The organism is Actinocrispum wychmicini, from assembly GCF_004345645.1.
Taxonomy (GTDB): domain Bacteria; phylum Actinomycetota; class Actinomycetes; order Mycobacteriales; family Pseudonocardiaceae; genus Kibdelosporangium; species Kibdelosporangium wychmicini.
Window position 1 is genome coordinate 115,049 of record NZ_SLWS01000006.1, and the last position, 114,564, is coordinate 229,612.

The 114,564-nt window shown below is 69.4% G+C and carries 109 protein-coding genes and 1 riboswitch (2 of these 110 only partly in view); of the genes, 30 read left to right on the forward strand and 79 right to left on the reverse strand.

What is annotated here, in order from left to right:
- Positions 1-605, forward strand: the 3' portion of a protein-coding gene (locus tag EV192_RS26620; RefSeq protein ID WP_132120103.1) for a hypothetical protein. Its footprint begins 85 nt before the window's first position; 605 of the gene's 690 nt are visible here — the last part of the coding sequence; its start codon lies off the left edge, out of view; it ends in the stop codon at positions 603-605.
- Here EV192_RS26620 and dnaE read toward each other — a convergent pair.
- Positions 582-4,115 (reverse strand): DNA polymerase III subunit alpha, encoded by a 3,534-nt coding sequence (gene dnaE / locus EV192_RS26625; protein ID WP_207926243.1) that lies wholly within the window; start codon positions 4,113-4,115, stop codon positions 582-584. The two genes, EV192_RS26620 and dnaE, sit on opposite strands and share 24 nt — an antisense overlap.
- Positions 4,116-4,196: 81 nt before the next feature.
- Between dnaE and EV192_RS26630 the strand changes: the two genes are divergently transcribed.
- Positions 4,197-4,799: a nucleoside/nucleotide kinase family protein gene (locus EV192_RS26630; RefSeq protein WP_132120105.1), complete on the forward strand. Its 603-nt coding sequence runs from the start codon at positions 4,197-4,199 to the stop codon at positions 4,797-4,799.
- A 76-nt stretch (positions 4,800-4,875) separates the two neighbouring features.
- Positions 4,876-5,832, forward strand: coding sequence for a chitinase (locus EV192_RS26635; protein ID WP_132120107.1), 957 nt, complete (start codon positions 4,876-4,878; stop codon positions 5,830-5,832).
- A 1-nt stretch (position 5,833) separates the two neighbouring features.
- Here EV192_RS26635 and EV192_RS26640 read toward each other — a convergent pair whose 3' ends face one another.
- Genes EV192_RS26640 through EV192_RS26655 form a run of 4 tightly spaced genes read right to left on the reverse strand, consistent with a single transcriptional unit; the run spans position 5,834 to position 10,008 of the window.
- Positions 5,834-6,886 carry an ABC transporter ATP-binding protein gene (locus EV192_RS26640; RefSeq protein ID WP_132120109.1) on the reverse strand — a complete coding sequence of 351 codons (1,053 nt, stop codon included), beginning with the start codon at positions 6,884-6,886 and terminating at the stop codon, positions 5,834-5,836.
- Positions 6,886-7,704, reverse strand: a complete 819-nt coding sequence (locus EV192_RS26645; RefSeq protein ID WP_132120111.1) for a carbohydrate ABC transporter permease — start codon at positions 7,702-7,704, stop codon at positions 6,886-6,888. Before EV192_RS26645 ends, EV192_RS26640 begins: the two co-directional genes overlap by 1 nt.
- Positions 7,701-8,624, reverse strand: coding sequence for a carbohydrate ABC transporter permease (locus EV192_RS26650; protein ID WP_207926244.1), 924 nt, complete (start codon positions 8,622-8,624; stop codon positions 7,701-7,703). Before EV192_RS26650 ends, EV192_RS26645 begins: the two co-directional genes overlap by 4 nt.
- A complete protein-coding gene (locus EV192_RS26655; RefSeq protein ID WP_132120113.1) occupies positions 8,611-10,008 on the reverse strand; it encodes an extracellular solute-binding protein in 1,398 nt (465 codons plus the stop codon). The genes EV192_RS26650 and EV192_RS26655 overlap by 14 nt, the downstream gene beginning before the upstream one ends.
- Positions 10,009-10,165: 157 nt before the next feature.
- On the opposite strand from EV192_RS26655, the gene EV192_RS26660 reads away from it, so the two are divergent.
- On the forward strand, positions 10,166-11,182 hold the full coding sequence (locus tag EV192_RS26660; RefSeq protein WP_132120115.1) for an AsnC family protein: 1,017 nt from the start codon (positions 10,166-10,168) through the stop codon (positions 11,180-11,182).
- A gap of 35 nt (positions 11,183-11,217) precedes the next feature.
- On the opposite strand, the gene EV192_RS26665 is transcribed toward EV192_RS26660, so the two are convergent.
- A complete protein-coding gene (locus EV192_RS26665) occupies positions 11,218-12,102 on the reverse strand; it encodes an RluA family pseudouridine synthase (protein ID WP_132121409.1) in 885 nt (294 codons plus the stop codon).
- 37 nt (positions 12,103-12,139) lie between these two features.
- Positions 12,140-12,715 carry a signal peptidase II gene (gene lspA / locus EV192_RS26670; RefSeq protein WP_132120117.1) on the reverse strand — a complete coding sequence of 192 codons (576 nt, stop codon included), beginning with the start codon at positions 12,713-12,715 and terminating at the stop codon, positions 12,140-12,142.
- An 18-nt stretch (positions 12,716-12,733) separates the two neighbouring features.
- Between lspA and EV192_RS26675 the strand changes: the two genes are divergently transcribed.
- Positions 12,734-13,552 carry a helix-turn-helix domain-containing protein gene (locus EV192_RS26675; RefSeq protein ID WP_132120119.1) on the forward strand — a complete coding sequence of 273 codons (819 nt, stop codon included), beginning with the start codon at positions 12,734-12,736 and terminating at the stop codon, positions 13,550-13,552.
- A complete protein-coding gene (locus tag EV192_RS26680) occupies positions 13,549-13,920 on the forward strand; it encodes a VOC family protein (protein ID WP_132120121.1) in 372 nt (123 codons plus the stop codon). The genes EV192_RS26675 and EV192_RS26680 overlap by 4 nt, the downstream gene beginning before the upstream one ends.
- 47 nt (positions 13,921-13,967) lie before the next feature.
- Here EV192_RS26680 and EV192_RS26685 read toward each other — a convergent pair whose 3' ends face one another.
- From EV192_RS26685 to mraZ, 27 genes are all read right to left on the reverse strand, one after another.
- Positions 13,968-14,801, reverse strand: coding sequence for an alpha/beta fold hydrolase (locus EV192_RS26685; protein WP_132120123.1), 834 nt, complete (start codon positions 14,799-14,801; stop codon positions 13,968-13,970).
- 14 nt (positions 14,802-14,815) lie between these two features.
- The gene (locus EV192_RS26690; RefSeq protein ID WP_132120125.1) at positions 14,816-16,150 is read right to left on the reverse strand and encodes an aminotransferase class V-fold PLP-dependent enzyme; all 1,335 of its coding nucleotides are present in this window, start codon (positions 16,148-16,150) and stop codon (positions 14,816-14,818) included.
- 33 nt (positions 16,151-16,183) lie between these two features.
- Positions 16,184-16,298, reverse strand: a riboswitch (SAM riboswitch).
- Between the two features lie 50 nt (positions 16,299-16,348).
- The gene (locus EV192_RS26695) at positions 16,349-17,827 is read right to left on the reverse strand and encodes a potassium/proton antiporter (protein WP_132120127.1); all 1,479 of its coding nucleotides are present in this window, start codon (positions 17,825-17,827) and stop codon (positions 16,349-16,351) included.
- 21 nt (positions 17,828-17,848) lie between these two features.
- On the reverse strand, positions 17,849-18,130 hold the full coding sequence (locus EV192_RS26700) for a DUF167 domain-containing protein (RefSeq protein ID WP_132120129.1): 282 nt from the start codon (positions 18,128-18,130) through the stop codon (positions 17,849-17,851).
- Positions 18,131-18,177: 47 nt separating this feature from the next.
- Positions 18,178-19,398, reverse strand: coding sequence for a pyroglutamyl-peptidase I (locus EV192_RS26705; protein ID WP_207926245.1), 1,221 nt, complete (start codon positions 19,396-19,398; stop codon positions 18,178-18,180).
- Positions 19,399-19,472: 74 nt separating this feature from the next.
- Positions 19,473-21,122, reverse strand: coding sequence for a penicillin-binding transpeptidase domain-containing protein (locus EV192_RS26710; RefSeq protein WP_165960622.1), 1,650 nt, complete (start codon positions 21,120-21,122; stop codon positions 19,473-19,475).
- A gap of 78 nt (positions 21,123-21,200) precedes the next feature.
- Positions 21,201-24,332 carry an isoleucine--tRNA ligase gene (gene ileS / locus EV192_RS26715; RefSeq protein WP_132120136.1) on the reverse strand — a complete coding sequence of 1,044 codons (3,132 nt, stop codon included), beginning with the start codon at positions 24,330-24,332 and terminating at the stop codon, positions 21,201-21,203.
- Positions 24,333-24,574: 242 nt separating this feature from the next.
- Complete coding sequence (locus tag EV192_RS26720; protein WP_132120138.1) at positions 24,575-25,243, reverse strand: hypothetical protein; 669 nt, start codon at positions 25,241-25,243, stop codon at positions 24,575-24,577.
- Between the two features lie 17 nt (positions 25,244-25,260).
- A complete protein-coding gene (wag31, locus tag EV192_RS26725; RefSeq protein ID WP_132120140.1) occupies positions 25,261-26,103 on the reverse strand; it encodes a DivIVA-like cell division protein Wag31 in 843 nt (280 codons plus the stop codon).
- A gap of 46 nt (positions 26,104-26,149) precedes the next feature.
- On the reverse strand, positions 26,150-26,425 hold the full coding sequence (locus EV192_RS26730) for a YggT family protein (RefSeq protein ID WP_132120142.1): 276 nt from the start codon (positions 26,423-26,425) through the stop codon (positions 26,150-26,152).
- Between the two features lie 28 nt (positions 26,426-26,453).
- Positions 26,454-27,089, reverse strand: coding sequence for a cell division protein SepF (locus tag EV192_RS26735; protein WP_132120144.1), 636 nt, complete (start codon positions 27,087-27,089; stop codon positions 26,454-26,456).
- Positions 27,090-27,206: 117 nt separating this feature from the next.
- Positions 27,207-27,944, reverse strand: a complete 738-nt coding sequence (locus tag EV192_RS26740; RefSeq protein ID WP_132120146.1) for a YggS family pyridoxal phosphate-dependent enzyme — start codon at positions 27,942-27,944, stop codon at positions 27,207-27,209.
- Positions 27,941-28,648 (reverse strand): peptidoglycan editing factor PgeF, encoded by a 708-nt coding sequence (gene pgeF, locus EV192_RS26745; protein ID WP_132121411.1) that lies wholly within the window; start codon positions 28,646-28,648, stop codon positions 27,941-27,943. Before pgeF ends, EV192_RS26740 begins: the two co-directional genes overlap by 4 nt.
- Positions 28,649-28,663: 15 nt before the next feature.
- Positions 28,664-29,968, reverse strand: coding sequence for a cell division protein FtsZ (ftsZ, locus tag EV192_RS26750; protein WP_132120148.1), 1,305 nt, complete (start codon positions 29,966-29,968; stop codon positions 28,664-28,666).
- Between the two features lie 269 nt (positions 29,969-30,237).
- Entirely contained in the window at positions 30,238-31,002 is a 765-nt protein-coding gene (locus tag EV192_RS26755) for a cell division protein FtsQ/DivIB (protein WP_132120150.1), read from the reverse strand.
- Positions 30,999-32,345 (reverse strand): UDP-N-acetylmuramate--L-alanine ligase, encoded by a 1,347-nt coding sequence (gene murC, locus EV192_RS26760; protein WP_243727090.1) that lies wholly within the window; start codon positions 32,343-32,345, stop codon positions 30,999-31,001. The genes EV192_RS26755 and murC overlap by 4 nt, the downstream gene beginning before the upstream one ends.
- Positions 32,346-32,416: 71 nt before the next feature.
- Positions 32,417-33,574: an undecaprenyldiphospho-muramoylpentapeptide beta-N-acetylglucosaminyltransferase gene (gene murG, locus EV192_RS26765; protein WP_132121413.1), complete on the reverse strand. Its 1,158-nt coding sequence runs from the start codon at positions 33,572-33,574 to the stop codon at positions 32,417-32,419.
- On the reverse strand, positions 33,501-34,979 hold the full coding sequence (gene ftsW, locus EV192_RS26770; RefSeq protein ID WP_132120154.1) for a putative lipid II flippase FtsW: 1,479 nt from the start codon (positions 34,977-34,979) through the stop codon (positions 33,501-33,503). The genes murG and ftsW overlap by 74 nt, the downstream gene beginning before the upstream one ends.
- A 20-nt stretch (positions 34,980-34,999) precedes the next feature.
- On the reverse strand, positions 35,000-36,316 hold the full coding sequence (gene murD, locus EV192_RS26775) for a UDP-N-acetylmuramoyl-L-alanine--D-glutamate ligase (RefSeq protein WP_132120156.1): 1,317 nt from the start codon (positions 36,314-36,316) through the stop codon (positions 35,000-35,002).
- Positions 36,309-37,388 carry a phospho-N-acetylmuramoyl-pentapeptide-transferase gene (mraY, locus tag EV192_RS26780; RefSeq protein WP_132120158.1) on the reverse strand — a complete coding sequence of 360 codons (1,080 nt, stop codon included), beginning with the start codon at positions 37,386-37,388 and terminating at the stop codon, positions 36,309-36,311. Before mraY ends, murD begins: the two co-directional genes overlap by 8 nt.
- Entirely contained in the window at positions 37,385-38,824 is a 1,440-nt protein-coding gene (locus EV192_RS26785; RefSeq protein ID WP_132120160.1) for a UDP-N-acetylmuramoyl-tripeptide--D-alanyl-D-alanine ligase, read from the reverse strand. Before EV192_RS26785 ends, mraY begins: the two co-directional genes overlap by 4 nt.
- The gene (locus EV192_RS26790; RefSeq protein WP_132120162.1) at positions 38,821-40,368 is read right to left on the reverse strand and encodes a UDP-N-acetylmuramoyl-L-alanyl-D-glutamate--2,6-diaminopimelate ligase; all 1,548 of its coding nucleotides are present in this window, start codon (positions 40,366-40,368) and stop codon (positions 38,821-38,823) included. The genes EV192_RS26785 and EV192_RS26790 overlap by 4 nt, the downstream gene beginning before the upstream one ends.
- A gap of 113 nt (positions 40,369-40,481) precedes the next feature.
- Complete coding sequence (locus tag EV192_RS26795) at positions 40,482-40,910, reverse strand: hemerythrin domain-containing protein (protein WP_132120164.1); 429 nt, start codon at positions 40,908-40,910, stop codon at positions 40,482-40,484.
- 75 nt (positions 40,911-40,985) lie between these two features.
- On the reverse strand, positions 40,986-42,962 hold the full coding sequence (locus tag EV192_RS26800; RefSeq protein WP_132120166.1) for a peptidoglycan D,D-transpeptidase FtsI family protein: 1,977 nt from the start codon (positions 42,960-42,962) through the stop codon (positions 40,986-40,988).
- A complete protein-coding gene (gene ftsL / locus EV192_RS26805; RefSeq protein ID WP_207926247.1) occupies positions 42,962-43,630 on the reverse strand; it encodes a cell division protein FtsL in 669 nt (222 codons plus the stop codon). Before ftsL ends, EV192_RS26800 begins: the two co-directional genes overlap by 1 nt.
- Complete coding sequence (gene rsmH, locus EV192_RS26810; RefSeq protein WP_132120168.1) at positions 43,627-44,586, reverse strand: 16S rRNA (cytosine(1402)-N(4))-methyltransferase RsmH; 960 nt, start codon at positions 44,584-44,586, stop codon at positions 43,627-43,629. Before rsmH ends, ftsL begins: the two co-directional genes overlap by 4 nt.
- A 179-nt stretch (positions 44,587-44,765) precedes the next feature.
- Entirely contained in the window at positions 44,766-45,197 is a 432-nt protein-coding gene (mraZ, locus tag EV192_RS26815; RefSeq protein WP_132120170.1) for a division/cell wall cluster transcriptional repressor MraZ, read from the reverse strand.
- A 718-nt stretch (positions 45,198-45,915) separates the two neighbouring features.
- On the opposite strand from mraZ, the gene EV192_RS26820 reads away from it, so the two are divergent.
- The 3 genes from EV192_RS26820 to EV192_RS26830 are packed head-to-tail and all read left to right on the forward strand — an operon-like array spanning position 45,916 to position 50,717.
- Positions 45,916-47,028, forward strand: a complete 1,113-nt coding sequence (locus EV192_RS26820; RefSeq protein WP_207926248.1) for an AAA family ATPase — start codon at positions 45,916-45,918, stop codon at positions 47,026-47,028.
- 27 nt (positions 47,029-47,055) lie between these two features.
- Entirely contained in the window at positions 47,056-48,300 is a 1,245-nt protein-coding gene (locus EV192_RS26825; protein ID WP_424923385.1) for a DUF58 domain-containing protein, read from the forward strand.
- The gene (locus EV192_RS26830; protein ID WP_132120174.1) at positions 48,300-50,717 is read left to right on the forward strand and encodes a transglutaminase TgpA family protein; all 2,418 of its coding nucleotides are present in this window, start codon (positions 48,300-48,302) and stop codon (positions 50,715-50,717) included. The genes EV192_RS26825 and EV192_RS26830 overlap by 1 nt, the downstream gene beginning before the upstream one ends.
- A 143-nt stretch (positions 50,718-50,860) precedes the next feature.
- Here EV192_RS26830 and EV192_RS26835 read toward each other — a convergent pair whose 3' ends face one another.
- The 4 genes from EV192_RS26835 to EV192_RS26850 all read right to left on the reverse strand — a co-directional run bounded on the left by EV192_RS26835 (position 50,861) and on the right by EV192_RS26850 (position 55,760).
- On the reverse strand, positions 50,861-51,250 hold the full coding sequence (locus tag EV192_RS26835) for a DUF3040 domain-containing protein (protein ID WP_132120176.1): 390 nt from the start codon (positions 51,248-51,250) through the stop codon (positions 50,861-50,863).
- Between the two features lie 364 nt (positions 51,251-51,614).
- Positions 51,615-53,582 carry a S53 family peptidase gene (locus tag EV192_RS26840; RefSeq protein ID WP_165960623.1) on the reverse strand — a complete coding sequence of 656 codons (1,968 nt, stop codon included), beginning with the start codon at positions 53,580-53,582 and terminating at the stop codon, positions 51,615-51,617.
- A gap of 145 nt (positions 53,583-53,727) precedes the next feature.
- Positions 53,728-54,138: a DUF742 domain-containing protein gene (locus EV192_RS54055; RefSeq protein WP_165960624.1), complete on the reverse strand. Its 411-nt coding sequence runs from the start codon at positions 54,136-54,138 to the stop codon at positions 53,728-53,730.
- Between the two features lie 350 nt (positions 54,139-54,488).
- Positions 54,489-55,760, reverse strand: a complete 1,272-nt coding sequence (locus EV192_RS26850; protein WP_132120180.1) for a DNA polymerase IV — start codon at positions 55,758-55,760, stop codon at positions 54,489-54,491.
- Positions 55,761-55,959: 199 nt separating this feature from the next.
- Here EV192_RS26850 and EV192_RS26855 point away from each other — a divergent pair, with 199 nt between their 5' ends.
- A complete protein-coding gene (locus EV192_RS26855; protein ID WP_243727091.1) occupies positions 55,960-56,310 on the forward strand; it encodes a YidH family protein in 351 nt (116 codons plus the stop codon).
- Positions 56,307-56,633: a DUF202 domain-containing protein gene (locus tag EV192_RS26860; RefSeq protein WP_165960625.1), complete on the forward strand. Its 327-nt coding sequence runs from the start codon at positions 56,307-56,309 to the stop codon at positions 56,631-56,633. Before EV192_RS26855 ends, EV192_RS26860 begins: the two co-directional genes overlap by 4 nt.
- On the opposite strand, the gene EV192_RS26865 is transcribed toward EV192_RS26860, so the two are convergent.
- Positions 56,630-57,340 (reverse strand): class I SAM-dependent methyltransferase, encoded by a 711-nt coding sequence (locus tag EV192_RS26865; protein ID WP_132120186.1) that lies wholly within the window; start codon positions 57,338-57,340, stop codon positions 56,630-56,632. The genes EV192_RS26860 and EV192_RS26865 overlap by 4 nt on opposite strands.
- Before the next feature lie 71 nt (positions 57,341-57,411).
- On the opposite strand from EV192_RS26865, the gene EV192_RS26870 reads away from it, so the two are divergent.
- The 3 genes from EV192_RS26870 to EV192_RS26880 all read left to right on the forward strand — a co-directional run bounded on the left by EV192_RS26870 (position 57,412) and on the right by EV192_RS26880 (position 60,406).
- Entirely contained in the window at positions 57,412-58,260 is an 849-nt protein-coding gene (locus EV192_RS26870; RefSeq protein WP_132120188.1) for a ParA family protein, read from the forward strand.
- Positions 58,260-59,081, forward strand: coding sequence for a DNA-formamidopyrimidine glycosylase family protein (locus tag EV192_RS26875; RefSeq protein ID WP_132120190.1), 822 nt, complete (start codon positions 58,260-58,262; stop codon positions 59,079-59,081). The genes EV192_RS26870 and EV192_RS26875 overlap by 1 nt, the downstream gene beginning before the upstream one ends.
- A gap of 278 nt (positions 59,082-59,359) precedes the next feature.
- On the forward strand, positions 59,360-60,406 hold the full coding sequence (locus tag EV192_RS26880) for a quinone-dependent dihydroorotate dehydrogenase (RefSeq protein WP_424923386.1): 1,047 nt from the start codon (positions 59,360-59,362) through the stop codon (positions 60,404-60,406).
- Here the strand turns inward: EV192_RS26880 and EV192_RS26885 are convergent.
- The 8 genes from EV192_RS26885 to rimO form a co-directional block, all read right to left on the reverse strand.
- Positions 60,366-60,929 (reverse strand): Uma2 family endonuclease, encoded by a 564-nt coding sequence (locus EV192_RS26885; RefSeq protein ID WP_243727092.1) that lies wholly within the window; start codon positions 60,927-60,929, stop codon positions 60,366-60,368. The genes EV192_RS26880 and EV192_RS26885 overlap by 41 nt on opposite strands.
- 205 nt (positions 60,930-61,134) lie before the next feature.
- Complete coding sequence (locus tag EV192_RS26890; protein WP_341770902.1) at positions 61,135-62,382, reverse strand: uracil-xanthine permease family protein; 1,248 nt, start codon at positions 62,380-62,382, stop codon at positions 61,135-61,137.
- A gap of 1,092 nt (positions 62,383-63,474) precedes the next feature.
- Complete coding sequence (gene pspM / locus EV192_RS26900) at positions 63,475-64,323, reverse strand: phage shock envelope stress response protein PspM (protein WP_132120196.1); 849 nt, start codon at positions 64,321-64,323, stop codon at positions 63,475-63,477.
- Between the two features lie 29 nt (positions 64,324-64,352).
- On the reverse strand, positions 64,353-65,192 hold the full coding sequence (locus EV192_RS26905) for a PspA/IM30 family protein (RefSeq protein WP_132120198.1): 840 nt from the start codon (positions 65,190-65,192) through the stop codon (positions 64,353-64,355).
- A 333-nt stretch (positions 65,193-65,525) separates the two neighbouring features.
- Positions 65,526-65,984, reverse strand: coding sequence for a helix-turn-helix domain-containing protein (locus EV192_RS26910; RefSeq protein ID WP_132120199.1), 459 nt, complete (start codon positions 65,982-65,984; stop codon positions 65,526-65,528).
- A gap of 121 nt (positions 65,985-66,105) precedes the next feature.
- Positions 66,106-66,609: a CinA family protein gene (locus EV192_RS26915; protein WP_132120201.1), complete on the reverse strand. Its 504-nt coding sequence runs from the start codon at positions 66,607-66,609 to the stop codon at positions 66,106-66,108.
- The gene (pgsA, locus tag EV192_RS26920) at positions 66,606-67,247 is read right to left on the reverse strand and encodes a CDP-diacylglycerol--glycerol-3-phosphate 3-phosphatidyltransferase (protein ID WP_132120203.1); all 642 of its coding nucleotides are present in this window, start codon (positions 67,245-67,247) and stop codon (positions 66,606-66,608) included. Before pgsA ends, EV192_RS26915 begins: the two co-directional genes overlap by 4 nt.
- Positions 67,248-68,594, reverse strand: coding sequence for a 30S ribosomal protein S12 methylthiotransferase RimO (gene rimO / locus EV192_RS26925; protein ID WP_132121421.1), 1,347 nt, complete (start codon positions 68,592-68,594; stop codon positions 67,248-67,250).
- A 175-nt stretch (positions 68,595-68,769) separates the two neighbouring features.
- On the opposite strand from rimO, the gene EV192_RS26930 reads away from it, so the two are divergent.
- Both EV192_RS26930 and EV192_RS26935 read left to right on the forward strand, forming a co-directional pair.
- Positions 68,770-69,270: an amino-acid N-acetyltransferase gene (locus EV192_RS26930; protein WP_132120205.1), complete on the forward strand. Its 501-nt coding sequence runs from the start codon at positions 68,770-68,772 to the stop codon at positions 69,268-69,270.
- Positions 69,270-70,433 carry a CaiB/BaiF CoA transferase family protein gene (locus EV192_RS26935; RefSeq protein ID WP_132120207.1) on the forward strand — a complete coding sequence of 388 codons (1,164 nt, stop codon included), beginning with the start codon at positions 69,270-69,272 and terminating at the stop codon, positions 70,431-70,433. The genes EV192_RS26930 and EV192_RS26935 overlap by 1 nt, the downstream gene beginning before the upstream one ends.
- Here EV192_RS26935 and EV192_RS26940 read toward each other — a convergent pair.
- From EV192_RS26940 to EV192_RS26955, 4 genes are read right to left on the reverse strand one after another with little or no spacing between them, the layout of a single operon-like run.
- A complete protein-coding gene (locus EV192_RS26940) occupies positions 70,414-71,388 on the reverse strand; it encodes a helix-turn-helix domain-containing protein (protein ID WP_132120209.1) in 975 nt (324 codons plus the stop codon). The two genes, EV192_RS26935 and EV192_RS26940, sit on opposite strands and share 20 nt — an antisense overlap.
- A gap of 21 nt (positions 71,389-71,409) precedes the next feature.
- Positions 71,410-72,303, reverse strand: a complete 894-nt coding sequence (locus tag EV192_RS26945) for a hypothetical protein (RefSeq protein WP_132120210.1) — start codon at positions 72,301-72,303, stop codon at positions 71,410-71,412.
- 6 nt (positions 72,304-72,309) lie between these two features.
- Complete coding sequence (locus tag EV192_RS26950; RefSeq protein WP_132120212.1) at positions 72,310-72,657, reverse strand: type VII secretion target; 348 nt, start codon at positions 72,655-72,657, stop codon at positions 72,310-72,312.
- Positions 72,657-73,010, reverse strand: a complete 354-nt coding sequence (locus tag EV192_RS26955; RefSeq protein WP_132120214.1) for a hypothetical protein — start codon at positions 73,008-73,010, stop codon at positions 72,657-72,659. The genes EV192_RS26950 and EV192_RS26955 overlap by 1 nt, the downstream gene beginning before the upstream one ends.
- Positions 73,011-73,189: 179 nt before the next feature.
- Between EV192_RS26955 and EV192_RS26960 the strand changes: the two genes are divergently transcribed.
- Positions 73,190-73,627 carry a phospholipase gene (locus EV192_RS26960; protein ID WP_424923387.1) on the forward strand — a complete coding sequence of 146 codons (438 nt, stop codon included), beginning with the start codon at positions 73,190-73,192 and terminating at the stop codon, positions 73,625-73,627.
- 8 nt (positions 73,628-73,635) lie between these two features.
- Here EV192_RS26960 and EV192_RS26965 read toward each other — a convergent pair whose 3' ends face one another.
- Positions 73,636-76,026 (reverse strand): FtsK/SpoIIIE family DNA translocase, encoded by a 2,391-nt coding sequence (locus tag EV192_RS26965; RefSeq protein ID WP_132120216.1) that lies wholly within the window; start codon positions 76,024-76,026, stop codon positions 73,636-73,638.
- Between the two features lie 89 nt (positions 76,027-76,115).
- On the opposite strand from EV192_RS26965, the gene EV192_RS26970 reads away from it, so the two are divergent.
- Both EV192_RS26970 and EV192_RS26975 read left to right on the forward strand, forming a co-directional pair.
- Positions 76,116-76,937, forward strand: coding sequence for a lysophospholipid acyltransferase family protein (locus EV192_RS26970; RefSeq protein ID WP_132120218.1), 822 nt, complete (start codon positions 76,116-76,118; stop codon positions 76,935-76,937).
- A 53-nt stretch (positions 76,938-76,990) separates the two neighbouring features.
- The gene (locus EV192_RS26975) at positions 76,991-77,971 is read left to right on the forward strand and encodes an EamA family transporter (protein WP_243727093.1); all 981 of its coding nucleotides are present in this window, start codon (positions 76,991-76,993) and stop codon (positions 77,969-77,971) included.
- Here EV192_RS26975 and EV192_RS26980 read toward each other — a convergent pair.
- The 8 genes from EV192_RS26980 to thyX form a co-directional block, all read right to left on the reverse strand.
- Positions 77,968-79,650: a ribonuclease J gene (locus EV192_RS26980; protein ID WP_132120220.1), complete on the reverse strand. Its 1,683-nt coding sequence runs from the start codon at positions 79,648-79,650 to the stop codon at positions 77,968-77,970. The genes EV192_RS26975 and EV192_RS26980 overlap by 4 nt on opposite strands.
- Positions 79,647-80,588, reverse strand: coding sequence for a 4-hydroxy-tetrahydrodipicolinate synthase (gene dapA / locus EV192_RS26985; protein ID WP_132120222.1), 942 nt, complete (start codon positions 80,586-80,588; stop codon positions 79,647-79,649). The genes EV192_RS26980 and dapA overlap by 4 nt, the downstream gene beginning before the upstream one ends.
- 129 nt (positions 80,589-80,717) lie before the next feature.
- Complete coding sequence (locus tag EV192_RS26990; RefSeq protein WP_132120224.1) at positions 80,718-81,344, reverse strand: TIGR03085 family metal-binding protein; 627 nt, start codon at positions 81,342-81,344, stop codon at positions 80,718-80,720.
- Between the two features lie 13 nt (positions 81,345-81,357).
- Positions 81,358-82,824, reverse strand: a complete 1,467-nt coding sequence (locus EV192_RS26995; protein ID WP_243727094.1) for a serine/threonine-protein kinase — start codon at positions 82,822-82,824, stop codon at positions 81,358-81,360.
- A 62-nt stretch (positions 82,825-82,886) separates the two neighbouring features.
- A complete protein-coding gene (locus EV192_RS27000; RefSeq protein WP_132120226.1) occupies positions 82,887-84,434 on the reverse strand; it encodes a serine/threonine-protein kinase in 1,548 nt (515 codons plus the stop codon).
- Positions 84,435-84,454: 20 nt separating this feature from the next.
- The gene (locus EV192_RS27005; protein ID WP_243727095.1) at positions 84,455-85,651 is read right to left on the reverse strand and encodes a serine/threonine-protein kinase; all 1,197 of its coding nucleotides are present in this window, start codon (positions 85,649-85,651) and stop codon (positions 84,455-84,457) included.
- A 50-nt stretch (positions 85,652-85,701) separates the two neighbouring features.
- Positions 85,702-86,085 (reverse strand): ACT domain-containing protein, encoded by a 384-nt coding sequence (locus EV192_RS27010; RefSeq protein WP_132120228.1) that lies wholly within the window; start codon positions 86,083-86,085, stop codon positions 85,702-85,704.
- Positions 86,082-86,834 carry an FAD-dependent thymidylate synthase gene (thyX, locus tag EV192_RS27015; RefSeq protein ID WP_132120230.1) on the reverse strand — a complete coding sequence of 251 codons (753 nt, stop codon included), beginning with the start codon at positions 86,832-86,834 and terminating at the stop codon, positions 86,082-86,084. Before thyX ends, EV192_RS27010 begins: the two co-directional genes overlap by 4 nt.
- Positions 86,835-86,955: 121 nt before the next feature.
- Here thyX and EV192_RS27020 point away from each other — a divergent pair, with 121 nt between their 5' ends.
- Positions 86,956-87,504 (forward strand): toxin-antitoxin system HicB family antitoxin, encoded by a 549-nt coding sequence (locus EV192_RS27020; protein ID WP_132120232.1) that lies wholly within the window; start codon positions 86,956-86,958, stop codon positions 87,502-87,504.
- A gap of 7 nt (positions 87,505-87,511) precedes the next feature.
- Positions 87,512-88,411 (forward strand): DUF4097 family beta strand repeat-containing protein, encoded by a 900-nt coding sequence (locus tag EV192_RS27025; protein ID WP_132120234.1) that lies wholly within the window; start codon positions 87,512-87,514, stop codon positions 88,409-88,411.
- 59 nt (positions 88,412-88,470) lie between these two features.
- On the opposite strand, the gene EV192_RS27030 is transcribed toward EV192_RS27025, so the two are convergent.
- A complete protein-coding gene (locus tag EV192_RS27030; RefSeq protein ID WP_132121429.1) occupies positions 88,471-89,679 on the reverse strand; it encodes a winged helix-turn-helix domain-containing protein in 1,209 nt (402 codons plus the stop codon).
- Between the two features lie 235 nt (positions 89,680-89,914).
- Here EV192_RS27030 and EV192_RS27035 point away from each other — a divergent pair, with 235 nt between their 5' ends.
- Together EV192_RS27035 and EV192_RS27040 are read left to right on the forward strand one after the other, a co-directional pair.
- Positions 89,915-90,472, forward strand: coding sequence for a GNAT family N-acetyltransferase (locus EV192_RS27035; protein WP_132120236.1), 558 nt, complete (start codon positions 89,915-89,917; stop codon positions 90,470-90,472).
- An 86-nt stretch (positions 90,473-90,558) separates the two neighbouring features.
- Positions 90,559-91,068, forward strand: a complete 510-nt coding sequence (locus EV192_RS27040; protein ID WP_132120238.1) for a YqaA family protein — start codon at positions 90,559-90,561, stop codon at positions 91,066-91,068.
- Here the strand turns inward: EV192_RS27040 and EV192_RS27045 are convergent.
- Positions 91,019-92,446, reverse strand: coding sequence for an aminotransferase-like domain-containing protein (locus EV192_RS27045; RefSeq protein WP_132120240.1), 1,428 nt, complete (start codon positions 92,444-92,446; stop codon positions 91,019-91,021). The genes EV192_RS27040 and EV192_RS27045 overlap by 50 nt on opposite strands.
- Here EV192_RS27045 and EV192_RS27050 point away from each other — a divergent pair.
- From EV192_RS27050 to EV192_RS27060, 3 genes are all read left to right on the forward strand, one after another.
- Positions 92,445-93,350, forward strand: coding sequence for a DMT family transporter (locus EV192_RS27050; RefSeq protein ID WP_207926249.1), 906 nt, complete (start codon positions 92,445-92,447; stop codon positions 93,348-93,350). The genes EV192_RS27045 and EV192_RS27050 overlap by 2 nt on opposite strands.
- Positions 93,351-93,495: 145 nt before the next feature.
- Positions 93,496-94,995, forward strand: coding sequence for a DUF1996 domain-containing protein (locus tag EV192_RS27055; protein WP_132120242.1), 1,500 nt, complete (start codon positions 93,496-93,498; stop codon positions 94,993-94,995).
- Positions 94,996-95,134: 139 nt separating this feature from the next.
- Positions 95,135-96,595: a DUF1996 domain-containing protein gene (locus EV192_RS27060; protein WP_132120244.1), complete on the forward strand. Its 1,461-nt coding sequence runs from the start codon at positions 95,135-95,137 to the stop codon at positions 96,593-96,595.
- Between the two features lie 60 nt (positions 96,596-96,655).
- Here the strand turns inward: EV192_RS27060 and EV192_RS27065 are convergent, their stop codons facing one another.
- Genes EV192_RS27065 through EV192_RS27075 form a run of 3 tightly spaced genes read right to left on the reverse strand, consistent with a single transcriptional unit; the run spans position 96,656 to position 98,349 of the window.
- Positions 96,656-97,393: a MauE/DoxX family redox-associated membrane protein gene (locus EV192_RS27065; protein WP_207926250.1), complete on the reverse strand. Its 738-nt coding sequence runs from the start codon at positions 97,391-97,393 to the stop codon at positions 96,656-96,658.
- Positions 97,336-97,911, reverse strand: coding sequence for a cell wall protein (locus tag EV192_RS27070; protein WP_132120248.1), 576 nt, complete (start codon positions 97,909-97,911; stop codon positions 97,336-97,338). Before EV192_RS27070 ends, EV192_RS27065 begins: the two co-directional genes overlap by 58 nt.
- A gap of 12 nt (positions 97,912-97,923) precedes the next feature.
- Positions 97,924-98,349, reverse strand: a complete 426-nt coding sequence (locus tag EV192_RS27075; protein ID WP_207926251.1) for an RlpA-like double-psi beta-barrel domain-containing protein — start codon at positions 98,347-98,349, stop codon at positions 97,924-97,926.
- 316 nt (positions 98,350-98,665) lie between these two features.
- Here EV192_RS27075 and EV192_RS27080 point away from each other — a divergent pair, with 316 nt between their 5' ends.
- Both EV192_RS27080 and EV192_RS27085 read left to right on the forward strand, forming a co-directional pair.
- On the forward strand, positions 98,666-98,905 hold the full coding sequence (locus EV192_RS27080) for a FitA-like ribbon-helix-helix domain-containing protein (RefSeq protein WP_132120250.1): 240 nt from the start codon (positions 98,666-98,668) through the stop codon (positions 98,903-98,905).
- Positions 98,877-99,296, forward strand: a complete 420-nt coding sequence (locus EV192_RS27085) for a type II toxin-antitoxin system VapC family toxin (RefSeq protein ID WP_243727096.1) — start codon at positions 98,877-98,879, stop codon at positions 99,294-99,296. The genes EV192_RS27080 and EV192_RS27085 overlap by 29 nt, the downstream gene beginning before the upstream one ends.
- Here the strand turns inward: EV192_RS27085 and EV192_RS27090 are convergent.
- The 9 genes from EV192_RS27090 to rpsO all read right to left on the reverse strand — a co-directional run bounded on the left by EV192_RS27090 (position 99,256) and on the right by rpsO (position 108,963).
- Positions 99,256-100,257, reverse strand: a complete 1,002-nt coding sequence (locus EV192_RS27090; RefSeq protein WP_207926252.1) for an ABC transporter permease — start codon at positions 100,255-100,257, stop codon at positions 99,256-99,258. The two genes, EV192_RS27085 and EV192_RS27090, sit on opposite strands and share 41 nt — an antisense overlap.
- Positions 100,254-101,207: an ABC transporter permease gene (locus EV192_RS27095; RefSeq protein WP_132120252.1), complete on the reverse strand. Its 954-nt coding sequence runs from the start codon at positions 101,205-101,207 to the stop codon at positions 100,254-100,256. Before EV192_RS27095 ends, EV192_RS27090 begins: the two co-directional genes overlap by 4 nt.
- Positions 101,204-102,634 carry a sugar ABC transporter ATP-binding protein gene (locus EV192_RS27100; RefSeq protein WP_132120254.1) on the reverse strand — a complete coding sequence of 477 codons (1,431 nt, stop codon included), beginning with the start codon at positions 102,632-102,634 and terminating at the stop codon, positions 101,204-101,206. The genes EV192_RS27095 and EV192_RS27100 overlap by 4 nt, the downstream gene beginning before the upstream one ends.
- On the reverse strand, positions 102,624-103,619 hold the full coding sequence (locus tag EV192_RS27105) for an autoinducer 2 ABC transporter substrate-binding protein (protein ID WP_132120256.1): 996 nt from the start codon (positions 103,617-103,619) through the stop codon (positions 102,624-102,626). Before EV192_RS27105 ends, EV192_RS27100 begins: the two co-directional genes overlap by 11 nt.
- A 60-nt stretch (positions 103,620-103,679) precedes the next feature.
- A complete protein-coding gene (locus EV192_RS27110; RefSeq protein WP_132121439.1) occupies positions 103,680-104,099 on the reverse strand; it encodes a hypothetical protein in 420 nt (139 codons plus the stop codon).
- 17 nt (positions 104,100-104,116) lie between these two features.
- Positions 104,117-104,872, reverse strand: a complete 756-nt coding sequence (gene dapB, locus EV192_RS27115) for a 4-hydroxy-tetrahydrodipicolinate reductase (protein ID WP_279494229.1) — start codon at positions 104,870-104,872, stop codon at positions 104,117-104,119.
- Entirely contained in the window at positions 104,869-106,236 is a 1,368-nt protein-coding gene (locus EV192_RS27120; protein WP_132120258.1) for a M16 family metallopeptidase, read from the reverse strand. The genes dapB and EV192_RS27120 overlap by 4 nt, the downstream gene beginning before the upstream one ends.
- A complete protein-coding gene (locus tag EV192_RS27125; protein ID WP_132120260.1) occupies positions 106,233-108,479 on the reverse strand; it encodes a polyribonucleotide nucleotidyltransferase in 2,247 nt (748 codons plus the stop codon). Before EV192_RS27125 ends, EV192_RS27120 begins: the two co-directional genes overlap by 4 nt.
- 214 nt (positions 108,480-108,693) lie before the next feature.
- The gene (gene rpsO, locus EV192_RS27130; RefSeq protein WP_132120262.1) at positions 108,694-108,963 is read right to left on the reverse strand and encodes a 30S ribosomal protein S15; all 270 of its coding nucleotides are present in this window, start codon (positions 108,961-108,963) and stop codon (positions 108,694-108,696) included.
- A 197-nt stretch (positions 108,964-109,160) separates the two neighbouring features.
- Between rpsO and EV192_RS27135 the strand changes: the two genes are divergently transcribed.
- Together EV192_RS27135 and EV192_RS27140 are read left to right on the forward strand one after the other, a co-directional pair.
- A complete protein-coding gene (locus EV192_RS27135) occupies positions 109,161-110,384 on the forward strand; it encodes a sensor histidine kinase (protein ID WP_132120264.1) in 1,224 nt (407 codons plus the stop codon).
- Positions 110,365-111,006, forward strand: coding sequence for a LuxR C-terminal-related transcriptional regulator (locus EV192_RS27140; protein WP_132120266.1), 642 nt, complete (start codon positions 110,365-110,367; stop codon positions 111,004-111,006). The genes EV192_RS27135 and EV192_RS27140 overlap by 20 nt, the downstream gene beginning before the upstream one ends.
- On the opposite strand, the gene EV192_RS27145 is transcribed toward EV192_RS27140, so the two are convergent.
- From EV192_RS27145 to EV192_RS27165, 5 genes are all read right to left on the reverse strand, one after another.
- Positions 110,994-111,458 carry a 2'-5' RNA ligase family protein gene (locus tag EV192_RS27145; RefSeq protein WP_132120268.1) on the reverse strand — a complete coding sequence of 155 codons (465 nt, stop codon included), beginning with the start codon at positions 111,456-111,458 and terminating at the stop codon, positions 110,994-110,996. The genes EV192_RS27140 and EV192_RS27145 overlap by 13 nt on opposite strands.
- On the reverse strand, positions 111,455-111,934 hold the full coding sequence (locus EV192_RS27150) for an XRE family transcriptional regulator (protein WP_132120270.1): 480 nt from the start codon (positions 111,932-111,934) through the stop codon (positions 111,455-111,457). Before EV192_RS27150 ends, EV192_RS27145 begins: the two co-directional genes overlap by 4 nt.
- An 85-nt stretch (positions 111,935-112,019) precedes the next feature.
- Entirely contained in the window at positions 112,020-112,967 is a 948-nt protein-coding gene (locus EV192_RS27155) for a bifunctional riboflavin kinase/FAD synthetase (RefSeq protein WP_132120272.1), read from the reverse strand.
- Between the two features lie 84 nt (positions 112,968-113,051).
- Positions 113,052-113,984, reverse strand: a complete 933-nt coding sequence (gene truB, locus EV192_RS27160) for a tRNA pseudouridine(55) synthase TruB (RefSeq protein WP_132120274.1) — start codon at positions 113,982-113,984, stop codon at positions 113,052-113,054.
- An 89-nt stretch (positions 113,985-114,073) separates the two neighbouring features.
- A protein-coding gene (locus tag EV192_RS27165) for a helix-turn-helix domain-containing protein (protein WP_132120276.1) crosses the window boundary here: on the reverse strand, positions 114,074-114,564 show its 3' portion. Its footprint extends 304 nt past the window's final position; 491 of the gene's 795 nt are visible here — the last part of the coding sequence; its start codon lies beyond the right edge, outside the window; its stop codon occupies positions 114,074-114,076.

The window sequence follows — 114,564 nt, forward strand, 5'->3', positions numbered from 1 at the left end:
GCGCGTCCAGTGTCGCGGTGTGGATCGCGCGCAACGGGCTGCGGGAAGACGAAACGGACACCGACGTCGTCGACTTCGTTGTCGAAGCGTTGCGGGACCGGCGGGTTGGCTGGCTCGGCGACCTGGTCGACCGCCTCGCCCTGCGGCTGCCCGCCGACCGGCTCGACCCCGACCTGCGCCGGCTGGTGGCGGAGCTGGCCGCGGTCACCGGCATCGCCCCGCTGGCCACCGACGGCCTGGTGTACTCCTGGATCGCCACCGGCCACCCGGACACCGGCCGCGCCGCGCTCGCCCGCCGACTGTTCGAAGTGGACGGTGTAGGCGCGCTGCTGACAACCGACTGGGCGGCCCGGCTCACCGGCGACCCCCAGCTGGACCGGACAATGCTCCTCGAAGGCTGCCTGTTCCGACTGCGCCGCGGCGGGAAGACCGCCGACATCAACGGATTCCTGTTGCTGCACAAGGCGCTCGCGCCCACTGTCGACGAAGTCGCGATGCTGGCCGGCGACTACGCCGCCCTGTTGTCCAACTCGCACAGCACAGTCGCCGCCGTCGCCCGGCACGAGCTCATGCGCTCACGGTCAGGCCAGGCAGCTAGGTCCTAGTAGCGCCTTCAGGTCGCCCATCAGCGCCGGATTCGGGGTCACGCGCAACGCGTCGTCCAGCTTCAGCAACGTCTTGCGCTGGCCGTTCACCAACCGCAGGTGCACCTCGGTGGTCCCCGGATGGGTGGACAACGCGTCCTTCAGTTGCGCGACCATCGCCGGGGTGCACTTGTTGGCGGGCATGCTGACCCGGAACGGCTGGCTGCCCGCCAACGCCTCCAGGTCCGGCACGGCCAGGTCGTTGGCGATCAGCGACGTCCGGTCCTCGCGTTTCGCCACCCTGGCCTTGACCAGCACGATCGCGTCCTCGACCACGCTCATCCCGACCACCGAGTACGTCTTCGGGAAGAACAGCACCTCGATGCCACCGTTGAGGTCCTCCAGCATCGCGGACGCCCACGGCTCGCCGTTCTTGTTCACCCGCCGGGTCACCGACGCGAGGATGCCGCCGATGGTGACCTGGGCGCCGTCCGCGATCCCGCCTTCCAGGATCGCCGCGATCGGCGTGTCCGACTGGGCGGTCAGGATCTGCTCCACCCCGTCCAACGGGTGCCCGGACACGTACAGGCCCAGCATCTCCCGCTCCAGGGCGAGCTGGTGCTTGGTCTCCCAACTGTCGTCCGGGACCTTCACGTCGAACACCGCGGCCACGTCGGCCGCGTCCGCGCCGCCGAACAGGTCGAACTGGCCGACCGCCTCGGCCCGTTTGGTCTCCATCACCGCGTCGATCGCGTCGGTGTGCACCAGGAACAGGCCCTTGCGGGGGTGTTTGAGCGAGTCGAACGCGCCCGCCTTGATCAGTGACTCGACGACCTTCTTGTTGCACACCTGGGCGTCGACCTTGCGCAGGAAGTCCGAGAAGTCGACGAACGCGCCCTTCTCCCGGCGGGCCCTGGTGATCGAGTCGACCACGTTCGCGCCGACGTTGCGGATCGCGCCGAGACCGAACCGGATGTCGACGCCGACCGGGGAGAAGTCCCGCTCGGACTCGTTCACGTCCGGCGGCAGGACCGTGATCCCCATCTTGCGGCACTCGGCCAGGTAGACCGCGGCCTTGTCCTTGTCGTCCCGCACGGACGTCAGCAGGCCGGCCATGTACTCGGCGGGGTAGTTCGCCTTCAGGTACGCCGTCCAGTACGACACCAGGCCGTACGCGGCGGAGTGCGCCTTGTTGAACGCGTAGTCCGCGAACGGGACCAGGATCTCCCAGAGCGTCTTGACCGCGTCCTTCGGGTAGCCGTTGTCCAGCATGCCCTTCTCGAACCCGGCGAACTCCTTGTCCAGGATCTCCTTCTTCTTCTTGCCCATCGCCCGGCGCAGCAGGTCCGCCTGTCCCAGCGAGTAGCCGGCCAGTTTCTGGGCGATCGCCATGACCTGCTCCTGGTAGACGATCAGGCCGTAGGTGGTGCCCAGGATGTCCTTGAGAGCCTCGGCCAGCGCCGGGTGGATCGGCGTGATCTCCTGCTGGCCGTTCTTGCGCAACGCGTAGTTCGTGTGCGACTTCGCGCCCATCGGACCCGGCCGGTACAGCGCGCCCACGGCCGAGATGTCCTCGAAGTTGTCCGGGCGCATCAGCCGCAGCAGGTCCCGCATCGGCCCGCCGTCGAGCTGGAACACACCCAGCGTGTCGCCCCGGGACAGCAGCTCGTACGTGGCCTTGTCGTCCAGCTCCAACGACTGCAGGTCCACCGGGGGCTTGCCGTTGATCTCGATGTTGCGCATGGCGTCGTCGATCACGGTCAGGTTGCGCAGGCCCAGGAAGTCCATCTTCAGCAGGCCCAGCGACTCGCACGTGGGGTAGTCGAACTGGGTGATGATCGACCCGTCCTGTGGCCGCCGCCACAGCGGGATCACGTCCAGCAGCGGTTCGGCGCTCAGGATCACCGCGCAGGCGTGCACACCGGCGTTGCGGATCAGGCCCTCCAGGCCCCTGCCGGTGTCGATGATCTGCTTGACCTGCGGGTCCTGGTCGTACAGCGTGCGGATCTCGGTGGCCTCGGCGTACCGCTTGTGCTGCGGGTCGTGCAGGCCCGACAGCGGGATGTCCTTGGCCATCACGGCCGGCGGGTACGCCTTGGAGATCTTGTCGGCCACCGCGTAGCCGGGCTGGCCGAACAGCACCCGGGCGGCGTCCTTGATCGCGGCCTTCGCCTTGATCGTGCCGAACGTGATCACCTGGGCGACCTTGTCCTCGCCCCACTTCTCGGTCACGTACCGGATCACGTCGCCGCGCCGGCGCTCGTCGAAGTCGATGTCGATGTCCGGCGGGGACACCCGGTCCGGGTTGAGGAACCGCTCGAAGATGAGCCCGTGCGCGAGCGGGTCCAGGTCCGTGATGCCCATCGCGTACGCGATCAGCGCGCCCGCGGCCGACCCACGGCCGGGGCCGACCCGGATGCCGTTCTCCTTGGCCCAGTTGATGAAGTCCGCGACCACCAGGAAGTACGCCGGGAAGCCCATCTGCAGGATGACGCCGATCTCGAACTCCACCTGCTGCTTGTGGACGTCGTCGACGCCGTCCGGGAAGCGGCGGTGCATGCCCTCCCAGACCTGCTGGGTGAAGTAGTCGCCCTCGCTCATGCCGTCCGGGATCGGGAACCGCGGCATCAGGTTGCGGGACTCGAACATCCCGCTGGTGTCCACCTTCTCGGCGATCAGCAGGGTGTTGCGGCAGCCCTCCTGCCAGGCGTCGGACGAGTCGACCGCGCGCATCTCGTCCGGCGACTTCAGGTAGTAGCCCTCGCCGTCGAACTTGAACCGGGTCGGGTCCTGCAGCGTCTTTCCGGTCTGCACGCACAACAGCGCGTCGTGGGCCTCGCGCTCGTGGGAGAACGTGTAGTGCGAGTCGTTGGTGACCACGAACGGGATGTCGACCTTCTTGGCCAGCCGCAGCAGGTCGTCCCGGACCTTCAGCTCGATGTCGATGCCGTGGTTCATCAGCTCGACGTAGAAGTTGTCCTTGCCGTAGATGTCCTGCCACTTGCCGGCCGCCTCGACCGCCTCGTCGAACTGGCCGAGGCGCAGCCGGGTCTGCACGTCGCCGGAGGGGCACCCGGTGGTGGCCATCAGGCCGTCGACGTGCTCCGCGATCAGCTCCTGGTCCATCCGCGGCCACTTGCCGAGCTGGCCCTCGAAGGACGCCAGGCTGGCCGCGCGCATCAGGTTGCGCAGGCCGGTGGCGTTGCGGGCCCAGATGGTCTGGTGCGTGTACGCACCGCTACCGGACACGTCGTCGGACTTCTGGCCCGGGTCGCCCCAGCGGACCCGGTCCTTCACGTGCCGCGAGGCCGGTGCCAGGTACGCCTCGATCCCCAGGACCGGCTTGATCCCGGCGGACGTGGCCTGCCGCCAGAAGTCGTACACGCCGTTCATGTGGCCGTGGTCGGTGATCGCCACGGACGTCATCCCCAGCCGCTCGCACTCGGCGAACAGGTCCTTGAGCTTGGCCGCTCCGTCGAGCATCGAGTACTCGGTGTGCACGTGCAGGTGTGTGAAGGAGTCAGCGGCCACGGTCCATCACCCTAATCGCCCCCCAATCGCACCGCTCCAGGACACTCCGGTTGTACCTCACGGGTACGACAATCTTGGGCGATGCGCTTCTCACCTGTGTCCGACGCCACCCTCGTCGATCTTGTCGTCGCCCGCCTGGCGGACCTGCCGGGCCGGCTGCGGGTCGGGATCGACGGCGCCCCGGCCGCCGATCCCGGCCGCCTGGCGGACCGCCTCGTCGACCCGCTGCGGATCATGGGCCGGGAGGTGGTCCGGGTCCGGGCGCGCGACTTCCTGCGTCCCGCGTCGCTCAGGTTAGAACGCGGCCGGACCGACCCTGACTCCCGTTACGACGACTGGCTGGACGCCGGCGCGCTGCGACGCGAGGTGCTCACCGGGGACAAGGTGCTGCCCGCGTTCTGGAACGTGGAGACCGACCGGGCGACGAGGGCCGACTACGTTCCGTTGCCACCGGGCGGGATCGTGCTGCTGGACGGCGAGCTGTTGCTGGGCCGCGGGTTCGGCTTCGACCTGACCGTGCACCTGTGGCTGTCCCCGGCCGCGCTAGCTCGGCGGACCCCGGCGGCCGAGGAGTGGAGCCTGCCCGCCTTCGACCGGTACGAGCAGGAGGTGGCGCCCTTGACCGTCGCCGATTTCGCGGTTCGCGTCGACGACCCGAACCATCCCGCGCTCCGGACTACCTAGGGACTGGTCATTCCGACTCAGTTGGTCTATACCAATTGGTGAACACCTCACACACCCTGCCTCGAGGAGGTTCACCATGCGGAAAGTCCTGACCGTGATCGCGTCCGCGGCACTGGCGTTCACGGTTCTGAACGTTGGTGTGGGCCAGGCGGCCACGGCGACCTCAGTGGCGCCCTATGTGGACATGGGAGCGTGGCCGACCCCCGTGCTGTCCACCATGGCCGGCAAGGGCGGCGTCAAGAGCTTCACCCTCGGCTTCGTCACCGCGGCCGGCTGCAAGGCCAGCTGGTTCGCCGCGTTCGACCCGCGGACGGCGTGGCAGAGCGACGAGATCGCCAAGATCCGCGCGGCCGGCGGCGACGTGAAGGTCTCGTTCGGCGGCGCCAGCGGCATCGAACTGGCCTACATGTGCAACACCCCCACCGCCCTGGCCAACGAGTACGACGCCGTCGTCAACACGTACTCGCTGAAGGCAGTGGACTTCGACATCGAAGGCGCGGCAGTGGCCGACCCGGCCACCATCGCCCGGCGTTCGCAGGCCCTGCAGATCCTGCAGAGCCGCCACCCCGGCCTGAAGATCTCGCTCACCCTGCCCGTCCTGCCCAGCGGCCTGACCTCGGACGGCGTGAACGTGGTCCAGCAGGCCAAGAACGCCGGCGTGAACCTGGATCTCGTGAACGTGATGGCGATGGACTACTACCAGGGCCCCGCCGACCAGGGCGCCAAGGCGATCGCGGCGGCCAAGGCCACCCAGGCGCAGGTGAAGTCCGTCTACGGCGGCACCGACGCGGCCGCGTGGAAGCGGATCGGCGTGACCCCGATGCTCGGCGTCAACGACTCCCGCACCGAGATCTTCCTGCAGAAGGACGCCCGCGCGCTGGTGAGCTTCGCCCAGTCGGTGCACCTGGGCATGCTGTCCACCTGGGAGCAGGGCCGGGACGCCAACGCCTGCAACGGCGCCCTGTACCGCTGCACCAACGTGTCCCAGGCACCGTACGAGTTCTCGAAGATCTTCGCCGGATACAACGGATAGTTCACCCGAGCAGCCGGCCGTCTTCCTTGCCGTACAAGAGAAGCCGGCCGGCTTCAGGGGCGACGGTCACCCGCGCGCCCACCGCGGGCTCGTGCTGTTCCCGGACGGTCACGCCGACCAGGGTGCCGTCCGGGCACTCCAATGTCAGCAGTGAGCTGACACCGAGGTTCTCCACGGTCGACACGGTCCCGGTGATGCCGTCGGCGCCCAGCGCCAGGTACTCCGGCCGGATGCCCACCACGACCTTGGTGCCGTCGTCAAGCGGCAGCGGCGCCGGGAGTGTCGCGCCGGCCACGGCGACCTGGCCGCCCTCGACCACGCCGTCGAGCAGGTTCATCGGCGTCGACCCGATGAAGTTCGCCACAAACGTGTCCGCCGGCCGCGCGAACACCTCGCGGGGGCTGCCCAGCTGGCGGATCCGGCCCGCCTCCATCACCGCGATCCGGTCGGCCAACGCCAGCGCCTCGGCCTGGTCGTGGGTGACGAACACTGTGGTGACGCCGAGTTCCCGTTGCAGGCGCTTGAGGAACGTCCGCGCCTCCAATCGCAGTCTGGCGTCCAAATTGGACAGTGGCTCGTCGAGCAGCAGGACGTCCGCGTCCATCGCGACGGCCCGCGCGAGCGCCACGCGTTGTTGCTGGCCGCCGGACAACTGCCCGGGGCGGCGCTCCAGCAGGGCGCTCAGGCTGAGACTGGCGGCCGTCCGCGCGGCCACTTCCTGCTGCGTCGCCTTGGGCTGCCGGCGCACCCGCAGCGGATAGGCGATGTTCTCGGTCACGGTCATGTGCGGGAACAACGCGTAGTCCTGGAACACCATGGCCACATTGCGTTTCCCTGGCTCGACGGACGTCACATCCCGGTCCCCGATCGAGAGCGTGCCCTCGGTGGCCTGCTCCAGGCCGGCGATCGTGCGCAGCAGGGTCGTCTTCCCGCAGCCGGACGGCCCCAGCAGCGCGAAGAACTCCCCGTCGGCGACGGTCAAGTCCAGCCCGTCCACCGCGCGCACCCCGTTGGGGTACACAGTCGACAGTCCGGTGACGGTGATCTGGGCCATCAGCTCTTGATCCCTCCGTGGAACCGGAAGCCGTACCGCTTGCTCACGAACAGGTACAGCACGACCACCGGGATCGAGTACAGCAGCGAGAACACCGGGATGACGGTCAGGTTCGCGCTGCCGCCCTCGTCCTGCAGGGTCCGCAGCAGCACCGCGGCCGGCTGGCCGCCGATGTCCCGCAGCAGCAGGAACGGCAGCAGGAAGTTGCCCCACGCCTGCACGAACGACCACACCACGATGGTCGCGATCCCGGGCCGCGCGACCGGCACGACGACGTGCAGCAGGATCTGCCGGGGCGACGCCCCGAACACCCGCGCGGACTCCTCGTACGACCGCGGCACGGCGTCCATGAAGTCCTTCAGGATGAAGATCGCGGCCGGCAGCATCCCGCCCGCGATCACCAGTGCCGTGCCGTACTGGGAGTTGATGAGCCCCAGCTGGTACATCATCACGAAGATCGGCACCATCGCGGCGGTCCCGGTGACCACGCTGGACAGCAGCAGAAGCACGTACAGCAACGCGTCCCGGCCCGGAATCCGCACCCGGGACAAGGCGTACGCGGCGCAAGCGGCGAGCACCGTCGTGATCACCATCGCGAGCGTGCACAGCACCAGCGAGTTCAGCAACGAGGTCAAGGCATACGGATGGTTGACCGTGGTCGTGACGTTGTCCAGGGTCCAGTCCGGCCACCGCAGCCCGAGCCCCGGCCTGCTGTCGAACGGCGCGCTCGCCAGCCACAGCATCGGGATCGCGAAGAACGCCAACACGACCGCGAAGAACACGGTGTACCCGATCCGGCGCAGTACCAGCGAGGTCATCGGCGCCTCCGCAGCAACCGCAGGTACACCAACGCGATGACCAGGTTCATCAGCAACAGCAGGAACGAGATCGCCGACGCGTAGCCGAGCTGACCGGAGCCGAGCGCCTGCTGGTAGATGAACACCGGCAACGTCTCCGACGCGTGGTTCGGCCCGCCGGCGGTCAGCAGGAACGGCGAGAAGTCGTTCGCCGTCCACAGGCTGATCAGCAGTGTATTGGTGAGCACGTGCCCGCGGATGTGCGGGAACACCACGTCCCGCAGCATGCTGAGCTTGCCGGCGCCGACCAACCGCGCGGTCTCCAACTGCGAAGGCGGCACCACGGCGAGCGCGGAACTGTAGAGCAGCATGGAGAACGCTGTGCCACGCCACAGGTTGAACACGATCAGGCTCGACATCGGATACTGTACGAGCCAGGCGATGCCCGGCGTCTGCAGCATCAGGTTGAGTGTGCCGTTGTCGCGGTCAAGGGCCGCGATCCACAGGTACGCGACCACTGTGCTCGGCAGGATCCACGCCAGCAGCACCAGCGCTTCGACCACCCGCCGCAGCCATCGCCGGGCACTGCGCATCGTCCACGCCAGGGTGAACCCGAGGATGTTCTGGCCGATGACCGCGGACGCGAGCACGTACAGCAGGGTCAGCCACAGCGAGTTGCCGAACAGCGGGTCGCTCAACGCGCCGGTGACGTTGTCCAGGCCGACTGTCTTCGGGTCCACCGAAGCCGGCCCGGTCAGCGTGTAGTTGGTCAGTCCGATGTAGATACTCCAGAGCGCCGGAAAGACCAGGAACACGCCGATCAGGATCAACGCGGGCGTGACGAACCCGACCGCCCGCGCGCGGCCGAGCCCGGCCGAGTCGGTCGCCGGCCGTCGCGTACGACGCGACGGCTCGGCGAGCACCTGGTCAACCGGTGGCAATGTTGCCCTCGCCGACCGCCTTCGCCAGCGCCTGCTGATACGCGGCCGCGGCCGCGTCCGGGCTCTTGCCGCTGACCACGTCGGCCGTCGCCTGCTGCAACGCGGACGACACCTGCGGGTACGGCGCCAGACCGGGCCGGTAGCGGGTGATCGGCAGCACCTGCTTGGCGATGAACGACAGCATCGGGTCGCCGGCGAGGACGTCGTCGTTGACGTCACTGCGCTGGGTGATCTGCGGGATGCCGGCGACCCTGGTCTTGGTGGCGTCGAACGAGTTCATGAACTGCATCAGGTCCCACGCCTGCTGCGGGTACTTCGTGTTCGGGTTGATCACCCGGATGGACCCGCCGGACATGCTCACGAAGTCCTGCCCGCCGACCCCGGCGCCGGACCGCATCGCCGGGATCTTGGCCCAGCCGACCGCGGTGTCCCGGTCGGCCATCTTGGCCACGCCGTTGTTCGGGTTCACCACCGCGCGCCAGAAGTAGTCGCTCTCCAGCAGAATGCCGATCTTGTTGTCGGCGAACTGGCTGAACGACTTGTCCCGTCCCTTGGCCTCCTGCTGCAGCAGCGGGTCGCCCAGACCGCCGGCGTAGACCTTCTGGTACAGGCCGAGCACGTCCTTGACGTTCTGGGTGGCGCCCTGCCACTTGCCGTCCGCGTAGATCGGCTTGCCCGTGCCGACGAGCAACGGCAGCACGCCCTGCATGGTGGTCGCCTCGGTCATCGCCGTGCCCGCGTTGAGCTGGATCGGCACCACACCCTGGAGCTTCTTCAGCGCCTGCCCGGCGGCCAGGACGTCGTCCCAGCTGCGCGGCTGCCAGTCCGCAGGCAGCCCGGCCTGGGCGAACAACTTCTTGTTGAAATACAGGACGCGGCCGTCCGTGCCGGTCGGGACGCCGTAGCGCTTGCCGTCGAAGTCGCCGAGCGCGGCCACCGCCTGCGGGATCTTCGACCAGCCGTCCCAGGCGTCCACCTTGTCCCTGCCGACCACGTCGGCGAGCGGCTTGACCTGGCCGGCCTGGGCGAACTCGCCGAGCCAGATGCCGTCGACCTCCAGCACGTCGGCGCCACCGCCGGTCTTGAGGTCAAGGGCCACCTTGGTCTTGTAGTCCGCGTCGTCGGCGCCGTTGCCCTCGAACTTGACTGTGGCGTTGACACCCTTGGCTTTCTCCGCCTCGACGAACTTCGGGATGACGTACTCGCTGATCCACTTGGCGCCGGCCGCGTTCTTCCCACCGGCCTGGGAGTTGGCCCCGATGGTCAGCGTCACGTCCTTCGCTTCGGAGTTCTGTCCGGTGTTCGTGTCCGCGGACTTGCCCACGCACCCCGCGGTCAGCAGCGTCACACCCGCGAGCACCGCCATCAGGGACTTCAGTCGCATCGTCGCGCCCTCCCATAGCAAAAACCCACAAACTCGACATGGGTCGCGTTATCCTCTGTCAGAAGTTGATCGTTGACAAGGGTCGTGATCGGCCCTTTCGGGCGAGGCCACGCGGTGGTGCACGCGTTGATCACTACGACGGGGTAGCGTTCGGACCGTGGTAGCCCCTGATCCCGTGGACGTCCGCCTCCTCAGCCTGGTGGCCGAGATGGGCCGCGCCGCGGTGCACGAGGTCGCCGCCCGCCTGGGGCTGGATCCCCGGGAAGTGGCCGCTCGGCTGGTCGCGCTGTCCGCCAACGGCCTCCCGTTGATGGTGGGCGTCGAGTGCGACCCGAACGGGATTCGCGCGGCCCTGGCCGCCATCGCCCATCAGCCAGCCCATCAGCCGCCGATGGTCTCGCCGCCCGCGGGTTTCCCGTCCGGCGCCTACCAGGTGCAGGGCACACCGTCCGGGACGTATCCGCCCCCGCCGCCGTCCGGTCCGTATCCGGTCGCCACGCCGCCGTCGGGCCCGTACCAGGTCGCCACGCCTTATCCCGCGCAACAGCAGGCTTACGCCCCACCCATGCCGCAGCGGCCGAACCCGGGCTGGCCGCAGAACCCGCCGAGCCAGCCGTTCCCGGCCCAGCCGCCGCCCCCGCCGGACCCGGCCGCGAGCACGTGGGGCCCACCCCAGTCGTCCTCGTGGGCCCGCGGCGACCAGCCACACCAGGCGGCCCAGCAGCCCAGCCCGCCACGGACGCCCGCGGCGGTGCGGACCGGGAAGGTCGGCGGCACCCTCCAGGCCGAGGGCCTTGAGGGCGAGTACCTGTCGATCCAGCTGGTCGAAGTGGTCGACCCGGCCGACTTCCTGTTCACCGCGGCCGGTTACCGGCTGCAGGAGGGCGAACGGTCGGTGGTCGTGCACACCGAGATGGTCAACAAGGGCGCGCAGCCGTTCAACTCGTTGCCGGACCTCTACCTCGTCCTGGTCGCCAAGGACGGCCGGGCGATCACCAAGGCCCCGGTGTCGCTGTCGTCCCGCCCGCCGCACCGGATCGGCGTCGCCCCCGGCGAAACCGCCGGCGGACACACCGTCTACGTGCTCCCGGAGAACGTCGAGCTGACCGCCGTCCGGTGGAGCCCACGCCCGGACGACACGGCCCGAACCCTGACCTGGGCCGTCGAGCCTTAAGGCCTGTATCGAGGTCCCCGTCCGCGATACAGGCCTTAGGACTCGGCGCGTAGCCCTGCCAGGGAAGCGGCGAGATCCGCGGGATATTCGCTGGTGAACTCGACCCAGCGGCCGTCGGCCGGATGCTCGAAGCCCAAGGCCCGCGCGTGCAGCCACTGCCTGGTCAACCCCAGGCGCTTGGCGAGCACCGGGTCGGCCCCGTACGTCAGGTCGCCCACGCACGGGTGCCGCAGCGCGGAGAAGTGCACCCGGATCTGGTGGGTCCGGCCGGTCTCCAGCTTCACCTTCACCAGCGAGGCCGCCCGGAACATCTCCAGCACCTCGTAGTGGGTCACGCTCGGCCGGCCGGACGCGACCACGGCGAACTTGTAGTCGTGCTTCGGGTGCCGGTCGATGGGCGCGTCGATCGTGCCGGCGCTCGGGTCCGGGTGCCCCTGGACGATCGCGTGGTAGGTCTTGTCGACCGTCCGCTCCTTGAAGGCCCGTTTGAGCACGGTGTACGCGTGTTCGCTCTTGGCCACCACCATCACGCCGGTCGTGCCGACGTCCAGCCGGTGCACGACGCCCTGCCGCTCGGCCGCGCCGGACGTGGACACCCGGGTCCCGGCCGCGGCGAGCCCGCCGATCACGGTGGGCCCGGTCCAGCCGGGGCTCGGGTGGGCGGCCACCCCGACCGGCTTGTCGACCACCACGATGTCGTCGTCCTCGAACAGCACCCGCAGGCCGTCGACGGGCACCGGCACCAGCTCGACCGGCCGGTCCGGCGCGGGCAGCGTGACCTCGAGCACCGACCCGGCGACGAGCCGGTCGGACTTGTCCGCCGGGCGGCCGTCGATCACCACGTCGCCGGCTTCGGCGATGGCCGCGACCACGGTCCGGGACAGGCCGAGCAGCTTGGACAGCCCGGCGTCCACGCGCATCCCGTCCAGGCCGTCCGGCACGGGCAGCGTACGCAGGTCAGTCACCCGCTGTGACCTCAGCTTTCTTCTTGTCTTTGGATCGGCGGCCGTCGTACTCGTAGCCGAACAACGACAGCAGCACGATCAGGATCCCGCCGAGGACGATCGACGAGTCGGCCACGTTGAACACCGGCCAGTACTCGCCGTTCGGCCCGAACAGCGACACGAAGTCGATCACGTGCCCGCGCAGCGGCCCCGGCGCCCGGAAGAACCGGTCGGTCAGGTTCCCCAGCGCGCCGGCCAGCACCAGCCCGAGGCCCAGCGCCCAGCCGGTGGATCGGAGCCGGGGCAGGATCCAGATGATCGCGACCACCACACCCACGGCGACCAGCGCGAGCACCCAGGTCATCCCGGTGGCGATGGAGAACGCCGCGCCGGGATTGCGCACGATCTGCAGGTAGGCCAGACCGCCGAGGACCCGAACCGGCTCCTTGCCCTCCAGCTGGGCCAGGGCGAGCACCTTGGTGCCCAGGTCGAGCGCGAACAGCAGCACTGCCGTCACGACCAGGACCAACGCCTTCCGTGCCGGCGCTGGCTCGGGACTGCTCTCCGTACTCACCGGTTCATTGTCCATGCACCTACGCTGGCCTGTGTGGATGGGCCGGACGACTGGGCGGCGCGGGCACCACACCCCGCGTTGCGCCACCTCGTGCGCCGATACGTCGGGTACACGCAGCACAACGTGTCCCTGGCCGTGCACCGCGGGCTGCCGTCACGGTCAGTGACGCTGATCATCAGCCTCGCCGATCCTGTCCGCGTGGTCGACGGTCCGCACCTGCTGGCCGCGGTGGGCGGGCTGCACCTCGGGCCGGTGCTGATCAGCCAGGACCGCTTCCAGCGCGGCCTGTCCCTCGATCTCAGCCCGCTCGGCCTGCGGGCGCTGCTCGGCGTCCCGTCGACCGAGCTGACGGCGGCCGTGGTCGACCTGGCCGACCTGCCCGTGCCGTGGGCCCGGCGGCTGCCGGACCGGCTGGCCGACGCGCCGGACTGGCCGAGCCGGTTCGATGTGCTGGACGCCGAGCTGACGGCCGCGGTCAAGCCCGTGCGGCTGGTCGAGGAGATCCAGTGGGCGTGGCGGCGGATGGTGACCGGGCACGGCGGCCGGCCGGTGACCGAACTGGCCGGCGAGGTCGGCTGGAGCAGGCGGCACTTCACCGAGCGGTTCGCCGGCGAGGTCGGCATGGGGCCCAAGCAGATCTCCCGGCTGATCCGGTTCGAACGCAGCGGCGAGCTGCTGCGTGCCGGCGGGGCGCTGGCGGAGGTCGCGATCACCGCCGGGTACTACGACCAGGCGCACATGAGCAACGAGTGGCGGGTGCTGGCCGGGTGCAGCCCGTCCGAGTGGATCCGCGAGGAGCTCCCGTTTCTCCAAGACGTCAGCGTCCCCGATGAACCAGAGTCCTCGGCATGATCTGGCCTTGTTTGATGTACCGGGACGCCGAGGCGGCCCGCGTGTTCCTGACCGAGGTGTTCGGGTTCACCGAGAAAGTGACTGTGCGCGACGGCGACCGGATCGCGCACGCCGAGGTGGCGTGGCCGGAAGGCGGCGGCATCATGTACGGCACAGTCGGAAACCACCCCGACTACCCGCAGCAGGTGCCCGGCACCCAGTGGGTCTGTGTGTACACAAAGGACCCTGATGCGGTCCACGAGCGGGCCGTGGCGGCCAAGGCGACTGTGATGACCGAGCCGTACGACGCCGAGTACGGCGCGCGGAACGTGGCGATCGCCGACAGCGAAGGCAATGTCTGGACGTTCGGCACCTATCAGGGCGCGTGACCCGTTCTCCTGGCCCTCGGGGGGTGAGGGCCAGGATCACCGGGCGCTCAGGATCGAAGGAACGCCAGCAGTTCGGCGTTGAAGGTCTCCGCGTGGGTGATGTTCAGCCCGTGCGGCGCGTCCGGCACGAGCACCAGCTTGCTGTCCGGGATGGCCGCGGCCGTGCGCTTCCCGCTCGCCTCGAACGGCACGATCGGGTCCGCGTCGCCGTGGATCACCAGGGTGGGAATGGTGAACGCGGTCAGGTCGTCACGAAAGTCCGTGGTGGTGAACGCGGTCGTGCAGTCCAGGGTGCCCTTGGCCGAGGCGAACGCGGCGATGTCGGCGATGTACTGGCGCTGCTGCGGGCTGACCAGGTCGGTGCCGTTGACGGCGAAGAGGTTCGTGACGAACTGGTCGACGAACGCGACCCGGTCACCGCGGATGCCCTCGTGGAACCCGTTGAGCGTGGCCTGGTCGAGGCCGCCGTCCGGGTTCTCGCCGGTTTTGTACAGGTACGGCGGGACGGCAGCGGCGAACACGGCCTTGGCGATCCGGTCGGTGCCGTACCGGCCGAGGTAGCGGGCGACTTCGCCGCCGCCCATGGAGAACCCGACCAGGGTGACGTCGGTCAGGTCGAGGTACTCCAGCAGCACGTGCAGGTCGGCGCTGAAGGTCTCGTAGTCGTAGCCGTTCCACGGTCGGGAGGACGCGCCGAACCCGCGCCGGTCGTACGTGATGACCCGGTAGCCCTCGGCGACCAGCGCCGGGACCTGCTTCTCCCAGGACCGCCCGGACAGCGGCCAGCCGTGGATGAGCACCACCGGCTGGCCGGAGCCGGCGTCCTCGTAGTAGATCTCGACAGGGTGCCCATTGTCCTCGCCAACAGTGAGGCGTGGCATGGCGGATCCTTCCTTCAGTCCCGGAGAAACGACGGCAGCACGCGCACGTCATGCTCCGGCACCCACCGGCCGTCCGCAAGCCGGTACGTCAACGCCGGGCCGACCGTCACCAGCGTGCGCAACGCGTCCACCAGCCGGTCCACGTGTTCCGCCGTGCTCCCCAGGCCGAGGCTCGCGCGCAGCGCCTGCTGCTCAGTCGATCCGCACTTCGCCAGGAGTCGTCGCGTGGCGATGTGCGCGCAGAAAGCCCCGTCGCGCACGCCGATTCCGTACTCCGCAGACAAAGCCGCCGCGATCAGGCCGGCGTCGTGGCCTTCGACGGTGAAGCTGACGACGCCGACGCGCGGCCCGTCGAACAGGCTCAGCTCGCTCAGGCCGGGCACGCTCCGCAGGCCCTCACGAAGCCTGCGCAGCAACGAGATCTCGTGCGCCTCGATGTCCGACCAGTTGGCGGACAACACTTCGCAGGCCGCGGCGAGCGCGTGCACACCGACGACGTTCGGCGACCCGGCCTCGTGCCGTTCCGGCACCGCGGACCAGGCGACGCCCAAGTGGTCGCCGTAGTTCACGACCTGCTTGGTGGCCCCGCCGCCGACCAGGTACGGGTCCGCCGCCTGCAGCCAGTCGGCACGACCGACCAAAGCACCGGCGCCGAACGGCGCGTAGAGCTTGTGCCCGGACAGCACGACGTAGTCCACGTCCCACGCCTTGATGTCCACGGCCCGGTGCGGCGCGAGTTGGGCGGCATCTAGCGCGACCCGGGCACCGTGCTTGCGGGCGACCGCGGCCAACTCGTCCACCGGCCACAGTTCACCGGTCACATTGGACGCTCCGGTCACCACCACCAGCCGCGGGCCGGCCGGCGCCGAAACCAAAGCGTTGTCCAGCGCGACAACCGCGTCGGCCGCGGACGCCGGGGTCTGGATCCGGCGGATCCACGGACCTTTCCACGGCAGCAAAGCGGCGTGGTGCTCGGTGTCGAACAGCACGACCGAGGTGCCCTTCGGCAGCGAACGAGCCAACAGGTTCAGGGAATCCGTGGTGTTGCGCGTGAACACGACCGCGTCCCGGGAGCGCGCGCCCACGAACTTCCGCAGGACGTCACGTGCCCGCTCGTACACCTTGGTGGAGACCTGGGAGGCGAACCCGGCGCCGCGGTGCACGCTGGCGTACCAGGGCAGGAGTTCGTCCACGGCGTCCTGCACGCCGCGCAGACAGGGCGCGCTCGCGGCGTGATCGAGGTTGGCGTACTCGATGTGCCCGCCGGTGGCGAGGGGAACCCTCAGTGCGGCGCCGACAACAGCGGGGACCTGCACCGACTGGCGGGGGGTGGGGAGTGCGAGTGTCACTTCTTTCCTCCGGGCCCGGGGACCCGCATGGAGGGTCCGCGCTTGCCCTGCCACGGGTGTGGCGGGCCTGGTCCTCACCCGGGGCACCCCACCGCGGTAGGAGGGTTGCCGGCCAGCGAGCCGGGGCTTGACGCTGGCACTCATGACCTTCGGTTCGAATGTAGCGGATCGCCGCGCCGGTGAAAAGCCGTCCAGATGTCAGTCGCCGCGTTCGCCCCGCCACCGGGCGTACCGACCGGCCCGGTCGACGGCCCGGATCCGGCGCTCGGTCGCGACCCGCGCTTCCTGCGTGGCGACAACGAGAATGTGGTCGTGCTCCTGCAGCCGGGTGGACGGCTGCGGCGTGAACGCCGCGCCGTCGCGAGTGACAAGGCTCACGGTCGCGCCTGGTGGGAGGCGTAGCTCGGTCAGGTAGACGCCGTGCAACTTCGACCCCTCGGGGATCTTGACCTGGATCAGATCGGCGCCGAGTTCGTCCAGCGGTGCCGCGTCGACCTGCATCTCCTCGGATGTCGCCCCCTGGTTCAGCCCCAGCATCCTGGCCAGCAGTTTCAACGTGCCGCCCTGCACCAAGGTCAGCACGATGACGAGCACGAACACCGCGTCCACCAGCGGTTTCGCCCCGGGGAGACCGGCGCTGACCGGGATCATCGCCAGCACGATCGGCACGGCCCCGCGTAAGCCCGCCCAGGACAGGAACACCTGTTCACGCCATGGCACCCGGAACGGCAGCGCCGCGAGCACCACCGACAGCGGCCGGGCGAGCAGCAGCAGCACCGCGCCCGCGACCAGGCCGGGGACCACGGCGTCGAGCAGGCGCTCCGGCGACGCGAACAGCCCGAGCAGCACAAACAGCCCGATCTGCGACAGCCATCCCAGGCCCTCGGCGAACGACAGGGTGTCCGACCGGTGCGGCAACCGTGAATTGCCCAGCACGAGCCCGGCGACGTAGGTGGCCAGCAGCCCGGAGGCGTGCGCGAACTGGCCGCCGGCGAACGCGGCGACGCAGACCGCGACGGTCGCGAGCGGGTACAGGCCGGTCGCCGGCAGGGCGACGTGCCGCAGCCCGAGCGCCCCGAGCCAGCCCAGCAGCAGCCCGATCGCGGCGCCGGCGGCGAGTTCGTATCCGATCAGCAGCGGCATCGTCCAGTCGACCGAGGTCGCCGTCGACAGCAGGACCACCGCGATGTACGACGGCGCGTCGTTGAGGCCCGACTCCAGCTCCAGCGACCCGACCAAGCGCTTGCTCAAACCCAGCCCGCGCAACACGCTGAACACCGCGGCCGCGTCGGTGGACGCCAGCACCGAGCCCCACAGCGCGGCCAGCTTCCAGTCCAGGCCAAGAACGAAGTGCAGGCAGGTCGCGGTCACCCCGATGCTCACCGCGACCGCCACAGTGGACAGTGCGACGCCGATCCCGAGCGACGGCCGGACGTCGGTCCACCGCGTGGTCAGGCCGCCCTCGGTGAGGATGAGCACCAGCGCGGCCAGGCCCAGCGCCTGGGTGAGCTGGGCGTCGTCGAACGTGATGCCGAACCCGGCCTCGCCGAGCACCACACCGATGCCCAGGTACAGCAGCAGCGACGGCAGGCCGAGCCGGACCGCCACCCGGACCGCCAGCACGGCCACGAGCACAACGACGGCCCCGATACCCAGGGCAAGGGTCAGCCCGTTCACCCGGGCATTGTCTCATCTGTCCTAAATGCTCAGGGCGAGCAGCACGGTGAGCCGTTCGGCCGCATCGGCCGGTGCCGGCGCGAGTTCGACGATCTTGTCCCGCCCTCGCGAACCAGCCACAACGGACACATCACGCGCCCGCACCCCGAACGCCTTGGCCAGCGCGGCCCGAACGGCCGCATTGGCCTTCCCTTCGACGGCGGGCGCGGCCACGGCGACGATCAGCGCGTTCTCCCCCCAAGTCCCCCCTACCGACTCCCGCCTGACCCCGGGCTTGACCCGAACCGCGAACCGAAACCCCACCGCGCCACGATATCCCCAGCGGGGCCGACACCCCGCTGGGGCGGTCGTCAGCTGGCGGCGACGGTGATGATCGCGCGGATCTGGGCGACTATGTCCGTTCTGTTCCGCTCGAACACCGGGTCGGTCACCTGGGTCGTGTTGGTGGGGTCGAACTGCAGGACCGGCGTGTGCACGTGGCCCGCTGGCAGGGACGGCCGGACCGCGTCCCGCAGAAGCGTTGCGCGGTAGGCGATCTCGTTGGACAGGAAGCTGCCGCCGGTGCCGGCGCGGGCGACCGAGCCCGGTGTCGGGCCGTTCGGGGAGACGACCGGGACCGTTTCACCGGCCCGGATCTCGGTCACCGCGGTGTTGTCGAACACCGGGAACGGGCCGGTCTTGGCGGCCACGATCTTGGCGAACGGCAAGGTGGTCGGCACGAACTCCGGCTGTGGGGTGACGGTGGGCACGCCGGCCGGGATCGGGATGGTGGTGGCCCGGGTGACATTGTCGTTGTCCGGTCCGGTGTGCCAGCGGCCGTTGTAGTGCTCGACGTCGATCCGGCCGACGCGGCCCTGGCTGACCGTGGTCAGCATGTCGATCTCCCGCATGTGCGGCAGGAACGTGTGCTCGACCATCCCGGCCTCGAACGGCTCCCACAGCACGGGGAACATCGCGGTCTGCACCCGGACCAGGCCGGCCGGGGTCGACAGGGTCACGCCGTCCAGCGCGAGCGCGGTGGCGCCGGACGGGTTGCTGCGCCGGATGTCGCCGTCCAACTGGAACGGGTCGAAGCCGCTCACCAGCACGCGTTTGACGTGTCGGCCACCGGGGAAGTCGATCGAGTTCTGGCCGCGGGACCCCCGCTCCATGCTGTCGATCAGTTCGATCCGGCCGGCCGGTGACAGCGTGAACCGCGGTGTCCACTGCCGCAACGCGCGCGTCAACTGTAGCCGCGCCCAGTACAGCGGGCGGTCGTCACCGCGGGACAGGTCGCCGCCCGCCGGGCCGCGGCCCTGGACCCGGTCGACCGCGGCCCGCCATAGCGCCGGCCCTTCGACCTGGACCAGCAACCGCGCGAGCCGCAGCGACCGGGCGGCGCACAGCAGCGCCTCGAACCGCGGCGCGAACCGGTCAAAACCGCTGCGGCGCAACAACTCCTGCGGCACCGCCTGGTCAAGCCTGCGCTCGGACACGGTGAGCGACGCGGTCCGGTCGAAGCACGACGCGGTGTCCGCATGTGCCGCCGGCGCGACGACGACGAGAGAGCCCAGCGCGAGAGCGCCGGTCATTGCCCTACGTAAGAGATTCATCACAGTCAGCCATCAAAGCGGACCGGTGCCGGCGACAACAGGCGACGAAAGTACTAGAAACCCTTCAGGAACGCCCCGGCCACGTCGAGCGCGGCCGACGACGAGCCGCCGTCCTTCACAAGGACCGCGAACGCCACGTCACCGCGGATCCCGATGAACCAGCCGTGCGCCTCGGCGCCGTCGTTGGTGGTCTCGGCGGTGCCCGTCTTGCCCGCCAGGTCACTGAAACCCTTGAGCTTCTTCGACGCCGTGCCGCTGGCCACGACCTCGCGCATCATCGACTGGATCTGCGACAACACGGCCGCGGGCGGCGCCTTGTACCCGGCGGTGACCTGGGTCGGCGAGTCCTTCAGCAACTGCGGTGTCACGGCCTTCTTCGCGCCGACCGTGGCCGCCACCATCGCCATCCCGAGCGGGCTGGCCAGGACCGTGCCCTGGCCGATCGCGTTCTCCACCTGCCGGGTCGGGCTGTCGGAGTTCTCCACCTTGCCCAACTCGGTGGTGATGCCGGGGATGGTGAAGTCCGCGTTCAGGCCGAACTGGCTGGCCGACTTGTTCAGCGCGTCCGGCGGCAGTTGGCTGGCCATCTGGGCGAACGTGGTGTTGCAGGAGTGCGCGAACGCGGTCCGCAGCGAGACCGTGCCGAGGTCGAAGTTGTTGGCGTTGTGGATCGTGCGACTCGAGAACGTGCCTTGTCCCGGGCACTGTACCTGCGAGTCCTGATTCAGGCTCTGCTGCTGGATGCCCGCGGCCACGGTGGTGACCTTGAACGTCGAACCGGGCTGGTACAAGCCGTTCAACGCGGTCAGCGCGGAACCCGCCGCGTCGTTCTGGGCCACCGCGAGGATGCCGCCGGTCGACGGTTTGATCGCCACGAGCATGGTGGCGTTCGACTGCGTGCTGACCGCGTTCTGCGCGGCGATGGACATCCGTGGGTTCAACGTGGTCTTGATCGGCCCGACGGGAGTCGCCTGCTTGTTGACGGTGCCGTGCACGGGCGACCCGATCTCCTTGCCGGCACCGTCGACGACCGAGACGTGCCGGGTGTCCGTCTCGCCCGGTTTGCTCGCCCCGCGCACGATCGATGACAGGATCAGCGGAGACGTCTTCGGATCCACCGGTTTCGCGGTCGCCCCGGTCCAGTTCGCCAGCGCCGAGCCGTCCTCACCGACGACCGCGGCCTGGCCCTCCGGCCCGGTGACCCCACCGAGCAACGCCAGGTTCTGACCGGGCTGCAACTGCGGATACAGGATCGACGGCGCCCACTTGACCAGCCACTTGCCGGCCGTCAAGGTCAGGTTCAGCGCGCTGTCGTACTGCCAGGTGTCGGTCTGGGAGATGGTCCATACCACCTTCACCGGCACCTGGAGAGCGGTCCTGCCGCCTGACTCGTCCACGCTTGTCTTGCGGGAGAACACGACCTTCGCCGAAGCGATGTTCTTGCCGAACGCGCCGACGTCGTTCTGCGCGGTGGGCGGGTTGTCCGTCATCGGCCCCGCCTGGCCGCCGTCGCCCGCGCCGACCAGCTTGAGGAAGTTGTCCACGGTTGTCCCGACCGGCGGCCCGCTGTTGATGGTCGGCACTTCGGACGACCCGGCAGTCGATTTGGACGACGGCCAGAGCACCACCACACCTGTCACGATGACGGCCACCGCCAGCACGCCGCCGATGATCAGAATCAGACGTCTTCGTGCGTCAGTCATGAAACCACCCCCGGTTCCGGTCCATCGCCCCTTGCGGGGCAGCATGCCAGAAATCCGGGGGTGGTCGAGAAGAGTGAGCTAGTTCTTGCTGACAGTGACGTGAATCGTTACATTCTCGCCAACCGTCCCCGCGAAGCCGTGGGAAACCTGCCCGTAGCTCACCGAAGTCGCAAGCGTCTCCGAAGCGATGAACTGCTCGTGGGTCCGTGCGGCCCGCTCGACATCGCCGGATACGTCCAGTGTCAAGGAGATCCGGTCGGCGACATCCAGGTTCGCGTCCCGCCGCGCCTGCTGCACGACCCGGACCAGGTCACGCACCAGGCCCTCGTCGGCCAGTTCGGGTGTCACATCGGTGTCGAGCAGGACCAACCCCGAACCGCCCGGCAACGGCGCCGCGACACCGTGGTCACCGGTGACCAGCCGACGCTCGTACTCGCCTTCGCGCAGCTCGATCCCAGCGGCCACAACGGCTCCCGAGTCGGCCGTGGTCCACTCGCCCGCCTTCACCGCCCTGATCACCACCTGGACGTCCTTGCCCAGCCGGGGACCGGCCGCGCGCGCGTTCACGACCAGCTCGAAACGGCCGTGTGCCGCCACATCCCGCGTCAGCTCGACCTGCTTGACGTTCACCTCGTCCGCCAGCAACTCGCTGAACGGCGCCAGCAGCTCGGCGTCCTCAGCCGCGATCACCAAGCGCGCCAACGGAAGTCGCACGCGCAGCTTGTTGGTCTTACGCAACGACAACGCGGCCGAAGCCACTTGGCGCACCCGGTCCATGCCGGCGACCAGGTCCGCGTCCGCGGGCAGCAGGTCGTCCGCCGGCCAGTCCGCCATGTGCACCGACCGGCTGCCGGTCAGCCCACGCCACACCGCTTCCGTGGTCAGCGGAAGCAGCGGCGCGGCCACCCGGCTGACGACCTCCAGCACGGTGTGCAGAGTGTCGACGGCGTCCTTGTCGCCCGCCCAGAACCGGTCCCGCGACCGGCGCACGTACCAGTTGGTCAACACCTCCAGGTACTCCCGAACCGCCGCGCACGCCCCGGAAACGTCATACGTGTCAAGGCCTTCCCGCACGTCGACGACCAGGTCGTGGGTCTTGGCCAGCACGTAGCGGTCCAGCACGTGCGTCGAGTCCGTCCGCCATGTTCCCTCGACGCCTTCGGCGTTCGCGTACAGCGCGAGGAAGTAGTACGAGTTCCACAGTGGAAGGACGGCCTGCCGGACGGCGTCCCGGATGCCCCGCTCGGTGACGATGAGGTTGCCACCGCGCAGGATCGGCGACGCCATCAGGAACCAGCGCATCGCGTCCGACCCGTCGCGTTCGAACACCTCGTTGACGTCCGGGTAGTTCTTCAACGACTTGGACATCTTCTGGCCGTCGTCGCCGAGCACGATCCCGTGCGCCATGCAGTTGCGGAACGCCGGCCGGTCGAACAACGCGGTCGCCAGCACGTGCATCAGGTAGAACCAGCCGCGGGTCTGCCCGTTGTACTCGACGATGAAGTCGCCCGGGTAGTGGTGCTCGAACCATTCGGCGTTCTCGAACGGGTAATGCACCTGGGCGAACGGCATCGAGCCGGAGTCGAACCAGCAGTCCAGCACCTCGGGCACGCGCCGCATGGTCGACTTGCCGGTCGGGTCGTCCGGGTTGGGCCGGACCAGCTCGTCGATCATCGGCCGGTGCAGGTCCGTCGGCCGGACGCCGAAGTCCCGCTCCAGTTCGTCCAGCGAGCCGTACACGTCCGTGCGCGGGTAGTTCGGGTCGTCCGACTGCCACACCGGGATCGGCGAACCCCAGTAGCGGTTGCGGGAGATGCCCCAGTCGATCGCGTTGGCCAGCCACTTGCCGAACTGGCCGTCCTTGATGTGCTCGGGCACCCAGTTGATCTGCTGGTTCAGCTCGACCATCCGGTCACGGAACTGGGTCACCGCCACGAACCACGACGACACCGCCCGCTGGATCAGTGGGTTGTCGCACCGCCAGCAGTGCGGGTACGGGTGGTCGTAGGTCTCGTGCCGCAGCAGCAGACCCGATTCCTTGAGGTCACGGATGATCGCGCGGTTGCCTTCGTACAGCACGTGCATGCCGGCGTACGGCGCGACCTCGTCGCTGAACTCGCCGTGCGAGTTCACCGGGCCGACCACCTGGATGCCGGCCGCGTCCGTCACGACCTTGTCCGCTTCGCCGTACGCGGGCGCGATGTGCACGATGCCCGTGCCGTCCTCGGTGGTGACGTAGTCCGCCGCCAGGACCTGGTGCGCGTTGGGCTGCTGGCCGTAGAAGAAGTCGAACGGCGGCCGGTAGCGGCGCCCGACCAGGTCACTTCCCTTGTACCGCGCCACAACCCGCTCGGCGGCGTCCTCGCCCAACTCGCGGGCGTACGCGGACAGCCGGGCTTCGGCGAGCAGGTAGCGCTCGCCGTCGTGCTCGACGGTGACGTAGTCGACGTCCGGGTGCACGGCCGCGGCGAGGTTGCTGGGCAGCGTCCACGGCGTGGTCGTCCAGATCAGCGCCTTCTCGCCGGTGTCCATCCGCAACGCGACGGTGACGGCCGGGTCCTGCCGGTCCCGGTACACCTCGTCCATCTTGGTCTCGGTGTTGGACAGCGGCGTCTCACACCGCCAGCAGTACCACATCACCTTGAAGCCCTGGTAGATCAAGCCCTTGTCCCACAAGGACTTGAACGCCCAGATGACGCTTTCCATGTAGTCGGTGTCGAGCGTCTTGTAGTCGTTGTCGAAGTCCACCCAGCGGGCCTGGCGGGTGACGTAGTCGCGCCACTCGGACGTGAACCGCAGCACGGACTTGCGGCACGCCTCGTTGAACGCGGCGACGCCGAACTCCTCGATGTCGGCCTTGGTCTTGAAGCCCAGTTCCTTCTCGGCGGTCACCTCGGCGGGCATGCCGTGGGTGTCCCAGCCGAACCTGCGTTCGACATGTTTGCCGCGCATCGTCATGTAGCGCGGGACGACGTCCTTGACGTAACCGGTCAGCAGGTGGCCGTAGTGCGGCAGGCCGTTGGCGAACGGTGGGCCGTCGTAGAAGACGAACTCGTTGGCGCCGTTCGCACCGGCCGGCCTGGCGTCGATGGACGCCTGGAACGTCCGGTCGATCTCCCAGTACTGCAGGACCTCGGCTTCGAGCTTCGGGAAGGACGGCTGGGCGGGCACGGTCGCCTCGCCGCCGTGCGTCGCCTTGGGGTACGGCATCGCCTCGGTACCTCTCGCGGTCGGTCGGTCCACCATGGGGACGACACGGCCAGGGTTTCCTGGCGTACCGCGGTACCACCCCGATTGCGCCCGTAGAGCAAGGCGCCTCTCGTTGACGGCTGTGACGGGCCTACCCGTCCGGTTCTACTGAGGCGGCGACAGCGCCTGTTCTTCCGGAGGCTCCCCGGTGATGGCCGGATCGGTGCCTGTACTTCAGAAGGATACGAGCCTCGGCAAACCGGTTAGGACCGAGCCCGGTGCGACGCGGCCAGCGTCGCGTCCGGCGCACAGTGCGCACACGGTGTGAACTGCAGGTCACGGGCTTCGGAGATGGCCAACGGCAGCGTCTGCCGGTCACCCAGCCACGCGCAGGTGGCCAAGTGGTACCGGGGATGCTCGTCGATGACCACGACCTCGTCGGTCAGCTCGCCGACCACCAGCCGGTCGGTCGCGTCGGTGTTCTCCTCCGGCGGCTCGACGTTCGGGTCGAGCGTGACCGGCGCGGAGGTGACTGGCCCGGAGGTGATCGGCGCAGAGGTAACCGGCGCGGAGGTGATGGGCTCAGCGGCCGACGGGCCGTTGAAGACCGCGTCCAACTCCTCGTCGCTCACGGTCCGCAGGTCGAGCCGGGAGATCTGCGGTCCGAGCGACTGCCGGGGCGGCAGCTCGGACGTGAACTCCGCGGCCGACTCCGGCGGCGCGGTGACGGCGGCAGCCGAGGGCGCCTTGTCGGTCGCAAGAGCCGCTTGCGACCGACGCCGCCTGGTTCGCACCCAGTCCGTCACCAGCAGGCCGGCAGCGACCACGCTGATCAGGACCGAGAGCCAGGCCCACAGGGTGTTGGCCGTGGTCAACGCCGCGATCAGCAGACCGAGCGCCGCGACCACGAGCAACAGCACCAGAACGAGCATGCGTCAGCTCTCGTGGATCAGCCGGCTTCAGCCGCGCGCGGCCCGAACGAGTAACCCTGCTGGTTGCCGGCCGACCGGCTGCCCTCCGACGGTGGTGCCGCCGGTGCCCGGTCCTCCAACTCCCGCAGCGAGGACTGCAGCAGGGTCTTCAGGCGCGTGCGGTACTCGCGCTCAAAGGTCCGCAGCGTGTCCAGCTTCTTCTCCAGGGTGAGCCGTTCCGCCTGGGCGGAGCCGATCAGCTCGGTGTGCTTGCGCTGCGCGTCGCGCTCCAGGGTGGTGGCCTTGTCACGGGCCTGCCGTTCCAGCGTGTCCGCCCGGGTCCGCGCGTCGTTCAACATGGTCTCGGCCCGGGTACGGGACTCGTTGATCATGGTGTCAGACTTGGCGCGTGCCTCGGAGAGCAGCTGCTCCGTCTTGGTCCGCGCCTCGGCCAGCATGCCGTCGGACTCGGCTTTCGCCTCCCCGGTCAGCCGGTCGGCCATCTCCTGGGCGAGCCCGAGCACCTTGGCGGCCTGCACGTGGTGGTCGCCGCCACTGGCACCCGGGTTGGTCTGCTCCAACGCGCTGGGTGGCGGGACCGGCGTCAGCCGCCGGGACGGCGGTGGGTCCTCCACGACACGGGTCGGCGGGCCGGAGGAGAGGTTCGCCCTGGCGTCGTCCAGGTCGGCCCGGGACGCCTCGAGCTGCGCGTCCAGCTGCTCCACCTGCGCGCGCAGGTCGTTGTTCTCTTCGATCAGCCGGGCCAGCTCGCCCTCGACCAGGTCGAGGAACGCGTCCACCTCGTCCTCGTTGTAGCCCCGCTTCCCGATAGGAGGCTTGCTGAACGCGACGTTATGCACGTCAGCGGGGGTCAACGACATCAGATCACCTCACGCACTCACGGCCTGCGGGCACCCGGGTTCCCCGTCACCCGGGATACACCAGTCGCATCCCGATGAACACGACCAGCAGCAGCACCATAATCGATAAGTCCAGTCCTACGCCCCCGATCCGAACCATCGGGATGATCCGACGGAACAAGCGGACCGGAGGGTCCGTCACTGTGTAGATGGTCTCCAGCGCAACCGCAACCCCACCCGCCGGATGCCACTCCCGGGCGAACGCCCGCACGAGTTCCACGATGACCCTCGCGGTGAGCAGCAGCCAGAACGCGAACAGCACGTACCAAGCGGCTAGAAGCACTGGTTCCACGCTACAACCCTGCCATGGGTCAGCCCCGGCTGGCGAACCCGCCCTCCGCGAGGCGGCGTCGGTCCTCGGCGCTGACCGCGACATTCGGCGGTGAGATCAAGAACACTTTGTTGGTCACCTTGTCCATGTCGCCACGCAGGGCGAACGCGAGCCCGGCGGCGAAGTCGACCAGACGGCGGGCGTCCGCGTCCTCCATCTCGGTCAGGTTCATGATCACCGGGGTGCCCTCGCGGTAGTGCTCGCCGATGGTTCTGGCCTCGAGGTAGCTGGTCGGATGCAGCGTGACGATCCGCCCGAGCGGAGACGCGACCGGCGCGTTCTCCGGCACCGGACGCAGCCGCCCGACCGGCTCGCGGTGTGGCTCCACCGCCAGCGCGCCGCGGGTCTGCGGCGCCTCGCCGGCCCAGGCCGGCCGGCCTCTGCCGCCGCGGTCGGTCTGCTGGTAGTCCTCGTCTTCGGCGACCTCGTCACGGTAGCCGGACCGACGGCGCCGAGCGCCCCGCTCTGGATACGGAGAGTAGTCGTCGTCGGCGTACTCGGAGCGGTAGCCGTCGGCGGAGCGGTAGGACCGGTAGCGGTCGTCCTCGACCTCGTAGTCCTCTTCCTCCGCCGGGACCATCCCGAAGTAGGCCTTCAGCTTCTGCAGCGCGCTCATGCGTGTGCCTCTCCTCCGCGACTCCCCGAGGACCCCGCCGTCAGCCGGCTGGGAGCCCCGCCCTCTGCCCGATCCAGTGATACCCAAAACCGCGGGGGACCGGGCCGTGAATCGCACTCAGGGTGAGGTTAACGGCCGCTCCCCTAGCAGAGCGGTTCCGACACGCACGCAGGTGGACCCGTATGCGATGGCGGTCTCTAGATCAGCACTCATTCCAGCCGACATCTCGGTTGCTTCGGGATACTCGTTACGGGTCCGGCCGGCCACCTTCGACAGCAGGTCGAAGGCCCTTTCCGGACTCCACGCCAACGGCGCGACGGCCATCACACCACGAAGTCGGAGTTCACTCGACCGGATTACCCCGTCGACCAGGGCCGGGACGTCGCCGATCGGGCACCCGCCGCGCGCCGGGTCGCCGTCCAGGCTCACCTGGACCAGGACGTCCAACGGCGAAGTTCGGTCACCGACCGTCAGCGCGGCCGCCACGCCGTGCGTCAGCGCCTCGGCCAGCCGCAGCGAGTCCACGGTCTGCACGACGTCGGCCCACCGCACCACCGACTTGATCTTGTTGCGTTGCAGCTGGCCCACCATGTGCCACCGCACACCGACGCCTGGCAGCAGTTCGGCGACGGACAGGGACTTCGGCCCGGCTTCCTGATCACGGTTCTCGGCCAGGTCGGTCAGCCCGAGCCGGGCCAACTCGGCCGCGTCCGACGCCGGGAACCGCTTGGTCACCGGCAGCAACATCACGTCCTTGGCGGGCCGGTTGACCTGCGCACAAGCCCGTTCGATACGATCTTGGACGGACCGTGCCGCGGCCGTGAGCCGCACCCGCCGATCGGTCGTCTCAGTCATGCCCGCTCGACCCAGGTGAGAGCGGCCAATCGCCCAGTGGTCCCTTCCCTGCGGTGACTGAACAGTGTCCTGTCCTCGACCGTGCACCGCGGGTCGATCCCGATCTTGGCCACACCGACCGCGGCGAGTTGTTCCCACAACCCGGCCCGCAGGTCCAAACCGGACGTTCCGGATCTGGTCCGGCACGCGCTGCCCGGCAGGTGCTTCTCCACGTCGGCCTGCATCGCCGGCGGAACCTCGTAGCACTGGCCGCACACGGCCGGCCCGAGCAGCGCCTCGATCCTGTCGATCCGCGCGCCCGCGTCCTTCATCGCCCGCAGCGCGGCGGGCAGCACACCGACTCGGGCACCGACCCGGCCCGCGTGGACCGCGCCGACCACCCCGGCTTCCGGGTCCGCCAACAGCACAGGCACACAGTCCGCCACCAGTACGGCGACGGCAAGCCCAGGCTGCGCGGTCACCAAGGCATCGGTGGCCTCAGCCGGCCCGTCGAGCGGACTGTCGACCACCATGGCGGTCCGGCCGTGCACCTGTTCCATCCACGCCACATGGTCCTCGGCCAGCTTCAGGTCCTGAGCCAGCCGCCGCCGGTTGGCCGCGACACTCCCCGGCTCGTCACCGACATGCGTACCGAGATTGAACGAGTCATACGGCGTGGTCGAGACCCCACCGGCCCGAGTCGTGACCACCCGCCGAATCCGCACTGTCACAAGAACAGGCTAGCGACGCATGAACGGCGGGACGTCCACCTCGTCGTCCGGGTCGTCCGGCACCGGGGTGATCGAACCGGGCATCTGGCCGGGGCGGCCCGATCCCGGACGGTCGAAGCTGCGTGGACCGGGCAGGGTCGGGTTGGTCCGATCCCCCCGCGGCGGCTGCTGGTACTGCGTGGGGTTCGGCTGCGGCTGCGGGGCCGGCGGGCGGTACTCGTGGACCGGCTGCGGCGGTGGCGGCTGTACGGCCGGCGGCTGCTTTTCCGGCGCCGCCGGCTGGGCGACCTGGCCGGCCTGCGCGGTGGCGGTCGCGGTGGACGGCCGGGCCTGGACCATGACCGGGTCGAGCTTCTTGTGCGTCGGCGCGCCGGCGTCGAAGCCGGCCGCGATCACGGTGACCCGGACCTCGTCGCCGAGCGAGTCGTCGATGACCGTACCGAAGATGATGTTGGCTTCCGGGTGCGCGGACTCCTGGACCAGCGACGCGGCCTCGTTGATCTCGAACAGGCCGAGGTCCGAGCCGCCCGCGATGGCCAGCAGCACGCCGTGCGCGCCGTCCATGGACGCTTCCAGCAGCGGCGAGTTGATCGCCTTCTGCGCCGCCTGGATCGCCCGGCCCTCACCGCGCGACGAACCGATGCCCATCAACGCGCTGCCCGCGCCGGACATGACGCTCTTGACGTCGGCGAAGTCCAGGTTGATCAGACCGGGCGTGGTGATCAGGTCGGTGATGCCCTGGACACCGGACAGCAGCACCTCGTCGGCGGACCGGAACGCGTCCATCAGGCTGACGCCGACGTCGCCGAGCTGCAGCAGCCGGTCGTTCGGGATCACGATGAGCGTGTCGCACTCGTTGCGCAGCTCGGTGATGCCCTCCTCGGCCTGCCGCGCGCGGCGCTTGCCCTCGAAGGAGAACGGCCGGGTGACCACACCTATGGTCAACGCGCCGAGCTTCCGCGCGACCGACGCCACGACGGGCGCGCCACCGGTTCCCGTGCCGCCACCCTCGCCGGCGGTCACGAACACCATGTCGGCGCCCTTGATGACTTCCTCGATCTCCTCGCGGTGGTCCTCGGCGGCCTTGTGGCCCACTTCCGGATTGGCGCCGGCGCCCAGACCGCGGGTCAGCTCCCGGCCGATGTCGAGCTTCACGTCCGCGTCGGACATCAACAGCGCTTGCGCGTCGGTGTTCACCGCGATGAACTCGACACCCTTGAGGCCGACCTCGATCATTCGGTTGACAGCGTTGACCCCGCCGCCGCCGATACCGACGACCTTGATCACCGCCAGGTAGTTGTGCGGGGGCGTCATCGGTTCCGCCTTCCTCCAGTCGTGGGTTCACATGGACTTACGCCGTGAAGTTGGTGTACGCCGTCCGGCGGCCACGCAAACCCTCAACCTCAACCAGAGATCTAGAGTCATGTCAACCCCGTACGTCCTCAGGCCAGGACGGTAGGCAGGGAACTCGCCCGGGTCCAGCAGCCACGCCGTATGTGACCGGACTGACCCGTCGTGATCACTCACCCGTAGTACCGCCTGGAATGACAGAAGGATATCGGGCCACCCACGCTCAGTGGGTGTCAACTGACCGTGGGCAGATCCGGTGCCGACACGTCGTACGTCTTGCCAGGCCGGGTGAGCAGCGCGGCGAGCACCGCCGCCTTGCGTTCGGTGTCCGCGCTGTTGCCCCATTTCACGATCCGCCCGTCGGTCAGCGCCAACTGGACGCTGCCGGCGGACTGCGCGCCCAGGCCGGTCACCAGACCGCGCAGCTGCTGGGGAACCCGGGCGAGCACGTCCACGACCGCCTTGGTGGCCGGGTCGTCCCGGCTCGGCGCGGCCAGGGTGAGGGTGGGCAGGCCGGCCGGCGCCTGGCCGACGACCGCGAAGTCCACCCCGGTCGAGTCGATCATGTGGGCGCCGTCCGGCCTGGGTACGAAGCCGACCGCGGCCCGTTCGTCCACGGCGATCAGAACCGTGCTGGGCCAGGAGCGTTCCACCGTGACGTGCCACACCCTGGGCAGGCGGGACACCCGCTCGGCGATCTCGTCGGTGTCCAACCGGATCAGCGGCTTGCCCAGCTCGACCGCCGCGGCGGCGCGGACCTCGTCCGGGGTGAGACCTTTGACACCGGCCACCTCGACTGTCCGCACCCCGAGCACGCTCGTGAACAACACCAGGTACAGCACCGCGAGAACGCTGAGGAAGCCCAGCAGGACCATCCACCGGCGCATCAAGGCGCGTCGACGCGTCGGCCGCAGCCGTTCGCGGCGTTCCCTGCGCGCCCGTGCCGCCGCGACCGCTGAGTTCGCGGCGCGGCGGTCGGGACGCACAGGACTCGTCATGTCTTGTCCAGGGCGGCAATCAGCTCAGAGCCGAGGGAGGTGACGTCCCCCGCGCCCATCGTCAGCACCAGGTCGCCGTCCCCCACCAAGCCCGCGACCAGGTCCGGGACCTTGTCGAACGCCGGCTCGTAGTGCACGTGCTCACTGGCCAGCGGCACGGCGTCGGCGATCAGCGCGCCGCTCACCCCCGGCTCGGGCGCTTCCCGAGCACCGAACACGTCCAGCACCACGACCTCGTCGGCCAACGCGAGCGCCTCGCCGAACTCCGTGGCGAACGTCCGTGTCCGCGAGTACAGGTGCGGCTGGAACACCACGAGCACACGGCCGCCTTGCGCTGCCGGCCGCACCGCCCGAAGCTGTGCCGCGACTTCGGTGGGGTGATGGGCGTAGTCGTCGTACACGCGTACGCCCCGCGCGCGGCCCTTGAACTCGAACCGCCGGCGCACACCGCCGAACGCGGCAATGCCCTCCAACAGTCCTTCCAGCGGCGCGCCCAACTCAAGGCCGGCCAGCAACGCGGCCAGCCCGTTGGCCGCCATGTGCTCGCCGGGCACCGCGATGCCGACCTCGATCTCCTTGCCGTCCAACGAGATCACCGCACGCCCGGCGCTGTCCACCGGGTCGTACGACAGCAGCTTCACCGCGTCGTCGCCGTCCGCTGTCCGGCCGTAGCGCCGAACTCGGACGCCTTGGGCCTCGGCGTGGTCGGCGAGTGTGGCCGCGCCGGGGTCGTCGGCACAGGCCACCAGCACCCCGTCCGGCGTGATCCGGTCCACAAAGGACTCGAACACGGCGGCGTACGCCTCGGGAGTCCCGTGGTGGTCAAGGTGATCCGCTTCGACGTTGGTGACGACCGCGACCGACGGCTCGAACACCAGGAACGAGCCGTCACTCTCGTCCGCCTCGGCGACGAAGATGCCGCCGGTGCCCTGGTGGGCGTTGGCGCCGGACTCGTTGAGGTCGCCGCCGATCGCGAACGACGGGTCCAGCCGGCAGTGTTGCAACGCCACCGTCAGCATCGACGTGGTTGACGTCTTGCCGTGCGTACCGGCGATGCACGCGACCCGATGCCCGGCCATCAGGCCCGCCAACGCCTCCGAGCGGTGCAGCACGGTGATGCCGCGCCGGCGTGCCTCCACCAGTTCCGGGTTGCTCTCCTTGATCGCGGTGGACACCACGACCGCCGTGGGCCCGTCGGCGAGCAGGTCGAGATTGGCCGCGGCCTGGCCGACGGCGATCTTCGCGCCCTGCGCCCGCAGCGACAGGAAGGCCCGCGACTCCTTGGCGTCCGAACCGGACACCTGAAGGCCGCGCGCCAGCAGGATGCGGGCGATCCCGCTCATCCCAGCGCCACCGACGCCGACGAGGTGGGCCCTAGCAAGCGCTGCAGGAGTCTCGGGCGTGTTCGTACTCGTCACTTGCCGACCACGTCCAGCACCATCCTGGCGAGCACGTCCGCTGCGGCGCGGTGCCCGGTGCCCTGCGCGGCCGCGCTCATCGCTTGCAGCCGCTGCGGGCTGCCGAGCATCGGCATCACCACGTCCCTGACTTTCTCCGGCGACAGCTCCTCGTCCGTGACCATCAACGCGCCGCCCGCGTTCACCACAGGCTGGCCGTTGAGCGCCTGTTCGCCATTGCCGTGCGGCAACGGCACGAACACCGCGGGCAACCCGACCGCGGACACTTCCGCCACGGTCATCGCGCCGGAACGGCAAAGCACCGCGTCGGCCGCCGCGTACGCGAGGTCCATCCGCTCCAGGTACGGCACAGGAACGTACGGCGGCGCGCCCGGGATCTGCTGTACGGCAACGGTGTTCTTCGGGCCGTGCGCGTGCAGCACGCCGATGCCCGCCATCGCGAACTCGCTCGCCAGTGGCGCGACCGCGTTGTTGATGGACCGCGCTCCCTGGGAACCGCCGAACACCAACAGGGTCGGCGCGGTCGGGTGCAACCCGAAGAAGCGCCGCGCCTCCTCGCGCAGCGCGGCCCGGTTCAGCTCGGTGATGGACGCCCGCAGTGGGATGCCGATCACCTCGGCGGAAGACAGGCCCGAGTCCGGCACGGCCGCGGCGACCTTCACGGCGAACCGCGCGCCCACCTTGTTGGCCAACCCGGCACGCGCGTTGGCCTCATGCACCACGATCGGAATACGACCACGCGCGGCCAGGTACGCCGGCAACGCCACGTACCCGCCGAACCCGACGACCACGTCCGCGCCCACGCGGCTGAGCACCGCACGGGTCTGTTTGATCGCGCCGCGCACGTTCAACGGCAGCTTCAGCAGGTCGAGAGTGGGCTTACGGGGCATCGGCACCGGCGGGATCATCTCCAGCGGGTAGCCCCGCGCCGGCACCAGCTTGCCCTCCAGGCCACGTTCCGTGCCGAGGGCGACCACACGGGCGTCTGGCCGGGCACGCATCACCGCGTCGGCCAACGCGAGCGCCGGCTCGATGTGCCCCGCGGTCCCCCCGCCGGCCACCACGACACATGGTCCCTGGTTAATGACGTCCTCCTTCGTCCGCACGGGGTTGACCGGCCCGGCCCTGTGCGGAACGGCGGCGGTGCTCGACAGGCACCCCGCGCCGAGTCCTGCGTCGTTCCTGCGGCTGTCGCCCCTCCGTGCCGGTCCGCTGCCGCTGGCTCGTGCCGTCCCGTCGGCCGGCCGCGCGGGGCGGCGTGGACGGGCGCACCGGCTTTCGCTTCGCGGGCGGGTTGTACACGTCGGGTGCGGGCAACCGCATGAGGCGGCCGAACCGACCTGGTCCCTGGGAGCGTAGTGCGGCGACGGACTCGGGTTCATGGCGAGCACAGTTTGCGAGGATCCCGAACACGAACATGGTGACCACGACCGACGACCCACCGGCCGAGATCATCGGCAGCGTGATGCCGGTCACCGGCAGCAGGCCCACCACGTAGAGAATGTTGATCGCGGCCTGCCCGACCAGCCAGACCGTGAGGGTGGCGGCCACCATCCGGATCCACGGGTCGATGTTCCGGGCGGCGATCCGCAGTCCCACGACGGCGAGCATCACGAACAGCCCGAGCACCAGCAGGCAGCCGAGGAAGCCGAGCTCCTCGCCGATCAGCGCGAAGATGAAGTCGTTGTGCACGTTCGGCAGGTACAGCCACTTGGACTGGCCCTGCCCCAACCCACGGCCCAGCAGGCCGCCGTTGGCCAGCGCGTACAGCGCCTGGGTCAGCTGCAGGCCGGAGCCCAGCGGGTCGGCGTCCGGCTGCAGGAACGACAGCACCCGGTCCAGCCGGTAACTGGACCCGATGGCCAGCACGACCACCCCGGCGATGCCTCCGAGCGCGATCGCGCCGAACAGCCGCATCGGCGCGCCGGCGAACCACAGCAGCGAGAACAGCACGACGATCAGCGTGACCGTGCCGCCGAGGTCCGGCTGCATCATCACCAGCGCGAACATCAGCAACGCCACCGGCACGACCGGGACGAGCAGATGCCGGTACTGGTGCAGCACGGCCTTCTTCTGGACCAGCACGTGCGCGCCCCACAGCACCAGGGCGAGCTTGGCCACCTCGATCGGCTGGAACGACAGCGGCCCGATCACGAACCAGCTGCGCGCGCCGTTGAGCTTCGCGCCGGCGACGAGCACGAACGCCAGCAGGCCCGTGCAGATGACCACGGCGGCCGCGCTGAACTGCCGCATGATCCGCAGCGGCAGCCGCAGGCCGACCCAGAACACCACCATGCCGATGATCACGAACAGCAGCTGCTTCTTGAACACGCCGTAGACCGAGTGGGTGTTCTTGTCCTGCAACGACACCACGGACGACGCCGAGAGCACCATCACCAGGCCCAGCACGGTGAGCAGGCCGAACACCGCCAGCACCAGGTGGAACGAGGCGAGCGGCCGGCCAAGCCACGCGGTCAACACGGTCCACAGGCTGGCGCGCTTGCGACGTTCCGTGCGCTGGCGCTTGCGTTCCTCGGCCGTGCTGAGGGTGGCCGTCACCTCACTGCCTCCGCCCCTGGTCAGCCCGCCATAACGTCCTGGACCGCCGCGGTGAACGCCTCGCCTCGGTGCACATAGCTGGTGAACATGTCGAACGACTTGGCGGCCGGCGCCAGCAGCACGACATCACCAGGGCGCGCCAGCCCGCGGGCCGCGCGCACCGCTACGGTCATGGGGTCATCGTCTCCCGAACCGACCCGGGACACGGGGACATCGGGCGCGTGTCGCCGCAGCGCTTCGGCGAAAACGTCCTGATCAACGCCCAGCAGCACGACCGCGCGCAGCCGCCCGGCCACGGCGGCGACAAGATCGTCGACCTCGGCGCCGTGCAGCTCCCCGCCCGCGATCCAGACGATGTGTTCGTACGCGGTCAACGACCCCTGGGCGGCGTGACTGTTGGTGGCCTTGGAGTCGTTGACGAAGTTGACCCCGTCGGCCGCGCCGATCAGCTCGACCCGGTGCGGCTGCGGCCGGAACGCGGTGAGCCCGGCCCGGACGGCATCGCTGTGTACGCCGTATACACGGGCGAGGGCGGCCGCTGCGAGGGCGTTGCTGACGTTGTGCGACCCGGGCGGCCGAACCTCGTCGACCGGGCACAGCCGTACCCCGTCCGCCTCGACCAGCCAGCCGTCGTGGACTCCCCAGTGGTTGCGGCCGGGTTCGGCGACGGTGAAGCCCAGGCCGCCGTCGGCCAGTCGGACCGACCAGGGGTCGTCGGCGTTGAAGACCCTGGTCCTGGCCCCGGTGTAGATCTTGGCCTTCGCCTCGGTGTAGGCGGCCATCGAGCCGTGCCAGTCGATGTGGTCCTCGGCGAGGTTCAGCACCACGGCCGCGTCCGCGTGCAGCGAGTTCTGCCAGTACAGCTGGTAGCTGGACAGCTCGACGGCGAGCACCTGGTGGCCGGCGAGGACCGCGTCGATCACCGGGAGGCCGACGTTTCCGCAGGCCACGGCGTTGAGGCCGGCGGCGAGCAGGATCGATTCGAGCATGCCGACGGTCGTGGTCTTGCCGTCGGTGCCGGTCACCGCGAGCCACACCGGCGGCTGGTCCAGGGTCTGCGCGATCCGCCAGGCCAGTTCGACTTCGCCGATCACCTCGACGCCGGTGGTGAGCAGCGGACTGGTGGGTTTCCAGCCGGGGCTGGTGACGATCAGGTCCGTTCCCGGCGGCGGCTCCGACAGCCCGGGGACCGCGATGGCGCCGAAGTCCGCGAGCGCTTCGGGCCGCCCGTCGGTGACCGTCACCCGGGCGCCCAACGTGCGCAGCGCGTCAACGGTCGAGCGGCCGGTCACGCCCGCGCCGGCGACCAGCACGTTCAGCCCCGCGAACTCAGCCAACGGCGGCCAGCCAGTCGCTGTAGAACAGGCCGAGGCCGAACATCGCGCAGACCCCACCGAGCAGCCAGAACCGGATGATGACCGTGGTCTCGGCCCAGCCGGCCAGTTCGAAGTGGTGGTGGAACGGGGCCATCCGGAAGATCCGCCGGCCGGTCGTCCGGAACATGGCGATCTGCAGGATCACCGACAGCATCTCCACCGTGAAGATGCCGCTGATCACGATCATCAGCAGCTCGGTGCGGGTCATCATGGACAGGCCGGCGACCAGTCCGCCCAGGGCCAGTGAGCCGGTGTCGCCCATGAAGATCTTGGCTGGCGCGGCGTTCCACCACAGGAAGCCGATGCAGGCGCCCATCGCCGCCGCGGCCACCACCGCGAGGTCCAGCGGGTCCCGCACGTAGTAGCAGCCGGCGTTCAGGTGAATCGTGCAGTCGTTGCGGAACTGCCAGAACGTGATGACCACGTACGTGCCGAACACCATCGCGGCCGAACCGCCGGCGAGGCCGTCCAGGCCGTCGGTGAAGTTCACCGCGTTCGACCAGGCGCCGATGATGCCGTAGCAGAACACGATGAACCCGATGGTGCCGAACGAGACGAACGAGATGTCCCGCACGAACGACAGGTTCGGGGTGGCCGGGGTGAGCGCGTGCTCGTCGGCGAACTGGAGCGCGAGGACCGCGAAGCTGATCCCGACCACGAGCTGGCCGACCAGTTTCGCGGTCTTGTTCAGGCCGAGGTTGCGCTGCTTGCGGATCTTGATGAAGTCGTCGAGGAAGCCGACCATGCCCAGCCCCGAGGTGAGCATCATGACCAGCCAGCCGGACGCGCTGGGCGACTCCGAGCGGCCCATCAGCATGTTCACGCCGTGCGAGCCGAGATAGCCGGCCCACATCGCGGTGATGATCGCCACGCCGCCCATGGTCGGCGTGCCGCGCTTGGACTTGTGGCCCTGCGGCCCTTCCTCGCGGATCTCCTGGCCGAAGCCCTGCCGGGAGAACGCCCGGATCAGGTACGGCGTGAACAGGATGGAGATCAGCAGCGAGATGGCGCCGGCCAGACCGATGCCGATCACTTGGCGTCCTCCAGCAGGGCCTCGGCCACCCGCCACAACGCCTCCGACTTGGAGGCCTTCACCAGCACCACGTCCCCGGGCCGCAGGCCGGCCCGCAGGTGGTCGATGGCTCTGTCCACGTCCGGCACGTGCGCGGACTCCTCTCCCCAGGATCCTTCGAGGTGGGCGCCTTGGTGCAAGGCCCGTGCCTGGTCGCCCACGACCACGAGCCGGTTGATGTCCAGCCGTACCGCGAGCCGCCCGATCTCGTCGTGTGCCCGCGTGTGCTCGTCGCCCAGCTCCCCCATCATCCCGAGCACGGCCCAGGTACGCCGCCCGCCACGCCCCATCTCGGCGAGACTTTTCAGCGCGGCCCGAACGGATTCGGGGTTGGCGTTGTAGGAGTCGTTGACGACTGTCACGCCGTCCGGCCTGGTGGTGACTTCCATGCGGCGCGCGGAAACCCGCTGTGCACCGGAGAGCCGCGCGGCCACTTCGGCAGGTGTGGCACCAAGTTCCAGCGCGACGGCCGCGGCGGACAGCGCGTTGCCGACGTGGTGCGCGCCGTGCAGCCCCAGCGTCACGTCCACGTCGCCCTGGGGGGTGACCAGCCGGAACGACGCCTTGGCCTCGCTGTCCACCGTGATGTTCTCGGCTCGTACGGACGCGTCCGGCGCCTCGCCGACGAAGACCACACGGGCTTTCGTGCGGGACGACATCGCGCGCACGAGCGGGTCGTCGGCGTTGAGGATGGCCACGCCGTCCTCGGGCAGGGCTTCGACGAGTTCGCCCTTGGTCCTGGCGATGTCCTCGCGGGAGCCGAACTCGCCGATGTGCGCGGTGCCCACGTTGATCACGACGCCGATCTTCGGCGGGGCGACCTCGCACAACGCCGCGATGTGCCCGGGGCCGCGCGCGGACAGCTCCAGCACGAGGTGCCTGGTCCGTTCGTCGGCCCGCAGGACGGTGTAGGGGTGGCCGAGTTCGCTGTTGAACGACCCCGGCGGCGCGACGGTGTCGCCCATCGGCGTCAGCACCTGGGCGATCAGGTCTTTCGTGGAGGTCTTGCCGGACGAGCCGGTGACTCCGACGACCGTCAGGTTCGGCAGCCGGTCGACGACGTACCGTGCCAGTGCGGCTAAGCCTGCGAGGACCGCCGCGCCTGAGCCATCCTTGTCGCCGGTCAGCGCGACCGAACGGGAGTGCGCGTCGGACACGGGCGGCACGATCACAGCGGGGGCGTCGACTTCCCTGGCGGCGAGCACCACCCGCGCGTTGGCCTTGGCCGCGAAGGAGTGGCCGTCGACCTTCTCCCCGGGCAGGGCGACGAACACGCCGTCCGGGGTCACGGCGCGGGAGTCGAACTCGACCGGGCCGGTGACCAGTTCGGTGCCATCCGCCCGGTGCAGGCGGCCGCCGACCGCCTCGGCGATCGCCCTGGTCGTCAGCGGGATCACAGGCTCACCTCGCGGATCGCGGCCTCCAGTTCGTCCCGGTCGGAGAACGGGTACACGACCCCGCCGACCTCCTGGCCGGTCTCGTGGCCCTTGCCGGCGACCACCACGGCGTCGCCCGGCCTGGCCTCGGCGACCGCGGCGGCGATGGCCTCGCGGCGGTTGGCGATGTCCAGGATCTCGCCGCGGCCCGCCACGGCCATCGCACCTTCGATCATGGCCGCGCGGATCTTGCCCGGGTCCTCGCCGCGTGGGTTGTCGTCGGTGACGATCAGCAGGTCGCTGCGGCTGGCGGCCTCCCGGCCCATCAGCGGCCGCTTGGCCGCGTCCCGGTCGCCGCCGCAGCCGAGCACGACAATGAGCCGGCCGGTGGTCTTGGCGCGGATGGCGTCGAGCGCGACCGCGACCGCGGCGGGCTTGTGCGAGTAGTCGACGACGGCGGTGAACCGCTGGCCCACCGCCACCCGCTCCATCCGGCCGGGCACCCGCACCTCGGCCAGGCCGCGCCGGATGGCCTCCGCCTCGACCCCGGCGGCGGTCAGGCACGCGGCGGCGAGCAGGGCGTTGGCCACGTTGAACGTGCCCGGTATCGGCAGCCGCGCGTCGAACACCGTGTCCGGGCCGTGCACGGTGAAGGTCTGCTCACCGTCCACAGTGGACTTCACGTCCTTCGCGGTCCAGTCGGCGGCCTTGTCGACCGCGACCGTGATCGTGTTCGGCCGGACCAGCCGCGGCCCCCACTCCCCGTCGACGCACACCACCTCACGGGTGGACCGGCCGTCGAACAGCAGCGACTTGGCCTGGAAGTAGTCCGTCATGTCCGGGTGGAAGTCCAGGTGGTCCTGGGACAGGTTGGTGAACGCGCCGACCGCGAACCTGGTCCCGTTCACCCGGCCCAGCGCCAGCGCGTGGCTGGACACCTCCATCGGCACGTGCGTGACCCCGCGCTCCACCATCACCGCGAACAAAGCCTGCAGGTCAGGAGCCTCGGGCGTGGTGAACGCGCTCGCCAGCCGCTGCCCGGCGATCCGCGTCTCGACCGTGCCCACCAGGCCGGTGGTGTGCCCGGCGGCGCGCAACCCGGCGTCGATCATGTAAGTGGTCGTGGTCTTCCCGGACGTGCCGGTCACCCCCACGACGGACAACCGCAGGGACGGCTCGCCATAGATCCAGGCGGCCACCGACCCCAGCGCCCCCCGAGGGTCCCCGTGCGTCAGCACCGGCACCTGGAGGTCTCTCGCCAGCCCGGCACCCTGTTCGTCGGTGAGGACGGCCACGGCACCAGCGGCGACGGCATCGCGCGCGAACTCCGCCCCGTGCACCCGGGCTCCGGGCAACGCGGCGAACAAGTCACCCGGCCGCACGTGCTGGGCACGCAGCGTGGCACCGGTGACCAGCACGTCCAGGTCCGACTGGCTGGCGTGGGCGTCCGCGCGAGCCACCAGCGTGGCGAGCGGGACGGCTTCGGTTCGGACAGGGCGAGGAGGCGCGTTCACGGCCTTGCCCTCGAGCTTCGCGGGCACGCGCGGAAGGCTACCTGCGCCCATTCGGCCGCTACCCGCCGGTGCGCGGACAAGTCGATCTCACCCCCGTGCTACGCCCCCCACACGGCCACGACATCGTCAGCCGTCCAGCCAACTGATGTCCAGGTAGACGCTGTCTAGTCGGCGCGTTTCAGGAAGTCCGGCGGGGACTCACGCCACTCCGGGACGTCCAACGAGTTCAGCGCGTCAATGATCTTCTTCTCCTCGTAGTAGAAGTGCGACTCCAGCAAAGCCGCCACCCCGTCCACCACATCGGGAATGGGCGCGTCCGCCAACGCGCGCAGCAGTTCCGCGATCTGCTCGTGGTCGCGGGTCAACTCCGCCAGCACCGGCCGCAACTGCGGGTAGTGCCGGGCCAGGGTGACGAACGCGCCTGTGTCCTCGCCGGTGTGGTGACGGGTCACGGCCGCGCAGAAGGTCAGGCAGTGGGCGCGTAGGTCGCGTGCGCCGATGCCGGAGCGGACGCGGGAGAGTTCGGTGCGCAGCCAGTTGTGGACTTCGGTGAGCTGGGTGCCGAAAGCCGCGAGTCGGCCCGGTGAATCCAAGATATGCCCTGTGCGTACCGCGCCTCCATGTCCACGGTGGTCTGCTGCCGGGTACACGCGACGCTGCCCGCCAGTCTAGTTGAGCACCAGGGGGACCACTGGGGACTGGTCCTTGGACAGCGGCAGGTTGAACCGCTGGGCCAGGTAGGACGCGATGTCGTGGAACAGGGGGGCGGCCGAGCGGGCCCACTGGTTTCCGCCGTCGGTGTAGGCGGTGCGGTCGAGCATGATGCCGACCACGAACCGGGGGTTGTCGGCGGGCAGGATGCCGGCGAACGTGATCCAGTACAGGGTTTGGCTGTAGCCGCCACCGCCGGGTTCCGGTTGCTGCGCGGTACCGGTCTTCCCGGAGATCTGGTAGCCGGCCAGCGCGGCGGCCGGGCCGGTTCCGTTCTGGCCGCCGGGGGCCTTCTGGACGACCGCGCGCAGCATGTCCCGCACGGTCTGGGCGGTCTGGTCGCTGACCACCCGGACGCCTTCCGGCCGCGGTTCCTCGTGCCGGGTGCCGTCCGCGTCGATCGTGGCCTTGATGATCCGCGGCGACACGCGCAGTCCGTTGTTCGCGATCGTCTGGTACATCCCGGTCATCTGCAGGATCGTCATGGACAGGCCCTGGCCGATCGGCAGGTTGCCGAACGTCGACCCGGACCACTGCTTGCGGTCCGGGACCACACCCGCGCTCTCCCCGGGCAGGCCAAGGCCGGTCTTCTGGCCGAGGCCGAACTTCTTCAGCATCTCCGCGTACCGGTCCGGGCCGACCTCCTCGGCCAGGTCGAGGGTGCCGACGTTGGACGACTTGGCGAACACACCGGTCGTGGTCATCCGCAGCGGGCCGTGCGGCCACGCGTCCCGGATGGTGCGGTCGGCCACCTTGTGGGTGCCCTGCACGGTGATCGGGTCGTCCGGCTTGGCGATGCCGAACTCGATCACCGACGACGCGGTGACCACCTTGTTCACCGACCCGGGCTCGTACGGGGTGGTCACGGCCGGGTTGGCGGTCAGCTGCGTGTTGCCCAGCCCGTTCGGGCCCTTGGAGTCGGTCGGGTCGAAGTTCTTGTCGTTGGCCAGCGCGTACACCTCGCCGGTGTGCGCGTCCATGACCACCACCGAGCCGCCCTTCGCGGCCGACTTGGCCACGTAGTCGGTCAGCTTGCGCTGCACGTCGTACTGGACGTCCGCGTCGATGGTCAGCTCGACGTTCGCGCCGTCCTTGGCCGGCCGGACATCGCGGACCGTGCCCGGGATGATCACGCCGTCGGCGCCTTCCTGGGTGTCCACGGTCTGGCTGCCCGGCTCACCGGCGAGCACGCTGTCCTTGTCGTTCTCCAGGCCGAACAGGCCGTGGATGTTGTGCTTCTTGACGTCCTGGTCCTCGCTGCGCCAGTTCGCGAAGCCGATGATGTTGGACGCCAGGTCGCCGCCCGGGTACTCGCGCACCGCCCGGTTCTCGGCGATGACCTCCGGGAACGCCTTGGTGATCTGGCGTTCCTGCGCCGGTGTGACGTTGTCGACGAGGTAGCTGAACCCGTCCGACCGCATCTTGTCGAGCAGTGCCCGTTCGTCGACCGCGTCGCCGAGTACCGCCTTGATCTTCGCCGCGACGGCCTGGATCCGCGTGTCGTAGTCGAGCTTGGCCTTCTCGTAGCCCTGTTTCGCGACTTTCGGCGACCACGCCAGCGTCTTGGTGTCCACACTGAACGCGAGCTTCACCCCGTTGCGGTCGACGATGTCGCCACGCTGAGCCGGCACGGGGTCGTTGCGCACGCGCTGCTTGTTCGCCTTGGCCGACAACGCGGCCGCCTCAAAACCCTGTACCTGCACCAGTTTCAGACCGGCCGCGACCAACGCGGCGACCAACGCGAACCGCACGCCGATGATCCGCAGCCGGTGGTTGCCGCCCAGGCGCGCGCGCTTGGGCGGCCGGCGGCGCTGCGGCTCCGGCCGGCGGATCGGCTCCCGGATCGGCTTGCGCACCGGATGCCGCCCCGCTTTCGGCGGCACGGTCTTGCGTGGCGGCGCTTTCCGGCGCGGCGGGTCCCACTGGTCCGACATCAGCCGTTCCCCTGCGGGATCGCCGGCTGCTCCGGGGTGGGCTGGTCGGACGGGGGCGGCGGGGCCGGCGGGCCGGCCACCGGCTTCGGGTCGCCGACCACGGTGACCGTGCCGTCCGGGTTGACCACCAGCCGGGCCGGGTCGCCGGCCGGCACCATGCCGAGCTTGGCGGCCTCGTCGGCCAGCGTCGACGCCGACCCCAGCCCGGCCACGTCCCGTTCCAGCGTCTCGGCGCGTTCGGACAGCTCGGCGGCGGCCTTCTTGGCCTGGTCCAGCCGGTACGAGTCAGCGATGGCCTGAGTGGACAGCCACAGCGTGGTGATCACGCCGACCACGAGCAGACCCATGACCAGCATGACGAACGACGCGCGCGAAGCCGTGCCGCGCTCGGCCTTCTGCCCCTTCTGCCGGGGCGCGGACCGTACAGGCTCACCGAGCGCACGGCCTTCACGCTGCGCACGGCGTGCGTACGCGCGCTCTGCCGCAGCAGTACGCGGACGCCGCGGCGCGCGCGGCGATGCCTCGGTGGTCGACTCCTCAGTTCCGGGCTGCACGGTGTCCTGGCCCGCCTTGGCCTCGGCCGCCGCAGCGGCCGCGGCGAGTTTGCGGCGGGACTGCGAGGAGCGGCCGCGCGAGGACGACCCACCCACCCGTGACGGTGCGGTCATGACGCCTCCCTGATTCGTTCGGCCGCGCGCAGCCGCACCGATGCGGCCCGCGGGTTGTGGTCGTTCTCGGTCTCGTCGGCCTGCTCGGCACCGCGGGTGAGCAGGCGCAGCTGCGGTCCGTGGCCGGGCAGTTCCACCGGCAGACCCTCCGGGGTGGTGGACTTCGCCAGCGCCGCCAACACCTGCTTGACCAGCCGGTCCTCGAGCGACTGGTAGGACTCCACGACGATCCGGCCGCCCACCTTCAGCGCGGCCAGCGCCGCCGGCAAGGCCCGGCGCAGCACGTCCAGCTCGCCGTTGACCTCGATCCGCAACGCCTGGAAGGTCCGCTTGGCCGGATGCCCGCCGGTCCGCCTGCTCGCCGCCGGGACCGCGTCGTACAGCAGCTCGACCAGCCGGCCGCTGGTCCGGAACAGCTCGCGCCCTCGTTCGGCGACCACGGCCTTGGCGATCCGGCCGGCGAACCGTTCCTCGCCGTAGTCCCGCAGGATCCGCGCCAGGTCGGCGGCGTCGTACGTGTTCAGCACGTCCGCCGCGGTGATCCCGGCGGTCTGGTCCATCCGCATGTCCAAGGGGGCGTCCTTGGCGTAGGCGAAGCCGCGGTCGGCCTCGTCCAACTGCATCGACGACACCCCGAGGTCGAACAGCACACCATCCACAGTGGACATACCGAGGTCGCTCAGCGCGCGCGGCATCTCGTCGTACACCGCGTGCACCAGGTGGACACGGTCCGCGTACGGCGCCAGCCGCTCCCGTGACATCGCCAACGCGGACGGGTCGCGGTCGAGCCCGACCAGGGTGAGCCGTGGGTGCGCGGCCAGCAACGCGTCGGCGTGGCCACCCAGACCGAGAGTCGCGTCCACGAGCACGGCGGGCTTGTCGGACAACACCGGGGCGAACAGCGCCAGCACGCGCTCCAGCAGCACAGGAACGTGCCGCGGGTGTTCGCGTGCCATCGTGTGTCGCCCCTCCCAGTACTGCCGGGCCTTAGGCTGTGTCCCGAAAGACAGTGTTTTCGAAAAACAGTGTCTCGAAGACAACAGATGCCGTCAGGTCCCAGCCCGGGATCACGAACCTGGCGCCGGGGAAGGTGCGTCAGGGCCGATACCGGGCCGAGGCCTCACGGCATCCGGACCTAGAAGAATCCGGGCAGTACCTCCTCCCGCGCCTGCGAGTAGCTGTCCTCGTGCTCGTCCAGATATGCCTGCCAGGCCTGGGCGTCCCAGATCTCCAGCCGGGTGATCGCGCCGATCACCACGCACTCCTTGGTCAGCCCGGCGTAGCGCCGCAGCTCAGGCGCGATCGCGATCCGTCCCTGCCCGTCTGGCCGCTGTTCGTCGGTGCCGGCGAACAGGTACCGCTGGTAGGCACGAACCGCCTCGTTCGTCAGTGGGGCGGCGGCGACCTTGCGGGCCATCTCCTCGAACTCGGCGCGGGGGAAGACGTAGAGGCAGTGATCCTGACCCTTCGTAACCATCAGGCCCCCCGCGAGGGCGTCGCGGAACTTGGCCGGCAGCGTCAGCCTCCCCTTGTCGTCCAGTTTGGGGGTGTGGGTACCGAGGAACACCGGCTGCCACCTCCCCACCGATCCTGGCGGACCGGCCATGAGGCACCCGTCTGCCCCACTTGCGGCCACAGTACCCCACTTTTCACCACAGTCAACGCGGAACCAGTCCTGTTCGCCCGGTCGACTGACGCGTTTCCGCAGGTAACCGCGATGCGGCCCAGGTGGGGGGCAGTGGGGCGGCCAACCTCGCACGGGGGACCCCATCCGTTGTTCAGAAGCCGTTCAGAAGTCCACAGTGGGCAGCCCGGGCCGGTGGTGGGGCGATGGTGGGTGGATGTGGGGAACGGGGTGGGGCACCCGACTGGAGTAGCGTCAGGTGGACGGTGACCCTCGGTAACCATGTCACGGAACGTCGCCGCGGCCGGTCCAGGTGAACCCAATCGGCCCTCACCCGCGTAAGCCCTGGTGTGTGGACAGGACGTCCCATCGGGCGGAAATCACCGGGTCGCGGGCAACCGCCGGGCCGGACACACGTCAGCTCAGTCGTGCGGGCAACCCCCACCGGGCGGCCGGTGTATATGGTCCAGGTTGAAGTGTCATGCGCATGTCGGGCGCGGTGCCGGATACTGAAGAGGCAATCCGGAGCACTTCGCCCCGGTTTGACACATCTCGTGTCAGGCTGTGCCGCCGCCGCTGTCCACGGGCGCGGGCAGACTGGGTACGGGCATCGCATCGGTGGGATCTGGGTGGTTGCCACCGAGGAGTTTCAGGAGGTCGAGTGACGTCTTCTACCCCGCCTGCCGCGCTGCCCAGCCCCTACCCGCACGGGGGCAACGGCGCGGGGCCCGATCCCCACCAGGGACGCAACGGGCAGCCCCCGCAACCCGAGCCGCGAACCGGCCGGGCGTTGGACGAGGTGCACGACACCGCACAGCGCATCGCCGCGAACGTCGAGCGCGTGCTGGTGGGCAAGCCGGACGTGGTGCGGATCGCGTTGGTCACCCTGCTCGCCGAGGGCCACCTGCTGGTGGAGGACGTGCCCGGGGTCGGCAAGACGTCGCTGGCGAAAGCACTGGCCCGGTCCATCGACTGCACGGTCAGCCGCCTGCAGTTCACCCCGGACCTGCTGCCGAGCGACGTGACGGGCGTCTCGGTGTTCAACCGGCAGACCACCGGGTTCGAGTTCCGGCCCGGCCCGGTGTTCGCGAACATCGTGGTCGGCGACGAGATCAACCGGGCGTCCCCGAAGACCCAGTCCGCGCTGCTGGAGTGCATGGAGGAACACCAGGTCACGGTGGACGGCAAGACCTACCGCCTGGAGTCGCCGTTCATGGTGATCGCCACCCAGAACCCGATCGAGATGGAGGGCACGTACGCCCTGCCCGAGGCCCAGCGCGACCGGTTCACCGCGCGGGTGTCGATCGGCTACCCGGACCCGGCCGCCGAACTGGCCATGGTGGACGAGCACGCCGGCGCCGACCCGATGTCGACCTTGCAGCCCGTCTCGGACGCCGAACATGTGCGCGCCCTCGTGCAGGCAGTGCGTAGCGTGCATATGGCGCCGGAGATCCGTCGGTACGCGGTGGAACTGGTGTCCGCGACGCGACGGCTGCCGGAGATCCGCCTGGGCGCGTCCCCACGTTCGACGCTGCACCTCGTGCGCGCCGCGCGGGCACAGGCCGCGCTGTCCGGCCGTGACTTCGTCGTCCCCGACGACATCCATTCCGTGGCCATCCCGGTGCTGGCGCATCGGCTCGTGCTCACGGCCGAGGCGCAGGCCGCTCGCCGCTCGCCCGCGGACATGATCCGCGGGCTGCTCCAGCGGGTGCCGGTGCCGCAGGGAGCCGATCCGGCGGCCCAATGGGTCTCCGACGTTCGCGGAGGTAGGTAGCCAACCGTGTCTGGGCCGCTCGCGGGTATGACGACCCGTGGCCGTTGTCTGCTGGCCGCGGGACTCGCCGCGGCCCTGTGCTCGGCCGTCCTGAACGAACGGGACCTGCTGCGGGTGTCCGTGTTCGTGATCGCGATGCCTGTCCTGGTGAACGTGCTCACCGCGCGGTCCAGGGTCGGGCTGCACACCCAACGGCACATCACGCCGATGCGGACGCCTGTCGGCGGCCGGGCCGAGGTCTCGTTGAACGTGTGGAGCACCGGTCGCCTGCCGACCGGCGGCCTGCTGCTGCAGGACGGCGTGCCGTACACGCTCGGCGGCCGGCCGCGGTTCCTGGTGGAGCACCTGCCCAGGAACAACGCCATCCAGTTGCGGTACACCGTGGAGCCCACCATGCGGGGCGTGCATCACCTGGGGCCGTTGCGGGCGAAGGTGACGGACCCGTTCGGCCTGGCCGAGTTCGACCGTGAGCTGGCCGGGGTGAACCGGCTGGTCGTGGTGCCGCGGGTGGCCCAACTGCTCGGCCTGCCCGGCGGGTCCGGGCTGGGCGCGGGCGACGACGGCTCGGTGCGCCTGCACTCCGGCCAAGGCGAGGACGACGCGGTCGTCCGGCCCTACCGGCAAGGCGACGACCTGCGGAAAGTGCACTGGCGCTCGACCGCGCACCGGGACGAGATGATGGTCCGGGTGGAGGAGCGGCCGTGGCGCGGCGGCACCACCGTGCTGCTCGACCACCGTGAGTCGGCGCACAAGGGCGGCGGACCCACCGCCAGCCTGGAGTGGGCCGTGTCGATGGCCGCGAGCGTGTGCCTGCACCTGCACCGGCACGGCCACAACATCCGCCTGGTGACCGAGAACGGCAAGTCGATCACCCCCGAGGGCGGCGACGGCGTGCACAGCGACCATGTCGTGCTGGACGCGTTGGCCTCGTTGCAGGCCACCCACCAGCGGGACATCGCGATCGCCGGCGACCCCGGGCACGGCCAGGAACTGCTCGCCGTGCTCGGCGCGGTCGACCCGGAGTCGGTGGACCAGCTGATCCGCTACCGGCCCAGGTCCAGCCGGAGCCTGGCGATCCTGCTGGACACCCGGGCGTGGGCGGCGCACGGCGACGAGAACGTGACCGACCCGGAGAAGGCGCTGGCGCTGCTGACCGGCGCCGGCTGGAGCACCGTGGTCGCCACCCCGGACATGCCGATGACCCAAGTCTGGACGAACCTGTGCCGCGCGAGCGCGAACCGCGGCGCCATGCACGCCGGCGGGTGGTCCTGATGGCCACGACCGCCGCCCGTGCCCACGTCGACCAGTGGTCCAACACTGTCACGCCCGTCTTCGCGGCCATCACGACGTTGTGCGCGGCGACCGCGTTAGCCGGTGTGATCGACGGCAGTGTGTGGATCGGCCACGTCGCGGTCGCCATCATCGTGGTCGCCGGGTCCGGGATCGCGTTGCGCGCGTTGCGGTTCCCGATCCTGCTGATCGGTGTGGCCCAGCTGTTCGCGTTGATGTGCCTGGTGGTGGCGTTGTTCACCAGCGAGGGCGTGCTCGGCTTCCTGCCCAGTCCCAAGGCGATCGACCAGATCGGTGACGTGCTGCGCGGCGCGGTCACGGTGATCCAGACCGGGGTGCCGCCGGTCGAGCCGACCACCCCGATCCTGTGTCTGGTCGTGATCGCGATCGGCCTGGTCGCGGTCCTGGTGGACGCGCTGGCCGTGGCCGCCGGGACACCGGCCGCCAGCGGTCTGGTCCTGCTGTGCGTGTACGCGGTGCCCGCTTCGCTCGCCGACGACATGTTGCCGTGGTGGTCGTTCGTGCTGGGCGCGGGTTCGTACGCGCTGCTGTTGTACGTCGACGGCACCCACCGCCACCAGGTGTGGCGCGGTCGCAGCTCGCGGTCCGGTGGCGCCTCGGTCGGCACGCCGATCGCATTGGTGGGCGTGGCCATGGTGTTGGCGCTGTTCATCGGGGGAACGTTCACCCTCATCGGCACGGTCGGCCAGTTGCCCGGCAACGCCGGGTCCGGGTCAGGCGCGGGCGGGTTCTCGATCAAGCCGTTCACGAACCTGCGCGGCATGCTGAACCAGAAGGGCAACCAGGAGATGTTCCGGGTCCGCGGTCAGCCGGAGGACCGGCGGTACCTGCGGGCGACCACGTTGAAGCGGTTCGTCGCCAACCAGGGGTGGGACAGCGGCGTGGCCATGCCCAGCGGCAGTCCGCTGTCCGGTGAGCTGCCGCTCGAACCCGGCCGGTCCGGGGAGGGCCCGACCAGCCGGATCGAGATCGAGCCGGTCAGCTCGGAGGACAACTGGGCGCCGGTGTTCGGCTCGCCGCGCCGGGTCGAGGGCCTCACCGGGGACGTCCGGTTCGACGAGGCGAGCGGCTCGGTGTACTCCCGGCGCCAGCGCAAGTTCCCGACGTACGTCGAGTTCGCCGACATGTCCCAGCCGACCTACGACCAGCTGCGGGCGTCCCGGCCGGCCGGCGGCGACGTCCGGCCCGAGTACCTGGACCTGCCGGCGTTGGACCCGCAGATCGGCGCGCTGGCCCGCCGGCTGACCGCGAACGCGACCAACCAGTGGGACAAGGTCCGGGCGTTGAAGGCGTACTTCTCACCGGACAACGGATTCCAGTACCGGACCGAGACCGCAGCCAAGAGCGACGCGGACGCGTTGGTGGACTTCCTCTTCAAGGGCAAGATCGGCTACTGCGAGCAGTACGCGTCGGCCATGGCGGTGCTGGTGCGCGCGGCCGGCATCCCGGCCCGGGTGGCGATCGGCTACACCGCCGGTTTCCAGATGAGCGACTACCGCTCGATCACGACCCAGGACGCGCACGCGTGGGTCGAGGTGTACTTCCCGCAGTACGGCTGGGTCACCGTGGACCCGACACCGTTGGCGGACGGCCGAGCGTACACCCCGCCGTACATGAACCCGCAGACCAACGCGGCCCCGAACAAGCCGGACGGCAGCTCCTCGTCGGCCCAGAGCAGCGCGGCCGACAACGGCCCGAACTCCCAGGCCAAGCCCAAGGACGACGGCGGCGGTGGCGCGGCGGACACCGCGGCGGCCCAGGAAGCGAAGAGCTGGGTCGTGTCCGCGACGGGTGGCGCGCTGATCGGCGGGTTGCTGCTGGCTGGCCTGGCCATGACGGGCAGGCGCCGTCGGTGGTCCGGGGTCGGCGCGCTCGCGGTCGGCGCCGGCGTGCTGTGGCTGCTGACGCTCGTGTTCGCGTGCGCGTTGGTGAGTTGGTGGCTCGCGATCCTCGTGGCGCTCATCGGCCTGCTGGCGTTCCCCGCGTTCACGCGGATCTTCCGGAGACGACATCGCCTGCACACGGTCGCGGGCCGCTCGATGAACGCGGCCGAGGCAGCGTGGGCGGAACTGCTCGCGGAGTCGTGGGATCGCGGCGCGACCATCCCGGACACGGACACCGTGCGGATGACCGCGCGCCGGCTGGTCCGGGAGCACAGCCTGGACGACGAAGGACGGGAAGGGCTGCGCACGGTCGTCGGCGTGATCGAGCGAAGCTGGTACGGCGGCACCCAGGAGCCGGATCCCACGTTGCCGCAGGCGGTGGAGAACGTCCGGCAGAGCATGCGCCGCAACGCGCCGTTGGCGTTGCGCGCCAAGCTGATGCCGCGTTCGGTCCTCAGCCCACGGAAACGCCGGACCTCGTTGGAGGACGACTGAGGCTGAACGCCGTGCAGGTCATCGGGCCGCGATTCGGTGAGGAGCTGTGCTTGCGGACGGCCGAGGCCATCGAACGCGATGCGTGAGGCACATGCGCAGGGGCCGCCTGTCGCGTCAGGCGGCCCTTGGGGGTTTCTTGACTCTTAGTCCTGTTCGAAGCGCTTGCGGAAGCGCTCCTCCATCCGCTGGGAGAAGGAACTGCGGCGGGGCGGGTTCTTGCCGCTCGCCGCGTCCGTGGGGGCATCGTTGCCGCGTCGGATCGCGGTCAGCGTGATGAGTGCGCCGAAGAACATGACAAGGAAGCCGAGCAGGCTCACGGCGGGGAAGCCGCCGAACCAGAACTGTTGCACGACGACACCGAGCACCAACAGGGCGACACCAACCACGAACAGCACCGCACCCTGCACCCGCCGCCTTCGCGATGGACGTCGTAGTCGCGCGCGGCCCACGGTGGAAGCGAACTTGGGGTCTTCGGCATAGAGCGCGCGCTCGATCTGGTCGAGCAGTCGCTGCTCGTGCTCGGAGAGTGGCATCTTTCCTCCTCCGGCACAGCTCTCACGGGCGCCGGGCGGTTCGGCCGCCGTACCCGGCGGGCGCCCCATCCCTGGGACGTCACCACAAGGATACGAGCCCTGGGGCCCGCCGACTACCCGATCTGGCATCACAGCTGCATGGTCTTGCCAACGTGGCGCCACCACGACGAGTATGCGCGCCGAGCAGGATGACGCGATCGGCGGATCAAGAACGGCGTTCGCCACCGCTTCATGTGCCATGTCCTGCGCTTATGACACAGAGTGACCATATCTGACCGAGCGATGAGCCGCAGCGGACACAAGGGTGAAACCCTCGCGAACACCCGGGGTGAGCCCGAGCACTCGCGAGGGTGTCACTTGGTCGTCAGATCAGGGCAAGGAAGAAGGAACCATTGGGCGCGCCGAGCCCGGTGACGTTGTCGTAGCCGCGCGTGGTGTGGATGGTCAGTTCGGACGTGTCGAACACACGGGCGGTGGTGTTGAAGCCGCCGCTCGGGTCCAGCCCGTTCTTGTAGTCCACCCGCACGACGCCGCTGTCGACGTGCTTCACGTCGGTCACCGCGAAGGTGTGCGACGTGAACTTGTACAGCACCGGGTTGATGAAGCCGTGGTGGAACCCACGCAGCTGGTCGGCCACGGCGACCTCACCGGCGAGCAACGGCGACGACAGGCTCGTGCCGCCGATCCGGTACTGGTCGTAGTGCGCACCCTCGGGGAACGTCTGGGTGATGCCGATCAGCATGCCGGTGTTCGGGTCGCCGACCATGGAGATGTCCGGCACGACCCGGCCGCGGGCGTTCCCGGTCTGGTTCTGCCTGGCCAGCGCGTCCGGCACGACACCCCGCTGGTAGAACGGCTCGGCGAAGAGCCGGCTGGTGGAGCCTCCCGAGCCGTACAGGTATGTCGGGGCGCCCCACGTGCCGTCGGCGAGCACGCTGCGATCGGTCTCCCAACCGGTCTCCACGACCTTGCGGCCGTCCCTGCCGATGCCGAGGCTGGTGCCGCCGACCGCGGTCACCCACGGGCTGGACGCGGAGAAGTCGGGCGACGGCTGCGGCAGCCGGAACGACTCGTCGCCGTTGTCACCGGACGAGAAGTACACGCCGATGCCCTCGATCGCGGCGTGGATCGCGATCCGCTCGAAGATCCCGACCTCGTCGGCGGGGATGTCCTCGCCCGTGTTGCCGTACGAGTTGGACACGATGTCCGCCTCGTGCCGGGCGATGATCCTGTTCAGCGCCTTGTCCAGGGACAGGTCCTGGCAGTCCGCGCCACCGACGTAGAAGATGTTCGCGCCCGGGGCCATGGCGTGCACGGCCTCGACGTCCAGCGACTGCTCGCCGTACCACCCGGCCGCGTCACACACGTCCGGGTCTTCCTGGCCCGGGGTGGGCGGGTAGACGAACTGCCGGAACTGCGACGGCCGCAGCGGGTGCGCCGGGTCGTTGCGCTTGGCGTACTCGGCGGCGTCCGCGAACAGCGTCGGCGACGCGAACGCGTCCACGATGCCGACCGTCACGCCACGACCGTCGATGCCGTGGGTGGCAAGACCGTCCAGGCCGTACGCCGAACGCAGCTGGCCCGGCTTGTAGCCGCACGGCGCGTACGGCAGGTGCTGGCCGTTGAACACCGGGTCGGTGATGTCGGTCTTCTCCGCCCAGAACGAGCTGCACGGCGGGGCGTTGCGGAACCCGGCGGGCGGCGGCACGGCCGTGGGCGCCGCGAGCGACTGGCTCTGCGCGGCGTTGATCTCGTCCCGTCCGCCGACGTGCTTCGGGGTCATCAGGGACATCGCGTTGTCCACGCCAATCACGCCGGCGACGACCGACGACACCGAAGCCGGCACCGACAGGTCGGTGTCGGACGCCCGCAGGGTCTTGCCCTGGACCTTGTACTTGCCGAGGTGCACGCCGAACGCGCGCTGCGTCTGGTCGATCGTGCCGGTCGCCTCGACGTACGCGTTGTTGGCCGGCACCTCGCCGACGCTGAAGCCGCCGCCGGCCAGCCAGTCGCTGACCTGTTTGACCGCGCCCGACGTGGGCGCGTACCGGGCGAGCACCTGGGCAGGAGTCAGGTACTGCCGGTAGGACGGGCTGTCCGGGTCGGACACGGCCTGAGCGGTGGCCTCCGCGCCCTGCTGGTCCCGTGGGGCCAGGTACACCCGGAACGACAGGCGGTCGCCCGCCGGACTGTCGGCCACTTTGGACTGCGGCTGCGCCCACTGCGGATGTGACTGCGGTATCACCGATCTACCGGACGGCGCCGCGGTGGCGGGCACGGCCGCCGCGCTCATCGCCACCAAGGCGACGGAGAGCGCAAGAGTCTTACGCACGACTGGATTCCCCTTCCTGAAGCCCTCGCAAGGAATCACTTGCGGTGGCGAAGATATGCCAGTCGGTACGCACTGGGAAGGTCGGACGTCACATCGTCCAATTTGTTACTCAGGTATTCCAAAGAACGAGTAAAGCGTTTCCAGATCACAGATTACGAAGTCCACTCAGGACTCGTTCCATCATCGCCAGGTCGGGCTCATAGCCCGCTGAGGTGTCGGTCCTGTGCACGATGACCATACCCGCCGAGGCCATGTCGCCCAGCACGATCCGGGCGACTCCCAACGGCATCGACAGCAACGCGGCCACCTCGGCCACCGACCGGGTCATCTGGCACAGGTCCGTCACCGCCCGGTGGTCGACCGTCATCCGCGACCCGAGCCGCTGCAGGGTCGCCCGGTTGGTCGAGATCAACGCCTCCATCGGCAGGTCGTACGCGGTTTCGGTACGGCCGCCGGTCCAGGCGTACGGACGGACGATCGAGCGCGAGCGATCCACTTCGACCCATTCGGGTGCTGGCGGCTCCGCGGGCTCGGCCGGCTCCGGAACCACCGACACCGGCGGATGATCGGGAAGAGCGGACCCGAACCTGGCACCGGTCCGGCCGATCCCTGGTCTCGCCGTGGCCACGGCGGGCTCACCCCACTCCTCCTCTGCGCGTCCCGGATTAGAGGACACGTGGCCGAAGCGCGCTCCCGTACGCCCGACCGCAGTCTTGTCGCGCCGGTCAGAATCCGCCACGTCCACATCTCCCGCGCCGGTTCCATCTGGACCATCTGTAGAGGAGGCCAAAACGTTAACCAGCCGCGGCCCGGCATGGGTAACACCGGCGTTTCAGCACTGTTTTATCCCAGTTTCGAAGAAACAGAAACTGGGCCGATGGAGTGATTAATACGATGGTGTACCGGTCAGCGGGGTTTGGGCTCGGTTTCGCCGGACCGCTCCGGGGCCGCCGCGAGGAGCGAGGCCGGCCGGATCGCGCCGAGGCCGAACTTGGCCCGCGCCCGGTCCGCCGCCTGGTCGGCCTCCCGCCAGCCGCTGTCCGGACGGTCCAGCAGCAGCTGCTCGGCGCCGTCCCGGTCGAGCTGCTCGACCCGCACGCCGATCAGCCGGACCGCGCCCGGCGGCGTCTGCTCCGCCAGCAACTGGCTGGCGACCTGGTAGATCTCCCTGGTCACGTCGGTGGCCACGAGCAGGGTCTTCGACCGGGTGATCGTGGTGAAGTCCGCGAACCTGACCTTGATCGACACGGTCCGGCCGCGCAGCCCGCGCCGGCGCAGCGTGGCCGCGGTCTTCTCGGACAGCCGCAGCAGCTCCCTGGTCAGGATCGCCCGGTCGAAATGATCGACCTCGAACGTCTCCTCGGCGCCGATCGACTTCTCCACCGATTCCGGAATCACCGCGCGGTCGTCGTATCCGTGCGCCAGCGGGTGCAGATGCTCGGCCAAGGCGTTGCCGATGATCCGTTTCAACCTCGGCAACGGCGCCGCCGCCACATCCGCGACCTTCTCCAGCCCGACGTCGTGCAGCCGCTCGGCGGTGCGCTTGCCCACCCCCCACAGCGCCGACACCGGCAGCGGATGCAGGAAGTCCAGCACCTGGCCCTTGGGCACGACGAGCATCCCGTCCGGCTTGCACAGGCCGGACGCCAGCTTGGCCACGAACTTCGTCGGCGCCACCCCGACCGAGCAGGTGATCCCGTGCTCGGCCTCGACCCGCTGCCGGATCAGCCGCCCGACCCCGGCCGGCGACTGCGCCAACCGCCGCAACGCCCCGGCGACATCCAGGAACGCCTCGTCCAGGCTCAGCGGCTCGACCAACGGGGTGACCGACCGGAAGATCGCCAGCACCCCCGCGGACACCTCCTGGTAGAGCCCGAACGTCGGCGGGATGTACACCGCGTCCGGGCACAGCCGCCGGGCCGTGGCCGTCGGCATCGCCGACCGCACCCCGTACTTGCGCGCGATGTAGTTGGCCGACGACACCACCCCGCGCACACCGACCCCGCCCACGACCACCGGCCTGTCCCGCAACTCCGGCCGCTCCCGGATCTCCACGGACGCGTAGAAGGCGTCCATGTCGACGTGCAGCACCGAGCAGCCGGTGTCGTCCGGCCACTGCCCGTCCCGCGCCAGGAACCGGTCCACCAACCCGCCCGGCAGGTCCCCACTGCGTCCCATTGTCCTCGCTTCGCTCGGACGGCTTGGCCGCCTCAAGCCGACCATTTCCACCCCGCACCACGCAACCGACATCTTCGCTCAGGGCTGGCCACCGCCGTGCCTGGGGCGATGTCGGGCGTGTTGCGGGGCGTAAATGATCGGCGCGGCCAAGCAGGGCGCTTCACGTCCGTCAGCACTTCATGTCCCTTATGGTCATGGCGTGACGCGTTGGCCCAGGAGTGTCTACGAGGTCGGGAACGAACCCGACCCGAGGTTCACGCTCGCCAACGAACGGACCTTCCTGGCCTGGCTCCGGACGTCGCTGGCGTTGATGGCTGGTGGTGTGGGTGTCGCGGCCCTGACACCTGGCGGGCGGGTCCTGCAGCTCGTGGTCGCCATCGTGCTCCTGCTCACCGGGATCGCGTGCAGCCTGGCCGCGTTCCAGCACTGGATCGCGTGTGAGCGGGCGATGCGCTTGGGACAGCCGCTGCCGTCGCCATGGATGGCCGTGGTGCTCGGGATCGGGCTCGCGGTCACCGGTGTCCTCGCGTGCGTCCTGGTGATCGTTTGAGCCGCCCACCGTGGGACACCGGTCTCCAGATCGAACGGACCGCCTTGGCGTGGCTACGTACCTGCGTGGCTCCGGTCGCGGTCTCGTTGGTCACGTTCAGGCTTGTCGCGCGCGACAGCATGCAGCTCGCGCTCGTCCTGCTCGTCGTGGTTGTAGTGCTCGGGTTGAGCGTGGGCACGCTGGCGTGGCGGCGTTACCGCACGAGCGACGACCGTCTCGTCGACGGCAAGCCGTTGCCCGGCGGAGTGCTCCCGGCCTTGTTGACGGCCATGACCGTCCTCACCGGACTTCTCGGGCTGACCTTCGTGCTGCTGGGACGTTAACGGCGGCCGAGCGCGTGCAGCCGGGCGGCGATGTCCCGCAGCGGCGGGGTCGTGGCGGCGGACAGCTCCAGTTGGGCCAACGCGTCCGCGGCACCCGGGTTGCCCTCCAGCACCGCGCCGGGCACGAGGTCGGTGACCACACCGTGCCCCTGCACCAGTTCGACGGTCAGGCCGCCGTCGACGAGCAGCCGGGTCAGGCCGGGCACGTCGAACCGGCGCGACAGCGACTCCTCCGGCAGCTGACCGGCCGGGTCGTCCAGCAGCCGGCGGGCGTCCACGAGACGGCCGGTAATCGCGCGGTACATGACCGCCGCGTACCGGTTCGCGACCAGAACCGACACCAGGCCGCCGGGCGCGGCCGCCTCGGCCATGGCTGACACCGTCGTCTTGGGATCGTCCACGACCTCCAGCACGCCATGCCCCAGCACGAGGTCGAACGAGCCGCCCGGGACCACCTGGGCGAGCGCGTCACTGTCGCCCTGCAGGGCGGTGATCTGCTCGAGCACCCCGGCGTCCTGGGCACGGCGATGCAACGTGGCCAACGCGTTCGGGCTGGTGTCCACCACGGTCACCGCGCAGCCGGCCACAGCCAGCGGCACGGCCCACACGCCGCTGCCGCCGCCGACGTCCAGCACACGCGGCGGGCGGTGCTCACGAACGGCGGCCAGTTCGGCGTTCAGCGCGCGGCGCACAGCATCTGGTCGCATGTCTCAACAGCCTAAACGTGAGGTGGGCGGGACCCGAGACGGGGATTGCCGCCAGACCGTACGCTTCCTGGGTGCAGACGGTCGCGGTGCTCAGCCTCAAGGGTGGTGTCGGCAAGACGACGGTGGTGCTCGGCCTGGCTTCGGCGGCGTTGCGGCGTGGCGCGCGGACCCTGGTGGTCGACCTGGACCCACAGTGCAACGCGACCGCGACGCTCGACCCCGAAGAGACCGAGATGACCCTGGCGAACGTGCTGGAGAGCCCCCGGCTCCCCGTGGTCCAGGCGGCGATCACCACCAGCTCGTGGGGCGAGGGGGTGGACGTGCTGGTCGGCTCCGAGGACGTGGAGGAGCTCAACCACCCCAACCCGGGCGCCCGGCGGCTGGGCAACCTCGGCCGCGCCCTGCAGGAGGTCAACCACTTCATCGAAGAGGGCGAACTGCCGTACGAGCTGGTCCTGCTGGACTGCCCGCCGTCGCTCGGCCGGCTGACCCGGTCGGCGTTGGTCGCCGCGGGCGGCGCGCTCCTGGTCACCGAGCCGACCCTGTACGCGGTCTCCGGTGCGCAACGCGCGTTCGACGCGATCTCCGAGACACGGGAGCAGTACAACGAGGGCCTGGCGACGCTGGGTGTGGTGGTGAACCGGGTGCGGCCCCGTTCGTACGAGCACCAGTTCCGGATCCAGGAGCTACGCGAGCACTTCGGTTCGCTCGTCATGCCGGTGGCCCTGCCGGACCGGCTGGCCGTGCAGCAGGCCCAGGGCGCGTGCATGCCGATCCACCAGTGGGGCACGCCGGGAGCCCGTGAGGTCGCGCTGGCGTTCAACCTGGTGCTGGCGCGGGTGCTGCGATCGGGCCGGCGCGGGCGGCACCACGAGTTCGCCTGGCCAGAGAGCGACGACGACGAGGCCGCCAACACCTGATGCCCGAAGGTGACACGGTCTTCCACACCGGCCACGTGCTGAGGCAAGCGCTTGCGGGCCGGGTGCTGAAGCGGGGCGAGCTGCGTCATCCCCGGCTGTCCACGACCGACCTGGCCGGGCGGACCGTCTCCGGCGTACGGACCTACGGCAAGCACCTGTTCGTACAGTTCGACAACGGCGTGAGCCTGCACAACCACCTGCGTATGGACGGCTCGTGGGATGTGCACAGAGCGGGCGGGCGGTGGCGGGCGCCCGCGCATCAGGTGCGGGCGGTGCTGGCCAATGCGGAGTACGAGGCGCTCGGGGTCCGTATTCACGATATGGAGTTGTTGCGCACTGACCGTGAGGACAGGCGCGTGGCCCACCTCGGACCGGACCTGCTGGACCCGGAATGGTCGGCGGAGCATGCGCGGCGGGCATCGGACGCGCTGGCCGCCCAGCCGGACCGGGAGATCGGCGTCGCCCTGCTGGACCAGACCGTGATGGCCGGTGTGGGCAACGTCTACAAGGCCGAGGTGTGCTTTCTCCTGGGCGTCTCGCCATGGGCTCCGGTGTCCGAAGTGGACACTGAAACGGCGGTCCGGCTGAGCCGCGAGCTGTTGTCCCGCAACGCCGCGCGCCTGGACCGGAACACCACCGGCTTCCCCGAACGGCACCGCAAGCTGTGGGTGTACGAGCAGACCCGGCGCGGCTGCCTCAAGTGCGGCGGCCGGATCAGCGTGGCCGACCAGGGCGCCGGCCTGGAGGTTCGGCGGACCTGGTTCTGCCCGGTCTGCCAGCCGGGACAAAACCGGTTGTCCGACCACCCGGGAAGCCAATAGGTTTCAGGTACACGAGAAAGGAGGTGGTCCAAAGTTGTATACCAACAGGACACGTGAGGTGGCTGTCCGTTAGGACCACCACAGGCTTTTGCCGGCTCTCGAACACGGAAGACAACGGCCTCACACCGTTGCCGTGACGCGGGCGGTGGTCGGCGAATCCACAGCAGTCACCGGCCCTCGGGGTTTCCAGGAAAGTCCAATCCTGGGCCTTGTGCCCTTCGGCACAGGGAGTCACCCCGGGGGTTGTTCTGTCTCCGCGGCAGGGCAGCATGAGAGCCGTGTACGAGCTGATAAAACGGGGTCTGTTCCGGTTCGGCGGCGGAGACGCCGAGGTGGCCCACCACTGGACCACCGCGATTCTCGCCAGGACCGGCCCCGCGCTCGCACCGCTGCGCCGCTACTTCCACGTCGACGCGCCCACCACGGTGTTCGGCGTCCGGTTCCCCAACCCGGTCGGGCTGGCTGCGGGCATGGACAAGGACGGCACGGCCCTGGCCGCGTGGCCGGCACTGGGTTTCGGACACGTCGAGGTCGGCACGGTCACCGCACTGCCCCAGCCGGGCAACCCGAAGCCGCGGCTGTTCCGGCTGGTGGACAGCGAAGCCGTGATCAACCGGATGGGCTTCAACAACGCCGGCGCCGAGGCGTTGGCCCGGCGTCTGGCCGGCCGGAAGCCGTCCGTGCCACTGGGCATCAGCCTGGGCAAGTCGAAGATCGTCCCGCTGACGGAAGCCGTGGACGACTACCGGGCCTCGTTGCGGGCGTTGTACCCGCACGGCGACTACTTCGCGATCAACGTCAGTTCCCCCAACACGCCTGGTCTACGCGGCCTGCAGGACCGCAAGGCACTCGCCGAACTGGTCGCCGAGTTGACCCTGGAATGCGCGGCGCTCGCCGAGCGGGACCGTTCGCAGCCTCGGCCGCTGCTGGTGAAGATCGCGCCCGACCTGACCGACGAAGCCATCGGCGAAGTCCTCGAAGTGTGCGAGGAGCACGGCATCAGCGGCCTGATCGCGACGAACACCACCCTGTCCCGGGACGGCATCGCCGCGCGGGACTTGCGGTTCGCCGACGAGGCCGGCGGCCTGAGCGGGCGGCCGTTGACGAAGCGGGCCCGTGAGGTGGTCGAGTTCGTGCACAAGCAGACGGGTGGACGGCTGCCGGTGATCGGCGTCGGCGGGATCCTCGACGTCGACGACGCGGCCCGGATGTTCGACGCGGGCGCCAGCCTGGTCCAGATCTACACCGGCTTCATCTACCGCGGACCGGGTCTCGTCCGGCGGATCAGTCGATACCGTAAGGATTCACCAGTGAGTCCGGGCTGAGCCGGACCGGGTACGGTTCGGCCAAATCGGCGAACTCCTCCCCGGCGAGCGAATGCGTTTCCACGTAGCGGTCGCCCCGCAGCGCGAGGCAGCGCAGCGTGGGGATGTCCGGGTCGACCAGCCAGTAGTTCGGGCAGCCCGCCTCCTGAAGCTTGGCGCGCTTGAGTTCCAGGTCGACGAGCCGCGTGCTCGGCGAGTGCACCTCGACCGCGAGCACGGGTGGGCCTTCCAGGCCGCGAAGCGTGAAGTTCTCCCGCCTGCCCACGATGACGTCGGGAATAAGGACCGTGTCGTCCGCCAGGATCACGTCGACCGGCGCGGGCAGGACCTCCATGTCGGCTGGACAACTGAGGGTCAGCGCCGCGAGCAACCGGGCCACGGCGCGCTGGTGGAGTGGGCGGGGCGACGGGCTCATGACCAGCACCCCGTCCACCAACTCGAAACGGTGCCCGTCATCAGGCATCGACTCCAGGTCGGCCCGCGTCAGCGGTCTGCCAGAAGGAAACGCGGGGACTGTCTCCATGGTGCGCACTACCTCCTCCGACCGTCCAGCAAAGCCCTCTACCTGCGAAAACGACGGGATGATGAAGTCATGTCAAACGGATGAAGTCTAGCGACCCGACCGTTGGAACGTCTCCGTCCACAGTGCCCAGCCAGATCATCGACCCGATCACCCTCCGTACGACATAAGGCCCAATCGTTGGGCTTTTCAGGTGCCTAGCCGCCGTTCAGGTGAACTTCTCGCGGCGGGCCCGCAGCCGCCTGACGACCGGGTACAGCACGACTACCAGCATGGATCCCCAAGCCACTCCGTGCAGCTCAAGACCCCACACCGAGATCGTGAGGTCGCCCACGCCGGCCACCGCCGCGACCCCGGCCACCAGCAACGTCACCGGGTCGGTCAAGTCCACATCGGACTGTGACCAGATGCGCACGCCGGTCATGCCGATCAGGCCGAACAACGCCACGCTCATCCCGCCGACCACCCCGGGCGGCAACGTGTTGATCAACGCCGTCAGCTTCGGCACGAACGCCAGCACCACAGCGAACACCGACGCCATCACGCAGGCGGCCGTGGACAGCACCCGCGTGGCCGCCATCAGACCGGTGTTGGCCGGGTACGCCGTCGTCCCCACGCCACCCGCTGCACCGGCCAACGCGGTCGACACACCGTTGGCGATCAGAGCATCGCCGATGCTCGGGTCGAGGTCCTGCCCGCTGATCGCGGCGACCGCCTTGACGTGCGCGACCATCTCGGCCACCAGAACCAGCACCACGGGCACGGACAACACCATCACCGACGGCAGCAACTGCGGCCCCCGGAAGTCCGGGAACCCGAACCAGGGCGCGGTCAGCAGGGCGTCGATCTTGGCCGGCTCGATCCGGTCGGTGCCGACCGCGAGCAGCCACCCGACCACCACACCGGCCAGGACAGCCAACCGAGCCAACAGACCCCGGGACAGCACCAGGCAGAGCAGGACCACCCCGAGCGTCACCGCCGCGATCCCCGGCTGCTGCTGGAACGGCCCGGCCGCGTACGGCGCCATGCTCAGCCCGATCAACAGCACCAGTCCCCCGGTCACCACCGGCGGCAGCACCGACTCGAGCAGCCGGACCCCCAACGCCTTCACCGCGATCCCGAACACGATCAGGATCCCGCCGGCCACCACGACCGCACCCAACTGGGCCGCGACCCCATGCTCCTTGGCCGCCAACAACGGAGCCATGAACGCGAACGAAGACCCGAGGTAACCCGGCACCCGGTTGCGGGTGATCACCAGGAAAACGAGGGTGCCGACCCCGGAGAACAGCAACGTGGTCGCTGGCGGCAACCCCACCGTGACCGGCACGAGAATGGTGGCGCTGAGCATCGCGGCCACATGCTGGGCGCCGAAACCGATCATCAACGGCCAACTGAGCCGCTCCCGAGCGCCGATCAGTTCACCGTCGGCGACGCGGCGACCATCGCCGTGCACCGACCAAAGCATCACTGTCGCGCCCCTCCACGCCGAACTGTGTCCATGGCCGACCCACTACCGGGGGTCGCCCACCCCACCTTTGGAGGGCATAGTGCCATGCCAGGTGGACGAGAGCCCTACGTGACCCTCCCGTTATCACACATTTGCACTAAAGGGAGGCCCACTCCCACCCTGTCGCTGGCGGGCAGGACCCTGCCGCCACGCCACCAACGCCAAGCATCCAGCACACCAAGCCCCGCCCAGCCCCGTCTGAGGCCCGCCTCCAGCTCACCCGAGCAAGCTCCCTGCTACCAAGGCAATCCCCACCCGCCCTGAGGCGTGTGCCCACGCAGCACAGCTGTGCCTCGTTCTGTCTCCCGGCCGACCTGTGCTTTGCAAACCATGGGTGTCAAGGGGTGCGCCTACGGGACCCGGCCCCGGGACCAGGCCATACGCTCCCCTTGACGCCCATGGTTCCCTCCGGGCAGGTCGGGTGGGAGGCAGGACGCGGCCCTTCCCCTGTCTCCTGGTCGATCTGCCTGCGCGGCGAGCGCATCTTTTGCCCAAAGAGTGCTCGTTATGCAAAGACTGCCCTCGCCGGGCGGCTGATCGATCAGGAGAGAGTGGGGTGCCCCTTTGACGGGGCATTCGGCTTTGGTGGAGGGCTGGTTGAGGGCGTGTTCCCTCTCCCGACCAACCTGCCGGAGGCAACCACACGTATCAAGAGGTCCGTATCGCCTGGTCTCGGGGTTAGGTCGCGCAGGCGGACCTCTTGACACGCGTGGTTGGGCTTCGCCCAGGTCGGTCGGGAGAGAGAACACGCCAGCCCCACTCATGCGCTAGGCGCGCCACACCCATACGCCGACGCGCCAGGCCACACCCAGCGCTAGGCGCGCCACACCCAAGCGATGCGCTGGCGCGCCAGGCCACACCCACCCATGCGCTGGCGCGTGGTGTGCGGGTGTGTGGGCGTGCGGGTCTGTGAAGGCGCATTGTTGGCGCATCGGGTCTTTGGGCGGGCCAGTCGGTCCTTGGGGGCCGCGTGTTCCTGCGGCTCGCCCGGCTGGGTGTGGCCAGCTCATGGTGCTGCCTGCGCTGGGCGTTCCGGGCCTAGCGTTGTTGGTCGCCGAAGAGGTCTTTGAGGGCCATGGCGAGGCCGTGGAGGCGGTCGGAGGCGTCGGTTAGGGCTTGTTTGTCCGGGCCGCCGGTGGAGCTTGCTGCGACCAGTCGGCCGGCTGCCGCGATCAGGCCGCCGTAGCCGTCCAGGCCCTGGTCGAGTTGGTCGCGGAGCATGCGGACACCGTCTTCGAGCGCGGCCCGGTCCTGGGATGGGGCGAGGTCACGGGCGCGTTCCACGGACTGTAGTTGGGCGGCGACCTCGCGTAGGGCTGCGGCGGCTTCGGCGCCGGTGTCGCGGGCGTGTTGGACTGTGTCGGGTGGGACGTTGCTGCGCGGTGAGCCGAGTTGGCGGAGGAGTTCGGCGAGCGCTCGCTCGGCGTCCGCGAGACGTTGCATCGGTTCCCGGGCCAGTGACCTGGTTGGTGGCAGTGTCGCGGCGGGTTCCGGTAACGGGGTTCGTTTGAGGGCGCGCATCTTGGCGCCTGACTTGCCGGCGACCACGAACGCGCCGAGCGCGACCACGCCGGTCGTCGCGCCCTGCAGGATGCCCGCCGCTCCTGGGCCGGCGGTGACGATCAACACCGTGGCGACCACGCCCAGCAACAGGCCGAGGAACAGGAACAGCCACATCACCGTCTCGGCGCGTTTCCTGCGGCGCTCGAGCTTGACCGCCGGGTCGGTCCAGCGGCCAAGGTGTGTCTCCAGTTGGGCTCGGACGTGATCGGCGATCGGCCCGCGGATGTGCCTGTCGACCCCGCGGATCTGCCTGTCGACGCCGCGTAGCTGCCTCTCGACCAGTTGCCGTAGTTCTGCGAACTCGGCTCTACGCGGCCTGTCCACCGGTCACGTCCTTCGCGTCGTCGCCACTGTCAGGCGTTGCCCTGCGGGTTCGCCCGCTGTTCCTGGGCGACCCGTTGCTGGATCTCGGCCTGGATGTTGGCCGACGGGGAGCTGGCCGCCGACGTGCCGCCGGTGACCTGCTTGGCACCACCGGACATCGAGGCGCGGATCTGCTCCAGCCGGGACTGGCCGGCCATCTCGGTGGTGGACATCTGGACTTCCATCATCCGGCCCTGCACCGAGTTCTGCGCCAGCTCGGCCGAGCCGACCGCGGTGGCGTACCGCTTCTCGATCTTGTCCCGGACCTCCTCAAGCGACGGCGTGTTGCCCGGCGCGGCGAGCTCGCTCATCTGGTTCAGCGAGCGGGAGACCTGCTCCTGCATCTTCGCCTGCTCCAGCTGGCTGAGCAGCTTGGTGCGCTCGGCGAGCTTCTGCTGCAGGACCATGGCGTTGCGTTCGACCGCGGCCTTGGCCTGCGACGCCGCCTGCAGGGCCTGGTCGTGCAGGGTCTTGAGGTCCTCGATGCCCTGCTCGGCCGTGACCAGCTGGGTGGCGAACGACGTGGCGGCGTTCTCGAACTGCGTCGCCTTCGTCTCGTCACCCTTGCTGCGGGCCTCGTCGGCCAGCACGAGGGCCTGGCGCGCGGACGCCTGCAGCTTCTCCACGTCGCCGAGTTGACGGTTGAGCTTCATCTCCAGCTGCCGCTGGTTGCCGATCACAGCGGCGGCCTGCTGCGAGAGGGCCTGGTGCTGGCGCTGAGCCTCCTCGATGGCCTGCTGGATCTGTACCTTCGGGTCAGCGTGCTCGTCGATCTTGGACGAGAACGACGCCATGAGGTACTTCCAGAACTTCACAAAAGGGTTGGCCATCTCCTCCGCCTGCCTTCTCGCGTACTACGGCTGCCCACAGGCAACGACCCGGTAGGTGTCCGGGTTCCATCGTGTCAGGTGCACGATTGTCGTTCCACCGGGCCCAGGGGTAAATCAGGTAAGTCCCTGACCGTCCACCGGTGTGGAACGCCGACGAACCCCGGCCGTGGCGGCCCGGCCGTTCGTCCGCACCCCCTTGGTCACCGAGCGTACCCCTGGATCGATCACGAAGGGGATGACCTGGCCTTTCGTCCGCTCCGACCACGCAACGACACGCGGACAAAAGTCGTCCGCGTGTCGCGTATCCCGGGCGTGTCGCTCCAGTGTCGTCCCCTATGCGGCGAAAACCCTGGCGCGGGCGATTTCGGGGCCGCCGATCCGGCGCGCGAGCGCCGGCTGCAGACGAAGGTCGGAAAGTGTGTCGCCGACCACGTCCAGGCTGAGGTCCCCGGGCGCCATCGGGGCCATGCCCGCGGCCGACATCGTCGGCTCGTCGCTCGCCGGCGGCTGCGGCGCGGGCTGCTCGGCGATGGCCGGCTCCAGCAGCTCGTTCGGGTCGAGACCGGTCATGTCGTGGGCGACGCGGTGCAGCAGCTCGGACAGCGGCAGCTCCAACGCGTCGCAGATGGCGGCCAGCAGCTCGCTGGACGCCTCCTTCTGGCCACGCTCGACCTCGGACAGGTACCCCAGGCTGACCCGCGCGGTTCGAGACACCTCGCGCAGCGTTCGGCGCTGGATCGTGCGGGCATGACGGAGCCGATCACCGATCGCCTCACGCAACAGCACAGTCATCGCGCCTCCCTTCACCGGCGGGCCCGTGCCACAACGTTACCGAGCCTCGCGGACATCACGCACCGACTTGGCCCGGCGTCCGCCAAGGGCGAACGACCGAGCGTGGCCGGATGTTCCCCCGTCAGGGTGCATCCAACCGGCTCGACAGCAGGTCAAGAGCCGCTCGGACGGCCGCTGAGCGGACCGCGTGCCTGTCCCCCGCGACGGTGATGGTGGACACGTTCACGCTGCCGTAACCCGCTATTCCGATGTGCACGGTGCCGGGTCCGACCCCGTCCTGCGGGTCCGGCCCGGCTACTCCGGTCAGCCCAAGGCCCCACGTGGCGCCGCACCGGTCCCGGGCGCCGGTCGCCAGTTGGACGGCGACGTCCGGATCGACCGCGCCGCGCGCGGCCAGCAGCTCCGGGTCGACCCCGGCGAGGCCCCATTTCAGGTCGGTGGCGTACACCACGAACCCGCCACGGACCACCGCGCTGGCCCCAGGCACGCTCGTGAGCGCGGCGCACACGAGGCCCGCGGTGAGGGACTCGGCGGTCGCGACCGTCTCCTTTCGGGCCTTGAGCGCCGCCACGACGGCTTCGAGCGTGCCGGCACGCATGCCGAGCACGTCAGCCAGTGGGCTCATCGGCCAGCGGCTCTGCGGGCCCGGATGCCTTGGGCACGCAGCCGGACCGCACGGAACACGTAGTCCAGGCCGGTGATGACGGTAAGGGCGATCGCGACGCCCATGACCGCCCAGCGGACCGCGTCGAAGTGGCTGGAGAGCGGGGCCAGGAACAGCCCGATGGCGATGATCTGGGCGAGCGTCTTGGCCTTGCCGCCGCGGCTGGCCGGGATGACGCCGTACCGGATCACCCAGAACCGCAGCAGGGTGACGCCGACCTCGCGGGCGGCGATCACCAGGGTGACCCACCACGGCAGGTCGCCGAGGATGCTCAGGCCGACCAGGGCGGCGCCGGTGAGCGCCTTGTCCGCGATCGGGTCGGCTACCTTGCCGAAGTCGGTGACCAGGCCGTGCCTGCGGGCGAGGAACCCGTCGAGCTGGTCGGTGACGGACGCGATCGCGAACAGCACGGTCGCGGCCCACCGCCAGCCGGAGTCGTGGCCGGAGTCGGTGAACAGCGCGACCAGGAACACCGGCACCAGCACCAGCCGGGTCACGGTCAGGATGTTGGCGATGTTCACCAACGGCACCGGCGGCGGGGCGTCCACTTCGGGCACGGTTTCCCGTTGGTGTGACCTGTCGGCCGGCGCGGTGCTCACTTACAGCACCTCCAGGGCGCGGACCAGCAGGTCCACCCCTTCGGATCCCTCGACGACGCACCGCACGAAGTCTCCCTTGGCCAGCTCGATGTCACTGTCGACGACGCATTCGCCGTCGACCTCGGGCGCCTGGTGGGCGGCGCGGCCGACGTACTCGTCGTCGTCCTGTTCCACCATGACAACGACCTCGTCGCCGACACGTTCCTCGGCCCGTTGGGTGGTGAGTTCCTCGACCAGCGCGGAGATCCTGGCGACCCGCTCGGCGACGGTGTCCTCGTCGTGCTTGTCGTCGAAACCGGCGGCCTCGGTGCCCTCCTCGTCGGAGTATCCGAAGACGCCGACCGCGTCCATCCGGGCGCCGACCAGGAACCGCTCCAGCTCCGCGACGTCCGCCTCGGTCTCGCCGGGGAAGCCGACGATCACGTTGGTCCGGATGCCCGCGCGTGGGGAGAACTGCCGGATCTGGTCGGTGAGCTGGAGGAAGTCGTCACAGCCGCCGAACCGCCGCATCCGGCGCAGGACCGTGCCGCTGCCGTGCTGGAACGACAGGTCGAAGTAGTCGGCAACCCCGGGGGTGGTGGCGATCGCCTTGACCAGGCTGGGCCGCATCTCGGCGGGCTGCAGATAGGACACCCGGACCCTTTTGGCCTTGGCGGCGAGCCGCTGGAGCACGTTCTCCAGGCTGGCGTCCCGCAGGTCCTTGCCGTACGACGTGGAGTTCTCGCTGACCAGGAACAACTCCCTGGCGCCGTTGTCCACGAGCCACTGGGCCTCGGCCACGATCTCGTCCGGCGTCCGCGACACGAACGCGCCCCGGAACGACGGGATGGCGCAGAACGTGCACCGCCGGTCGCACCCGGACGCGATCTTCAACGCCGCGACCGGCGAATCGTCCAGCCGGGTCCGCAACACCCGCGGCCCCCACCCGTGCCCAGGGACGACAACGTCGTTCTCCTGTCGCTGGACCGGACTGATCGGCAGCAGCGTCCGCCGGTCCACCGGGACATGGGACTCCACGGCCTTGCCGTGCAGCACTTCGTCCAGCCGGTCGGCCAACTCCGGATACTCGTCGAAGCCGAGCACGGCCGCCGCCTCCGGCATGCTGTCGGCCAGCTCCTTGCCGTACCGCTCGGCCATGCACCCGACCGCCACCACCTTGGCCCCGGTGTCCGCGGCGGCCAGCAACGTGTCCACCGAGTCCTTCTTGGCCTGCTCGACAAAGCCACAGGTGTTCACCACGATCACCTCGGCGCTCTCCGCCTCGGCCAGCTCCCACCCGCTGCCCACCAGCCGCCCGGCCAGCTCCTCGGAGTCGACCTCGTTACGGGCACAACCGAGCGTGAGCATGGCGACACGACGCTTCGCGGTGGGAGAAGGCACAGAGTGAGGGTAACCGCCCGCACGGCGTGTCTCCGACCTCAGCACCGCACCGGGTACCCGAAGTCACGCGATCGGCAGCTCCAGGTGGGCGCGGTCCTGGCAGCCGTGCCGAACGAGCGGCAGCGGGCTAGGTTGGGACGTTGTGAGTGACTCCCTGGTCGTGCGGCGGGCGCGGGCCACTGATGTCCGGCGGATGAAGACGGTTGTCGACCGGTATGTCGGGAAGGTCCTGCTGGCCAAGCAGCTGGTGACGCTGTACGAGGACATCCAGGAGTTCTGGGTGGCCGAGCGGGACGGCGAGTTACTCGGCTGCGGGGCCCTGCATGTGCTGTGGGAGGACATCGCGGAGATCCGGACCATCGCGGTGCTGCCGCAGGCGTTGGGGATGGGGATCGGGCACGCCATCATCGAGCGGTTGATCTCGACCGCGAAGGAGTTGGGGATCTCGCGGCTGTTCGCGTTGACGTTCGAGGTGGGGTTCTTCGAGCGGCACGGGTTCGTGGAGATCGATGGGACGCCGGTGAGCCCCGAGGTGTACGAGGAGATGCGGCGGTCGCTGGACCAGGGTGTCGCGGAGTTCCTGGATCTGCCGTACGTGAAGCCGAACACGCTGGGCAACAGCCGGATGCTCCTGGAGTTGTGATGACCGACGACGCTTGTGGGGCGCTGGCCGGTGTCCGGGTGATCGACCTGGCGTCCGTGGTGATGGGACCGTTCGCCGCCCAGTTGCTTGGCGACATGGGCGCGGACGTGATCAAGGTCGAGCCGCCGGCGGGGGACCTGACCCGGCTCACGCACCCGCAGCGGCACCCGGGGATGGGCGCGTTGGCGCTGAACGTCAACCGGAACAAACGCGGGATCGTGCTGGACCTGAAGTCGCCGGACGGACAGGAGGCCCTGCTGAAGCTGGTGGCGACCGCGGACATCCTGCTGACGAACATGCGGCCGGGCGCGCTCGACCGGCTGGGCCTGGCCTACGAGCGGCTGTCGATGGCCAACCCGCGGTTGATCTACTGCAACGCGCAGGGTTTCCGGACCGACTCGGACCTGGCCGGGTTGGCCGCGTACGACGAGATCGTGCAGGCGTCGTCGGGGTTCGTCGACCTGATGCGGCGGGCCACGGGTGAGCCGAACTACGCGCCGTCGATCCTGGCGGACAAGGTGTGCGCGTTGACGATCACGTATTCGGTGCTGGCCGCGCTGGTGCACCAGCGGGCGACCGGCCGGGGCCAGCGGGTGGAGGTGCCGATGACCGACACGTTGCTGGCGTTCAACATGATCGAGCACATGAGCGGCCAGACGTTCGAGCCGCCGATGGGGCCGACCGGGTTCAACCGGTCGATGGCCGAACCGCACCGGGCGGTGCGCACGAAGGACGGCTGGGCGTGCATCCTGCCGTACACGGACAAGAACATCGAGGCGTTCTTCGCCGCGGTGAACCGGCCGGACCTGGCCGCGGACGAACGCTTCCAGGATCCCGCCCAACGCGCCCGGAACTACTCGACGCTGTACGAGCTGATCGAGCGGTTCGCGGTCGAGTACACGAACGAGGAATGGCAACGGATCTGCGGCGAGCGAAGCATTCCGTTCGCGCCCGTGCAGGAACTCGACAAGGCGATCGACAACCCGTACTTCGACCCGATGCTGACCGTCGCCGAGCACCCCACCGAGGGCCCGTACCGGCAGGTGGGTTTCCCGGTCCGGTTCTCCGCGACGCCGGCGACTGTCCGGCGGCACAGCCCGACCCTCGGCCAGCACACCGCTGAGGTACTGGCGGAACTCGACGTCAGAGCGGCCGACCGTTGAGCAGGGCGGCACCGAGCCTGGTGCTGGTGTGCACGACCAGGTTGGCGTCCCGGTCGGTGGCCAGCAGGCCCGACTCACGCAGGATCCGCAGGTGGTAGCTGACCGTCGGCGGTGAGATGTGCAGGACCGTCGAGATGACCGCGTTGGTGGTGGCCGGGTTCGCGGCGACGAACTCCAAGATGCGCGCCCTGGACACGCCGAGCAGTTGTTCGATCGGCTGCCCGGTGCCGCCGCCCAGCCAGCGCGGGTCGTGGACGATCGGGCACACCAGGGTGGGCGTCAGACTGTCGTCGTAGAGCTTCACCGGCGCGCCCATGCAGAAGAACGACGGCACCAGCTTCAGGCCACGGCCGTTCAGGTGCAGGTCGAAGTCCTCCAGGAAAGGCGCGGCCAACACCGGGTGGTTCCACTGCAGGACCGGTTGCAGCATGTCCTGCCAGCCGGCGGCGCCCGCCTTGTCGCCGATCCGGCCGAGACTTCGCTGGATGGCCCGTTCGACCGGGCCGATCGCCAGCCGGTGGTAGTCGCGCAGGGCCTTCTCCAGGCGGGCCAACGCGGTCTGCTCGCCCGCCGCGAGCCGGCTGACCCACCCGGGCAGCGGGCGCGTCCTGGCCAACAAGGCCAGTTGGCCGCGTAGTTCGGACACCGGCGTCGCCATGACCGCGTCGACACCGGTGTCGAAGGCCTCGCCGCCGTTCTCGGGTGTCAGGAAGTCCGGGAAGTAGCGGGCGGCGGGGGCCAGGGTGGCGAGCATGGCGAGCGACGGTTCCGCGTGGGTCCGGCGGACGGCGGCCAACGTGTCCCGGCGCCACTGGCCGAAGAGGACCGGATGGGCGTTGTCACACAACATGTGCAGGCTGAGCACAACCTCCCACAGATGGTCCATTGTGGACGCCACACGGACCCGCGAGAGATCGTCCGTAGTGAAGTGAACACGCAGTGTGCCGCCCGCCATGGCAGCACTGTACGGCGTGCGCTATTGGGGAATCGGCGTTTCGTCGAAGTCCTTCTTCGCCTTGTCGTACTCGGCTTTCGCCTGCTGGAAAGCGGTCGTCGAGTCCTTGGCGCTTTTGGCGGAATTGTCCAGGTCCCGGCCGACTTTCAGGGCGCCGGCGGGGGTGTCGATGTTCGGGATCTCCTTGAGGGCCGACCCGACCGACTGGTAGCTGTTCAGCATCGTGGTGAAACTGTCGACCAGGTTCACGATCGTCTGGTGCAGGCTCAGCACGTGCTGGATGTCCTTGATGATCGCGTTGACGTCGTCCCAGTACGGAAAGTCCCGGCCGAGACTGGTCACGATCCGGATCACACTGCCCAGGATTCCTTTCGGCGTGAACCGGGAGAACAGTGACGCGATCTTCTTCAGCAGGTCGTCGATGATGTCCGCGCATTTCTGCACGATCCGCAGGCTCGCGTCGGACAACTTCCCGAACCCGAACTTCAGCAGCTGGCAGACCTCGTCGAACAGCTCGAAGAACCCGAACCACACCACGTTGATCCTGGTCAGAAAGCCCTCCGCGGCCGAACCGGACCAGTCGTGCGGCACGAGCTGCTGTGCGTTGTGGGACATGTTGTCGGAGATCTGGGTCATCATCGTGCCCATGTCCGCCCAGGCGTCGCCGTTGGCCGCGATCCGTTTGAAGTCGCCGGCGATGGGTTCGAGGATGATGGTGTAGAGATCCTTGTCGGGTGTCCCGAGTACGTGGCAGATGAAATGCTGGTACACCCAGTTCACCGCGTGCCCGACGGGGTCGCCGTGGATCATCGAACTCAGGTCGAGCTTGTCGGACGTGATGGCCTGGGGTTCGATCGGCACCCGGTCGATGTACGCCTTGCCGATGTTCGTGCCCGCGGAGATCTTCAGTGCCATTTGCCGCTACTCCCTCATGTGGCCGTGGCCGCCGCCGTGCATGCCGGGTTCGTCCTGCATTTCCAACAGGTTCTTGGCGTGTTTGTGGTCGACGTGCTGATAGCTGTCCGCGGTCACCGAAAGCCCCTCGGCCAGATTGTCGATCTTGTCCGCCAACGTGCTGAAGACTTCGTTGGTGGCATTGGAAAGCATCGTCATCGCGGCCTTGAGCGGGTCGAGCAGCCCGCTGAAACCGGCCTGGTTCGTGCCCTCGGCGGCCTGGCCGGCGACCATCCCGAGGTCGGTCTGAACGATCACGTCCAGGTAGATCGCGTAACTGCGCAACTGGCCGGCCGCGACTTTCAGGTCCGCCATCACCACGCCTTCCGGAAGATGGTGGTCTGTTCCTCGTCCTCGGCGGCTGCCTCCCGCTCCTCGGCGGCGACCGCGGTCGCGTCGAGAGCGGCCATCACCACCGGATCGGACACGGTGTCGCCGTTCGCGATGGCCGCCCAGGTCAGCTGACCGCCGGCGACCCGCTCGGCCACCGCGCGCCACTCCTTGGGGGCGTCGGCGCTGTTCGCGTACTGCTCCAGCGCCTCGATCTCCTCGGCCGTGGCCGGCCGCGCCGGTTCCAGGCGGACCTCGGCCACGGCTTTCTCGGCCGCGCTCAAGGCGTCGTCGAACGCCTGCTCAGCGGCCCTGATCTCGTCGGTTTTCCACTCCACGGCGGGGACCGTAACGACGGGACTCGCCGCGGGACAGGCGATTCCATCAGAATGGAAGGGCGGCACACCGGCTGAAGGTCTAGGGGAATTCTGGTCGACGGAATCCGAACAGGGGTATCGCGACGGGACCCCTGAACCGCACCCTGGGCACGGCCTGAAAGATCACCCAGGGAGTCACCGTGCCCAACCTGCTCAAGCGCCTCGCGCTGGCCGGTGCGGGCGCCATCACCACAGTCGTGATGGTCGCCGGCACCGCCCACGCCTCCCTCAGCCCGTCCCAGCTGGCGAGCGTGACGGACGACTATTCCTTCAGCAAGTCACTGCCCCAGTTCGAGTCGATCCGGAACTCGCGGCCGTACGCCGACCAGTTGGACTGGTCGTCCGACGCGTGCTCGTGGTCGCCGGACAAACCGTTCGGCTTCGACTTCACGCCGGCCTGCCACCGGCACGATTTCGGCTACCGCAACAACAAACGCCAGGGCCGCTGGAACGCCGACAAGAAACTCCAGATCGACAACAAGTTCAAGTCGGACATGTACGGCATCTGCGGCGGGAACATCATCTGCAAGGGCACCGCGAACATCTACTACGCCGCCGTGCGCAAGTGGGGCACGTGAGCCGGTAGTTACTCGTCGTCGGAGTCGGGCTCGGGGCTGCCGCCCCGGATGGTGAACAGCACCGAGTCCAACTCGTCCGGCTTGACCAGGACCTCGCGGGCCTTCGACCCCTCGGACGGGCCGACCACCCCGCGGCTCTCCAACAGGTCCATCAGGCGGCCCGCCTTGGCGAAGCCGACCCGGAGCTTGCGCTGCAGCATCGACGTCGAGCCGAACTGGGACGTCACGACCAGCTCCGCGGCCTGCAGCAACACGTCCAGGTCGTCGCCGATGTCGGAGTCGATCTCCTTCTTCTCGGCCGCCGAGGCCGCGGTGACGCCGTCGGTGTACTCCGGCTGCGCCTGCTCCTTGACGAACGAGACCACGCCGTTGATCTCCTCGTCGCTGACGTACGCGCCCTGGACGCGCACCGGCTTGGACGCACCCATCGGCAGGTAGAGGCCGTCGCCCATGCCGATCAGCTTCTCCGCGCCCGGCTGGTCCAGGATGACCCGGGAGTCGGTGAGCGACGAGGTGGCGAACGCCAGCCGGGACGGCACGTTCGTCTTGATCAGGCCGGTCACCACGTCCACCGACGGCCGCTGGGTCGCCAGCACCAGGTGGATGCCGGCGGCGCGGGCCTTCTGGGTGATCCGGACGATCGCGTCCTCGACGTCCCTCGGCGCGGTCATCATCAGGTCCGCCAGCTCGTCCACGATCGCCAGGATGTACGGGTACGGCCGATACTCCCGCTCGCTGCCGGGCGGCGCGCTGATCTCGCCGGACCGGACCTTCTTGTTGAAGTCGTCGATGTGCCGGACCCGGTTGACCTGCATGTCCTGGTAGCGCTGTTCCATCTCCTCGACCAGCCAGGTCAACGCGGCCGCGGCCTTCTTCGGCTGCGTGATGATCGGCGTGATCAGGTGCGGAATGCCCTCGTACGGCGTCAGCTCGACCATCTTCGGGTCGATCAGGATCATCCGGACCTCGTCCGGCGTGGCCCGCGCCAGCAGGGACACCAGCATCGAGTTGACGAAGCTGGACTTGCCGGACCCGGTCGAGCCCGCGCACAGCAGGTGCGGCATCTTCGCCAGGTTCGCGGTGATCATGTGGCCCTCGATGTCCTTGCCGAGGCCGACCACCATCGGGTGGGTGTCCTTGACCGCGGTGGACGACCGCAGCACGTCACCGAGCCGGACCATCTCCCGGTCGCTGTTGGGCACCTCGATGCCCACCGCGGACTTGCCCGGGATCGGCGCGAGCAGCCGCACGTTGTCCGTGGCCACCGCGTACGCGATGTTCTTGGTCAACGCGGTGATCTTCTCGACCTTGACGCCGGGCCCGAGCTCGACCTCGTACCGCGTGACGGTCGGGCCCCGGGTGAAGCCGGTGACCTGCGCGTCGATCGAGAACTGCTCCAGCACACCGGTGATCGCCTCGATCATGGTGTCGTTGGCGCGGCTGCGGGTCTTCGGCGCGTCGCCCTCCTCCAGCAGGGTCGGCGGCGGCAGCTGGTAGTCGCCCTCGACCACGCGGGCGGGGGTGAGCGGCAGCGCCTGCTGGGCCGGTTCCTTGCGCGGCTTGGGCTCCCGCTTGGGCGCCGGCGGTGGCGGGGGCGGCGGGGGGTCTTCGGCGGGCGCCTCGTCCTCCGGCGGCTCGGCCATGGTCGCCTGCCGGCGCCGGGACGGCCGGCGGAGCTTCACCTCGGCCTCCGGCTGGGGTTCCTCCTCCTCGGCCGGCGGGTCGACGTCCTCGGGGTCCCGGCCCAGCTCACGCAGCCGGTTCGGGATCTGCCTGATCGGCGTTCCGGTGAACACCAGCACGCCGTAGCCCAGAGCGAGAATCAGCAGCGGCAGCGCCACCCACGACGTGACACCCTCGGCCAGCAATCCCCCGGACAGGAAACCGAGCACGCCGCCCGCGTACATCCGGTCGGTGTTCGTGGGGCCGCCGTTGAGCAGGTGCAACATGCCGAGCAGGGCGAACGCCATCAGCAGCGACCCGATCACGAACCTCGTCCGCACCTCCGGCCGGGGTTCGGACCGCATCAGGGCCACGCCGACGACCAGCAGCGCCAGCGGGAACGCGACCGCGCCGGCGCCCATCACCGTTCGGACACCGATCTCCACCCAGTGGCCGATCGGACCGGCCGCGCGCCACCACACCGCCGCGCCGATCACCACCGCGATCGCGATCAGCCCGAACCCGAGCCCGTCCCGCCGGTGCGCCGGGTCCAGCTCCTTGGTCTTGCCGAGCGTCCTCGCCAGCCCGCCGACCCCCTTGGCCAGCAGGTTCCAGCCACCCCGGATGGCCCGCCCGGCCGTGCCGGAACTGCGGGCCCGCGCCGGCTTCGGCGCCGGCTTGGCCGGGGCCTTCTTGCGTGGCGCACTCCGTTTGGCGGTTGTCGACCGGCTAGCCATGCGGCCCACGGTAGTCGCCTCTCCAGTCACACGAGCAACTTTGCTGCCCGGGTCGATGCGCCATGACCACGACATGCCATGCTCCAGCCATGGTTGCGCTGTACCGCGACGGACACGAGCCGACACGCCGCACTGGCCGGCAAACCCCCGCACCGGCCGTTTGGCGGACGATGCTGGAGATCGACCGGTACGTCGTGTCGATGGTCGGGAATCTCGAAGTGACGGGCACCGTGCCGGCGGAGTTGCTTGGCCGGCCCCTGGTGATGGCCGCCAACCACATCGGCACGTTCGACGCGCTGGTGCTGATGAAGGCCTGCTGGGAGATCGGCATCGCGCCCCGGTTCATGCTGGCCGGTGGCCTGCTGGACGCGCCTGTGCTGGGCTGGGCGCTGACCAGGTCCGGGCATCTGCGGGTGGAACGCGGCAAGGCGACCGTGATCGAGTCCTTCGCCACCGCGGTCGAGTCGGTCAAGTCGAGTGACACTCCTCTGCTGGTGTATCCCGAGGGCCGGATCAGCCGCGACCCGGGCCTGTGGCCGGAACGCGGCAAGACCGGCGTGGCACGGATCGCGCTGGCGGCGAACGCGCCGGTGATCCCGATCTCGCAGTGGGGTGCGCACGAGGCCATCCACTGGGGCAACGAGTCCGTGAACGGCTTGCCGGACCTCAAGCCGTACGTCACGTCGTTCCTGAGCGCGCTGAGGCGGCGGCCGCGGTTCAAGGTGCACTTCGGCAGCCCGGTCGACCTGTCGGACCTCTCGGCGGGCAAGGCGGGTGACGCGGTCCGGGCGCACAAGCGGATCATGCAGGCCGTCACGGACAATCTGGCCACCCTGCGCCGGGACGAGCCCGACCTGCCCAAGTACCACGACCCGACCCGGCCCACCGACACCAGGTCCCCCTGGCGCTGAGTTCCCGGGAAAACAGGGTGCGACCTGGGCTTATCGGGTGACAGAGTCGGCGGGTGCAGACTCGACAGGCCCGGTGGACAGCGTTACTGATCGTCTCGTCGCTCTTCTTCTCCACGTCGGGACCGCTGGCCAAACCGGCGATGCAGGCGGGGTTGAGCCCGCAGCAGGTGGCGGGCGCCCGGATCGGGCTCGCCGCGGTGATCCTGCTGGTCATGGTCGCGGCGACCAAGCCGCGGCTGCTGCGGATCGGGCTCCAGGATGTGCCGCTGCTGCTGGGTTACGGCCTGCTCGGCGTCGCGGGTGTGCAGTTCCTGTACTTCGCCGGGGTGTCGCGGCTGCCTGTCGGGATCGCGATGCTGTTGGAGTTCATCGCGCCGGTGCTGGTCGCACTCTGGGTGCGGTTCGTGCGCGGGACGCACCTGCCGGCCAGGGCGTGGGTGGGCACCGGGCTGGCGTTGGTCGGGCTGGCGTTGGTCGCGCAGGTCTGGAAAGGATTCGCGCTGGACACGATCGGCGTGCTGGCCAGTCTCGGCGCGGCCCTGTGCGCGGCGTGCTACTGGCTGCTCGGTGAACACGGGGCGCGCACTCGTCATCCGTTGACGATGACGACTTGGGGGATGCTGATCGGCGCGGTGCTGCTTGTCGCGATCGCGCCACCGTGGACACTGCCGGCGGACGTGCTCGCCAAGCAGACCGCGTTCGGTCCAGTGTGGATACTCCTGGTCGAGGTCGCGGTGCTGGCCACGGTCATCGCGTACACGTTGAGCATGACGGCCTTGCGGCACGTTCCGTCCAATGTGGCCAGCATCATCGCGCTCGCCGAGCCGGTGTTCGCGACCGTCATCGCCTGGATCGTGCTGAACGAGGAACTCACCGTGATCCAGATCGTGGGCGGCGTCACCCTCCTCGTGGGAGCCGTCGCGGTCCAACGTGCGTCCCAGTCCTCGACGGGACGGCAAGTCCCCGACACCGAGGAAACACCCGCTGGGGGTACCCTCGTGGCCGCCCCCGGCCACGAGGGTCCACAGTCCTAGACCGGGATGACGGTCGGCACGATCATCGGGCGGCGGCGGTACTTCTCCGCCACCCAGCGGCCCACCACGCGGCGGACCGTCTGCGCGATCCGGTGCGTGTCGGTGATGCCTTCGGCTTCCGTCCGGGACAGTTCCATCTCCACCAACGCGACGGCTTCGTCCAGCGCCTTGGGGTCGTCGGAGAAACCGCGGCCGGAGATCGTGGGCGGCGCCACCGCCCGGCCGGTGCTGGGATCCACCGCGACCGTGATCGAGATGAACCCGCCCTCGCCGAGGATCAGCCGGTCGGACAGGGTGGACTCGCCGACGTCGCCGACGGACAGGCCGTCCACATAGACGTGGCCGACCTCGACCCGGCCGGTGATCCGGGCCCGGCCGTCCACCAGGTCGACGACCACGCCGTCCTCAGCCAGCACGACATGGTCCATCGGCACACCGGTCCGCACCGCCAGGTCCGCGTTGGCGCGCAGATGCCGCCACTCGCCGTGCACCGGCATGACGTTGGACGGCCGGACGGCGTTGTACAGGAACAGCAACTCACCCGCGGACGCGTGCCCGGACACGTGCACCTTGGCGTTGCCCTGGTGCACGACGTGCGCGCCGAGCCGGGAGAGGCCGTTGACCACGCCGAACACCGCGGTCTCGTTGCCCGGGATCAGCGAGGACGCCAGGATCACGGTGTCCCCCGGTCGGATCGAGATCTGCCGGTGTTCGCCACGGGCCATCCGGGACAGCGCGGACAGCGGCTCGCCCTGGCTGCCCGTGGACACGAACAGGACCTCATGCTCCGGCAGTTCCATCGCCTCGTCCAGGTCCACCAGCAGGCCCGGCGGGATCCGCAGCAGGTCGAGGTCGCCGGCGATGCCCATGTTGCGGACCATGGACCGGCCGACGAACGCCACCCGGCGGCCGTGTTCCGCGGCGATGTCGAGCACCTGCTGCACGCGGTGCACGTGCGACGCGAAGCAGGCGACGATCACCCGCTGGGTGGCCCGCATGATCACGTTGTCCAGGACCGGGCCGATCTCCCGTTCCGGGGTGACGAACCCGGGCACCTCGGCGTTGGTGGAGTCCACCAGGAACAGGTCGACGCCTTCGTCACCGAGCTGGGAGAAGCCGCTCAGGTCGGTCAGCCGGCCGTCCAGCGGCAGCTGGTCCAGCTTGATGTCCCCGGTGTGCAGCACCAGCCCGGCCGGTGTCCGGATGGCCACCGCCAGGGCGTCCGGAATGGAGTGGTTGACCGCGAAGAACTCCAGGTCGAACGGGCCGGCGACGCGCCGCTCGCGCTCGACCACCTCGACCAGGACCGGCTCCTGCCGGTGTTCCTTGCACTTCGCGGCGAGCAGCGCCAGCGTGAACCGGGAGCCGATCACCGGGATGTCCGCGCGCAGCCGCAGCAGGAACGGCACCGCGCCGATGTGGTCCTCGTGGCCGTGCGTGAGCACGATCGCGTCGATGTCCTCCAGCCGGCTCTCGATCGCCCGGAAGTCCGGCAGGATCAGGTCGACGCCGGGCTGCTGGTCCTCGGGGAACAGCACGCCGCAGTCGACGATCAACAGCCGCCCGTCGTACTCGAAGACGGTCATGTTCCGGCCGACCTCGCCGATACCGCCGAGCGCGACCACACGTAGCCCACCCTCGGCCAGCCGCGGTGGAGAGTCCTGCGAGGTTTCGATCACGTACTAACCGTCTCAGACGCGCTCCTGATGGGTACACCCGCCACCGCCAAGTCGGCGGCGATGGCCGCGACCTGCTCGTCCGTGGCCGGCACGAGCGGCAGCCTTGGCACGCCCGCGTCCACGCCACGCAGCCTCATCGCGGCCTTCGCGAACACCAGGCCAAGGCCGGGCCCTGGGCGGGTGAACGCCCGGTTCACGGGCAGCAGCCCCCGGTTGTGCTCCAGGGCGGCGGCCACGTCCCCGCGTTCGTAGCTGTCGAGCATCAGGCGCAGCCGGTCGGCCACGACGTGCCCGATGACGCTGCCGAACCCGACCGCGCCCACCGACAGCCACGGCAGGTTGAGCGCGTCGTCGCCGGAGTAGTACGCGAGCTTGCTGTTCGCCATGACCTCGCAGCCGGCCTGCAGGTCGCCCTTGGCGTCCTTCACCGCGACGATCTGAGGGTGCTCGGCGAGCCGGATCAGGGTCGGCGTGTTGATCGGCGTGGCGGTGCGCGGCGGGATGTCGTAAAGCACCACCGGCAGGTCGGTGCTGTCGGCGATCGCGGTGAAATGCGCGATCAGGCCTTCCTGGGACGGCCGGGAGTAGTACGGCGTCACGGCCAGCAGCGCGTGCGCACCCGCGTCGGCGAGCTGCTTGGCGAGCCGCACGCTGTGCGCTGTGTCGTACGTGCTGCCGCCGGAGACGATGGTGGCCCGGTCGCCGACCGCGTCGAGGACCGCGCGGATCAGGTCGACCTTCTCGGCGTCGCTGGTGGTCGGCGCCTCACCGGTGGTGCCGCTCACGATCAGCCCGTCGTTGCCCAGATCGACCAGGTGCTTGGCCAGCTGCTGCGCCTTGGCCAGGTCGAGCCGGCCGTCGGCGCCGAACGGCGTGACCATGGCGGTCAGGACACGGCCGACAGGGCGGCCGGGGGCGGCGGTGGGGCATCCGGTCATGGCCAAGACGCTACCCGTCATGCCCCGGAATACCCGGACGGACTCCCTGGACATACGGAAATTCAACGTTCTTCGGCAGGATTTCGACGATAGCCGCCGAAAATTCCACGGTATTCGACGGCAATCGCTTTAAAAGCTTCGCTTGGTGCCTTTCACCTCGGCCACCGCGACGTCGTCCCCGTCGAACTCCACGAGAGTTTGGTCACGGCCGAACGCGTGCAGCAGCAGCTCGCCAGGATCCCCGATCAGGGTCACGGCCTTCGCCGCGCGCTTGGCGACGATGGTCTCGCCGTCCGGCCGGCGCAGCAGCACACCCACCATGCTCTTGCGGTAACCGCGTTTGGACGCGAACCGCAGCGCGCGCCACAACGTGGCGTCCCTGGCGGGATCCGCGGGTCGTGGCTCCCAGTCGTCGACCGCACGGCGGACGTCCTCGTGGTGGACGAAGTACTCGGCGCCGTTCACCAGCTCGTTGACCGGGCCGAGGCTCAACGGCGACCACCGCGGCGGGCCGCTGCGCACCAGGTCGACCAGTTCGTCCCACGGCTTGGCGGCGTAGTCGGCCTGGACGCGCTCGGTGCGGGCGGCCAGCGCCGGGACCATGATCCCACCGGCCGCGTCCGGACGCCGGTCCCGCAGCACGAGGTGCGCGGCCAGGTCCCTGGTCCGCCAGCCCGCGCACAGGGTCGGCGCGTCCGGCCCGACCTCGACGAACAGGTCACTCAGCTGCTGACGTTCCTTGCTCGCGACGCCCATACAGCCACGTTACTCAGCTGTCGTCCTTCACGACTATGGACCCGGTCACCGTGCTTTTGTCCTTGGTCGTGGCCAGGCAAGGGATCGTGCGCGCGGCGCCGTCCGGATCGCTCCACGCCTGCGTGGTGGGGATCAGCGCGATGAAGGTCATCTTCTGCTTGTCGGGCCCGATCTTGTCCGAGTTGAAGATCAGGGCGCAGCCGGCCTCGCCGAACTTCCTCAGGAACTCGCCCGGGTAGCCGGCGCCTGGCTTGTTCTGGCTCTTGTTCGGCTGTTTGAAGTCGACCTTGACCTCGCCGTACAACTCCGTGGTGTGTGGCTTGGTGAGACAGTCGATCTGGTCGGCGTTCTTGTACTGCGACTGGTCCGCGGGCGCCTTCGCCAGGCAGGACTGGCGGGCCGAGAAGTACGGCTCGAACACCGGGATCGCGCCGCCTTCGCCGTACGTCATGGACGTCTGGGCGTTGGTCGGGGTGTCGGTGGTGGTGCCGCTCAGCAGGACGTGCCCGAACCAGCCGGCCGCGAGCAGGACCACGCCGGCCACGGCGGCGAGCACGAGCCGCGGCGGCTTGCGGCTCTTGGCCGGGCCGCCGGGCTGGGTCGTCGGGTTCGGCGTCCACATCGCGGGCGAGGTCGGCCCGGTGTTCGGGATCGCCTGGGTCGCCTGGCCGAGCAGCGCCCGCACCTGCGGCGCGGTCGGGCGGCCGGCGGGTTCGGAGTTCAGCAGGCCCATGATCAGCGACGCGAGCGGGCCGCGGCAGCGGGTCAGGAACGCGACCTCGTTCATGATCGCCTGGATCGACGCGGCCGTGTTCTGCCGGTCGTACGGGCCGTAGCCCTCCACCGCGTAGAACAGGGTGGCGCCCAACGCCCACAGGTCGGACGCGGGCACCGCCTCCTGGCCCTTGAGCCGTTCCGGCGACATGTACGTGGGCGAGCCGATCAGCGTGCCGCTGGTGGTCAGCCGCGGGTCCTCGGTGGACTGGGCGATGCCGAAGTCGGTCAGCTTCACCCGGCCGTTGGCGTCGACCATGACGTTGCTGGGCTTGACGTCCCGGTGCACGATCCCGGCCCGGTGCGCGGTGTCCAAAGCGGACACAAGCTGCTCGGCGACACGCGCGGTGAACGCCTCTGACACCGGGCCACGCTGCCGCACGATGTCGGCGAGCGTCGGCGCCTCGATCAGCTCCATCACGATGAACGTGTTGCCGGACTCCTGCACCACGTCGAACACCGTGACGATCGCCGGGTCACTCAGCCGCCCGGCAGTACGGGCCTCGCGGAGCACACGCTCCTCGTAGACGTACCGTTCCTGCGGGGCGATGCCGTCCGGAAGATGCAGTTCCTTGATCGCGACCCGCCGCCCGATCGTGCGGTCCTCGGCCAGCCAGACCACACCCATGCCGCCGCGACCGATCTCGCGGATGATCGCGTAACGACCGCCGACGATGCGCTGCTGCTGCGCGTACTCCTGCGTCACGCGGAGACTCTAGCCCGACCGGCTCCGATTGACTTCTGGTTGCCCCAAAGGGCATCGACGTGTCAGTTGCCGCCGACGGGCTCGGTCGCCATGCTGTCGCGGGCCGTGACCACATAGCAGAGTCCGTTGTGCTCGCCGGCCTCCCAGACGTCCTTGGTCGGCACCATCGCGCCCTGCGACACCATGTAGGGCGGCGAGAGGTCGCTGGCCTTGTCCTTGCAGCTGGTCTCGGTGCCTTGGCGCAGTTCGGCCTCCGCCGGGTACGGGTCGTCCGAGGCGCCCAGGCTGACCTGCGCGAACACTTCGAGGTTGTGCGGACTGGAGCACTCCACCGACTTGATCTGCTCGGCGTTCGTGCCCAGGAAGCATCCGGTGCCGACGTTCTGCAGGAAGTCCTCCGAGGTGACATCCCCGCCTGGCCCGTAGGTCAGGGTCCTCGTGCTGGCCATGCCGCGACCGCTGGCCGAGGCATGGTTGGACGCGGACGAGCGGGACCGTTCCGAGATGGGCGGCCAGGTGCCGTCGTTGGCCGAGGGAGCGGTGGCGGCCGAGTTGCTCTTGCCGGTCCCGAACACGCCCGTCACAGCCAGAACCACCGCGACCGCGACCACCAGCACCAGGCCGCCTAAGGCCAGCAGAGCCACGTTCTGGGGCTTACGCGGGGACGAGGACAGCACCTGTGTCCCACCCCGCGGCGGGTACGGTTGCGGGCCACTTGGCGGCAGCACCAGGCCCGGCGGCGTCATCGGGCCGGGCACCACCGGCTGGGGGCCGGTCGGCGGGCGCTGGGCGCGGGCCTGGTCGATCAGGTAGCGCGCCTGGTCGGGGGTGAGCCGGACGTGCGGGTCGGGGTTGAGCAGGCCCATGATCAGGTCCGCCAACGGGCCCTGCTGGGTCACCCGCAGCTGGGCCCGCTCGTTCATGATCGCCTGGATGGACGCGGCCGTGGTGGACCGCTCGAACGCGCCCGCGCCTTCCGAGGCGAAGAACAGTGTCGCGCCAAGTGCCCAGAGGTCGGACGCGGGCGACGCCTCGTGACCCAGCAACCGCTCCGGCGAGATGTACGTGGGCGAGCCCATCAGCGTGCCGGTCGACGTCAGCCGTGGGTCCTCTGTGGACTGTGCGATGCCGAAGTCGGTCAGCTTCACCCGGCCGTTCGGCGTGACAATCACGTTGCTGGGCTTGACATCCCGGTGCACGACACCGGTCCGGTGGGCGACTTCCAACGCGGCCAGCATCTGGTCGGCGATTTTCAACACCCGCTCCGGCGGCATCGGGCCGTGCCGCTTGACCAGGTCGGCCAAGTCGGGCGCCTCCACCAACTCCATCACGATGAACGTGGCGCCGTCCGCCTGCACCACGTCGTGCACGGTCACGATGCCGGGGTCGCTCAACCGGCCCGCGGTCCGCGCCTCGCGCAACACGCGCTCTTCGAACACCTGCCGCTCGGCCGGCGGGATACCCTGCGGCAACAGGAGTTCCTTGATCGCCACCTGCCGGCCGATGGTCGAGTCCTCGGCCAGCCACACCACACCCATGCCGCCCCGGCCAAGCTCACGGACAACGGTGTAGCGGCCGGCTATCACCCGTGGTTGCTGGTCCTCCGTCACGCGGGCACTCTAGCTTTCCCTCAGGTCTGGAACGCTTCCGACAGCGACTTCTGCAAGTCGGACATGTTGGTCGGGAGGTCGTCGCCGTTGTCCGACGACTGGGTGTCGGGCTTGGACTCCTCGGTGGTCTTGGACTCCTCCGCGGACGACGGCGGTGACGCGGGCGAGTTGTCGTCCTGTGACTCGGCACTGCTTGGGGCGGGCGAAGGGTTCGTGGCCGGGCCCGTGGTGCCCGGCTGTTGCTTGTTGCCGCCCAGCAGCAGAATGCCGGCCGTCACCACCGCGGCGACCGCCACCACGACGCCGCCGATCGCCAGCCAGCGGCGGGAACCGCCGTTCTTCGCCGGCGGCGGCCCGACCGTGGCCGCCACGGGCATGGCCTTCACGGTCTGCTCGCCAGTCGGCTCACGGCCTTGTTCGGCCAGTTGACGGGCCTGCGCCGCGGTCAGCCGGGTCTGCGGGTTCGGATCCATCAGACCCGTGACCAGGGTCGCGACCGGGCCCTGGGCGATCCGGATGGTGGCCCGCTCGTTCATGATCGCCTGGATGACGGCGGGGGTCGTCGGCCGGTCGTACGCGCCGAAACCCTCCACCGCGAAGAACAGCGTGGCACCCAGCGCCCACAGGTCCGACGCCGGCGACGCGTCGTGGCCGAGCAGCCGCTCCGGCGAGATGTACGTGGGGGAACCGATGATCGACCCGTTGGTGGTCAGCTTCGGGTCCTCAATCGACTGCGCGATGCCGAAGTCGGCCAGCTTCACCCGGCCGTTCGGGGCGACCATCACGTTGGCGGGCTTGACGTCCCGGTGCACGATCCCGGCGGCGTGCGCGGTCTCCAACGCGGACAGCAACTGTTCGGCGATCTTCGCCACGAACGGACCGGGCAGCGGGCCGCGTTGGGCGACGACGTCCGCCAGATCCGGGTACTCGACCAACTCCATCACGATGAACGTGGTGCCGCTCTCCTGCAGCACGTCGTACACCGTCACGATGCCCGGGTCGTTCAGCCGGCCCGCGGTGCGCGCCTCGCGCAGCACGCGTTCCTCGAACACCTGCCGCTCGTGCGGTGGTGTGCTCGGCGGCAGCAGAAGTTCCTTGATGGCCACCTTCCGGCCGATCGTGCTGTCCTGCGCGAGCCACACGATCCCCATGCCGCCACGCCCCAACTCGTCCAGCAGGGTGTAACGACCAGCCCCCAGTTGGTCACCTCGGTTCACACGCACAACCTACGGCACCGAGTCGCGAACAGTGTTTCCCCAAAGGGCAACTAGGAGTGCACGTCGTGACCGGCCTCCCGCAACGCCGCCACCGCCCGGCCCAGGTCGACCTCCTTGACCAGGATGTGGTCTGTGTCGAAGGTGGACACCGCGAAGATCGGCACCCCAGCCGCGGCCAGGGTGCCGGCGAGCGCGGCCATGATCCCGGTCAGCGTGAACTCCAACGGGCCGCGCACGGTCAGCAGCCGCCAGCCGTCGTCCACCTTGGCCCCGGCCGGCGCGACCGCTGCCGGGCAGACGACCGAAATCTCCTCAGGAGTGCGGGTGACCGACACCAGCGAGTCGCCCACCGGCAGCACAGGCGGCTCGGCGTCGGCCGGCAGCCGCGCGAGCGCGTACTCCCCCGGCCGAAGGTCGACCGTGAGCCGGTTCATCCTTCGGTTACGAGCGGGCTGCCGGCCGTCTCGGTACCGTCGGGCAGCGTCGAGATGGTGAAGTCGTCGAACACGTTCGCCGCGGCCTTCTGCAGCTGGCGCAGGCATTCCACGGCCAGCGCGCGGATCTCGACGTCGGCCGCCTCGGTCGCGCGCATGGCGATGAAGTGCCGCCAGGCACGGTAGTTGCCGGTTACGACGATCCGCGTCTCGGTCGCGTTCGGCAGCACCGCGCGCGCGGCCTGCCGGGCCTGCTTGCGCCGCAGGGTCGCGTTGGGCTCGTCGGCGAACTTCTTCTCCAGCCCCACCAGCAACTCGGTGTACGCCTCGACCGCGGCGTCGGCGGCCGCGACGAACTTGGCGTGCAGCTCCGGGTCCTCGGCGATGACGTCCGGCTCGACCATGGCGGCGTTCCGCTCGGGCACGTACCGCTGGGACAGCTGGGAGTACGAGAAGTGCCGGTGGCGGATCAGCTCGTGGGTGAGCGACCGGGAGATGCCGGTGATGTAGAACGTCACCGACCCGTGCTCGAGGACCGAGAGGTGCCCGACCTCCAGGATGTGCCGCAGGTAGCCGGCGTTGGTCGCGGTGGCCGGGTTGGGCTTCTTCCACGACTGGTAGCACGCCCGGCCGGCGAACTCGGCCAGGGCCTCGCCGCCGTCGCTGTCGGTCGACCATGGCACGTCCGCCGGCGGGAAGAACTCGGTTTTGGCGATCAGCTGCACGCGGGGGGCGACGGTCTCGGTCATGGCCGAGAGCCTAACCGGCCAGCTTGCCCGCAGTGCTCCCCCGCGCCGTGACATCACATGGCACCATTGGTGACGTCATCCATGCTTGACGTGACGTCAGATGTGGTGTCATAGTGACGTCATGGATCTCACGCCGTACATCGAGTCACTGCGCGAGGACCTTGCGACCACTGCTTCCGCCGGGGACGACCAGACCCGGCGCGCGGCGGCCGTACTGTCCGCCGCGCTGGAGCCGGCCATCCGGTTGGCCATCATGAACGCCCTGTCGGACCTGGCCGCCGAGGTCACGGCCGCGTTGGACGACCACGTCGTCGAGGTTCGCCTCGCCGGCCGGGACGTCCAGGTCGCGGTCACATACACCGGGACGCACACCGGTTCGACGCCACGCGACGCCGAGCAGCCGTTGCCGCCGCCGACCGGTGGCGACAGCGCCGAGAACATCAGCCGGATGACCGTGCGGATGTTCGAGCAGATCAAGAGCCAGGCCGAGCGGGCGGCCGCCGCGCAAGGCGTGTCGCTGAACACGTTCGTGTCCCAGGCCGTCCAAGGCGCCCTGCACCACAAGATGCGCGACCGCGGCTGGCACGGGCCTGAGCACCACCACGGGGAGACGAAGAGCAAGCGCACCGATGGCGAGTCGTCGCGGGTGCACGGATGGTACGAGGGCTGAGGGGACCATGACCGAGGAACCGACCGAGAAGGTCCGGGAACGCAACTTCGACGCCGACGGACCGCACGAGATCGACGTGTCCATCCACTCCGGCGCCGTGGACGTCCTGCTGACCGACGAACCCGGGATCACCGTCCGGGTCCGGCACCGCCCGGACGCCGGCAACGCGTGGACGTCCGGCATCGCCAACCTGATGACCTGGGTGTCCGGTCTGTCCGGCCAGTTCGGTCAGTTCGGCCAGGCGTCCGTGGACGACGCGGTCGACCAGGTCCGGATCGAACTGCAGGGCAAACGGCTCGTCGTGCACGCCCCGAAAGGCCCGATGTTCCAGGCGTTCCCGCTCGGCGTGACGGTACGGGCGCCGGCCGGGTCGAACGTGGAGGTCCGCAGCGGCTCCGCGGACGTGCTGGTCACCGGCGCCGCCGGGAAGATGAAGGTGCAGACCGGGTCCGGCGAGATCAAGATCGACCGCGCGGACGGGGCCGCGATGGTCACCACCGGCACCGGCGCGGTCCGGCTCGGGCCGATGCTCGGCGGACTGCAGGCCCGCAGCGGCAGCGGCGACGTGGAGGTGTCGTCCGTGGGCGGCACCACCGCTCTGGTCACCGGCAGCGGGGACGTGTGGCTGGGCGCGGTGGCCGCGGACGTGATGGCCCGCACCGGCACCGGCGACCTGACCGTGGCGGACGCGGCCTGCGGAAAGATCGACCTGCACACCGGCTCCGGCGAGATCCGGGTCGGGGTGCGGCAGGGGGCGACCGCGGAGGTCGACCTCAGCTCCGGCTCCGGGCAGGCCCGCAGCGAACTGAACCTGACCGACGAGCGCCCACTGGCCGAGCCGAAACTGCGGGTGCGGGGCCGGACGGGATCAGGCACGGCATTGGTCACCTCCGCCCTGGACGGGTGATCCGGGGCGGGCACACGGGGGATGGCGGGGTTCTCGTCGGGGAGCGAGAACCCCGCCTTTTACTTGGTGAGCTTGCGTAACGGTGTGGCCAGGTCGCCGCGGGCGCCGACCGCGACACCGGACAGGCCGAGCCATTCGGCCATCACCTTCAGCTCGGCCGCGAGTTCCGGCAACACCCGCGCTTTGTCCACAGTGGACTCGGCGAACGCGCCGTGGACACGCAGCAGGCCGGCGGTCCGGTCGGCTTTCAGGTCGACCCGGCCGACCAGCTGCCCGTCCAGCAGGAACGGGAAGACGTAGTAGCCGAACTCCCGCTTGGGCTCCGGCACGTAGATCTCGATGCGGTAGCGGAAGCCGAACATCCGCTCGGTTCGGTCCCGCTCCCAGATCAACGGGTCGAACGGGCACAACAGCGCCCGGCCCGTGATCGCTCGGGGCGTGCGGGCCTCGAAATGCCGGTACGCCTTGCGGTTCCAGCCCGTCACCTCGACCGGTTCGAGGATCGCCGCGTCCACCAGTTCGGCGATCGCGCGCCTGTTCACGTCCGGCGCGAGCCGGTAGTAGTCCCGCAACTCGGCCTCGGTGGCGATGCCGAGCGCGCGGCCCGCTCGCTCGGTCAGCCGGCGGGCACACTCGTCCGCCTCGATCTTCCGGGTCAGGATCTCCGGCGGCACAACACGTTCGGTCAGGTCGTAGAGCCGCTCGAAGCTCCGGCGGGTGCCCGTGGTCAGCTCCCCGATGCCGAACAGGTACTCACAGATGTGCTTCACGTCCGAGCGGTTCCACCAGGCGCCCTTCGCCCGCTTCACCGGCCCGACCAACTCCCGCTCCAACGTGCCCGCGCCGACCGGGCCCCGCTCCTTGACCGCCGCCAGCACCTCCTGCACCAGGCCCGGCGACCGGTCGACGATCTTGCCGTAGTGCCGCCACCAACCGGCCCGCTTCGACAGGTGCACCAGCGGCCAGTCCTCGATCGGGATCAGGCTGGCCTCGTGCGCCCACTTCTCCACCAGCAGCCGCGGCCGGCGGCTGGTGTGCGTCCAGGCCGCGTCGTCGACCAGGTCCATCGGGTACGGCCCGAGCCTGCTGAACACCGGCATGTAGTGCGCGCGGACGGCGACATTCACCGAATCCAGCTGGAGCAGCTGGGTCCGGGACAGCACGCGCTGCAAATGGCGGCGCGACGGCACGCCCGCCGGCCGCAGGTCGGCGAACCCCTGCGCGGCCACCGCCGTCCGCCGGGCCGCGTCCTGAGTAAGAGTCAACATGATGTTGGCAAGCATGCCAGCAGGGTCCGACAGTTTTGGATTGTCCTCGCTCCGCTCGGACCGGCTCGATCGCTCAAGCCGGTCATTTCCACCCCGCCCCACGCGACCGACATCTTCGCTCGGAGTCCGGTGCCAGCGTGGCCGGGGCGATGTCGGGCGTGTTGCGTGGCGTAAATGACCGGCGCGACCGAGCCAGGCGTTATTCCACCTCCACCGCCGGATAAGTTCTGTGACCATGGCCGAGGCCGCGGTGCGTACCGCTGAACCAGGAGACACCCACGACATCGCCCGGATCCAGGTGGAGACGTGGCAGACCGCGTACGCCGACCTGCTGCCCAGGGAGGTCCTCGACAGCCTGGACGCCGAGGAGATCGCCAGGATCTGGGAGCTGACCATGGCCGGCGGGGACGCGACCGTGTACGTGGCCACCGAGGGGCCGTTCACGGTCGGCTTCTGCGCGGCCGGCCCGGCGCCGGAGGAGGAAGTGGCGGACGTCGACGGCACGGTCCCCGACGACGCGGCCACCACGGGCATGGTGGGCACGTTGCTGGTCGAACCGCGGTGGGGTCGGCGCGGCCACGGCGGCCGGTTGCTCGCCACGGCCGCACAGGCGATGCGCGAGGCGGGCTCAACTCGTGGTGTTGTGTGGGTGCCTGAGAATGACGACGTCTCCATCGCGTTCTATGAGCGTGCGGGGTGGGAACGGGACGGCATGGTGCGCACGTTGGACGCGGACGGTCAGGCCCTTAGGGAAATCCGCCTGACAGGGGACTTGGACTTTCGGCTGACGTGAATGGTCCTCCCGACTGACGTTCGCGCACGTAACACGCGCCTACCCTGGTGACGACATGCGGGGGAACCTCAGTTAGGGCGGTCACAGTGTTCGGGAGCCTTCTGCTGGCGGCAGGCGTCGCCTTCGGCTCCGCACTCGTGCCCTTGATCAGCGTCGAGATCTTCGTGCTGGCGCTGGTGACGCGGGAACCCGCGTTGCCGTGCCTGGCGATCGGAGCGGTGGTCGCGGCCGCGCAGATCGGTGGGAAGTTCATCTACTACCTGGCCGCGCGTGGCTCGTTCCACCTGCCGAAATTCATGCACCGGAAGCCGAAGCCGCCGACCCCGCGGCGGGAACGCTGGCACGAGCGGACCAAGCGGTTCCGGGCGTGGGTGGAACGGCTGACCGAGAAGTGTCACCAGCATCCGCACTGGATGGCCGGGACGTACGGGGTCAGTTCGGTGGTCGGGCTGCCGCCGTTCATGGCCACCACGATCCTGGCCGGCCTCGCGCGGATGTCGGTGGCGATGTTCCTGAGCGTCGGGTTCGTCGGCCGGTTCATCCGGTTCAGCCTGCTGGCCGCGTCCCCCGCGATCCTCGCCCACTGGTTGTTCTGACCGCGTCGGCCAGCCGCTGGACCCCGTCGATCAGGACGTGCTCGGGCGCTCCGCCGTACGTCAGCCGCAGGAACGCGCCCGGTGGCTCGGCCACGAACCACGAACTGCCAGGGAAGATGACCACGTCACGGGCTGCGGCGGCGGCGGTCAGCTCGACGTCGTCGAGGCCGTCGGGCAGTTCGGCCCACACGTGCAGGCCACCGGACGGGACTTGGGCCCGGAACTCGGGCAGGTGCGTCGCGAGCGCACCCAACAACGCGTCACGACGCGAACGCAACGCGGTGCGCAGGGCGCGTAGATGCCGTCGCCACGCGGGTGATGTGAGGAAATCGATCGCCGCGTCCTGGATCGGCCCGGCGACGTAGAAGTCGTCCAGCGCACGCGCGGTCCGCAACCGTTTGCCGGCCGCACCGCGCGCGCCCACGCCGGCGACTCGTAGGCCAGGAGCCACGATCTTGGTCAACGACCGCATGTACACGACGTGCCCGTCCACGTCCTCGGACGCGAGGGTGGGCGGCACTGGACCGTCAACCGTCAGGTCGCGCGCCCAGTCGTCCTCGATGACGAACGCGCCAGCCGCGCGCACCGCGTCGAGCACCTGAGGCCGTCGCTCCGCGGACAGCATGGCGCCGTGCGGGTTGGCGTACATCGGCTGGCAGTAGAACATCCGCGCGCCGGTCCGGGCGAAGGCCGCGGCGAGCAGGTCCGGGCGTACACCGTCGGAGTCCGTAGGTACAGGGACTACGCGCAGTCCCGCGTCCCGCGCGGTGGCGACCGCGCCCAGGTACGTCGGTACCTCCACGAGCACGACGTCACCTGGTTCGCAGAAACCACGGAACACCGTGGCGAGGCCCGGCTGTGCGCCGCTGCACACCGTGAAGTCGCCCGCGCCGAACCCGCCCCCAGCCTCGCGCGCGAACCAGGTCCGCAGCTCGTCGCGGCCTTCCACAGGGATCCGGCCCCAGGCTGTCGGCCGGCGGGCGGCCCTCGCCATGGCCGCGCCCAACGCGGCGACCGGCTGCAGGCCCGGGTCCAGGTAGCCGCTGGACAGTTGCAGCACTTCCGGCCGCGGAACCGTGACCAGGGACGACAGCATTTCCTCGTGCGGCCGGCCGGCGCCGAGGGCCACGGTCTGCCACGACAGGTCCTGGACGTGCGGGACTGGTTCGCGGGCGGCGACGTAACTGCCGCGGCCGGGCCGGACCTCGATCACCCCCTCGCCCGCGAGCCGGGCGATCGCCGCCTGGACCGTCACTGGTGACGCGCGGTGGCGGCCCATCAGGTCTCGGACCGACGGCAGCCGGTCTCCGGGCTGGCCACGGGCGATGATCGCGTTGATCGACGCGATAACGCGATCGGCTGCGTTATCCTCATTCATGAGTGTCAAGAGTAACGTTATCGCGCCAGCGGGGATAACACTCGGCGCCCTCGGCGTCCTGGGGTTCAGCTTCTCGCTGCCGGCCACCCGGCTGGCCGTGGCCGGGCTCGACCCGTGGTTCGTGGCCTTCGGCCGCGCCTTCGGCGCCGGACTGCTGGCGATCGGCTACCTCGTGGCGGTCCGCGCGCCCCGGCCGACCCGGGTCCAACTGCGGCGGCTCGTCGTCGTCGCACTGGGGATCGTGGTCGGGTTCCCGCTGATGACGTCACTCGCGCTGCAGATCGAGACCTCCGCGCACGGCGCCGTGGTGATCGCCGGGCTGCCGATGGCCACCGCGATCTGGGCGGTGCTCAGGGCAGGCGAACACCCCAGGCCAGCGTTCTGGCTGGCCAGTGGGTTCGGGTTCGTCGCGGTGCTCACGTTCGTGTTCACCAGCGGCGGAGTCGGCGGCGGGTTCGGCGTGGCGGACGTCTTCCTGCTGGTCGCCGTCGTCCTGTGCGGACTCGGATACGCCGAGGGCGGTGTCGTCGCCCGTGAGCTGGGCGGGGCGCACACAGTGTGCTGGGCACTGGTCGTCTCGCTGCCGGTGACCGTTCCCGTCACCGTGATCGTCGCCGCGACCTCCGGGGTCGACCGCGCTGACGGGACCGCGTGGTTCGGGTTCGGCTACGTCACCGTGATCTCGATGTTCCTGGGGTTCTTCGCCTGGTACGCCGGGCTGGCCGCGGGCGGGGTCGCCAAGGTCAGCCAGGTGCAGCTGGCCCAGCCGATACTCACCCTGGCGTGGTCGTCGTTGTTCCTGCACGAGCAGATCGGGTGGATCACCGTGGTGACCGCGATTGTGGTCCTGACCTGCGTAGTTTGGACGCAGCGAGCGCGGGTTCACCACGTTGGTAACGGTTAGATAACGAACCGGGCACGGTTGAACGACTGAGGCCAACGCGTTCGTATCCCCCAGTGACGAGCTCGTCCCCCAGCATTCCGCCGTCACCCAGGCAACACCTTTCGCGTCCTCGCCTGGCCAAAATCCGGAACGAGGTGAGAAGTCGATGGCCCGGTCGAAAGGGCGACACCGAATCTCCCGCAGAACGAAGATCGCCGCGGCAGGTGTCGCGCTCACGTTGGCTGTGGGCACATTAGTCCTGGTCAACACCGCGGGTGACCCGGCGACTGCCAGGGCGGACGCGGCCGCCCCGTCGTTCTTCGTCGACATCACGAAGGTCAGGTCGAACGTCCGAACCCCCAGGGAACAGCGGAACGCGTCCACTGGAACGTTCACCGTCGACTGCGGCGAGAACCAGAACGGCCATTTCAACCCGGACAACTTCATCGCCCAGCCCGGTGTCAAGAACGGCGCCCAGCATCTGCACGACTACGTGGGCAACCTGACCACGAACGCCGACTCGAACAACAAGAGCCTGGTGCGCGGCGGCACCACGTGCAAGAACGGCGACCAGTCCGCGTACTTCTGGCCGGTGATCCGGATCGACCGCGAGGACGACAACGGCCAGAGCCAGCAGGACCGGGCCAAACAAGAGGCCAAGGCCCAGCAGCGCGGCCAGAACAACAACGGCCAGAACAACCAGAACCAGAACAACCGCGGCAACAACCAGAACCAGGGTCAGGGCAACGCCCAGAACAACGACAACCAGAACCAGGGACGGAGCGGAAACCAGAACAACAACCAGAACCAGAACAACGTCCGAAACCAGAACGACAACAACGCCCGGAACCAGGGCGGCAACAACATCCGGAGCCAGAACAGCAACGGCGCCGGTAACCAGGACAACAACCAGGCCGGTCAGGACGACAACGCCGGTCAGAACAACGACAACGCCGGTCAGCAGGGCGCCGCGCAGCAGAACGGTGGCAGGCTCCAGCGTCTGCGCGATCTCGTGGACAAGGTCAAGCAGGCCCGCCAGAACCAGCGGAACAACGGCAACGACAACAACGCCGACCAGAACAACCAGGACGAGCTGCCCGGTGTGGACGACAAGAACCAGGTGGCCGGCAACGACGGCGAGATCGTCGAGCCGCGGGACGCCAACATCACGTTCAACGGCAGCCCGGTCGGCGAGGTCGTGCCGATGCCCAAGTTCCTGCGCATCCTGTACGGCGACGCCAAGGTCAACGAGAACGGGCCGAAGAACGCCCGCGACTCGTGGACCTGCGCCGGATTCGAGGACAGGGTCCTCATCAACAAGTACCCGATCTGCCCGAACGGCGCCGCGGTCAAACGGATCCACGCTTTCCCGAGTTGTTGGGACGGGCAGAACACCGACTCGGAGAACCACCGGGACCACATCGCCTTCCCGGACAACAACGGTAGGTGCCGGAACGGTTTCGTCGCGGTGCCGCAGCTGACCATCACGCTGACGTACGACATCCCCCAGGACGTTCAGCAGAAGGGCCAGTACAAGGTCGACTCGTTCCCCGAAGAGGAACACGACCCGTTCTCCGACCACGACGACTTCGCGAACGTCATGTCCAACGCGATCATGAACCGGGTCGTCGACTGTATCAACAACGGCAAGACCTGCAACGAATAGCTAACAACGCCGCGAGGGCCGCCAGTCAGGCGGTCCTCATGGCGCGTTGTTGCGTCACTTCCCCGACAAGTATCCGCAACATCCGTCACCAACCCGGCCGGCGCAGACCGGGGTAAATGAATAACGAGGTGAGTAGTCGATGGCCCGAAACAATGGGCGACACCGCATCTCCCGCCGTACCAAGATCGCAACCGGGGCAATCGGGCTCGCGATGGCGGTTGGCGCCCTGGTGGTGACCACGACTGCCGGCAATCCGGGCGACGCTAACGCGGACGCCGCGGACAAATCCTTCTTCGTCGACATCACCAAGGTGAAGCCGAACGTCAAGAAGGCGAGGCAGCAGGGAAACGCGAGCCGCGGGACCTTCACGGTCAACTGCGGCCGTAACGAGAACGGCCACTTCAACCCGGACAACTTCATCGCCCAGCCCGGCGTCAAGAACGGCGCCCAGCACTTACACGACTACGTCGGCAACCTTTCCACCAATGCCGACTCGAACAACAAGAGCCTGGTGAAGGCCGGTACCACGTGTAGGAACGGCGACAAGTCCGCGTATTTCTGGCCGGTCATCCGGATCGACACCGGTGACGAGGAGGAGGCCAAGAAGGACAACCCGCCGGCCGAGCCGCAGAAGCAGCAACGCGACCAGCAGGCCGCGCAGGACAAGCAGGACAAGGCCCAGCCGCAGGTGGACTGCCCGGACGTGGCGTCCCAACTGCCGGCCGAGATCCCGGACAACTCCCAGCAGGCCGTCGAGGACTCGCTGAAGAAGGTCGACGAGGCCACCGACGCGGCCAACACGAAGTTGCCCGCGGCCAAGAACCCCGACCAGGACGTGGCCGCGCCATTGGCCGACCAGCGCAAGCAGGAGCTGGACAAGATCTCCCAGACACTGGCGCAGGCCGGTCAGCCGGCCGACCTCAGCCAACTCGCCCAGTGCAAGGTCAAGGCGCCCAACGGGACCGGCGGCCAGGACAACGGCGGCAGCGCCAACAACGTCCCGGAGCCGGGCACCGACACCAAGCCGAAGCCGCCGGAGAGCAACGACAACGAGCTCCCGGGCAACGACGGGGTCATCCAGCGGCCGGTGCGGGCGCAGCTGACCTTCACCGGCAGCGAGGTCGGCAAGGTCACGGCCATGCCGAAGTTCCTGCGGATCCTGTACGGCGACGCCAAGGAGAGCCAGAACGGACCGAAGAACGCCAAGGACTCCTGGACCTGTGAGGGCTTCGAGAACCGGGTCCTGATGGACAAGTACCCGATCTGCCCGGTCGGCAAGAAGGTCAAGCGGATCCACGAGTTCCCGAGCTGCTGGGACGGCAAGAACATCGACTCGACCAACCACCGCGACCACATCGTCTTCCCGGACGCCAACGGCCGGTGCGGGAAGGGCTTCAAGGCCGTGCCGCGACTGGTGGTCACCCTGACCTACGACATCCCGCACGACATCCAGGTCAAGGGTCAGTACAAGGTGGACGCCTTCCCGTTCGAGAAGCACAACCCCAAGTCCGACCACGACGACTTCGCGAACGTGATGACCCAGTGCATCATGAACCGCGTCGTCAACTGCATCAACAAGGGCCGCAGCTGTAACGAGTAACCCCTTCAGACCCTTGGCGGGGACGAGTCGGCGCACCGGCTCGTCCCCGCCAAGGCCTTTTCAGGCCAACGCGACCCGCACCTGGTCCGGCTCGTAACGTGTCCGCGGCACCGCGAAGACCGCGGTGGCGCGTTCACCGTCCTGGTCCGCCGAGTACGTGAGGATCCGCCACTCGCCTTCGTCCCAGGTGTCCAGCAGGTCGGACCGCAGCAGCGGGTAGACCGACCGGTACGCCTGGCTCTTGTGCAACTGCTGGACGGTCGACGCCACGGGCACTTCGAAACCCCTGCCCGCCAACGGGTGCAGCAGCCTGACCTTCAAGCGCCGCAACGGCATCAGCCACCAGCCGTCCAACTCGGGCGACAACAGCACGACTGCGACCGCTTCCGCCGCCAGCACGGGGACTTGCGTGCTGGCGAGCAGTGTCAACGCGACCAGCAGCGTCGCCCGCGCGATGGACCTGATGGTCGCCGGGGTGTGTTTCTCGGACAGGCATCCGCAGGACTCGTCTGGTGCCGCCTTCCGTGCCCAGACCAGGTATCCGGTCAACGCGACGAACCACACCGCCGCCGGCCACGGTGTCACCAGCAGGCTCGCGGCCAGCAGGATCTCCAGCACACCGACGACGCGGAACGCCGTCGTGACCCTGTCCGCCCCGACCAGGCGTTTGAGGGCGGACCGGCGCGGATCGGCCCGGAACTTGACCACCGCCGCCCACAGCAGAACGACCGCGACGACCATCAGGCGGCCGCCGAGTACACGGTCGCGACGTCGACCTCGTTGGTGTCCGGCCGCCACGCGCCGATGACCTTCGCGTGCTTGCCCACCCGCAGGAACGACAGGTCACTGACCGCGGGGGTGCCGTTGTAGACGGCGGCCGTGGCCGTGCTGACGTGACCGATGATCCTGTGGCCGTTGTGGTCCAGGTGCAGCGTGTCGCGCTGGATGTCGGCGATGTGCCCCTCCAGGTTGACGATGTTGAGCCACACCGCGTCCGCCGCGAGGACACCGTCGGGCATCCGCACACCTCTGGCGTACAGCCCGTCACCGACCTTGGCCGCGTCGAACGTGGTGTTGTGTAACTTCCAGACACTCGTTCCGTTGGTGACCTGGATCCGGTGCAGGGTGCGGTCCGACCCGGTGACCATCAGCATGGTCCCGTTGATGCCGCTGATCCGGCCTTCGGCGAAGTTGGGGTCGGGCGCGTCCGGGTCGACCCAGCCGTCCCGGGCGAACGCCGCCTCGGGGGTGAGCGCGCCCAACGTCGTCGCCCCGGCCAGCACAGCCGCGGTGAGGAACTTCCGGCGTGATTCCATCGTGGACTCCTCTCAGCTGTGCACGGTCACCGGGATCAGGCCACTGGACAGGTTGCCGAGCACGCTGAACGCGGCCGGCGTGAAGTCGATCAGCCGGTCGGTCGCACAACTGCCGCCACAGCACCGCTGCTCACCGCACCAGAAGTTGGTGTGCGGGCCGCAGTCCCGGATCGTGACGGCGATTTCCGTCGACCCACAGAGATGTTTGACGAAGAACGTGTGCCCACACCCCCAGCGCAGCAGATCCTCACCGCACTGGTCCGGCCGGGTGATACTGAAGCACGCGTCGGAAGTGTTCGGCCAGGCACAGTGCCTGCTGCCCGAACTGCAGTTCCCACACGCGCCACCGCCCGCGGACCCACACGGACCCCACCCAGCCCCACAACAGAACCACGACGCCTCGGACGTCGCGGCAACCGATATCCGATCCGGTGCCACTCGTTCGCTCCCTTCGAAGCGCCCGCACTCGCGCGGTCTCCTTCGCAGAGCGAAAAAGGACAGGACTTATGGCGGCTCGTCCCCCGAGCCTCATCGCAAAGCTAGCCGCTCTCGCCTGGCCCTCATCGCACGCAAGCTGTGTTCATCGCCGACCCCCTACGGGGGCCGCCCACCCCCAACCGCGGGGGTTGAACTTTCGCGCGAACAGACGGGAGTTGGTAATGTACTGACAGCTCGCACGGTACCTCCCCCTCCGACCAGGCGCAACAGCCGACCCGAGTCGTCGAACCCGATCGAGTAGCGCTAAAATAGCGCTATGGCCACTGTGCAGATCAGAGACATCCCGGAGGACGTCTACGAGACGATCCGGGAGCGTGCTCACGCGGCCGGCCAGTCCATCCAGGCATACATGCGCGACCAGGTGATCGACCTGGCGGCCCGACGCACCAAGGAAGAAGTTCTGGCAGCCGTCGAAAGCACGTTGGCCAAGCGCACATCCGCCGGGCCGAGTCGCGAGACGATCGTCGATGAACTGCGGGGCCATCGGGGTGCCTGATCTTGTTGTTGACGCGTCAGCCACCGTCCTGGCCCTCACCGGGACCACCGATGACGCCAAGGCGATCCGCAAACGTCTCGCCGCCACGACCACGCACGCCCCGCACCTCCTGGACGCTGAGGTAGGGCATGTACTGCGGCGCTTGGAACGGACCGGCGTCATTGACGACGAGGAAGCGAGCACGGCTCTGGGCGCGCTGCCGCATCTTGTCGATCACCGCTACCCCCACACCGGTCGTCTCGCCCAAGCGACCTGGGAACTCCGCCACACGGTCACGTTCTACGACGGCTTGTATGTCGCGCTCGCGGCTGCTCTGGACGTTCCACTGATGACAAGCGACGAGAAACTGACTAAGGCGCCCGACCTGCCGTGCGAAGTCGAGCTTGTGTAGTCAGGCGATTCAGTACGGCGGACAGCACGAGCACGGCGCCGAGTGCGAGCAGTTGGTACTGGCTGCCGCGGGAGTCCTCGAAGGCCAGCAGGATTCCGGCGTTCAGCCAGACCACGAACAGGGACGCCAGGATCACGCCACCCACGCGGCCGATGCCGCCTGTGATCGCCGTGCCGCCGAGGATGGCGATGGTGATCGCGGGCAGTGCCATTCCGTTGCCGACTGTTCCGGCGTCGGGGCGGGCCGAGGCGAACTGGGCGACGGTCACGATGGCGACCACGCCGGACAGCAGTCCGGAGAGCAGGTACGCGCGGAACCGGATGGACACCACGGGCAGGCCGGCGAATCTGGCGGCGGCCTCGTTGGTGCCCAGGGCGTAGAGGCGGCGGCCGTAGTTGGTTCGGTTCGCCAGCAGCCACACCGTGGCGGCGCAGGGCAGCAGGAACGTGAAGACCTGCAAGGGAATCGAGCCGACCGCGGTGGTCATCGAACGCAGTGCCTGGACCGGTGGGGTCGAGATGGGGGCGGTGTCGTTGATCACCAGGGCCAGGGAGCTGTAGGCGTAGTAGGTGGCCAGGGTGGCGATCAGGGCGGGCACACCTAGCCAGGCGACCAGGAAACCGTTGACGGCGCCGAGAAACAGGCCGCATGCCAGGGCGATGAGCAGGGACAGCCAGAGCGGCCAGTGCCAGACGCCGACCAGCAGGCCGAAGACCATCCCCACCAGGCTCACCACGGACCCGACGGACAGGTCGATGCCGCCCCGGCCGGTGACCACGACCAGCAGCTCGGCCAGGCCCAGAACACACAGTGGGACAACGGATTCCAACGAGGACGCGAGGTACGGCACGTCGTAGGGCGCCACCAGGTAGCCGTTGGCACCCAGCACACCCATCCACGCGACGAGGACGACCAACAGCACGACGAGCAGCACGACCCGGTCGGTGAGCAGCCGCTTCACAGTCGTTGCCTCCTTCGCTCCCGCAACAGGTCCGCGCCGACGGCGAGCAGGATGAAGACGCCGATGAACAACGCGGTCAGCTCGCTGCGCCAGCCCAACAGGGTCACCGCGGAGGTCACTGTGCCCACCAGCAACGCACCGAACACTGTGCCCAGCACCGATCCGCGGCCGCCGAGGATGCTTGTCCCGCCGATCACCACGGCCGCGATCACCTGGAGTTCGAGCCCGGTCCCGGCGCTCTGCGCGACCAGCCCGCCGCCGCCGATCACGCAACACGCGGCCAAGCCCACCAGCACACCCGTGGCCGCGTACACGAACACCAGTCGTCGAGTCACCTGAACACCTACCAGGCGGGCCGCTGCCGCGTTCCCTCCGATGGCGTACAAGTGGCGTCCGGTGGGGACGTGCCGCATGTACAGCCACATCCCTGCGGCCAGCACCACCGCCAGTAGCCATGAGTGCGGCACGCCGAACGTGCGTCCCTCGGCGCCGCCGCCGAGAAAAGCCAGGGTGTCCGGGACGCCGGCGACCTCCTTGCCGTCGAAGAGCCGCAGCGCCACGAACCGGAAGACGTTCAACGTCCCGAAAGTGATGATGATCGCGTGCACCCGCCCGTAGGTCACCAGGAACCCGTTCACCGCGCCGAGCAGGCCGCCAACGACCACTCCGGCGCCGATCGCGGGCACCGGAGACAACCCGCTGTCCCGCAACAACTTCGCCACGACAACGAGCACCACGGCGAGCGCGCTGCCGACCGAGACGTCGATCCCGGCTGTCACGATGACCGCGGTCATCCCGACGCCGATGATGGTTACGGGCGCCACGGTCGCCAGGATGTTCTGGATGTTCGACGCCGCGAGGAACGTGTCCGTGCCGACACCCAGCACTGTCCACAAGAGAACGACCACGGCGATGAGCACCAGCTCGGGGCCTTCGAACCGACGGATCACCGGTCACCCGCCGCGGCCGCGAGAACATCCGCCTGTGCCGCGCCACGGCCGAAGGACGCGGTGATCCGGCCGCCGCGGACCACCAGGATCCGGTCCGCCAGTGCCATCACCTCGGACAGGTCCGACGACACCAGCAACACCGCCGTTCCCGCCGCCACCACCTCCCGGACCAGGCCGTGGATCTCCTCCTTGGCGCCCACATCGACACCCTGGGTGGGTTCCGCCAGCAGCAGCACCTCGGGGCGGTCGACCAACTGCCGGGCCAGCACCACCTTCTGCTGGTTGCCGCCGGACAGGGTGCCCACCAGCGCGCCGGGGCCGGGTGTCCGGATCCGCATCCGCTCGATGAACGACTCGGCCACCGACCGCTCCCGGCGGCGACGCAGCCAGAAGCCGCGCAACGAGCCGATGGAGATGTTGAATTCCACCGACTTGGACCCGAACACCCCCTGCCGGGACCGGTCGCCGGGCAGCATCGCCAGCTGTCCACTTCGGACCAAACCGGTGTCCGGCGGCAGCACGCCGTAGACGGCACGGGCGATCGCGTCGGCCCCGGAGCCCACCAGTCCGAACAGGGAGACGACCTCACCGCCGGCGACCGAGAAGGACACGTCGCTGAACCGTCCCGCCCGGCCCAGGTCCGACACCGTGAGCAGCGGCGAGCCCACCGACGTCTCGCCAAGCGGGGCGGTGGACGGCTCATGGCCCACCATCAGCGTCGCGATCTCCCGCACGGTCAGTGACGCCATTGGCGCGTCGGCCACGACCGAGCCGTCGCGTAGCACGGTCACCCGATCGGCGATCTCGGCCAGTTCGTCCAGCCGGTGACTGACATAGATGACGCCGACACCGCGGTCGGTCAGCCGCTGGATCACCGCGAACAACGTGGTGATCTCGCGGTCGGTCAGGATCGCGGACGGCTCGTCCAGGATGAGCACCTTGGCGTCGTGCGCCAACGCCTTCGCCACGGACACCAGCTGCTGTTCCGCCACGGACAGGTCGGCGATCCGCACCCGGGCCAGGTCTGGCGCGAGACCCAACGCGGACAACAACTCCCGGACCCGACGGTCCTGCGCCGGCCAATCGACCCGGCCGCGCCGACGCAACTCGCGACCCACAAAGACGTTCTCCGCCACGGAAAGCTCACCGAACAGCTGCGGATCCTGGTACACGGTCGCGATTCCCGCTCGGAGTGCCGCGACCGTGTCCCCAGTCCCCAACGACGCACCTGACAACGACACCGTGCCGTCGTCCGGTGTCTCCGCGCCGGAGATGATCTTCACCAGGGTCGACTTGCCGGCGCCGTTCGCGCCGACAAGTCCGTGCACCGATCCCGACCGGACAGTGAAATCCACACCCTGCAACGCGTACACGCCGCCGTAGTGCTTCCGGATCCCGGCCAGCCGCAGCAGCGGATCAGTAGTCATAGTTGCCGACGTTGCCCCTGGTGAGCTTCAACGGGTCGCCCAGCAGCAAAGTCTTGTCCGCGAACTTCACCGCAGGCAGCTTGGCGGACACGTGGTTCGACGGCTGCAACGCCTCGCCCTTCTTCACCTTGTCCGCCGCCCACGCGGTGAGGTAGCCGAGTTGCTCGACGTCCCACAGGATCGACGTGGACGACGACCCGTCGGCCAGATAAGGCTTCATGGAGTTCGGCGTGCCGACGCCGACCGTGAACACCTTGCCGATCTTGCCCGCCTCCCGCACCGCCTTGGCGACGCCCGGCGCGGACGTGGTGCACTCGCCGACCAGGCCGGTCAGGTCAGGGTGGGCGTTCATCAGGTCCTTGGCCATCGACGTGGCCTTGGCCTCGTCCTCACCCGCGTACACGACGTCCACCAGCGAACTGTTGGGGAACGCCGTGGCGGCGTACTTCTTCTCCACGTCGATCCACGAGTTCAGGTTCGCCGCGGTCTGTCCACAGGAGACAATGGCGTATTTCCCGGCGCCGCCCATGGCGGCCAGCAGGGAGTCGATCACGGCCTTGCCGACGCCATCCGCGGTGGCTTGGTTGACGAACACCGCACGAGCCGAGTTCGGGGCGTCGGTGTCCGACGTCATCACCTTGATGCCCTTGCTCGCCGCGTCCGCCAGGATCGGCACGACCGAGTCCGGGTCGTTCGGCGCGACCACCAGCACGTCGACCTTCTGCTGGATGAGCGACTTGAGGATCTCGGTCTGGGCACCCGGGTCCGCGGTGGTGCCGCCCTTGTAGATCCACTCGACGCCAAGGTCCGCCGCGGCTTTCATGCCGCCGATGTTCATGGCCTCGAAATACGGGATGCCCTGCAGTTTCGGCACGAACGCGATCTTGGTCCGGGTGGCCGCGCCGGGCGCCGCCTGATCGTTCTTCTTGCTGCAACCGGCCAGCGCCAGGCTCACGCACGCGACCAGGGCGATGATCTTCCGCATGCTTCGCACCCCCGAGATCGAAACGATTCAAGGTCCGAAGCTAGCAGGTCGGGAAATTTCTCACGAGAGTTCGAGGGCGCGCCGCATCGCTTCCCGGGCACGTCGCCGGTCGCCGGCGATGTCGTAGCCGTGGGCGAGCCTGAACCAGGCACGCCAGTCGTCCGGGGTGGCTTCGACTTCCGCGCGCCGCTCCTCGAACCACGCGTCGGCGTCCTCCCGGCGGATCCGACCCGACGGCATCCGGGGCAGGTCGGACGTGTCGGGCAGGACGCCTTCGTCGGCGAGCCGGCGGGCCAGTCGTTCGGTCTGGAAGCCGAACCGGATGGTCGCGACCGCGACCCAGGCGCCGATCACAGGCAGCAACAGCACCCCGACACCCAGGCCGACGCCCACGCCGGTGCCGGTCTCGATCAGCGCGATCGCCCGCCCGGCCAACAGGACGAAATACAACACGAGCACCGCTGTCAGCAGCAGCGCCATCGACCGGGCGGACGGTCTCACAGGTCCATCAGCTTGTCGAGGCCGACCAGGAGGCCGGCGCGGCCCAGGATGGACCGGACCGCCAGCAGCACACCGGGCATGAACGAGTTCCGGTCCAGCGAGTCGTGCCGGATCGTCAACGTCTCCCCGGAGCCGCCGAACAGGACTTCCTGGTGCGCGACCAACCCGGACAGCCGGATCGAGTGCACGCGCACGTCGTCGACCAACGCTCCGCGGGCGCCGTCCACCTCGACGGTGGTCGCGTCCGGGGCCTTGCCCAAGCCGGCCTGGGCACGGGCCGCCGCGATCAGCCGCGCGGTGTGCGACGCCGTGCCCGACGGGGCATCGACTTTGCGCGCGTGGTGCAGTTCGATAATCTCGGCGGACTCGTAGTACGGGGCCGCCAGCTCCGCGAACCGCATCGACAGCACCGCGCCGATGGCGAAGTTCGGTGCCACCAGCACACCGACCTCCGGCTTGTGCTCCAGCCACCCGGTGACGGTCGCCAGCTTGGCGCTGTCAAAGCCGGATGTGCCGACCACGCACTGGATACCGTTGTCCACGGCGAACCGGACGTTGTCCAGCACCGCGTCCGGGTGGGTGAAGTCCACCAGGACCTCGGCGCTGAGCAGTTCGGACTTCGGGTCGCCGACGTCGACCGCGGCCACGACCTTCATGTCCGGCGCGGCATCCACGGCACGGCACACCTCGGCGCCCATCCGACCGCGGGCGCCGAGCACGCCGACCCGGATCGGGTCGTCAGCCGACCTCACTTCATCACCTCGTGCACCTCGACCGGGACGTCGTCGGTGTGCGCGTACGGGCCGACCACCGCGGCCGCGATCGGCCGGGACAGCAGTTCCCTGGCGAGCACGGCGACATCCTCGCCGGTCACCGCTTCGATCCGGGCCAGCGTCTCGCCGACGGTCAGGTAGTTGCCGTACGTCAGCTCGCCCTTGCCGATCCGGGACATCCGCGAACTGGTGTCCTCCAGGCCGAGCACCAGGCCGCCGCGCAACTGGCCCTTGCCCCGGGCCACCTCCGCGTCGGTCAGGCCGCCGCGGGCCACGTCGCCGAGGATCTCGCGGATCACGCCCGCGACCTCGCCGAGCCGGTCCGGCTGCGCGCCCGCGTACACCGACAGGTGCCCCATGTCCGAATAGGACGCGATGGACGAGTACGCCTGGTACGCCAGGCCCCGCTTCTCACGGATCTCCTGGAACAGCCGGGAACTCATCCCGCCGCCGAGCGCGGCGTTCAGCACACCCAGGGTGAACCGGCGCTCGTCGTGCCGGTCCAGCGCACGGACGCCGAGCATCAGATGCGTCTGTTCGGTGTCCTCGGTGTGCAGCACGAGCCGGGGCACGCCGGCACTCCTGGCCCGGCCTCGACGCACCGGCACCGGCTCGACCTCGCCGACCAGCCGATCGCGGAGTGCCTTGCGCACCAAGCGAAGCACGTCGGCGTGCTTGATGTTGCCGGCGACCGCGAGAACCATCCGCGGCAACGTGTAACGGCGCTTGTAGAAGCCGTACAACGCGTTGCGGCTCAGGTCGGTGATCGACTGTTCGCTACCGAGCACCGGACGGCCCAACGGATGGTCCGGCAGCAGCGCCGCGCAGAACGCGTCGTGCAGCAGGTCCTCCGGGTCGTCGTCGCGCATGGCGATCTCTTCGAGCACCACACTGCGCTCGGTCTCCATGTCGCGTTCGGCGAGCAACGCCTCGAAGACCACGTCGCACACCAGGTCCATGGCCAGCGCGAGGTCCTGGTCGAGGACATGCGCGTAGAAACAGGTGTGTTCCTTGGCGGTGAACGCGTTCAGCTCGCCGCCTACCGCGTCGATCTCCTCGGCGATCTCCAGGGCACTGCGCCGGGACGTGCTCTTGAAGAGCAGGTGCTCCAGGTAGTGCGCGGCCCCGGCGACGCTCGGCTGCTCGTCCCGGGACCCGACCCCGACCCACATGCCGACCGAGGCCGACCGCACGCCGGGAACATGCTCGGTGACCACCCGGAGCCCACCGGGCAGCAGGGTCCGGCGGACCTCGCCCTGGTCGGTGCGCTCCAACGTCTTGGTGGTACCGGGCTTTTGCAGAAGGCCGCGGGCGGAGCCCGCGGCCGTCGCAGTGCGCGTCACGTGGTCGCGGGCTCCTCGGCTGGCTGCTCAGCAGGGGTCTCGGCCGGCTTCTCGGCCTCTTCTTCCTTGACCAGGACCAGGCTGATCTTGCCGCGCTGGTCGATGTCGGCGATCTCCACCCGGAGCTTGTCGCCGACCTTCACCACGTCCTCGACCTTGCCGATCCGCTTGCCGTTGCCCAGCTTGGAGATGTGCACCAGGCCGTCCTTGCCGGGCAGCAGCGAGACGAACGCGCCGAACGCGGCCGTCTTCACGACCGTGCCGAGGAAGCGCTCGCCCACCTTGGGCAGCTGCGGGTTGGCGATGGCGTTGATCTTCTCGATCGCCGCCTCGGCCGACGGGCCGTCCGCCGCGCCCACGTAGATCGTGCCGTCGTCCTCGATCGAGATGTCGGCGCCGGTCTCCTCGGTGATCGAGTTGATCATCTTGCCCTTCGGGCCGATCACCTCGCCGATCTTGTCGACCGGGATCTTCACGCTGGTGACGCGCGGCGCGAACGGGCTCATCTCGTCCGGCTTGTCGATCGCCTCGGCGATGACCTCCAGGATCGTGATGCGGGCGTCGTAGGCCTGCGCCAGCGCCTGGGCCAGCACCTCGGAGGGGATGCCGTCGAGCTTCGTGTCCAGCTGCAGCGCGGTCACGAAGTCCTTGGTGCCGGCGACCTTGAAGTCCATGTCGCCGAACGCGTCCTCGGCGCCGAGGATGTCGGTCAGCGCCACATAGGACGTCTTACCGTCAACCTCGTCGGAGACGAGACCCATCGCGATGCCGGCGACCGGCGCCTTGAGCGGCACACCGGCGTTCAGCAGCGACAGGGTGGACGCGCAGACCGAACCCATCGACGTGGAACCGTTGGACCCCAACGCCTCCGACACCTGACGCAGCGCGTACGGGAACTCGTCACGCTTCGGCAGCACCGGCACCAGGGCCCGCTCGGCCAGGGCGCCGTGGCCGATCTCGCGGCGCTTGGGCGACCCGACCCGGCCGGTCTCCCCGGTCGAGTAGGGCGGGAAGTTGTAGTGGTGCAGGTACCGCTTGGTCGTCTCCGGCGACAGCGAGTCGATCTGCTGCTCCATCCGCAGCATGTTCAGCGTGGTGACACCCATGATCTGGGTCTCGCCGCGCTCGAACAGGGCCGAGCCGTGCGCCCGCGGCACCACGGCCACCTCGGCGGACAGCTGCCGGATGTCGGTCAGGCCACGGCCGTCGATGCGCACCTTGTCCCGCAGGATGCGCTGGCGGACCAGCTTCTTGTTCAGCGAACGGAAGGCCGCGCCGATCTCCTTCTCGCGGTCCTCGAACTCCTCGCGCGCTCCGACGGTCTCCAGCACGCTGGCCTTGACCTCGTCGATCGCGGCCTCGCGGTCCTGCTTGCCGGCGATGGACAGCGCCTCGGCGAGCCGGACGGCGGCCTCCTGCTCGACGGCCTCGTAGGCGTCCGGCTGGTAGGCCGGGAACACCGGGAACTCGCCGGTCGCCTTGGCGGCGCGGTCGGCCAGTTCCTGCTGCGCGACGCACAGCGCGCGGATGAACGGCTTCGCGGCCTCCAGGCCCTGGGCCACGACCTGCTCGGTCGGGGCGGTGCCGCCGTCGCCGATGAGGTCGATGACGTTCGAGGTGGCCTCCGCCTCGACCATCATGATCGCGACGTCGTCACCTACGATCCGGCCGGCGACGACCATGTCGAACACGGCCTTCTCCAGCTGGGTGTACGTGGGGAACGCGACCCACTGGCCCTCGATCAGCGCCACCCGGACGCCACCGACCGGGCCGGAGAACGGCAGGCCGGCGAGTTGGGTGGACGCCGACGCGGCGTTGATCGCGACCACGTCGTACAGGTCCTGCGGGGCCAGGCTCATCACCGTGACCACGACCTGGATCTCGTTGCGCAGGCCGTCCACGAAGGACGGCCGCAGCGGCCGGTCGATCAGCCGGCAGGCCAGGATGGCGTCGGTCGACGGGCGGCCCTCCCGGCGGAAGAACGCGCCCGGGATCCGGCCGACGGCGTACATCCGCTCTTCCACGTCCACGGTGAGCGGGAAGAAGTCGAAGTGTTCCTTCGGGTGCTTCGAGGCGGTGGTCGCCGAGAGGAGCATGGTCTCCTCGTCGAGGTACGCCACCACGCTGCCGGCGGCCTGCTTGGCCAGCCGGCCGGTCTCGAACCGGACCACGCGCTTGCCGTACCGACCGTTGTCGATCACGGCCGTGGTCTCGTGGACTCCAGCTTCGTGGGAGTCTGTCATGGAGTTGTGTCTCCTCGTCTTCGCGGGCCCGCGGTGCGGCGGCGCGGTACAACGGACGAGGCCGGTCTTCGATCGAAGCCCCCGGGGCACCTCTTTCCGCCCGGGAGCCACTACCGAGGACCGGCGCAGAATACTGCCCCGTTCCGCTGAGCCCTTGTTCTTTGTTGTCAATCTGCCGAGGGGGAACGGCCGGCAGCCGCTCCCCCTCGCGAGCTCACCTGCGGAGGCCGAGCCGCTGGATCAGCGTCCGGTACCGCTGGATGTCCACCTTCGCCACGTAGTTGAGCAACCGGCGGCGTCGCCCGACCAGCAGCAGCAGGCCGCGGCGGGAGTGGTGGTCGTGCTTGTGCTGCTGAAGGTGTCGGGTCAGGTCGCTGATCCGCTTGGTCAGCAGGGCGACCTGTGCCTCGGGTGATCCGGTGTCCGAGTCGTGCAGACCGTACTCGCCGAGGATCGACTTCTTCTGTTCGGTGGTCAGCGCCACGCGTCGTTCTCCTTCAGGTTGTGCCGTGTGGACGCCATGTTCGCGGCGCCGTTCGATAACAGCCGGGTGTCGGCCGCCACGGACCGCAGCCGCACCCAACTACGAAGGGTATCAGGGCCCTTGCGCATGCCCACAACCGAGCGTATGGAGGCCAGCCGGCTTTCACGGCGGTCCCGCGCTCGGGCAGTCTGGACGGCATGTTCACCAGGCGAACCTGGGCTGAAGCACTGTACGCGCTCACCGGCCTACCCCTGAGTGTACTGGGTCTCGTCCTGATGCTGCTTCCGCTTTTGCTGGGCACCTTGCTGTCGGTCACGTTCGTCGGCCTGCCGATCGCGGCGCTCGGCGTGCTGCTCGCCCGCGGCCTGGGCAACACGCACCGCGCGCTCGCGTCCTGGTTGCTCGGCCTGGAGGTGCCGAAGCCGCCCCGGCCGCGACCGAGGCGCGGAGTCGTGCCGGCGGTCCTGCTCAACGCGGCCAGCTGGCGCGCGGTGGCGTACGTGATCCTGAAGGCGCCGGTGGGGCTGTTCACCTTCGTCGCGACGGCCATTTTCTGGGCCTACGGGCTGTTCATGGTGGCCTACGTAACGTTCTGGTACCTGCTGCCGGCCGACCAGACCATCACGTTGCCGTTCGGCGACATCAGGATCAACACCTGGCCGACTGTGCTCCTGCAGAGCCTGGTCGGGGTGCTGTTGCTGTGGCTGGCGCCGAAGGTGACGCACTTCCTGCTGTTCCTGGACCACGTGATGATCCACGGCCTGCTCGGGACGACCACGCTCGAACAGCGGGTCCGTGACCTGGAGGAGTCCCGGGCGCACGCGGTCGACGACGCGGCCGCGCGGCTGCGGCGGATCGAGCGGGATCTGCACGACGGCACGCAGGCCCGGATGGTCGCGCTCGCCATGCACCTGGGGATGGCCAAGGACGAGTTGGACGGTGAACCCGACCTGGCGATGACCCGCAAGCTGGTCGAGATGGCCCACCACAACGCCAAGGAGGCCCTGGTGGAGGTCCGTGACCTGGCCCGCGGCATCCACCCGGCGGCCCTGGACAAGGGCCTGGACCCGGCGCTGGCGACCCTCGCCGCCCGCAGTCCGGTCCCGGTCACGCTGTCGGTGGACCTGCCGGTCCGGCCGGCCGCCTCGGTCGAGACCATCGCGTACTTCTGCACGGCCGAGCTGCTGACGAATATCGTCAAACACTCGCGAGCCACGGCGGCAACCGTCACTGTGACGCCAGATCTGACGGTTACCGTCACGGACAACGGAGTCGGTGGCGCCGCCGCCAGTCCCGGATCAGGGCTGGCAGGGCTGGCCGAACGGGTCGCGACCGTGGACGGGACGCTGACGATCTCCAGCCCCGCCGGAGGGCCGACCGAGGTCGTGGTCGAATTCCCCCATGAAGGTCGTGATCGCTGAGGACAGTGCGGTGCTCCGGGACGGGCTGTCCCTGCTGCTGACCACGCGCGGCCACGCCGTCGCCGCCACCGTGGACACCGGCCCCGCGCTGGAGGACGCGGTCGCCGAGCACAGGCCGGACATCGCGGTGGTGGACGTCCGGATGCCGCCGACCTTCACCGACGAGGGCATCCGCGCCGCGCTCGCGGTCCGGCGGTCGGCGCCGTCGGTCGGGCTGCTGGTGTTCTCCCAGCACATCGAGACCCGGTACGCGGCCGAACTGCTCAGCGGCGGCACCCGCGGTGTCGGCTACCTGCTCAAGGACCGGGTCGCCGACACCCGCGACTTCCTGGCCGCGTGCGAGCAGGTGGCGGCCGGCGGGACAGTGCTGGATCCCGAGGTGGTGACCCAGATCCTCGGCGCCAGCCGGCGGGCCACGGACCTGGCCGCGTTGACCGCGCGGGAGCGGGAGGTGCTCGGGTTGATGGCCGAGGGCCGCACCAACACCGCCATCGCCAAAGCCCTCTTCGTCAGCGACGGTTCGGTGGAGAAGCACATCAGCAGCATCTTCACCAAGCTGGGGCTGCCCCCGTCGGACACCGACCATCGCCGTGTCCTCGCCGTGCTGCGCTACCTCGCCTGAAGCGGGAAGCGGGCCACCTCGGTGTAGTCGTGCCGTTCTTCGGCGCCGAGCAGGACGATCTCGTCGACCGTCCACTCCGGCCCCTGATAGGCCAGGTTCAGCGGTTTTCCCTTGCCGATGGTCAGGTGCGGCACGAACTCGGGGTGTTTGTCGTTCCACTTCAGCACGGCGGCCATGCCGGCCAACGCCGAGTCCGAAGTGGACACCGTCATCAGCAGGGTGTCCCGGAAGTTTCCGCTGTCCCCCAAGGAGATCCGGGCGGGCGTCAGCCCAGGGAGGCGTTCCTTGACCCACTCGACGCGGGGCCCCGGGTCTTCCTCGCCGTAGTACCCGATGGTGATGTGCCACGCCGCCCGCGGCGCCCAGTAGTCGACGCCGGTGATGCCATCCAGAGCCGCGGCAAGGTGGTCGGCCACGGCCGGCGGCGGTAAGGCCGCGGTGAACAGCCTCACGTAAGCGCTCCGGCCCGACGCAGCACCTCGGCGATCGCCGGGAACCTGCCGTCCAGCAACCGGGCCGCTTCGGTCAGTTCGTCGACGCTCGCGGCCCGGCGCAGCACTGCCAGCGCGGCCCGGTCGGCCCGGCCCGGGTCGACGGGCAGCATGTCCCGGCTCACGGTCGGCTTCGAGTCACGGACGTCCTCAAGGGCCTTCTGCAGGGCCTCCCGGCGGCCGGACGCCACCTCCGGGGTGAGCACCTTGCGTTCCAGCATGATCAGCCGGGCCAGCACGGACGGGTTGCCGATCTTGGCCCGCCGGCCGCTCATCACCTGGCTCAGCATGGGGGCGCTGATGCCCAGCACGTCGGCGAGGTTGGCCTGGGAGACGTCGAACGCCACCACGAGCCGCCGGACACGGTCGCCGAGCGGCTCGCCGTACCACTGTCGCTGCAGCTCCAGGTTGCGCTGGACGATCTTCTGGTCCTCCACCTTCGCCTCTCCCCAAGCTCAAGGCCGTTGCCCTGCATCTTGCCAGGCCACCCCCGGCCGGCGAGCCGAATTGACCGATCCCGAGCTAGTCGCCCAGCAGTCGTCTCGCGTTGTCGACGTCGGCGTGCATCTGCGTGATCAGGCCGTCGACCGAGTCGAACCGCTCCATGTCGCGCAGCCGCGCGACGAAGTCCAGGCCGACCCGCTGGCCGTAGAAGTCCTCGTCGACGTCCAGCACGAACGCCTCGACCCGGCGTTCCCGGCCGGAGAAGGTCGGGTTCGTGCCCACCGACACGGCGGCCCGCAGCGACCGCTGCCCGCTGCCGGCCAAGAGGATGAAACGGCATGCGTACACCCCGTCCGCCGGCACGGCCGTGTAGCGCGGGGTGGACAGGTTGGCCGTCGGGAACCCCAACTCGTGGCCGCGGCCGTCGCCACGGACGACGATGCCCTCCAGCCGGTGCGGGCGGCCGAGCGCGGCCTGCGCCGCGACCACGTCACCGGCGTCCACGCAGGCCCGGATGTAGGTGGACGAGAACGTGATCTCGCCGTTGGTGGCCGACGTCAGCAGCTTCGCGCCCTCGGCCACGAAGCCGAACCGGTTGCCCAGCTGGGTCAGCAGGTCGACGTCGCCCTGGGCGCGGTGGCCGAACCGGAAGTTCTCGCCGACCACGACCGCGGCCACGTGCAGCCGCTCCACCAGGATCTCGTGTACGAACTCGTCGCCCGGCATCTTCGACGTCTCGGCGGTGAACGGCAGCACGCAGAACACGTCCACGCCCAGCTCTTCGACCAGCTCCGCCTTGCGCCGCAACGTGGTCAGCTGCGCCGGGTGGCTGCCCGGCCGGACCACCTCGGCGGGGTGCGGGTCGAACGTCACCACGACACTCGGCACGTCCCGTCGTTCGGCCAGTTCCACCGCCCGCTCGATCAGCACCTGGTGCCCGCGGTGCACACCGTCGAACACCCCGATCGTGGCGACACAACGTCCCCAACCACCCGGCAGATGCTCCAACCCGCGCCATCGCTGCACGATCAGCAGACTACAGGGCACATCGCCCCGACCCGGTGTGATCGTGTCGGGGCAACCGGCCACTCACGGACAGTAAACACCCGCTCAGCCCGCCGGGCTGAGGACGACCAGGGGCTTGGCCGTCGTTCCCTCGTCGGCCGCCAGTGCCAGGACGTGGCCGTCCGGCGCGAAGATGCCGTACGTACCGGACTGGCCGGCGGCGGGGATCCGCTGGCCGTGTTGGACCGCGGTGGCTTCCTTGTCGTCGACGTCACGTCGGGGGAACGCGGTCGCGACCGAGTCGTCCAGGTCCAGGGACAGGCCCGGATTCTCCTCAAGGTGCTCCAGGGTGCGCGCGACGCGCAGGTCGAACGGGCCGACGCGGGTGCGGCGCAGGGCCGCGAGGTGACCGCCGACGCCCAGGCCGGCGCCCAGGTCACGGGCCAGGGCGCGGACGTACGTGCCGGACGAGCAGTCGACCATGACGTCCAGTTCGACGAACGGCCCGTCCCGCCGGACGTGGAGCACGTCGAACCGGCTGATGGTGACCGGGCGGGCCGGGATGTCGACCTGTTCCCCCTCACGGACGCGCGCGTAGGCCCGTTTGCCGTCGATCTTGACCGCGCTGACCGAGCTGGGCACCTGCATGATCTCGCCGGTGAGGGCCTGGATCCCGGTGGCGATCGGCTCGTCCTCGACGTGGCTGGCGTCCACTTCGGACAGCACGTCGCCTTCGGCGTCGTCGGTGGTGGTGGCCCGGCCGAGGGTGATGGTGCCCAGGTAGACCTTGGTGTCCAGGGCGAGGTGGCCCAGCAGTTTGGTGGCCCGCTCGACGCCGAGCACCAGCACCCCGGTGGCCATCGGGTCCAGGGTGCCGGCGTGGCCGACCTTGCGGGTGCCGAGGATCCGCCGCACCTTGGCGACGACGTCGTGGCTGGTCATGCCGGGCGCCTTGTCGACGACGACAAGACCGGGGGCGACAGGGTCACGCTTCACAGCCGGAATCCTCACATACGCCACCGGGACTGTGGCGGCCATGCATGAACCGGCGATGCTGGCTCGGTCACGCCGAGCGGACGCGTCACCGCGGAGATGGTCGCGGCGGACGCGTCGCTCGGCGTCGACGCCTACCCGGCCAGCGCCACAAGCAGGTCGAGCGAGTCCTCGGGGCTCATCGACCGCTCGGCCAGTGCCGAGAGTTCCGTGTGGACGCCCGTGGTGACGTCCTCGTCCTGGGTGAACGTCATGCCCAGCGGTGTCCTGGCGAAGGCGATCCGCGGTTCCTCCGGATCGTCGAAGGCCAGCAGGGTCACCGAACCGGCCAGCCCCGGGTGCGACCCCACGGACTGCGGAACGACCTGGACGGTCACGTTCGGCAGGAGGCACCGCTCGATCAGCTCGGCCAACTGCTCCCGTTCGACTCCCTGACGCAGCACGGGTTCGTGGATCAGGCTGTGCAACACGAGCGGATTCTCCCCGCCGAGCACCCGGTCCTGGCGTTTCATCCGTACCTTGACCTGTTTTTCGTCGCCGTGCACGCACTCGCGCGCATAGGCGGCGATTTGCAGCAATTCCGGAATCCGGCCCAGCTGAAACTCAACCAGAGATTCTGCTTCGT

Excerpts from the sequence above, each read along its gene's own strand:
- EV192_RS26970 (WP_132120218.1), top strand. The coding sequence starts at position 76,116 with ATGGTTGCGCTGTACCGCGACGGACACGAGCCGACACGCCGCACTGGC.
- EV192_RS27030 (WP_132121429.1), bottom strand. The coding sequence starts at position 89,679 with ATGTTGACTCTTACTCAGGACGCGGCCCGGCGGACGGCGGTGGCCGCG.
- EV192_RS26830 (WP_132120174.1), top strand. The coding sequence starts at position 48,300 with ATGGCCACGACCGCCGCCCGTGCCCACGTCGACCAGTGGTCCAACACT.
- EV192_RS26630 (WP_132120105.1), top strand. The coding sequence starts at position 4,197 with ATGCGCTTCTCACCTGTGTCCGACGCCACCCTCGTCGATCTTGTCGTC.
- EV192_RS26685 (WP_132120123.1), bottom strand. The coding sequence starts at position 14,801 with ATGCCACGCCTCACTGTTGGCGAGGACAATGGGCACCCTGTCGAGATC.
- EV192_RS27010 (WP_132120228.1), bottom strand. The coding sequence starts at position 86,085 with ATGAACCGGCTCACGGTCGACCTTCGGCCGGGGGAGTACGCGCTCGCG.
- EV192_RS26800 (WP_132120166.1), bottom strand. The coding sequence starts at position 42,962 with ATGTCGGACCAGTGGGACCCGCCGCGCCGGAAAGCGCCGCCACGCAAG.
- EV192_RS26865 (WP_132120186.1), bottom strand. The coding sequence starts at position 57,340 with ATGCGACCAGATGCTGTGCGCCGCGCGCTGAACGCCGAACTGGCCGCC.
- ftsL (WP_207926247.1), bottom strand. The coding sequence starts at position 43,630 with ATGACCGCACCGTCACGGGTGGGTGGGTCGTCCTCGCGCGGCCGCTCC.
- EV192_RS27080 (WP_132120250.1), top strand. The coding sequence starts at position 98,666 with ATGGCCACTGTGCAGATCAGAGACATCCCGGAGGACGTCTACGAGACG.
- EV192_RS26825 (WP_424923385.1), top strand. The coding sequence starts at position 47,056 with ATGACGACCCGTGGCCGTTGTCTGCTGGCCGCGGGACTCGCCGCGGCC.
- EV192_RS26850 (WP_132120180.1), bottom strand. The coding sequence starts at position 55,760 with ATGGGACGCAGTGGGGACCTGCCGGGCGGGTTGGTGGACCGGTTCCTG.
- EV192_RS26875 (WP_132120190.1), top strand. The coding sequence starts at position 58,260 with ATGCCCGAAGGTGACACGGTCTTCCACACCGGCCACGTGCTGAGGCAA.
- EV192_RS27050 (WP_207926249.1), top strand. The coding sequence starts at position 92,445 with ATGAGTGTCAAGAGTAACGTTATCGCGCCAGCGGGGATAACACTCGGC.
- EV192_RS26965 (WP_132120216.1), bottom strand. The coding sequence starts at position 76,026 with ATGGCTAGCCGGTCGACAACCGCCAAACGGAGTGCGCCACGCAAGAAG.
- ileS (WP_132120136.1), bottom strand. The coding sequence starts at position 24,332 with ATGCCGTACCCCAAGGCGACGCACGGCGGCGAGGCGACCGTGCCCGCC.
- ftsZ (WP_132120148.1), bottom strand. The coding sequence starts at position 29,968 with ATGACGCCCCCGCACAACTACCTGGCGGTGATCAAGGTCGTCGGTATC.
- EV192_RS26885 (WP_243727092.1), bottom strand. The coding sequence starts at position 60,929 with ATGGAGACAGTCCCCGCGTTTCCTTCTGGCAGACCGCTGACGCGGGCC.
- dapA (WP_132120222.1), bottom strand. The coding sequence starts at position 80,588 with ATGACCGGATGCCCCACCGCCGCCCCCGGCCGCCCTGTCGGCCGTGTC.
- lspA (WP_132120117.1), bottom strand. The coding sequence starts at position 12,715 with ATGGACAATGAACCGGTGAGTACGGAGAGCAGTCCCGAGCCAGCGCCG.
- EV192_RS26735 (WP_132120144.1), bottom strand. The coding sequence starts at position 27,089 with ATGAGCGCGCTGCAGAAGCTGAAGGCCTACTTCGGGATGGTCCCGGCG.
- EV192_RS26665 (WP_132121409.1), bottom strand. The coding sequence starts at position 12,102 with ATGCGCGTGGACGCCGGGCTGTCCAAGCTGCTCGGCCTGTCCCGGACC.
- EV192_RS26645 (WP_132120111.1), bottom strand. The coding sequence starts at position 7,704 with ATGACCTCGCTGGTACTGCGCCGGATCGGGTACACCGTGTTCTTCGCG.
- murC (WP_243727090.1), bottom strand. The coding sequence starts at position 32,345 with ATGAGCGGGATCGCCCGCATCCTGCTGGCGCGCGGCCTTCAGGTGTCC.
- EV192_RS27020 (WP_132120232.1), top strand. The coding sequence starts at position 86,956 with ATGGATCTCACGCCGTACATCGAGTCACTGCGCGAGGACCTTGCGACC.
- EV192_RS26940 (WP_132120209.1), bottom strand. The coding sequence starts at position 71,388 with ATGGCGGGCGGCACACTGCGTGTTCACTTCACTACGGACGATCTCTCG.
- EV192_RS26710 (WP_165960622.1), bottom strand. The coding sequence starts at position 21,122 with ATGACTGACGCACGAAGACGTCTGATTCTGATCATCGGCGGCGTGCTG.
- EV192_RS27105 (WP_132120256.1), bottom strand. The coding sequence starts at position 103,619 with ATGCGGAAGATCATCGCCCTGGTCGCGTGCGTGAGCCTGGCGCTGGCC.
- EV192_RS26935 (WP_132120207.1), top strand. The coding sequence starts at position 69,270 with ATGACCGACGACGCTTGTGGGGCGCTGGCCGGTGTCCGGGTGATCGAC.
- rsmH (WP_132120168.1), bottom strand. The coding sequence starts at position 44,586 with ATGGCACGCGAACACCCGCGGCACGTTCCTGTGCTGCTGGAGCGCGTG.
- EV192_RS27125 (WP_132120260.1), bottom strand. The coding sequence starts at position 108,479 with ATGACAGACTCCCACGAAGCTGGAGTCCACGAGACCACGGCCGTGATC.
- EV192_RS27085 (WP_243727096.1), top strand. The coding sequence starts at position 98,877 with ATGAACTGCGGGGCCATCGGGGTGCCTGATCTTGTTGTTGACGCGTCA.
- EV192_RS27070 (WP_132120248.1), bottom strand. The coding sequence starts at position 97,911 with ATGGAATCACGCCGGAAGTTCCTCACCGCGGCTGTGCTGGCCGGGGCG.
- EV192_RS27060 (WP_132120244.1), top strand. The coding sequence starts at position 95,135 with ATGGCCCGAAACAATGGGCGACACCGCATCTCCCGCCGTACCAAGATC.
- EV192_RS27100 (WP_132120254.1), bottom strand. The coding sequence starts at position 102,634 with ATGACTACTGATCCGCTGCTGCGGCTGGCCGGGATCCGGAAGCACTAC.
- EV192_RS26740 (WP_132120146.1), bottom strand. The coding sequence starts at position 27,944 with ATGACTGAGACGACCGATCGGCGGGTGCGGCTCACGGCCGCGGCACGG.
- rimO (WP_132121421.1), bottom strand. The coding sequence starts at position 68,594 with ATGCTCACGCTCGGTTGTGCCCGTAACGAGGTCGACTCCGAGGAGCTG.
- EV192_RS26640 (WP_132120109.1), bottom strand. The coding sequence starts at position 6,886 with ATGGCCCAGATCACCGTCACCGGACTGTCGACTGTGTACCCCAACGGG.
- EV192_RS26990 (WP_132120224.1), bottom strand. The coding sequence starts at position 81,344 with ATGGGCGTCGCGAGCAAGGAACGTCAGCAGCTGAGTGACCTGTTCGTC.
- EV192_RS27055 (WP_132120242.1), top strand. The coding sequence starts at position 93,496 with ATGGCCCGGTCGAAAGGGCGACACCGAATCTCCCGCAGAACGAAGATC.
- EV192_RS26680 (WP_132120121.1), top strand. The coding sequence starts at position 13,549 with ATGATCTGGCCTTGTTTGATGTACCGGGACGCCGAGGCGGCCCGCGTG.
- EV192_RS27135 (WP_132120264.1), top strand. The coding sequence starts at position 109,161 with ATGTTCACCAGGCGAACCTGGGCTGAAGCACTGTACGCGCTCACCGGC.
- thyX (WP_132120230.1), bottom strand. The coding sequence starts at position 86,834 with ATGACCGAGACCGTCGCCCCCCGCGTGCAGCTGATCGCCAAAACCGAG.
- EV192_RS27045 (WP_132120240.1), bottom strand. The coding sequence starts at position 92,446 with ATGAATGAGGATAACGCAGCCGATCGCGTTATCGCGTCGATCAACGCG.
- EV192_RS26720 (WP_132120138.1), bottom strand. The coding sequence starts at position 25,243 with ATGCTCGTTCTGGTGCTGTTGCTCGTGGTCGCGGCGCTCGGTCTGCTG.
- EV192_RS26790 (WP_132120162.1), bottom strand. The coding sequence starts at position 40,368 with ATGGGCGCAGGTAGCCTTCCGCGCGTGCCCGCGAAGCTCGAGGGCAAG.
- EV192_RS27140 (WP_132120266.1), top strand. The coding sequence starts at position 110,365 with ATGAAGGTCGTGATCGCTGAGGACAGTGCGGTGCTCCGGGACGGGCTG.
- EV192_RS26910 (WP_132120199.1), bottom strand. The coding sequence starts at position 65,984 with ATGACTGTGCTGTTGCGTGAGGCGATCGGTGATCGGCTCCGTCATGCC.
- EV192_RS26905 (WP_132120198.1), bottom strand. The coding sequence starts at position 65,192 with ATGGCCAACCCTTTTGTGAAGTTCTGGAAGTACCTCATGGCGTCGTTC.
- EV192_RS27035 (WP_132120236.1), top strand. The coding sequence starts at position 89,915 with ATGGCCGAGGCCGCGGTGCGTACCGCTGAACCAGGAGACACCCACGAC.
- EV192_RS27110 (WP_132121439.1), bottom strand. The coding sequence starts at position 104,099 with ATGGCGCTGCTGCTGACAGCGGTGCTCGTGTTGTATTTCGTCCTGTTG.
- EV192_RS27025 (WP_132120234.1), top strand. The coding sequence starts at position 87,512 with ATGACCGAGGAACCGACCGAGAAGGTCCGGGAACGCAACTTCGACGCC.
- EV192_RS26945 (WP_132120210.1), bottom strand. The coding sequence starts at position 72,303 with ATGGCACTGAAGATCTCCGCGGGCACGAACATCGGCAAGGCGTACATC.
- EV192_RS26635 (WP_132120107.1), top strand. The coding sequence starts at position 4,876 with ATGCGGAAAGTCCTGACCGTGATCGCGTCCGCGGCACTGGCGTTCACG.
- truB (WP_132120274.1), bottom strand. The coding sequence starts at position 113,984 with ATGGCCGCCACAGTCCCGGTGGCGTATGTGAGGATTCCGGCTGTGAAG.
- EV192_RS26950 (WP_132120212.1), bottom strand. The coding sequence starts at position 72,657 with ATGGCGGACCTGAAAGTCGCGGCCGGCCAGTTGCGCAGTTACGCGATC.
- EV192_RS26655 (WP_132120113.1), bottom strand. The coding sequence starts at position 10,008 with ATGCGACTGAAGTCCCTGATGGCGGTGCTCGCGGGTGTGACGCTGCTG.
- EV192_RS26915 (WP_132120201.1), bottom strand. The coding sequence starts at position 66,609 with ATGAGCCCACTGGCTGACGTGCTCGGCATGCGTGCCGGCACGCTCGAA.
- EV192_RS26755 (WP_132120150.1), bottom strand. The coding sequence starts at position 31,002 with ATGACGAGTCCTGTGCGTCCCGACCGCCGCGCCGCGAACTCAGCGGTC.
- wag31 (WP_132120140.1), bottom strand. The coding sequence starts at position 26,103 with ATGTCGTTGACCCCCGCTGACGTGCATAACGTCGCGTTCAGCAAGCCT.
- EV192_RS26705 (WP_207926245.1), bottom strand. The coding sequence starts at position 19,398 with ATGACCGGCGCTCTCGCGCTGGGCTCTCTCGTCGTCGTCGCGCCGGCG.
- EV192_RS26835 (WP_132120176.1), bottom strand. The coding sequence starts at position 51,250 with ATGCCACTCTCCGAGCACGAGCAGCGACTGCTCGACCAGATCGAGCGC.